Source organism: Micromonospora sp. Mcm103 (assembly GCF_024519755.1).
In the GTDB taxonomy this organism is placed as follows: Bacteria; Actinomycetota; Actinomycetes; order Mycobacteriales; family Micromonosporaceae; genus Micromonospora; species Micromonospora aurantiaca.
In genome coordinates this window covers 113272-225201 of sequence record NZ_JALJRJ010000002.1, presented here as the reverse complement: position 1 = coordinate 225201, position 111930 = coordinate 113272, and the positions used below count along the sequence as shown (strand labels likewise).

The window sequence follows — 111930 nt, the reverse complement described above, 5'->3', positions numbered from 1 at the left end:
CGCGATCAGCGGGCAGACCGGCTGCGCGCAGTCGACCACCTCGCCGTCGCCCTCGAAGGCACGGACCACCTGGCCGACGGTGATGTCCGCGGCGTGCTCGGCGAAGGCCACGCCGCCGGAACGGCCCCTGATGGTCACCAGGACCCCGATGCGTTGCAGTCGCTGCACCACCTTGGCGACGTGGCTGCGGGGCAGTTCGAGCCGGGTGGCGAGTTCGTCGACGGTGGCCCGGACCGGGGACGCGGCGGTCAGCATGGCGATCCGCAACGCCATGTCGGTCGACCGGTTGAGCCTCACGCACCGACCCTAGCCACTCGGCGCCGTCCAGGACACCAGCAGATTCACGGTGACCCATGCCACCCCGGCGCCGGGACCTTCGGCCCTAAAAGAGGAATCTCCGAATCCTGTTTCGTGGGGATCGACCTGTTCGAGCCCCGGAAGGAGATTCGGTCGTGCTCTCGGAATCCTCAGCAGCGGTCGTGACCGCCACCCTGCCCGTCGTGCGGGCGCACGGCGAGGCCATCACCGGCCGCTTCTACCAGCGGATGTTCGACGCCCACCCGGACCTGCTGGACCTGTTCAACCGGGGCAACCAGGCCACCGGGGCGCAGAAGGCCGCGCTCGCCTCGGCGGTGGTCGCATACGCGGCGCACCTGACCGGCGACGGCGGCATGCCGTGGGGGCCGGTCCTGGACCGGATCGCGCACAAGCACGCCTCCCTCGGCATCACCGCCACCCAGTACCCGATCGTCGGCCGGCACCTGCTCGCCGCGGTCGGCGAGGTGCTCGGCGACGCGGTCACCCCGGCGGTGGCCGCCGCCTGGGACGAGGTCTACTGGCTGCTGGCCTGCGAGCTGATCGCCCGCGAGGCGCGGCTCTACGCCGGCGCCGGCGTACCCGAGGGCGGTCCGGTGTGGCAGGACTGGCGGGTGACCGGCCGGACCCGGGAGAGCGCCGACGTCGTCTCGCTCACCCTCGCGCCGGCCGGCGGCGGCGCCGCGCCCGGCTTCACCCCCGGCCGGTACGTCTCGGTCGCCGTCGACCTGGACGGCGGCCGAGGGCAGCAGATCCGCCAGTACAGCCTCTCCGGCCGCCCCGGCGCCGAGGAGTGGCGGATCACCGTGAAGCGGGTACGCGGCGAGGGCGGCGCCCCCGACGGCATGGTCTCCGGTCACCTGCACGACCGGGTGTCCGCCGGCGACACGCTGCGGCTCAGCCCGGCGTTCGGCGAGGTCGACGCCACCGGCGGCGACGGGCCGCTGCTGCTGGTCAGCGCCGGCATCGGGCTCACCCCGGCGATGGCCGCGCTGGCCCACCTGGCCGACCGGGATCCCGGACGGCGGGTGACGCTGGCACACGCCGACCGCGCCGCCGAGGCGCACGCGCTGCGCGCGGAACTCCCCGCGCTCCAGCAGCGGCTGCCGAACCTGGCCGTCCACCTCTGGTACCTCGACGCCGCCGGGGCCGACCTGCCCGGCCTGAAGGCGGAGGTGTCCGCCGGGCTGATCGACCCGGACCGGCTCCCGCTGCCCGCCGGGGTGGACGCGCACCTGTGCGGCCCGGTCGCGTTCATGAACCTGGTCCGGGGCAACCTGCTGCGCCGGGGTGTGCCGGCCGAGCGGATCGCCTACGAGGTGTTCGGCCCCGGGATGCTGCCGGGCTGACGCCCCGCGGAGAAGTCGACGATCTCCTGGTTAGGGGCGCAAGCCGAGGGTACGGGTCCTCCATGCGCATCCCCGGCATCAACGCGATCCTCCGGCCACCACGGAAGCGGTGGACGCCGCCCCACCGGACGCCGGGGCGCCGGCCACCCGCGTCGACACGCTCGTGGCGGCGGCGCGCCGGCTGACCGAGGACGCCGACGCCGCGTACCGACTCGGCGCACGGGCACGCGAGTGGCGGGGAAGCGGTCCGGTCCGGACCGCTTCCTCGCCGACTGGGACCGGATCCTGGAGGACGAGAACATGCGCATCGCGATGATTTCCCAGCATGCCAGCCCGCTCGCCGCCCCCGGCGAGGAGGACGCGGGCGGCCAGAACACGCACGTGGCGGAACTCGCGTCCGCGCTCACCGTTGCCGGCCACGACGTCCGCGTCTACACCCGCCGTGACTCCCCCGAGCTGCCCGAGGCGGTCGACGCGCCGGACGGCTACCAGGTGTGCCACGTGCCGGCCGGTCCCGCGCGGCGGATGCCGAAGGACGACCTGCTGCCGTACACGGGCGAGTTCGGGAGCCGGCTGGCCGACACCTGGCGGCGCGGCGGCTGGACCCCGGACGTGGCGCACGCGCACTTCTGGATGAGCGGGCTGGCCACCGTACACGCGAGCCGTCGCACCGGCGTGCCGACCGTGTTGACGTACCACTCGCTCGGCACCGTCAAGCGTCGCCACCAGGGCGTACGGGACACCAGTCCACCGGGGCGCGCCGGTTACGAGCGGGCGCTCGGCCGGGCCGTGGACCGGGTCGTCGTGCAGTGCTCCGACGAGGTCGCCGAACTGGTGCGGATGGGCGTACCCCGGTCCCGGATGGCGCTCGTGCCGGCCGGCGTCAACGAGGCGGTGTTCCGCCCGGACGGCCCGGTCGCGCCCCGCGACCCGGCCCGCCCGCGCATCCTCACCGTCGGGCGGATGGTCGAACGCAAGGGCTTCCTGGACGTGGTCCGGGCGCTACCGGCGGTGCCGGACGCGGAGTGCGTGGTGGTCGGCGGCCCGCCGGGCCACCTGCTGCCCGCCGACACGTTCGCCCGCCGGCTGTCCGCGCTCGCCGACTCGTGCGGCGTGGCCGACCGGGTACGGCTGCTCGGCGGCGTGCCGCGCGAGGAGATGGCCGCCTGGTACCGGTCGGCGGACGTGCTCGTGGCCGCCCCCTGGTACGAGCCGTTCGGGCTCACCCCACTGGAGGGCATGGCCTGCGGCGTGCCGGTGATCGGCACGAACGTGGGCGGCATCGCCGACAGCGTGGTGGACGGGCTCACCGGCGACCTGGTGCCGCCGCGTGACCCCCGCGCGCTCGGCACCGCGGTGCGCCGGCTGCTCGGCGACAACGTGCGCCGGTTCGCGTACGCCACCGCCGCGCTCGACCGCGTCCGCAGCCGGTACTCCTGGAGGCGCTGCGCGGAGCAGCTCGTCGCGGTCTACGGCGCGCTGACGAACGCGGCCCGGCCCGCACCGGCGGTGGCGTGAGGCGACCCCTTGCTACCCACCGGTAAGGTTCGGGCCGTACCCTGATCCGGGTGAGCGGGGACTACACCCAGGAGTACGTGGACGTCGACGGCGCGCGCATCGGCGTGCAGGTCTACCCGGAGCCGGCCGGTCCGCCCGGCGCGCCGGTGGTGCTGATCTGGCCCGCGATGGGCGTGCGCGCCCGCTACTACCGGCCGTTCGCCGCCGCGCTGCGCGACGCCGGGCTCGCGGTGATCGTGGCCGACCTGCGCGGCACCGGCGAGAGCACCCCGGTGCCGTCGCGCGCCTGCCGGTACGGCTACCAGGAGATGGCCGCCGACGTCGGCGCCGTGCTCGACGCGCTCAAGCCCCGGCTGGACGGCCGCACCCGGCTGCTGCTCGGGCACTCGCTGGGCGGGCAGGTGGCGGTGCTGCACCAGGCGCTGGACGACGACGACCGGGTGGACGGGCTGGCCCTGGTGGCGGTGGGGCTGCCGTGGTGGCGGACGTACCCGGGCCTGCGCGGGTGGGGTGTGCTGCCGTACACCCAGGCCATCGCGGCGACGGCGCGGCTGCTCGGCGTCTGGCCGGGCTGGGGTTTCGGCGGCCGGCAGGCACGCGGCGTGATCCGGGACTGGGCGCACACCGCCCGCACCGGCCGGTTCCCGGCGCTGGACGGCGTGGACACGGAGGCCGCCGTGCGGCGGATCCGGACGCCGGTGCTCGCGGTCAGCGTCGACGACGACCAGTACACGCCGCACGAGACGCTCGACCACCTCTGCGGGAAGCTGACCGCGGCGCCGGTGACGCGGCACCGCTACACGGCCGCCGAGGCGGGCGCGCGGCTGGACCACTTCACCTGGGTACGCGCGTCGGCGCCGCTTGCCGCCCGGATCGCCGCGTTCGCGGACACGCTCCCCCGGCGCTGAGCCACGCCGGCACTGAGCCACGGCAGGCACGCTCCCCCGCCGGTGAGCCACGCCCGGGCGTGAGTCGCCCGATCGTGGGTATGCCGCACCGCCCGAACACGGCGGAGGGGGATCTGATGTCAGAACGGCACACCACGCTGCGCTCGATGCACGACCTGGGCCTGGCGGCCTGGTTCGGCGGTTCCCTGATGGGGGCGCTGGGCGTGAACGGCGCGGCGGCGCGGATCAACGACACGACCGAGCGGCTGCCGGTGGCCTCGGCCGGATGGGCGCGGTGGACACCGGTGAACGCGGCGGCGATCGGCGCGCACCTGGCCGGCGCGGTCGGTGAACTGGTCACCGAGAGCCCGCGGATGGCCCGCCAGGCGGGCGTGGGGAAGATGAGCGCGGTGAAGACCGCGCTGACGGTCGGCGCGCTGGCGGTGACCGGCTACAGCCGGCTGGTCGGCATGCGGCTGGAGAAGGCCGGCGGGCCGCCGGTCGAGGGGACCACCGAACCGAACCACCACACCCCGGCGAACGTCGCCGCCAGTCAGCGGCAGATGAAGCTGCTCCAGTGGGCGGTTCCGGCGCTGACCGGCGCGCTCGTCGTGGTGTCGGCGTACATGGGCGAGCAGCAGAAGCCGGGCCAGGTGTTCCGGGGCATGCTCGACCGCGCGGGCGGGCTGATGGCCGCGCCGAAGAACATCGGCAAGGTGGCCGCCGTGGGCGCGGCCGGCCGTCACCTGGTCGGGGCGAGCCGCTGACCACCGCGCGGCCGACGACCCACATCGGGGTGGGTCGTCGGCCGCGCGGTGCACCGGGACAGGCCGTCCGCAGGCGGACGGCACGGACATCAGCAGCCAGGCGAGGTGACAATGACCAGCAGGGACCGGCCGGGTGACGGGCGTGGGCCGGAGTCGGCAGCGCCGTGGGGCACCACCGACGGCTTCGACGCCGACCCGCCGTGGGGCGCGGGAGAGCACGACCCGATGGACGAGGGCAGCGAGGAGACCGCCGTACCCGAAGGGCGGCGCGGTGAGCGCCGGGCGGCGGGCGCCGGGCCGGGCGGGCCGAAGGCGGGCCGGCACGGGTTCGGATCCGTCGAGCCGACCCGGACGGCCGAGGCCGGGCCGGGCGCGCCGCCGGATCCCGCCCCGTCGGGGCGGACGTTCCCGGACGACAGGGCGGACGGCGACCTCGGCGACAACGCGCTGGAGGAGGCGACCGGGATGCGTCCGGAGACGCGTCCCTGAGCCGTCAGGAGCCGGTGCCGTCCTCATCCGGGTCGCCGAGCGCGGACGGCTCGTTGTCCGGCACCGGCGACCCGGCCACCGGGTGCCCGGTGTCGTCGACCAGGCCCGGTGCCATGCTGCCGCCGTGCGCCTCCTCGGCCTCCCGGGTCGCCCGCGGATCCCGCTCGTCCTCGTCGCGCCGCTTCTGCACCGATCCCCCTTCGCTGTCGTCCATGCCTCCGGCGGTACCCGGACGGCGGCTGCGGAAACGTCAGGCGCGCGCGGCGGCGGGGGCGACGCCGAGCAGGTCGGCCAGGCGGGCGGCGTCGCGCTGGGCCTGGTCGCCGCAGCAGTTGTTCATCAGCACGTGCAGTTCGGCGCACTGGTCGGCCAGTTCGCGCAACAGCACCGACCAGTGCCTCAGCTCCCGTTCCCCGTAGGCGTAGCGGAACCGTTCCTGCTTGTCGCCGCTCTCCCAGGCCGTGCTGTGCCCGTGGAACCGGATCACGGCCAGGTCGGTGGTGGCGACCAGGACCGGCGGCACCGAGGAGACGTGCCCCTGCGGCATGTCCACGCAGGCGTACCCGAGATCGTGCTCGCGCAGGAACGTCACGGTCTCGGCCATCGCGTCCCCGTCGAACCAGGACGAGTGCCGCAGCTCGACGGTGACCGGCCAGGGACGGCAGCGCCGGGCCGCGTCCAGGATCCGCCGCCGGGCCGCCTCACCGCGGGCCAGCCACGGCGGGAACTGCAACAGCACGGCGCCGAGCCGGTCGGCCGCCGCGAGCGGCGCCAGCGCCGCGTGGAACCGGTCCCACACCTCGTCGTACGCCCCGGCGGGCAGGTCGCGCCAGCGGATCCGGCTCGGGCCGCCGGCCGGGCGCAGGTCCTTGGGCAGCGCGTCCACAGGGGTGTGGTGGCCGGTGAACAGACGGAACGCCTTGACGTCGAAGGTGAACCCGTCCGGCGTCGCGGCCGCCCAGCCCGCCGTGGTCTCCGGCGCCGGCACGGCGTAGTACGACGTGTCCACCTCGACCAGTCCGAACCGCTCCGCGTACCAGCCGAGCCGGCCGGCGGGCGTGTTGACCCCGCGCGGATACCAGCCGGAGCGGACCAGCATCTGGTCGGCCCAGGACGACGTGCCCACCTTGATGACACCCATGTAATTCAGTTCACCGCGACCGCCGGACATCGGCAACCGGAGATGCCCTCTCCGGGGCCTGACCGGCATCGGGTGACCGGCCTCACCGGGGCTTCGCGCCGACCGCGTGTGACGCCGGGCCGGGTCGAGGCGCTGAGGTCATGAGATGGACGCATCCGGTCTGGACCAGGAAACCGTCGAGCGGCTGCTCGCCGGCCATTCCGGCGACGCGCCGTCCGCTCCGCCGGCCCTGCTCGCCGTGCTGGCCGCGGTCCGGGCCGCACCCGGCGCGGGCGAGCTCGACGGCGAGGCGGCAGCGGTCGCCGCGTACCGGTCGGCCCGGCGGATGCGCCGTCGCCGCCGTGTCCGCTTCGGTGTCCGGGTGGCGGTGGCCGGGCTCGCCGCGTCCCTCACCGGTGGTGTCGCGCTCGCCGCGACCGGGAACCTGCCGCACGCCGCACGACCGGCGGCACCTCCGATCGGTACCGCGCCGCCCGCGCCGGAGACCCGTCCGGCCCGGCCGGCCGGCTCGCCGGGCCCCGGGACACCGCAGCCGTCCGCACCGCCGGGACTGTGCGTCGCGTACCGGGCGCTCGCCGAGCCGGACCGGGGACGCGCCCTCGCCACACCCGCCTTCAGCGATCTCGTCACCGCCGCCGGGGGGCACGACCGGGTGCCGGACTACTGCGCCGGGCTGCTGGGCGACGACGATCCGCCGGGCCGGGCCGGCGGCGGGCGAGGCGGCGGCCGGACCGCGCACCCGGTCCGCCCGTCCGGCGGACCGCCGGGCGTGGACGTCCCCGCGCCGGAGCACGCCGGGCCGCCGTCGGGCACCCCGCCCGGGCGGCGGGCCGGTTGACGACCGGCTGGTAACTTGCCCGCGTGACCCCCCGGCGTCGCCTGTCGGCGATCCTCCTCCGCGTGGCAGTGGTGCTCGCCGTGCTGGCCGGCATCGTCCTCACCGCGCTCGGCCCGGCCACGGTGACCGGCCTGCTGCCGTACTTCACCATCCAGAGCAACGTGGCGGTCGGCGTCGTCGCCGGGTACGCCGCCTGGTGCGCGCTGCGCCACCGGCCCGAGCCGCCGAGTGCCCTCAAGGGAGCGGTGACCCTCTACATCACCATCACCGGCACCGTCTACCACCTGGTGCTGGCCAACCCGGCCAGCCCGTTCGCGATGGCCCAGCCGGACCGGCAACCGGGTGAGTGGTGGGGCAACCAGTTCCTGCACACCGTGGTGCCGCTGCTGGCGGTCGCCGACTGGGCGCTGTTCGACAGGCGCGGCCGGCTGCGCCCCCGGTACGCCGCCTGGTGGCTGGTGTTCCCGCTCGGATACCTCGGGTTCGCGCTGGTACGCGGCCTGGTCGTGGACAGGTACCCGTACCCGTTCATCGACGCGGGCGAGCTCGGCTACGACGGGGTGGCGGTCAGCGCGGTCGGGTTCGCCACGGTGTTCTGGCTGCTGGGCCTGCTGTTCGTGGGCGTGGACCGGCTGCTCGCCCGGGCCGGGCGCGCCGAACCGGCGACCCCGGCGGCCGCGCCCGGCGCGGTGGAGCCGCCGGCCGCGGCCGGGCCGGAGGAGCCGCCGGTGGTCCAGCGGGAGACCACCGGCTCGGCCTGAGCGGCCCGGCGGATCAGGCGGCGCGCCGGGCCGGCCCGCCCGCGCGGATCCGGCGGCCCGCGCCGCGTTCCCGGCCGTACGAGTCGGCCCGCCCCCAGCGGCCCGGCACGTCGAGCAGCTCGATCCGCCCGAAGCCGGCCGGAACGGCCGGGTTCACCAGCAGGTTCTCGCCGCACGGGCGCAGCCCCAGCATGGTCGCCAGCAGCATCAGCAACCCGCTCGACGCCCACGACTGCGGTCGCCCGGCCTCCGGCAACTGGACCGGGTACTTGGTCAGCGCGCGGGGGTAGCCGGCGATCGTCTCCGGGACCGATCCGCCGAGCGTCTCCGCCATCGCGAACACGCCGGCGGCGATGTCGGCCGCCTCCTCGTCGTAGCCGTACCGCCGCAGCCCCGCCGCGACGATCGCGTTGTCCCAGGGCCACACCGCGCCGAGGTGCGCGCCGACCGGGTTGTACGGCCGCTGCCCCTGCGCGTAGGTGCGCACGCCCCAGCCGGAGAACAGGTCCGGCCCGCGCAGGTGCCCGGCCAGCGCGTCGGCCCGTTCCGGCGCCACGATGCCGCTCCACAGCAGGTGCCCCAGGTGCGAGGTGAGCGCGTCGACCGGCTCACCGTCCGGGGTGAGCGCCAGCGCGTAGTAGCCGCGCTGCGGCAGCCAGAAGTCGCGATCGAACCGCTCCCGCAGGCGCGCCGCGTCGGCCTCCAGGCGCTCGGCGTAGGCCGGGTCGCCCCAGAACTCCCGGGCCAGGCGGGCGCCCCGGATCCGCGCGTCGTACGCGTACCCCTGGAGCTCGCACGTGGCGCGCGGGTACGGCGGCTCCACGCCGTGCCGGTCGACGATCGCCGCCGGCGAATTGCGCCAGGTCTGGTTGGCGACCCCGGTGTCGGTGTTGCGCGGCTGGTAGCGCAGGTAGCCGTCGCCGCACTGGTCGCCGTAGCGGGTCAGCCAGTCCAGCGCCATCCGGGCCGGGTGCCGCAGTTCGTGGACCAGGTCGGCGTCACCGGTCCAGCGCTCGTACTCGTCGAGCAGGATCACGAACAGCGGGGTGGTGTCGGCGGCGCCGTAGTAGAGCGCGGTGGGCTGCTCGTCGAACGCGGCCGCCTCGCCGTACCGCAGCTCGGCGACGATCTTGCCGGGTTCCTCCTCGTGCCGGTCGTCGAGCCGGCCGCCCTGCGCCATCGCCAGCATGTGCAGCGTTCCCGGGGTCAGCTCGGGCGTGAACGGCAGCGTCTGGAGACAGGTGATCAGCGCATCCCGCCCGTACAGCGCCATCGCCCAGGGCATCCCGCCGACCGGCACCCGCTCGCTGTAGGCCAGCGGCATGTAGCGCAGCGCGGCCAGGTCGGTCAGGGCCTGCCGGTACACGGCGGCCGGCCCGGGCCGGTCGGCGACCAGGTGCGGCGCCCGGTCGTACCACCGTTCGAGGTCGTCGCGCATGTCCTGACGGACGTGCTGCCGGTGCGACTCGATGCCGGCCCGCAGGTCCCGCCCGCCGGCTCCCTGGATGACCATGGCGACGTGCAGGTCGACCTGCCACTTGCCCTGCGGCTCGACGCGGATCCGGAAGGTCATCCCGCGCGCGTCCACCTCCCCCGGGACCGTGCTGGAGACGCACGTCTCCCGGGTGAATCGCCCACGCTCGTACCGGATCCGCAGCCGCCGCTGCTCCGGTTCGGGGATGACGGTCGGCCGGCGCGGGCCGGGACGCAGGATCTCGGAGGTGTCGGCGAAGTCGCCGGCCATCTCCATCCGCACCGTGTACTCGGCGGGCTCGGCCGAGTGGTTCAGCACCGTGAGGCTCTCGTGGTACGCCTCGTCGATCGAGCGGTGCCGGATCACCGAGACGTCGGCGTCCACGTAGTGGCTGGCCGCGCCCGGCACCAGCACGAAGCGGGTCTCGAAGTAGGTCAGGTCGTCGCGGGACAGCGCGTGCAACCGCTCGCCGTCGATCGTGAGCACCCAGTGGGACAGGAACCGGGTGTCGAACGAGAACAGGCCGATCGGCGCGGACGGGTCGCGTTCCATGTCCCCCTGCGCGTCGCTCACGGCGAACGCGTTGCCGGCGAGGACATGGACCAGCTCCTGCCTCATCGGGCCGCCACCCGGGCGCCGGCCACGTCCCGGGGGTCCCGGGCGTCCGGCGGGCCGGGGAAGAGCCGGCGCAGCGTCATCAGCAGCTTGAGTTCGCCCTGCACGGCGAGGTCGTTGCGCAGCAGCGCGGCGGCCGGGTGCAGGCGCCCCGCCGCGATCCGGTCGAACACCTCGCGGTTCGCGCCGACCACCAGGTCGGCCTCCTCGGCCAGGCGGTCCACCCGGACGTCCTGCCGGTCGATGGTCAGGTACCAGTGCTCGGTGCGGCCGTCGTCGCGCAGGTCCAGGCGGATGGTGCCGGAGGTGGTCTCGGGCAGCTCCGGGTGCCGGCCGGCGGTTCCCCGGGTCAGGTGTTCCACGGCCGAGACGCTCATCGGGCCTTCCTCGTCGGTGGTCGCGGCCGGCGCCGCTCGTCCCGCAGCGTCCCCGCATCGCGGGTGAGGCGAACTCACCCGAACCGGGTGAGGCGCGGCGGGTATCCCTGCGGCCATGCCGACGGCCGGGGACGCCACCGCCGACCGGGTGCTGCTCGCGCTGCGCCGGGCCGGCGCGGCGCTCAGCGCAGGATGAGTCCCCGCACGTACGCGGCCTGCCCGACGTGCTGGAGGTCGTCGTCGAGCACGCTCACCAGCCGCACCCCGAGCGTCACCGGCGGATCCCAGTTCTCGTCCACCACCCGGTCGAGGTCGGCCGGGCGCAGGCCGCGCAGGTACGCGAGGCTCCGGTCCACCACCGCCCGGTGGTAGTCGAGCAGCACAGCGCCGTTCTCGGGGCGTACCGCGGCGATCTGCTCCGGGCCGTGCCCGAAGCCGGTGTCGGCGGGGTCCGGCGACAGGCCGCAGCGCGCCGCCCAGTCGCCGGTGGCCCACAGCTGCGGCTCCCCCATCACGTCGGCCACGTGGTCGTCCTGGATCCGGGTCAGGTGCCAGACCAGCCAGCCGACCGGGTTCGCCCCGTCGGCCGGCACCCGCCGCAGCTGGGCCGCGTCGAGCCCGTCGAGCGCCCCGGCGACCAGATCGGGCAACCGCCCGTACGCCTCGGTCAGCACGTCCGTCGCGTCCACGTGTCCCTCACTCCCTGCCGTCTTCTGCCGTCCCCTCGGGCAGTACCGCCCAGCGTGCCCGGCAAACCTCGGCGCGGGCCCCGCCTCTAGGGTGATCGCGTGGTCGCGGCGCTGGAGCTGTATCTGGACACCGACGCCACCCGGCGGATCCGGGTACTGTGGGACCTGCTGGAGTCCGACGGGGTGCCGAGCATGCGGTCCCTGCTGGCGCAGCGGCACCGCCCGCACGTCTCGCTGGCGGTCGCGCCCCGCCTGGACCCGCACCGCGTCGCCGAGGCGCTCGCCGGAACCGTGGTGGCCGCGCCGCTGCGGCTGGAGTTCCAGCACGCCGGGCAGTTCGTCGGGCGGGTCCTCTGGCTCGGGCCGGCGCCGACGCCCGAGCTGCTGGCGCACCACGCCGCCGTGCACGAGCGGCTGGCGCGGGCCGGCGTCGAGGTGGTGGAGCACTACCGCCCGGGCCGCTGGGTGCCGCACTGCACGCTGTCGATGCGGGTACCGAACCCGCTGATGGGCGCGGCGGTGCGTCGCTGCCTGGAGGTGCTTCCGCTGACCGCGACGGTGGTCGGCGCGGCGGTGGCCGACCACGCCCGCGACATCTCCCACCCCCTCCCCTGACCCCCTCCCCACCAAGCTCCACGCCCACTCCCCCCGACCTGGTGTCGACCATGGCCCTGTCCGCACGGAGGACGCCCCCGCTCGACACCACCCTGTCCGCGCCCCCGAGCCAAGCAGCCCCCTCCACACCCGTGATCCACACCAGTTCCCCGAAGTGGCGCCATCCTCGTCCATGATCAACACCAGTTCGGGGAAATGGCGGCATCAGGCCACCTCGGATGCAGCCACCTCCCCGAACTGGTGTCGATCACGAGGTCGACAGCACGCGAGGGCCATCGCCGTCACGCGGACAACAGCCAGACCCCACCAGCCGCCAGCGCGCACCCCTCCCCACCTCCACCACTGGGCCGACCCTCGGAATCCAGGGGACATGGTCCACACCATCTCGCTGAAGTGGCGACATCCCCGCCCCAAGATCGACACCAGCTCGGGGAAATGGCGGCATCAGACCACCTCGGATGCAGCCACCTCCCCGAACTGGTGTCGATCTTGGGCGGGGGCAGCGGCGGCGAGCCGGTCACGTCAAGGGAAGGCGAGGGTCGGTTCCGGTGAGGTCGAGAAGGAACGTCGGGTAGTCCGGCTGTGGGCACGGGTCGCCCCGATGACCGAGCCGCTCGTAGAACGGCGCCGCCCGCTCGTGGTGGGCCTGCCACTCCAGGTGCCGGGCCCGCCCGCCGGCCCAGCGCCGCACCGCCGTGAACAAGGCACGGCCCACCCCGTCACGCCGCCGGTCCGGAACGACGTACAGGTCGTGCAGGCGTACGGTGCGGTGCGCGTCGCCGGAACGCAGGTGCGGGCCGTGGTCCTGGGCGGCGGCGTACCCGGCCAACCCGCCCGCGTCGATGGCACCGAGCAGCGCCCAGCGGGGGTCGGCGAGCAGCGCGGCGAACCGCAGCCGGTGGGCCTCCGGCGGGTCGTCGCCCACACCCATGTCCCGCAGCATCGGCCACAGCTGCGGCCAGTCCGGCACGCGCAGGTCCCGCACGATGATCGGCATCGGACCAGGATGCGGGCGGGACCGCGCGGCGGCGACCGGGTTTCGCGCCATCTGCGGCCGCCCTGACGATCGGGACCGAACCGACGCAAGCTGGTAAAAGCGCAGGTCAGAGCCATTCTGGCCACCCGAAGACGTGCGGCCGGAGCGGCAGCGAAGCACGTCGAAGGAGAGCCTCATGGCCGCACCCGTCGTCCGTTCCGTCACCGCCGACCAGACCGTCCTGCTACCAGGGCAGTCGACCACCGTCCGGGTGGACGCCTACCACCCCGACTCGCGCCTGCTGACGCTCGCCGGCCGGGTCAGCGACCCCACCGGCGTCACCTGGGACAGCCCGGTCCGGGTGGACCTGAGCGTCCCGTTGACCATCCAGCTCGCCGGCGCCTCGCCGGGGGTGACAGTCACACCGAGCGGCACCGAACCGGGCCGCTTCACAGTCACCGTGCTGGCCGGCCGGGGCACGGTGACGCTGACCGCGACGGCGCGTGACGGCGCCGGCCGCACCGGCACGGGCACCGCCACGCTGACCGTGCCGCTGCTGGTCGGGATGAGCGCCGAGAAGGGCGCCCGGACCCAGCGGGCGGTGGCCGACTACCCGGGCATCCGCTACATGCGCGACTTCGGCACGGACGGCCCGGACGCGGACGCGCTGCCGGAACTGCCCCCGCTGAACGCGGGCAAGTTCGCCGACGCGCCCTCGGCCGTCATGCACGTCAGCTGGAAGGACGACGTCGAGCAGCTGGCCGGCTGGCTCGACGGCGTGAACCGCCCGATCTACCTGACCTGGTACCACGAGCCGATGGGCGACGTGACCCCCGCCACGTACCGGGCGACGGCGAGCCGGGTGACGCAGATACTGGCGGCGCACCGCAACCGGCGGTGGGTGCTCGGGCACGGCCCGATCGTGACCCGCTACTGGCTCGACGAGGGGCGCGGCAACCCGGCCGACTGGGGTTACCCGGGCATGACCCACTACGGCGTGGACTGCTACTCCCGGGACACCGCCGCGTACTGGCCCGCCTCCCGGATGTTCGGCTGGCCTTCGGCAAGGTGCGCGCCGCGTACCCGGGGATCCGGCTGCTGGTGCCCGAGTACGGCCTGAGCCGCATCGCCGCGGACACCACCGGCGCGGGCCGGGCGCGGACGATCCGCGAGCACGTCACCTGGCTGCGGCAGCAGAACGACGTGGACGCGATCGCGTACTGGAACAACTGGGCCGAGTTCGAGCTGGGTGACCCGCCGCTCGAGGCCACGGCCTGGCGCGATCTCCAGGTGGGCCCGGCATAGACTGGGCCCATGAGGCGGAGTCGGTGACCAGCGGGAGCGTGACGTACCCGGGCTACACCCACGGCTGCCTCGCCTACGACGACCCGGCCGTGCTGCGCGCGCTGACGGTCGAGCAGGTAAGCGCGGGTCTGGCCGCCGGTGAGCAGGTATGGGTGGTCTGTCCGGAGGATCGCGCCACCGTCACCGGCTGGCTGGCCTCGGTTCCCGGGGTCGACGCCGCGCGCCGGCGGGACGCGCTACGGCTGGTTCCCGTCGGCGAGGCGTACCGGCACGACGAGATCGTCGATCCCGACCGGCAGGTCCAGGCGTACGTGCGGGCCACCACCGAGGCGCTGACCGCGGGGCACACCGGCCTGCGGGTGCTGGCGGAGGCGACGAGCCTGGTCCGCAGCCCGGCCCAGCGGGACGCGTTCGCCCGCTACGAGCACCGGATCGACCACTGGATGCGGCACCGGCCGATGTCGGCGGTGTGCGCCTACGACCGCCGGCAGCTGGACGACGCGGCGATCGCCGAGCTGGCCTGCCTGCACTCGGTGACGAACGCGGACGTGCTGTTCCGGCTGCACGCCGGCGACGGCGACTCGGTGGTGGCGCTGGCCGGCGAGCTGGACCCGTCCAACCACCGGGACTTCGCCGCCGCGCTGGAGCGGGCCGACCCGCGGCCGGTGGCGGGCCGGGTCGTGTTCGACGCCGCCGAGCTGCGTTTCGTCGACCACCGCAGCCTGCTGCATCTGCGCGACCACGCCCGCCGGCACGACGCCGTCGCGGTGCTGCGCACGCCGAGCCGCGCCCCGGCCCGGCTCGTCGACCTGCTCAGTCTGTCGGAGGTACGGGTGGAGGTCGTCCGATGAGGAGCGGCGCGGCCTTCGGCCACGTGGGCTACTTCCACGAGGCGTTCGTCTACGACTCCGACGAGGAGTTGCTGGCGGTGGCGCTGCCGTTCCTGCTGGACGGGATCGCGGCGGGCGAGCCGACGGCGGTGAACCTGGACGAGCGCAACGCCGAGCTGGTGCGCCGGGCGCTGCCCACCGGCGCCGAGGTCACGTTCCTGCCGGTCAGCGACGTCTACGCCCGGCCCAGCGTCGCGCTGCGTTCCTACCGGGAACTGCTCGCCTCGTACGTGGCGGCGGGGGCGGCGCAGATCCGGATGGTCGGCGAGCTGCCGCCGGTGCTGCTCGGCGCGACCTGGGACTGGTGGGCGCGCTACGAGTCGGCGATCAACCACGCCTACGACGACTTCCCGCTCTGGGGCATCTGCGCCTACGACCGCCGGGGCACGCCGCCGCGTGTGCTCGCCGACGTGGCGCGTACCCATCCGCTGGTGGCGCGGCCGGACGGCAGGCACGAGGCGGCGGGTCTCTACACCGAGCCGACGAGCTACCTGACCGAGTTCCGGCCGGCGCCCCCGGACCCGGTGCAGCGGACCGTGCCGCTGGTCGAGCTGGTCGACCCGACGCCGGCCCGTGCGCGAGCCGAGGTGCGCGCCGCCGACCGTGGCCTGCTGCCGCCCGACGGCCTGGACGGCCTGGTCATCGCGGTCAGCGAGGTGGTGAGCAACGCGCTGCGCCACGGCGAGCCGCCGGTGTGCCTGCGGTTGTGGCGCGCACCGGACCGGATCGTGGTGACCGTCCACGATCGGGGGACCGGCCCAAAGGACCCGTTCGCCGGGCTGCTGCCGGCGGGCGACGGTTCCGACGGTGGTCTGGGCCTGTGGATCAGCCACCAGAGTTGCGACCACGTGACGTACCACAGGGACGCGACCGGCTTCACCATCCGCCTGACGGCGGGGAACCCGCACTTCCCGGTCTGACCGTGCCGCCGGTCGGCGGGCAGGGGGCGGGGCGGGGCGAGCCTCGCGCGCGGACGCGGTACCGTAGCGCCTCATCGTGCCCTGCGGGGCGGTCATCCGCCGGCCTGGCGCTGGCGAACCGACGGAGGATGGCGAATGTCCAACGGTGCCGAGCCGTTCGCACCCCACGACGACCTGTCCGGGCGGCCCCGGTTCGATCCCGCGTTGCGCGGCTACGACAAACGTCAGGTGGACCGGTACGTCGAGCAGATCGACGCCGAGGTGAGCGCGCTGACCGCCGCGCGGGACCGGGCGTACGCGCAGGTGCGCGACCTGACCGCGCAGGTGCAGCGGGCGCAGGCCGAGGCGGTGGAGCTGCGGGACCGTCCGTCGGCGGTGGACCGGGCGTCCTTCCGCGACCTCGGCCCGATGGTGGACCAGATCCTGGACCTGGCCGAGAAGCAGGCCGGCCAGATCACCGACGTGGCCACCCGGCGCGCGGAGGACGTCCAGGGGCAGGCGGAGAAGCTGCTCGCCGCCGCGCAGGAGCAGGCCGCGCGGGAGCGGCGTGAGCTGGACGAGGAGCTGTCCGCCCGCCGGGCCGAGCAGGAGCGGCTGGACGAGGAGCGGCGGGCGGCCGCGCAGGCGGAGCTGACCGCGGTGCGGGAGCTGGCGGAGAAGCTGCGCGTCGAGGGTCAGGCCGTGCACGACCGGGCCCAGCAGGAGGCGAAGCGGATCAGCGAGCAGAGCGCGCAGCAGGTCGAGCAGGCGCGCTCGGCGTCCGAGGCGCTGGTGAAGGCCGCGCGGACGCAGATCCAGCAGGAGGTCCAGGCCAACCGCAGCAAGGCCCAGCAGGAGCTGGCCCAGTGGCAGGCCACGATGGCCAAGGAGCTGGACGAGCGGCGGGCCGCCGCCGAGCAGGAGCTGGCCGACCGGGCCGCCGCGGCGGAGAAGGACATCGCCGCGCTGGTCGCCGAGGCGCAGCAGTACGCCACCGAGGTCCGGGAGCGGGCCGACGAGGAGACGGCGGCGCACCAGGAGCAGCTCGCCGGCGTGCAGCGGGAGATCCAGCAGCGGCAGGAGACGCTGACCGGGCTCAAGGCGGAGCTGGAGAGCGTCTCCCGGCAGCTGGAGGACACCCGCCAGGAGATCGCCACCATCGAGCGGACCGGCGCGGAGGTGGAGGAGCGGCTGGTCGGCGTACGCCGGGAGCTGGCCGCGGAGACCAAGCGGCTGGACGAGGCGCGGCGCGCGGCGGACCTGGCCGAGCAGCACGCGAAGGAGACCCGGGCCCGGGTGCAGCGGGAGGCCAAGCGGGTCGCCGACCTGGCCGCGGCGGCGGTCATGGCGGCGGCCGCGGGCGGCGGGGAGACCGCCGAGTACCCGCAGGTGCCGGCGCGCCCGCCGATCACCGTGCCGGCCGAGGTGACACCCCGGGCCGTGGACGGGCGGACCGAGCCGGACGCGATCGAGCCGGACCGGTCGGAGCCGCCCGCGGTGGAGCCGTTCGTCGAGCGGCTGGACGGGCCGAGCTTCGACGCGTTCGCGGTCCGCACGCCGGCTCCACGCGGTGCGCCCGAGGCGGAGACGACGGGTACGGACAACGGCGTACCGGCCACCGCCTGAGACGTCGGCGCCGCCGGTCCGGCGGCACCGCATCTTGCTCATCGACCTTGCTCTATGCAAATATTTGGATCGATCTGCTGGTGCATCTCGATCTTTATTCGGGGGTTGACGGGTATGCGGAAGATCTCCTCCATCGGTGCCGCCGTCGTCCTGACCGTCGCATCGGCGGGCGCCGTGGTGGCCGGCACGGCCGCACCGGCGAGCGCCGGGTGCAGCCACTCGCACTCCAACGTGGACAGCAAGTTCGGCCAGCTGTTCAACGCCACGAACGTCAACATCCGCACCGGCCCGCACACCACCTGCGCCTCCCTGGGTTACGGGCAGCTCAGTCACACGGTCGACTTCCACTGCTTCGCCAGCGGCGACCGGGTCAGCGCGAACGGCCACACCACCTACACGTGGACCTACCTGCGGGACGTCACCACTGGTGTCTCCGGCTGGGTCGCCGACGCGCTGCTGGACAACCTCGGCGGCAACGTCGCCTGCTGACGGGGCCACCCGGCGCGCCCGCGGCGGGCACAATGACCGGGCATGACCGGTCTGCACCCGCCCGTCGAGCCGTACGCCACCCACCTGCTCCCGGTCGGTGACGGCCACGTCCTGTACGTGGAGGAGGTCGGCCGGCCGGACGGCGTACCAGTGGTGTTCCTGCACGGCGGGCCCGGCGGCGGCCTGGTGCCGGCGGCCCGCCGGTTCTTCGACCCCGCGCGCCACCGGGCCGTGCTGTTCGACCAGCGCGGCGCCGGCCGCAGCACCCCGCACGGCGAGGTGCGCGCCAACACCACCTGGCATCTGGTGGCCGACCTGGAGACCATCCGGCAGCGGCTGGGCATCGACTCGTGGCTGGTGTTCGGCGGCTCGTGGGGCACCACGCTCGGCCTGGCGTACGCGCAGGCGCACCCGGAGCGGGTGAGCGGCCTGGTCCTGCGTGGGGTGCTGCTGCTGCGGAGCAGCGAGCGGGACTGGTTCTACCAGGGCGGGCTGCGCCACCTCCAGCCCGAGGAGTGGGAGCGGTTCGTGGCGCCGATCCCACCGGACGAGCGCGACGACGTGCTGGCCGCGTACCACAGACGGTTGCACGGCCCGGACCAGGCGCGGGCCCGGGAGTACGCGCGGGCCTGGGGACGGTGGGAGGCGGTCAACTCGTCGATACGGCCCGACCCGGAGATGCTCGCCCACTTCACCGCCGACGACCACGCGCTGCCGGTGGCCCGGATCCTGTCGCACTACGCGGTGCACGGCGGCTTCCTGGCCGAGGGTCAGTTGCTCGACGGCGTGGACCGGATCCGGCACCTGCCCGCCGTGATCGTCAACGGCCGGTACGACATGTGCTGCCCGCCGGTGTCCGCGTACGACCTGGCCCGCCGGTGGCCGGAGGCGACGCTGCGGATCGTGCCGGAGGCCGGGCACTCCGCCGCCGAGCCGGCCGTCACCCGGGAGGTGCTGCGGGCACTCGACGAGGTGACCGCGAGGGTCGGCTGACCGGTGCCGAACCCCCACCGGTCCGCGCCTGGTCATCGGCGACCTCCGCTGGCAGGATCGGCCGGGTGACGGGTGCGCTGTACGCGGTCAGTGACCTCCACGTGTCGTACGCGGAGAACCGCGCGGTGGTGGACGGCCTGCGGCCGGAGACGGCGGACGACTGGCTGATCGTGGCCGGGGACGTCGGCGAGGTCTTCGCCGACATCGAGCGGACGCTGCGGCTGCTGCGCGACCGGTTCGCGCGGGTGGTGTGGGCGCCGGGCAACCACGAGCTGTGGACCAGCCCGAACGACCCGGTGACGCTGCGCGGGGTGGCCCGCTACGACGCCCTCGTGGCGATGTGCCGCGAGCTGGGCGTGCTGACCCCGGAGGACGACTACCCGGTGTGGCGCGGTGCGGGCGGGCCGGTGACGGTGGCGCCGCTGTTCCTGCTCTACGACTACTCGTTCCGCGCCCCCGGCACCACCACCAAGGAGGAGTCGCTGCGCGCGGCGTACGACGCCGGCGTGGTGTGCACCGACGAGATGATGCTGCACCCGGACCCGTACCCGGACCGGGAGTCCTGGTGCGCGGCGCGGCTGGAGGTGACCCGGCGGCGGCTGGAGGCCACCGACCCGGCGCTGCCGACAGTGCTGGTCACCCACTGGCCGCTGGTGCGCCAGCCCACCGAGGTGCTCTGGTTCCCGGAGTTCGCCCAGTGGTGCGGCACCGACCGGACGGCCGACTGGCACGTGCGTCACCGCGCCGTCGTCGCGGTCTACGGCCACCTGCACATCCCGCGCACCACGCACTACGACGGGGTGCGGTTCGAGGAGGTGTCGCTGGGCTACCCGCGCGAGTGGCGGCGCCGGGGCGGTGAGCCGGCGCCGATGAAGCGGATCCTCGGATGATCGGGGCGCTGCTGCCGGCCGGGGCGCTGGCCGTCGAGGCGTTCGCCGACGTGCCGGACGAGGCGCCGTACCCGGGCGAGGAGGACCTGGTCGCCCGCGCGGTGGCAGCCCGCCGCCAGGAGTTCGTGACGGCCCGCCGCTGCGCGCGGGAGGCGCTGGCCCGCCTCGGGTACGCCCCGGCGCCGATCCGGCCCGGTCCCCGGCGGGAACCGGTCTGGCCGGCCGGCGTGGTGGGCAGCATCACGCACTGCACCGGCTACCGGGCGGCGGCGGTGGCCCCGGCCGAGGCGCTGGCCGGGCTGGGCATCGACGCCGAGCCGCACGAGCCGCTGCCCGACGGGGTGGCCGGGGTGGTCACAGTGGCGGGCGAGCCGGAGCGGCTGGCCGCGCTGCGCGACGCCGACCCGGGGACGCACTGGGACCGGCTGCTGTTCAGCGCCAAGGAGTCGGTCTACAAGGCGTGGTACCCGCTGACCGGGCGCTGGCTCGGGTTCGAGGAGGCGGAGCTGACCTTCGATCCGGACGGCCGGTTCACCGCCCGGATCCTGGTCGACGGCACCCGCACCGACGGCGGCCCGCCGCTTGACGTCCTGGACGGCCGCTGGCTGGTCGCCGGCGGGCTGCTGCTCACCGCCGTGGCCGTGCCGCGCCGGTCCTGACCAGCGATACCGCGATTGTTCCGGTTTGCCCGCCCTGAGCTGGGGTAGGGCCGAAAGGGCCTGGACATTTAGCTGTAGGAGGACAGGTCCTGATGGAATCCAGCAAGCCCGCCCAGATCGTCAAAGGTGTCGTCGAAGCCGCCGTCGAGAAGGTCGGCGACGCGCTGACTCCGGACGTGCCGGGCGCTCCCGGCAGCGCGCCGCCACCGCTGGAGGAGCCGACCACGCCGCACGGGCCGCTGCCGCCCAAGGCCGAGCAGGGCGCGCCGGACACCCGGACCCCGACCGGCGCCGAGACCGGCGTGCCGAAGATCGCCAAGGGGCAGCAGGGCGCGTACCTCACCACCGCCAACGGCGCCCGGCTGCGCGACACCGACCACTCGCTCAAGGCCGGTCCGCGCGGCCCGGTCCTGCTCCAGGACCACCACCTGCGGGAGAAGATCACCCACTTCGACCACGAGCGGATCCCGGAGCGGGTGGTGCACGCCCGGGGCGCGGGCGCGCACGGTACGTTCGTCGCCAACGGCGCCGCCGAGAAGGTCACCCGGGCCGGGTTCCTCAAGAAGGGCCGCGAAACGCCGGTCTTCGTCCGCTTCTCCACCGTGCTGGGCTCGCGCGGGTCGGCCGACACGGTCCGCGACACCCGCGGCTTCGCCACCAAGTTCTACACCGACGAGGGCACGTTCGACCTGGTCGGCAACAACATGCCGGTCTTCTTCATCCAGGACGCGATCAAGTTCCCGGACGTCATCCACGCCGGCAAGCCACACCCGGACCGGGAGATCCCGCAGGCGCAGAGCGCGCACGACACGTTCTGGGACTTCGTCTCGCTGCACACCGAGGCACAGCACCACACCATCTGGAACATGTCCGACCGGGGCATCCCGCGGTCCTACCGGACCATGGAGGGCTTCGGCGTCCACACCTTCCGGATGGTCGACGACGCCGGGGCGACGGTGCTGGTCAAGTTCCACTGGAAGCCGAAGCTCGGCGTGCACTCCCTGGAGTGGGAGGAGGCCCAGCTGATCAGCGGCATGGACCCGGACTTCCACCGCCGCGACCTGTACGACGCCATCGAGGCCGGCGCGTTCCCCGAGTGGGAGCTGGGCATCCAGGTCTTCCCGGACACGCCGGAGGAGACGTTCGCCGGGATCGACCTGCTCGACCCGACGAAGATCGTGCCGGAGGAGCTGGCGCCGGTACAGGCGATCGGCACCCTCACCCTCAACAAGACGCCGCGCAACTTCTTCGCCGAGACCGAGCAGGTGGCGTTCCACGTCGGGCACCTGCCGCCCGGCATCGACGTCACGAACGACCCGCTGATGCAGGGCCGCCTCTTCTCGTACGTGGACACGCAGCTCACCCGCCTGGGCGGGCCGAACTTCACCCAGATCCCGATCAACCGGCCGCACGCCGACGTCAACGACATGCTGCGTGACGGCTTCCACCAGCACGCGGTGCACGCGGGCGTGGCGCCGTACCGGCCGAACTCGCTGGACGGGGGCAACCCGTTCCCGGCCGGCGACCGCGAGCACGCGTTCGTGGACACGCCGGTGACGGTGGCCGAGGCACCGAAGGTGCGGGCCGCACCTGCGTCCTTCGACGACCACTACAGCCAGGTACGCCTGTTCTGGCAGAGCATGTCGCCGGTGGAGAAGGAGCACATCATCCGGGCGTACACGTTCGAGCTGGGCAAGTGCTACCACCAGGCGATCAAGGAGCGGCAGCTCCAGTGCCTGGCGAACGTCGACCCGGTGCTGTGCGAGCAGGTGGCCACCGGCCTGGGCCTGCCCGTGCCGCAGCCCACCGTGCCGCTCGCGGAGGTGCAGCCCAGCCCGGCGCTGTCCCAGGTGGGCCGGGAGTGGCCGGCCGACGGCCGGATGGTCGGCATCGTGGTCGACGCCCAGGCCGACCTGGGCGACGTGCACGAGGTACGCCGGGCGGTGACCGCCGCCGGCATGGTGCCGCTGCTGATCGCCGCGCACGGCGGCACCGTCGACGGGCTGCCGGTGCAGCGCACGTTCGCGACCGGCCGCTCGGTCGAGTTCGACGCGGTGCTGCTGGCCGGCGCACCGGCCCCGGCGCCGGACGCGCTGCCGGCCCGCGACGCCAAGGCCGGCGCGCCGGGCTCGGCCACCGTCGACCCGCGGGTGCTGCTGCTGGTCGAGGAGGCGTGGCGGCACGCCAAGGTGATCGGCGCCTGGGGCGCGGGCGCCGAGGTGCTGAACCAGGCCGGCGTCACCGGCACGCCGGGCGTGGTGACCGGTGGTTCCGGCACCGAGGTGCTCGGCGAGGTGCAGCGGCTGATGGCGGCGCACCGGGTCTGGGAGAGGTTCCCGGCCTCGGTCGCCTGACCCCGAAGTCGCGCGTGGGGCGGTCCCGGGCGGGGCCGCCCCACGCTGTGCGTACGGCCCGGCCCGGCGGGGACCGGCCTCACCAGCGGTTGCGGGCCTCCTCGGCCCAGCCGACCAGGCCGTCCAGATCCACGCGCCCGCCGTCGTCTGTCGCCGCCCAGCCGGTGAAGTTCCCGAAGCACTGGTGCGTCTCCCCGGCCAGCACGAGCAGGTTGGTCCGCGCCACCCGCTCGTGGAACGGGTGGAACGTGACGTCCACCCGGTCACCGGTGATCCGCCACGGCCGCAGCCAGTCGGTACGGTCGTACTCCCAGGTCAGATCCGCGCCGATCTTGTGCAGCCGCCCGTCGACGAACACCGCGTTCTCGGTCGAGCCGGTGCCGTCGGTCCACTTGCCGCCGAGCTGGATCGCCCGGCCCGGCCCGCTGCCGGCCGCCCAGTTCCACCGCACCGCGTACCGCCACTTGCCCCGGCCGTGGTCGAGCGCCGCGTACGACCCCTCCCCCACCGGGTACGCCGTGCCGTCCACTGTGATCGTGCCGTGCACCGGCCGGCCGATGTCCTTGACCGTGTACTGGAACCGTCGCGTGCTCCACGGCACCACCACGCCGAGCGACTCGTGCCCCGGCGGCAGCGGCACGGTCAGGTCCACCTCGACGCCGGGTGCGCTCGCCCGCAGCGTACTGCCGTCCGGGCCCTGCTCCACCGCGATGGTCAGGTTCCCGCCCCGGGCGCGGACCGGACCGGCGCCGCTGACCGGCGGCAGCACCGTGCCCCGGGCGAACGGCACCACCGCCTCCGCCGTGGTCTCCCGCCCGGTACGCCGGTCGAGCAGATAGAGGCTCTGCACCCCGGCGTAGTCGAGCGACGACGCGACAAGGCCGAGGATGTGGGTCGGAGTCACCACGCCCCAGTGCTCCCACCGCTTGGCCCGGCCCCAGCCGCGCAGGTTCGCCCGGTGCAGCGGCCGACGACTCCAGCCGACCGCGTCCGGATTCAGCCGCCCGTCCGGCCGGCACAGGTCGACCGGCTCGGTGATCTCCCGCTCATGCGTCATCGCCGCAGGCTACCGACGGCGGCGCGGGCCCGGCGGGCGGCCTGGGCGGCCGTCCCGCCGGGCCGTCGCGTCAGCGGCCCTGCTTGGCGCGGCAGATCTCCACCGGCACCGCCGGGGCGCCGTCGACCGGAGCCGGATCCTCCGGGGTGGGCGCGATGCCGCCGGCCGAGATCCGGTCCAGCGTGGCCAGCCCGGCCGCGTCTACCTGACCGAACACGGTGTAGTTGGGGCGCAGCGCCGAGTCGGCCTGGACCAGGAAGAACTGGCTGCCGTTGGTGTCCGGGCCGGCGTTGGCCATGGCCAGGGTGCCGCGCGCGTACAGGCGGCGTACGCCGGTCGGGTCGGTCGGCGCGGGCGGCAGGTCGGTGGGCAGCTCGTCGCGGTACCGGTAGCCCGGGCCGCCCTCGCCGGTACCGGACGGGTCGCCGCACTGGAGGACCGTGAGCGTCGGGTACGCGGTGAGCCGATGGCAGGGCGTCCGGTCGTAGAAGCGCTTCCGGACCAGGTGCAGGAAGCTCTGCACGGTGCACGGCGCCTGTTCACGGTCCAGCGTCAGCCCGATCGGCCCCTGGTTGGTGCGCAGCGTGACCCGCACGGTGCCGCGGTCCGGCGTGCGGCGCGGGTCCGGCGGCAGCGACACCGGACGGGCGGCCGGCTCGTCCGGCGTGGGCGTGTACGCGCACGGCCCCTTCGTGGGCGCCGGGTCGGCGGGCGGCGCCGCGGTCGCGGCGACACCTGCGGCGGCGACGATCGTCGCGGCGGCCAGGCTCACCCCGGCGAGGCGGGCCAGCAGGGGTAATGCGGCGTGCGTTCGGGTTTCGCTCGACACGGTGGTCCTCCCTGGACTCGTGGTACCAGAACGACCGGAGTCTATGGATCGGGTGGGGTGATGTCGACGCGCCCGCCGGGCGGGTCGCCGGGAAAGTCGGTTGCCCGCCCGGGCCGCCTCCGCGAGGCTGAGCGGCATGACGTTCTGACGGATCGCATCCCCGCCCGCAGGCCCTTCACGCCGCCTGCCGTTCCCCGCCTCTCTCTTTCCGCAGAAACGAGCGTCTGTGTCCGCGTACCCCTCCGGGCGGGCCGTCGTGCCCGCCACCGTCTCCGTCTTCTCCTCCCCCGGCAGCTGGATCGAGTCCGCCGCGCTCGACCAGTGCCGCCAGGTCGCCGCCCTGGACGGCATGGCGCACGTCGCCGCCATGCCCGACCTGCACCCCGGCAAGGGCGCGCCGATCGGCGCCGCGATGTCCTCGACCGTGCTCTACCCGTTCCTCGTCGGCTCCGACATCGGGTGCGGCATCGCGGTCTTCCCGATCGCGCTGCGCCGGGTCGTACCCGAACGGCTCGCGGCCCGGTTCCCCGACCTGGACCGGGCGCTCGAGCCGGACCGGGACGCCGACGACCCGGCCTGGTCGGTGCTCGACGGCGACGTGCCGGCCGGTCACCTCGACGGCCTCGGCACCGTCGGACGCGGCAACCACTTCGTCGAACTGGCCCGTGTCGGGCCGATCCTCGCGGCGGAGCACGCCGCGCGGCTCGGGCTCGACGCCGGTGACCTGGTGCTCGTGGTGCACTCCGGGTCGCGCGGGCTGGGCGAACGGATCCTGCGCGAGCACACCGAGACACACGGCGCCGGTCCCGCGCCCGACCCGGACGCCTACCTGGCCCGGCACGACGCGGCCGTGCGGTGGGGTTCGCTCAACCGGCGGCTGCTGGCCGCGCGGGTCGCGTACGCGCTCGGCGCCGAGCCCACCGAGCCGGTCGTCGACCAGTGCCACAACCTGGTCGAGATCCGCGACGGCCGCTACCTGCACCGCAAGGGCGCGGCGCCGGGCGACGGCCGGGACGTGCTGATCGCCGGCACCCGCGGCACACCCTCCTACCTGGTGGCCGCGCACGCCGGGCCGGACGCCGGCTACTCGGTGGCGCACGGCGCCGGACGCAAGATGTCCCGCGCCGACGCGCTGCGCCGGGGCCGGGCCAAGCACACCGTCGAGGAGCTGCGCCGTACGCCGGTCGGCTCGATAGTGGTCTGCGGCGACCGGCAACTGCTGTTCGAGGAGGCACCCACCGCGTACAAGCGCATCGAGCAGGTCATCGGCGACCTGGTGGCGCACGACCTCGCCACGCCGATCACCACCACGGTTCCGCTCGTCACCTACAAGACGCCGGACGTGGGCCGCCGCGACGAGCGCCGCAAGGGCCGCCGGTGACCGAGCTGCTGCTGTCCGCCGGACGCGGACCCGCCGAGTGCGCGTGGGCGCTGGCCCGGCTGCTGTCCCGCCTGGAGGGCGCGGCGGCCCGGCGGGGCCTGCGTACCGAGCGGGTCGAGACGGTACCCGGCGACCGGGCCGGCACCTACCGGTCGGTGCTGGTCCGGATCAACGGCGCCGGGGCGGAGGCGTTCGCGGCCGGGTGGACCGGCACGCTCTGCTGGCAGGCGCCCAGCCCGTACCGGACGGGCCACGGCCGGAAGAACTGGTACGTCACCGCGCGGACCTGCCGGACCGACGTGGTGGTCACGCCGTTCCACGAGGCGGACGTGGAGTTCGTGCCCTGCCGCACCGGCGGGCCGGGCGGCCAGCACCGCAACAAGGCGAGCACCGCCGTCCGGGCCACGCACCGCCCGTCCGGCCGGACCGTGGTGGTGGACACCGAACGGCACCTGCACCTCAACCGCCGGATCGCGGTCGAGCTGCTGCGGCAGCGGATCGCCGCCGACGACGAGGCGGCCCGGCGCGCGGGCGTCGACGCCCGCTGGCGGGTCCACGACGAGCTCGTACGCGGCGACCCGGTACGGGTGGAACGGCCCTGACGCGGCCCGGTCCGCCGCGCGTGCCGCCCCCGGCTACCGTGGTCGCGGCGACCGGGCGGCCCCGGCCCGCCGCGACGCGAGCGCGAGGAGGACGGATGCGACGGAGAAGGACCGGTCCGATGGCGGCGCTCGCGCTCGCCGCCTGCGGCGGGGACGCCGGGACCGATCCCGAGACCTACCTCCGCGACGCCATGCACGGACAGGTCACCGACGGCGCCTGCGACATGGACCGCGTCCGGTGAACCCGCTCGTGCAGCGCTTCCGCGCCGTGGTCGCCATGTGGATCCTCGTCGGCTCCGGCGGATTCCTGCTGACCGGCTTCCTCGGCCTGGCCCTGCTGACCCAGACGGGCCCGTTCGCGGCCGCGTCGACCTTCTCCGCCGCCGCCGAGTTCGCCCCCGGCGCCGAGATCAAGGTGCGGGACACCGGCGTACGCCCCGGCAACATCCTCATCCTCGCGACCCCGGCCGACGTGGAACCCGCCACCGTCCGGTGCACCGCGAAGAGCCGGGTCTACTCCACCGGCGAGCAGCGCAGCAGGGAGGTGGCCGGGGCGCGGCCCGAGGGGACGGCGGCGGTGATGCGTGACAGCGGCGACCCACGGCTGTTCACGCCGGTGCTGGCCACCGAGGGCATCACCTGGATGGACACCGACTTCGTGAGCTGCACCGGTGACGGCGTGGAGGCGTTCACGCTGGCGTCGGCGAAGGGCCTCCAGAGTGACCGGTTCCGGCTCGGCGCCGGACTGCTGCTCATGCTGCTCGCCCCGGTGTTCGCCGGACTCGGCGGCCTCGCGCTGTACCTCACCCGGAAGTGGAACCGGGAGGCGGCGCTGCGCGGCGCCTCGACGAGCTGGCCCTACCGGTGACCGGGATGCGCCTGCACGTGGGCTGTGCCATGTGGACGCACAAGTCCTGGTCCGGCCGCTTCCTGCCGCACCCGCTGCCCGCACACGAGCGGCTGCGCGCGTACGCCGGGTGGTGCGACGCCGTGGAGGGCAACACCACGTTCTACGCCACCCCGGCCCGCCAGACGGTGGCGTCCTGGGCCGAGCAGACCGGTCCGGGCTTCCGCTTCCTGCCGAAGCTGCCGAAGGTGGTCACGCACGAGCGCCGGCTCACCGGCGGCGAGGCGGAACTGCGGGCGTTCCTGCACGCGATGGAGCCGCTCGGCCCCCGGGCGGACGCGCTCTGGATCCAGTTGCCCGGCTCGTTCGGCCCCGGTGAGGTGCCCGACCTCGACCGGTTCCTGCGCACGCTGCCCACCACCCACAGGTACGCCGTCGAGGTCCGCCACCCCGCCTTCTTCACCGAGCCCGATGCGGTACGCGCGCTGGAGGCCACGCTGCACCGGGCCGGCGCCGAGTGGATCCCGTTCGACACCACGGCGTTCTTCCGCACACCACCGACCAGCGACGCGGAGCGGGAGGCGTGGACGCGCAAGCCGCGCCTGCCGCTGCGTACCCGGGCGCTGACCGACCGGCCGATCGTGCGCTACCTGGGCCGCGACGACCCGGCCCGCACCGTCGAGGGCTGGCAGCCGTGGCTGGACGTGGTCACCGGCTGGCTGCGGGAGGGCCGCTCACCGACGGTGTTCGTGCACACGCCGGACAACGCGGACGCGCCCGAGCTGGCCCGCCGCTTCCACGACCAGGTCCGCGAGCGGGTGCCCGGGCTCGCGCCGCTGCCCGAGCCGGAGCCGGTCGGCCCGGCCACGCTGTTCTGAGCGCCGGATGGGATGCCCGGCGCCGGCCCGGCCGCCGCGCGAGGCGCATGACCCGCCGGAGGACCCACTCAGCCCGGCCGGCCGCCCTCGGGCGGGGGCAGGCGGTCGTCGTACGCGCCGGACCGGCCCGCGTACCGCTCGCCGTGCAGGAACGGCAGCGGGTTCGGGGTGCAGCCGTGCAGGCCGAGCGTCTGCTGCTGCATCACCGGCGCCGGACGCCCCCGCCCCGGGCAGCGTTCGTGCCCGTGACCCAGGCGGTGGCCGACCTCGTGGTTGACCACGTACCGGCGGTACGCGGCGAGGTCGCTGCCGTACGCGGGCGCGCCGCCCACCCAGCGGGCCACGTTCACCACCACCCGATCCCCGCTGCGGCAGGACGTGTACCGGTCCGGCCCGTCCCCGCACAGGTCGTCGCGCGTACCGGGGGTGGCGAGGTAGACGGTGAAGTCGGCGGTCCCATCGGCGCCGACGCGGCGCAGGGCGATCCGTCCGTCGGTGGTCCAGCCACCCGGGCCGCCGAGGATGCCGGTGACCTGCGCCCCGAACTCGCCCGCTGGCAGACCCGTGATGTCGCGCTCCACCGCCACCCGGTAGCGCAGCAGCCGGCCCGTACCCCTTGTGGTGGCCGGCTCGGCGGCGGCGAACCGCCACCGGTTGCCGCCCTCGGCGGGATAGCCGATCGGCGCCGGCCGGGACCGGACGGGCGCCGCCGCCGACGCGGCCGGCCCGGCGGCCGACGGGCCGGGCAGCCCGGACGGCGTGGCTGTGGGCTGGTCGGCCACGGCCGGAGTGCAACCGGCCAGCGCCACCGTCAGCGCGATCACCGCCGCGCCGCCGCGCGTCCGGTCCACGGTCCTGGTCATCTCGTCTCCCCTCGGCGCCCGGTCGGGGGCGCGGGGATGAGGACGGGTGACCCGTCGCGGAAGTTGGTCCGGCGGGGACTCAACCTTTTCCGCGTCCCGCACGTCCCTACCGGGGTGAGAGGTGCAGAGGACCGGCATGGCCCGGGGTGACGCGGAGTTCGTCGAGTTCGCGCGGGCGTCCTCCGCGCGGCTGACGCACGCCGCCTTCCTCATGACCGGCAACCACCACCACGCCGAGGACGCGGCCCAGACCGCGCTGGTGCGCACGTACGCGTCGTGGTCGCGGATCCGCAACGGCGACCCGTACGGCTACGCCCGTTCGGTGCTGGTGAACCACCTCGTCGACACCTGGCGGCGGCCGATCCGCGAGTACCCGAGCGACGACCTCCCGGAGCGGCGCGGCGGCGACATGGCCGAGGAGGTGGCGACGCGGCGGTGGCTGGTCACCGCGCTCGGCACGCTCACCGCGCGTGAACGCGCCGTCGTCGTCCTGCGTCACTACTTCGACCTGCCGGAGGCCCAGGTGGCCCGCGAACTCGACGTGTCCGTCGGAACCGTCAAGAGCACCTCGTCCCGGGCGCTGGAGAAGCTGCGTACCGCCGGTCTGTCCGCGCCGCGACCGCAGGAGACGTGCCGGTGACCGAGATGGACGAGCTGCGCCGCGCCATGCGGGCGACCGAACGGGCCGACGGCCTGGACATCGCGGACATCATGCGCCGGGGACGGCGGCTGCGCCGCCGCCGACGGATCGGCACCGGGGTCGCGGCGGCGGTGGCGACCGTCGCGGTGGCGGTCGGCGTCGACGCCGTGGCGACGCGGCCCGGCCCGCCGGACCTCCCGGCCGGGGAGCCGGTCGCCACCGCGTCCGCCGCCGCTCCCCCGCCCTCGCCGACCGCCGCGCCGGCCCCGACCGAGTCGCCGCTGCGGCCGCTCGGGACCGTCGTGGACAGCGGCATCCGGTACGGCGCCGACGAGCGCGTGTTCTTCATGGTCCCGGTCGACGTGCCGGAACTGCCGCGCGTGACGATCGGCCTGGTCGCCGGGCGGCGCGCGCCGGACGGCCGCCTGACCTCCGACTTCCTGGTCAACGACGTGTCCGGCAGCGACCGCCGGCCGGGGTTCCACGAGATCGGGTACGACCAGCAGCGGGTGCCCACCGGCGCGACGATCCCCACGTTCGGCTACTTCGTCGGCCCGGCGGCCCGCATCGTCGGGACCGTCGACGGCCGGCAGGTCGAGGCGAAGCTGGTCCGCTGGAGCGAGGACCCCCAGGTGGTGATCTTCTGGTTCGACCCGAAGACCCTCACCCCGGGAACCCCCCTGGACGGCATCACCGCCCGCACCTCCCAGGGCCGCCGCCTGTAGCACTTCCGTCCCCCTCCCCCTGTGCCCGGTGATCAAGGAGTTTGCGGGCGGACATCGCCCTGCTGAGGACACAAACTCCTTGATCACCGGCGCGAGGGGGCCCGCTCCCAGCAGGTGAGAGAGGCGGCTGGACCCCGGCCCCTCGTCGACGATCTTGCACTTTCTGCCCGGTCAGATGGGACATCTGCGACATCAACAGGGCCGCAAGTGCAAGATCGCGGGGAGCGGGTGTGGGAGCGGGTGAGGGTGGAAGGGCGAGGGCGAGGGTGGGGTGGGAGGTGGGGCGGGCGGGTGTGAGGATCGGGGGTATGCGTGGGGTGGTGTTCGAGCGGTTCGGGGTGCGGCCGGAGGTCCGGGAGGTGGACGACCCGGCGCCGGCGCCGGACGGCGTGGTCGTCCGGGTCGGCGCGACCGGCCTGTGCCGCAGTGACTGGCACGGCTGGCAGGGCCACGACCCGGACATCCGCGTGCCGCACGTACCGGGGCACGAGTTCGCCGGTGTCGTCGTGGCGGCCGGCGCGGACGTACGCGGGTGGCGGCCCGGCGACCGGGTGACCGCGCCGTTCGTCTGCGCGTGCGGGCGGTGCCCGTCGTGTCTCGTGGGCGACCAGCAGGTCTGCGAGCGGCAGACCCAGCCGGGGTTCACCGGTTGGGGTTCGTTCGCCGAGCTGGTCGCGGTACGGCACGCCGACGTCAACCTGGTCCGGCTGCCGGACGAGCTGGACGAGGCGGCCGCCGCCGCGCTCGGCTGCCGGTTCGCCACCGCGTTCCGGGCCGTCGTCGCGCAGGGCCGGGTGGCGGCGGGCGAGTGGGTGGCGGTGCACGGCTGCGGCGGCGTCGGCCTGTCCGCGGTCATGGTCGCGGCGGCGAGCGGGGCGCGGGTGGTGGCGGTGGACGTGTCGTCCGGCGCGCTGGAGCTGGCCCGCCGCAGCGGCGCCGCGGTCTGCGTGGACGCGAGCGCTCTGAGCGGTCCCGGCGAGGTGGCCGCCGCGGTCCGGGAGGCCACCGGCGGGGGCGCCCACCTGTCGCTGGACGCGCTCGGCAGTCACGCCACCTGCGTGGCCTCGATCGAGGGCCTGCGCCGACGCGGCCGGCACGTGCAGGTCGGGCTGCTGCCCGCCGCGCAGGGCCGGCCCGCGCTGCCGATGGACCTGGTGATCGCGTACGAGCTGGAGCTGCGGGGCAGCCACGGCATGCCGGCGCACGCGTACCCGGAGATGCTGCGGCTGGTCACCGCCGGGGTGCTGCGCCCGGCCGAGCTGGTCACCCGCACCATCGACCTGGACGCCGCCCCTGACGCGCTGGCCACGATGGACCGGCCGGCCACCGCCGGGATGTGCCTGATCCGGCCCTGAGACGGGCACGGGCCGGCCCGGCGCCGGGTGACCCGGCGCGGACCGGCCCGCGAGGCCGTCCGGTCAGTCGGTGACGGTCACCGTGACGGTACGGGGCGGCTGCTGGTACTGACCCCGGTTGTCCATGCCGCGGATCGTCACCGTGTACGTGCCGGCCGGGATCACCGGCGACGTGTACGCGAAGTTCGACCCCGGCGAGCCCGGGCTGGTGAGGAACGTGGCGATCCACGGCCAGCTGGTCGGCGCGCCTGCCCGGCCGAACGTGCCGGCCGAGTTCATGCCCTGCCCGGCGCTGTTGCCGATCTGCACCTCGACCTTCTGCATCCCGCCGTCGTCCACGGCCCGGCCGGTGACCACGATCCGGCCACCGGTGTACGCCTGACCCTCGACCGGCGTGATGCTCGGCTCCAGCGTCGGGTCGGTGTCACCCGGGTAGACCAGGTAGCGGGCGGTCGCGCCGCTCGTCGAGTTGTCCTGCTGACCGGCGGTGTCCACGGCCCACGCCTCGACGCTGTACGTGCCCCGGGTGGGCAGGTCGATCGAGAGCGTGAACGCGGTGCTGGTCGCGCCGGGCGCGGCGAGCGTCGCGTCGACCGTGGCGAACGCGGCGGCCATGGTGCCGTTCGGTTGCACGTACCGGCCGGTGTCGAGGTCGCGCAGCGCGATCCGGACCGCCCGCACACCCTTGTCGTCGGTCGCCGTGCCGGCCAGGTCCAGGTGCAGCTGGTCGATGTCCTGGTTGGTGCCGGTGAAGCCGAGCAGCCCGTTCGGGAAGGCGTCGCCGGGCACCTGGGCGGTGACGGTGAGCCGGCCCATGTTGGTGCTGGACGTGGTCAGGCCGAGCTTGTCGGTCGCCCGTACCCGGAAGTCGTAGACGCCCGGGGTGAGCGGCACCGTGGTGAACGACCAGTCGAACGTCGCGGCGTCGAGGTTGGTCGGGGAGATCCGGTGGTAGCCGGCGACCGAGTCGGCGCCCCACGTGCCGTCGCTGGCGAGCGCCTCGCGGGTGGTGTTGTTGCGCAGGTAGATCTCGACCGACTTGAGGGCGTCGTCGTCGCGTGCCGTACCGGCGAACGTGACGGTACCGCCGGGCGCGACGGTGAACGGCACGGCGTTGCCCGGCGGCGTCATCGCCACCGGCGAGGTGATCGCCACTGTCGGCGGTACGCCGTTCGCGGAGACGGTCCAGTCGCGGGTGTCGCCGCGCAGGTCGCTCTGCCCGGTCGTGTCGACGGCGGTGGCGGTCATCTTCCACTGTCCCTCGGTGGGCAGCGTGACCTCGTACTGCCAGGTCGTGGACGTCGCGCCGATCACGTCCGGCTCGCCGCGGAACGTGTTGTAGACGGCGGCGACGGTCCCGTCGTCCTGCAGGTACCGGTTGTCCGGGGTGCGGAACGAGTAGATCAGCGAGTTGACGCCCTTGTCGTCGGTTGCGGTGCCGGAGGCCACGAACGTCTGCGTGGCGACCAGGCCGGCCGACGGCGAGCTGATCCGGGTCGTCGGCGGCAGGTCGTCGAAGCGGAACGCCTCGATCTTCTTGACCGCCTTGGTGGTGTCGCCGGCCCCGTTGCGGTCGAACGTCTTGGCCTGCAACTGGTAGACCCCGGCCGGCAGCGTCACCGGCAGGCTCCACGTGGTGGAGGTGGCGTTCGGCGCGGCCACGGTCGTGTTGATCGCCTTGAACGCGCCCCAGGTGGTCAGGTCGGCCTGGAGGTACTTGCCGCTGTTGCGGTCCTGGATCTCCAGCTGGACCCGGGCCACGCCGGCCGGGGCGAGCGCCTGGCCGCTGATCGTGAACGACTCGCCCGCCGGCTTCACCGCGCCCTCGATCGGCGTGGTGATGGTGGTGTCCAGCGCCGCCGGCTTGGGCTCCTTGGAGAGGTCGAAGAAGGCCACCCGGCCGGTGGTCTTGCCGCCCTTGACGTTGCCGTCACCGCCGACGAGCAGGCCGCGCGAGGTGGCGAGCATCGCCTTCTCGCCCTCGTACGAGTTGGAGCCGGGGTTCCACTCCAGCGCGGTGCCGGTGAGCGGGTCGAGCGCGCCGAGGTGGTCGCGGCGGACCACCTGGTCGCCGAGGCCGTAGCCGCTGAGCCCCTGGCCGGTGCCGTAGCCGACGTTGTCCAGGCCGGGCCACGGCACGTTCGACGTGGGCGACTCCTGCCAGCTGAAGTGACCGCCGACGTAGACGGCGGTGTCGGTGATCGCGACCGAGTAGATGCTGTCGAAGTGCCGGGAGATCCAGAGCGGCTCGACGTTGTCGTTTCCGGTCAGCGAGTACGCGATGGCGGTGTCGTTGATCGGCGGGCGGTCGCCGCCGGAGCCGCTGGTGACCACGAAGTACGAGTCGTCCGGCGCGATGTCACCGGCGAAGACGCGCTGGATGCCGCCGACGAAGGAGAGGTTGTCCTCCCACAGCCGGGTACGCCACGGCAGCAGCGCCTTGCTCGCCGTACCGATGAGCGCCACGCCGTAGCGGTCCTGGCCGGCGATCTGGCGGCCGGTGTGCACGACCAGCAGCTTGCTGCGGTCGTGGGTGAGCTTGAGCTGCTGCACGGTGAGCATGCCGCCGACCCCGATGCCGCCGGTGAGCGGCAGGTTGAAGCCGGTGTCGACGGCGCCGGTGGTGGGGTTGAGCGCGGCCAGGCCGCTGCGGCTGACCCCGTTGACGGTGGCGAACTGACCGCCGACGTAGACCGCGTTGCCGCTGACCGCGAGCGCGGTGGCTCGCGCGTTGGCGGTGGCGGTGAACGCGGCGATCGGCGCGCCGGTGGTCGGGTTCAGCCGGGCGATCTTGCGCTTGGTGACGCCGTTGATCGTGTTGAACGCGCCGGCGATGTAGAGCGACGAGCCGTCCGGCGACGCCTCCACCGCGGCGACGGCGCCGTCGATGACCGGCTTGAACCCGGTGTCCACCTTGCCGGTGTCCAGGTTGTACGACGCCAGGGACTTCTGCGCGATCGCGGACCCGCCGACGTTCGCGATCGAGGTGAACGTGCCGGCGATGAAGACGCGGTTGCCGATCACCTCGATGTCGGTGATCTCGCCGTTGCTGATCCGCGGCGTGTCGGTGCGGGGCGTGGTCGGCATCAGCCGGGTGTCCCCGGGGGTGACCAGCGCACGGGTCGCTGTGGTACGCGCGGCGCCGAGCGCGGCGCTGCTTCCCGTCGCCTGTGCGCCGGTGTGGCCGGCCACGCCGGCGTCCCGCACGGTGACGGTGGCGGCGAGCGCCGGCACTCCCGCCACCACGACCGCGCCGGCGGCGACGACCGCCGCTGCGCGAAGCCAGACTCGCATCGAGACAACTCTCCCTGTCCGCCGGGACGGCCCTCTCGGGTGATTCCCGAGTCCCCTCCGTCCGCGTGCCGGACGCCACCGTAGGAGGCAAAGACTTCTCGCGATACGTGCCGCACCGGTAATCGACCGGTCGCCATCAATTCCGGCCACACCGGCAGGGCGTCTCCACCGATCGGGTCACCGGCTGTCACCGTCCGGCTGTGCGCGCCGTCGGACCCGCGACGTCACCGTCGCGGCGGGCTCAGGGCACCTCGTCGCCGCGCTTGTCCTCCTGCGCGAGCACCGCGTCGCGGCGCTGCGGGTCGTCGCGTCCGGCGAGCGCCGTCGCCAGTCCGGGATCGGCCGCGAGCCGCTCCCGGTTGCGGTGCCAGAACGCCTCGAAACCCCCGGTGTACGGGCACGCCGTGTCACCGAGCGCCACGTCGGGCTCGTACCGGCAGCCGGCACAGGGGGCACCGATCCGGAGCAGATGTGTGCCGTCGAACGCCCACGGCCGGGTGTCGATGCGGGACAGGTCGGCGTACTGGCTCATGCCGATGACTGTGGCGTTCATGACCCAGTCCGCGCCGTCGACGAAGCTGCGGCGGAACCAGTCGGCCAGCTCGGCGGGACGCCAGCCGCGTTGCAGGCCGTAGTTGGCGAGCACCGTCAGCCGCGCGGTGTGGTGCGCCCAGGCGGTGTCCCGGACGCCCGCGAGCACGTCGGCGAGGCAGCGGGCCTCCACCGCGTCGGCGTCGAGCCGGTCGAACCACTCCGGCAGCGGCTGCGCGGCGCCGAGCCAGCCGGCGCTCCGGAACCGCGGCGCGAAGTACCAGTAGAGCTGCCACAGGAACTCGCGCCAGCCGAGCAGGCCGCGCACGAACCGGTGCACCGCGGCGGGCGGCGCGGTGCCGTCCCGTCCGGCCCGTTCGGCAGCCCGGATCGCCGGTTCCGGGTCGAGCAGGCCGCTGTTGAACGAGGACGACAGCGCGCTGTACGCGAGCAGTCCGTCGCCGTCGCGGAGCAGGTCGTGGGTGTCGGCGTACGCGGGCAGCCGGTGGGTCAGGAAGTGCGTGAGCCGGGCCTGCGCCTCGGCGTGCGTGGCGGGGTGGCGGCGCGGGGCGTCCCGGCCGGTGAACCGGATCCCCTCGTCCGCCCAGCGGTCCAGGTCGCGGCGGACCTGCGCGTCGATGTCGTCCTCGACGACCGGCGGGGGCGGCGGCACGTCGACCGGCGGCCGGGCGCGGGGGCGGCGGGCCGGGGCGGGCAGGTCGCGCAGCACGTCGTGGCGCTCGCGGGCGTACCGGTAGAAGTCGTCGACGCGCAGCCGGCCGCGCCGCCGGTCGGCCCAGGCGGCGAAGTCGGCGCGGTCGGTGACGAATCCGCGCGGCGGCAGCACTGTCAGCCCGTCCACGGTACGGGCGAACGCCAGCGCCGCCCGGGACGCCGGGTGCACCAGTTCGACCGGCTCGCCCAGCCCGGCGAGCGCCTCGCGGAACGTGTCGGCCCGTACGAGCCGTGCCCGGTCGCCGAGTCCGGCGGCGCGGTGCCGCAGCGCGGACAGGATCAGGTGTGCCTTCTGCCTGTGCATCGGCCGGGCGGCGAACAGCGACCGCGCCTCCACCAGCAGGACCCGCTGCGTGTCGTCGTCGAGGAAGTGCGGTCCGACCTGATCCGCCAGGAGCCAGCGCCAGGGTGCCAAGGCCATCCCTTCACAGTGGACGTGCGGTCAGTCGCCCCGGACCCGGGGGTGGCGGTGGTCGGTCAGCCGCAGGCCGACGCCGCGTACCGCCGCGATGGTGACGCCGGTGCCCAGCTCGTCGAGCTTACGGCGCAGCCGCTTCACCAGGGACTGCACGTCGGCCCGGCCGTGCGTCGGCGCGTCGTGCCATACCGCGTGGTGCAGTTCCGCGTAGCTCCACACCCGTACCGGCTCGAGGGTCAGGCAGGTCAGCAGGTCGCGCTCCAGCCGGGTCAGGGCCGTCTCCCGGTTGCCCCACCGGGCGGTCGACCGGGCCGCGTCGATGACCAGCGCGCCGTCCGGCGCGGGCTTGTCCCGGGGTACGGGCGCAGCCGGCGCGACGGCCGGTGCCGGCGCGTGCGCCGAGGCCGGCGCATCCGTGATCAACTCGCGCAGCTCGTCCAGATCGGCGACCATCAGAAGGGGCGCGACGCCGTCCAGCAACTCGGTCAGCCGCAGCCGTTCGGCCGGGGACGACGTCACCCCGATGACGAGCGAGAAGGGGCGCTCCGACGGGTCGGTGCCGGAGTTCGCCGCGTTCGTGCCGTCAGTCGTCACCGCGCCCCACCGTGACAAAAACTGTCAACAGGCCGCTCGATCCGGGGGCCTGTTGGTGACATGTTGCTCACGTACGGTCATTGATCGTTCCTCACTGTCGATCATAGTGTCCACTCAGGCGTCCGGCGCAGACCCGCACGGCGCCTAGGGGGCCTGGGGGGTTCTTTTCACACCGGTGTCGTAGTCGGGAGAGCACGTCTCCTGGCCCTTCTGCCATGGCTCGATCATCAGCGGGTCATCGGAACAGGAGGCAGCACCGATGCTGAGACGTCCACACAGATGGGGCCCGGCCCGGCGGCTGGTGAGCGCGGGCGCCGCCCTGGTGCTCGCGGCCACCGCGCTGGCCGCGACCAGCACTGCGGCACAGGCGGAGACGGGCGCGGGCGCGTCGGCCGGCGACAAGATCCGTCCCGAACTCACCCGGCAGCTCCAGGGCAAGAGCGAGGGCGACTTCTGGATCCACTTCGGCGCCAAGGCGGACCTGAGCAAGGCCGCCGCGATCAAGGACTGGAACGAGCGCGGCGCGGCCGTCGCGGCGGCGCTGAAGAAGACCGCCGCCGACAGCCAGTCGAAGATCCGGGCCGAGCTGGACCGCTCGGGCACGAAGTACAAGACCTTCTGGGCGACGAACGCCATCAAGGTCACCGACGGCTCGCTGACCATGGCGCAGAACTTCGCCGCCCACTCCGAGGTGGACGGCCTGTACGCACCGGTGGAGTACAAGCTGCCGGAGACCACCCCGGGCACGGACGAGAAGTCGGCGAACGCCCTGGAGTGGGGCATCGCGAACATCAACGCCGACGACGTGTGGTCCCAGTACGGCGTCAAGGGCGCCGGGATCACCGTGGCGAGCATCGACAGCGGCGTCCAGTTCGACCACCCGGCGCTGGTGAACGCCTACCGCGGCAACAACGGTGACGGCACCTTCGACCACGACTACAACTGGTACGACGCCGCCGGCGAGTGCGCCACCGCACCGTGCGACTCCGACGGCCACGGCACGCACACCATGGGCACCATGGCCGGCGCCGACGGGGCCAACCAGATCGGTGTCGCCCCCGAGGTCAAGTGGATCGCCGCGAACGGGTGCTGCCCGTCCGACGACGCGCTGGTCTCCTCCGGGCAGTGGATGCTGGAGCCCACCGACCTCAACGGGCAGAACCCGGACGTCAGCAAGCGGCCGAACATCATCAACAACTCATGGGGCACCAGGACGCCGTCGAACGAGCCGTTCATGGAGGACGTCACGAACGCCTGGACCGCATCCGGCATCTTCGGCGTCTGGTCCAACGGCAACAACGGCCCGTCCTGCCAGACCAGCGGCTCGCCGGGCAGCCTGGCGAGCAACTACTCGGCCGGCGCGTACGACATCAACAACAACATCGCCAGCTTCTCGTCCCGGGGCACCGGGCAGAACGGCGAGATCAAGCCGAACATCTCGGCGCCGGGTGTGAACGTGCGCTCCAGCGTGCCGACCGACTCGTACGCCAGCATCAGCGGCACCTCGATGGCGGCGCCGCACCTGGCCGGCGCGATCGCGCTGCTCTGGTCGGCGGCGCCCACCCTGGTCGGCGACGTCACGGCCACCCGCGCGCTGCTCGACGACACGGCGATCGACAAGGGCGACGCCCAGTGCGGCGGCACCACCGACGACAACAACGTCTACGGTGAGGGCCGCCTGGACGCGCTCGCGCTGCTCGCCGCCGCCCCGATCGGCGACAACGGCACGCTGGCCGGCAAGGTCACCGACGCCGCCACCGGTGCCGGGATCGCCGGCGCGACCGTCACCCTGTCCGGCGGGGCCGACCGCACGCTGACCACCGGCGCCGACGGCACGTACTCCTCGCTCCTGCCGGCCGGCGACTACCAGGTGGTCGTCTCGGCGTTCGGGTACGCGACCCGCACCCTGTCGGCGACGATCACCGCGAACACGACCACCACGCTCGACGTGGCGCTCACCGCGGTACCCAGCGTCACGGTCAGCGGGCAGGTCACCGACGGGTCCGGGCACGGCTGGCCGCTGTACGCGAAGGTGAGCGTCGAGGGCACGCCGATCTCCGACTACACCACGCCGGCGACCGGCCGCTACAGCCTGTCGCTGCCGTCCGGTGCGACGTACCGGCTCACCGTCGAGCCGCAGTACGCCGGCTACCTGACCACCACGAAGGAGGTCACCGTCGGCACGGGCAACGTGACCGCCAACATCGCGGTGCAGGCGGACCCGGAGGCGTGCACCACCGCCCCCGGCTACACAGTCAGCTCCGACGGCGAGTACGAGACGTTCGACGGCACCGGTGTCCCGGACGGCTGGAGCGTGGTGGACAACGCCGGCACCGGCCAGGTCTGGGAGTTCACCGACGCCGGTGAGCGCGGAAACCTGACCGGCGGCAGCGGCAACTTCGCCATCATCGACAGCGACAACTACGGCAGCGGCGGGCGGCAGGACACGTCGCTGGTCAGCCCGGTGGTCGACCTGACCGGCGTGACCACGCCGGTGATCCGGTTCAACCAGGACTACAACTGGCTCAACAGCGACCGCGCGGACGTCGACCTGAGCCTGGACGGCGGCACCACCTGGAGCAACGTGCTGCGGCAGGCGGCCGACGTACGCGGCCCGCAGGTGACCGAGGTGCCGATCCCGCAGGCGGCCGGTCAGTCGCAGGTGCGGGTGCGCTTCCACTACTACGAGGCGAGCTGGGAATGGTGGTGGCAGGTCGACAACGTCCTCATCGGCAGCACGCTCGTCTGCAAGCCGGTCAAGGGCGGCCTGGTGCTCGGCCACGTCCGTGACAAGAACGACAACGGCTACGTCAACGGCGCCACGGTGACCAGCAAGGACCGCCCGGCGGAGAAGGCCACCACGGTCGCCACGCCGGACGACACCGAGCTGCCCGACGGCTTCTACTGGATGTTCTCGTCGCTGACCGGGACGCACCCGTTCACCGCCAGTGCCGGCAACTACGTGACCCAGACCAAGCAGGTGGCGGTCGAGGAGGACTGGGCCACCGCGGCCAACTTCCAGCTCGCCGCCGGCCGGCTGTCGGTGAAGCCGACCTCGATCACCGGCACGGTCCGGATGCCCAGCGGGAAGGTCAGCAAGACCTTCACCGTCACGAACACCGGCGGGGCACCGGTGACCGCCGAGTTCAGTGAGCGCGACGGCGGGTTCGTGCTGCAACGGGCCGACGGCTCCCAGTTGTCCCAGCAGGCGCTGCTCGGCTCCACCGGCGCGCCGACGCAGCGGCTGACCGCCGCCACGTCGTTCGCGGCCCGCTCGTCGGGCAAGTCGTCGAACGCGATCGCCGCCGCCGCACCGCAGGCGGACCCGTGGACCACCATCCCGGGCTACCCGGCGAACGTGATGGACAACCGGGTCGTCAACGTCGACGGCACCGTCTACTCCATCGCCGGTGGCGACGGCACCGCGTCGAGCGCCAAGAACTACCGCTACGACCCGATCACCCAGGCGTGGACCGGCATCGCCGACCTGCCCGGCGCGCGTAACGCCATGACGGTCGGCGTGCTCGACGGCAAGATCATCGCCACCGGTGGCTGGGGTGCCGCCGGTCCGGACGCCGCCACCTTCTCGTACGACCCGGCGGCGAACACCTGGACCCGCAAGGCCGACAACCCGGCGCCGCGCGCGGCAGCCGGCCAGGCGGTCGCGGGCGGCAAGCTGTACGCGATCGGCGGCTGCACCACCGCGAGCTGCACGCCGATGGCCAACTCGGTGGTCCGGTACGACCCGGGCGCCGACGCCTGGGAGACGCTGCCGGCGTACCCGAAGTCGGTGGCGTTCCTGTCCTGCGGCGGGATCGACGGCACCGTCTACTGCACCGGCGGCAACGACGGCACCACGTCGCAGAAGGTCGGTTACGCCTTCGACCCGGCCGCAGGCGCGTGGACCGCCATCCCGGACGCGCCGGCCGACAGCTGGGCCTCCTCGTACGCGGTCGCAGGCGGCAAGCTGCTGGTCGTCGGCGGGTCGCAGGGCGGCGCCATCACCAACGCCGGCTTCGCGTTCGACCCGGCGACCAACTCGTGGGCCAACCTGCCCAACGCCAACGCCCCCCGCTACCGGGGCGGCGCGGCCTGCGGGTTCTACAAGATCGGTGGCTCGTCGGGCGGCTTCACGGCCACCAAGGACAGCGAGGTCCTGCCCGGCTTCGGCGAGTGCGCCGAGGGCGCTGCCGACGTGAGCTGGCTGACCGTCGACAAGTCGAAGGTCACGCTGGCGCCGGGTGAGAAGGTCACCGTCACGGTCGGCATGGCCGCGAACGTCGACCAGCCCGGCACGTACTCCGCGTCCGTGGTGATCAAGGAGAACACCCCGTACACGGTGGAGCCGGTGGCGGTGACGATGATCGCGCAGCCGCCGACCACCTGGGGCAAGCTGTCCGGCACGGTCTCCGGCAAGAGCTGCCAGGGCGCCACCGCGCCGCTGGCGGGCGTGACCGTGCAGGTCGACTCCTGGGCGAACTCGTACACCTTCACCACCGACGCCCAGGGCCGGTACGCCTACTGGATGGACCGGCGCAACAACCCGCTGACGCTGATCGTCGCGAAGGACGGCTGGAAGCCCCAGACGCGCCAGACGAAGATCAACAGCAGCACGCCCACGGTAGAGGACTTCACCCTCTCCCCCACCCGCTGCTGACCCAGCACCCCGACAGGAACGGCCCGCCCGGCACACCCCGGGCGGGCCGTCCCACTCCTGTTGATCTGTGAGTGGAGGCCACCAACGCCTCCCGGCTCACGGCTCCCACCATGCAGAGCGCCAATCTCGCGTAACGGGAGACGCTCGAAGCAGCTGCGGCCGAACGAGGATCCCCGCCCACGCCACCCCACAAGCCCCGGCGATCTTGCACTTGCGGCCCTGGCAAAGTGCGCCAAAGGGACACCCCGGGGGCCAGAAGTGCAAGATCGCCGGGCCGGGGTGGGGTGGGCTGGGGTGGGTGGGGTGGGACTGTCAGGGGGTGAGGCGGAAACCTACGCCTCGGACGGCGTGGATCGTGGCGGGGGCGTCGAGGCGGCCCAGCTTGCGGCGGAGGCGACGGACCACCGAGTGCATGTCGGAGCGCCGTCCCAAGTGGTCGTTGCCCCAGACGGCGCGGTGCAGCCGGGCGTACGTCCACACCTGGCCGGGCGTACCGGTCAGGCAGACGATCAGGTCGTGCTCCAGGGGCGTCAGCCCGATCTCCCGCTCTCGCCAGCGCAGCACCCGCCGGTCGGAGTCGACAGCCAGATCCCGCCGGGGCGGCTCGGCCGGCGCCTCGCCAGCCGCGGGCGGCTGCGGCGCCGGGGCCAGCGCGGGCCGGCGGACCAGGTCGAGGAAACGGCGGGCCTGATGGGCGCTGGACACGATCAGGAAGGACTCGGTGCCGCCGAGCAGTTGGGCGAGCTGCCGGCGCTCGGCCGACGAGGACGCGATGCCGATGACCAAGGACGGGAGCCCTGTCATCCGTTCCCACCTTTCCGGCAGGCTGAACCGCGACGCCGGGCGGTCGCCGGGTACGACGTTGCGGAGGCACCTGGCTTGCGGAGTTCGACCCGAGGGGTGCGGGAGCTGCGGTTTCGTGAGGCTTCGGGGTGAACTACCGGGATCATATAGCCGAGCACCGATGATTGGTATAGCAGTTAACGTCGATGTAACTGCGTGCAACAAGGTGTTCGAGGCAACTTGCGCCGGGCCGCGTTCGGCACGCGCGTACCGATGAGAGACGGGGCGTACGACGGTCCAATGCGTGTGATCACCCACCTGCTCTGCCTGCCCGACGGGACGCCGACCCGCGCGGACATCGCGGCCCGCTGCGCCGACCTGGCCGAGGCGCTGCGCGGCCGCGACCGGGGCGTGGTGGTGTGCGACGTGTCCGCGGTGAGCGCGCCCGACCTGGTCACGGTCGAGGTGCTGGCACGGATCCGCCTGACCGCGCGGCGGTTCGGCTGGCGGCTGGAGGTACGCGGGGCCTGCGACGACCTACGCGAGCTGGCCGGCCTGCTCGGGCTGGCCGGCACCCTCCTCGAGCCGGTCCGGCAGCCCGAACAGCGGGAAGAGCCGGTCGACGTCGAGGAAGTTGTTGAGCGACGTGATCCGGCCGCCGGAGACGCCGATCACGATCAGCGCCCAGGGCACGTGGCCTGAGCCGTCGGGGTCGCGCCGGTAGTGCCCGAACGCCGGCATCCCGTTGGCGGCGGTCGGCACCAGGCGGGAGCCGCGGCAGCCGCTGCCGGTGCCGGCCATCCACGCCGCGATGTGCTCGGGGCCGCGCAGCCACAGCGGCAGCGGCGGCATCGACAGCGTCGCGTCCTCGTGCAGCAGCGCGGTGAGCGCCGTCAGGTCGTACGCCTCGAAGGCCCGCACGTAGCGGGCGAGCAGCGCCTGCTGCTCGCTGTCGAGCGGCCGGCGCACGTCGGCCTTTGTGTCGGCCGAGGCGAGCGTGGCGCGCGCCCGCTGCAGCGCGCTGTTGACGCTCGCCACCGACGTGTCGAGCAGATCGGCGACCTCCTGGGCCGACCACGCCAGCACCTCGCGCAGGATCAGCACGGCCCGCTGCTTCGGCGGCAGGTGCTGCAACGCCGCGACGAACGCCAGCCGGACCGACTCCCGGCCGGCCACCACCTCGGCCGGGTCGGCGACCTCCGGCAGCACCCGGTCGTCGGGCGCCGGGCCGAGCCAGATCTGCTCCGGGCGGGGCTCGCCGGGCTGGGTGGCGGTGCCGACGCCGGCCGGACCGAGGTCCATCGGCCGGACCCGGCGCTGCGCGCTGGTGGACATGGACAGGCAGACGTTCGTCGCGATCCGGTAGAGCCAGGTCCGCAGCGCGGACCGCCCCTCGAACTTGTCGAAATTACGCCAGGCACGGACGAATGTGTCCTGTACCGCGTCCTCGGCCTCGAAGGCCGAACCCAGCATCCGGTAGCAGTAGCCGGTCAGCTCCGACCGGTACTCCTCGAGTTGCGCCTCGACGGGGACGCTCGCCACCTCGCTCACCCCGCCGAAACTAGCCCACATGCTGCGTCAATGCGAGCACGTTCGGGCCCGCACCGATGAGTCGGTGCCGCCCGGCCGGTCTGACAGCCGTCAGGTCACCACGTCCGAGGAGCACCGATGACCACAGCGCAGCGCGACGAGACACAGGCCCCGGGACGGTACGCCGACGTCAACGGCGTCCACCTCTACTACGAGACGCACGGCGAGGGCCGGCCGATGATCCTGCTGCACGGCGGCCTCACCTCGGGTGAGATGTTCGCGCCGATCCTGCCCACGCTGGCCGCGACGCACCAGGTGATCGTGGTGGACCTCCAGGGTCACGGCCGCACCGCCGACGTGGACCGGCCACTCGACATGGCGCTGATGGCCGACGACGTGGCCGCGCTGATCGACCACCTCGGGCTGGACCGGCCCGACGTGGTCGGCTTCTCCCTCGGCGGCGGGGTCGCCCTGCACACCGGCTTCCGGCACCCGGAGAAGGTGGGCCGGCTGGTCGCCGCGTCCGCGCACATCCGCCGCGACGCGGTCTACCCGGAACTGCTGGCGCAGCAGGGCCAGGTCGGCGCCGCGGCGGCCGAGTACATGAAGGACACCCCGATGTACGAGCTGTACCAGCGGGTCGCGCCGCGTCCGGAGGACTTCCCCCGGCTGCTCGACAAGATCGGCGAGGCGATGCGGACGGACTTCGACTTCACCGAGCAGGTCCGTGCCCTGCGGGTGCCGACGCTCGTGGTGGCCGCCGACGCCGACATGGCCCCGCCGAGCCATTTCGTCGAGGTGTTCGGGCTGCTCGACGGCGGCCGGCGCGACGGCGGCTGGACGGGCGAGGGCCGCCCGGCGGGTGGGCACGCGCTGGCGATCCTGCCCGGCCTGACCCACTACGACATCGACCAGTCGCCGCTGTTCGCCGCGGTCACCCTGGACTTCCTCGACCGGGACCGCTGACCGCCGCGCGTGTGCCGCGTCCCGTACCGGGGTACCGCTTGCCCAGGAGCACCGGTGAGGAGGACGAGATGACCGACCCCAGGTACGCACCGATCGGGCTGGCCGCCGCCGGGCGGCTGGTCCCCGACGACGGACAGACCGACGGCGGTGAGGTCGTCGGCGCCGACGACGCGGCTGCCGACGCCGCCCGGGCCGGCGCCGACGTGGACCTGTCCCGGGCCGACCGGGACAGCGACGGCACCCCGGTGGGCGCCGCCGACGCCGAGGCCGACCGCCGGCGCGCGGCCGGCGAGTGACGCTCCCCGCCCCGCCAGCCGAACGACGGTGGCGGGGCGGAGCCGTCCTCAGCCGTCGACCGGCAGCTCCACGTCGGGCAGGTGCCCGAGCGCCCGGATCGCGGTGACCGCCGCGTACCCGTCGGCCAGCCAGGCGATGTCGGTGCCGGGGACCGCGCGGACCGCGTTCGCCTCCACCGCGGTACGCACGAACCCCTCACCACGCTCGGCGACGGACACCTGCACCTGACCGAACGGGGCCAGTGTCGCCTGGCGCAGCCCGGCCACCTGATCGGCCGGCCGGTCCGGCACGTTGAGGTTCAGCACGGTGCCCGCATCCGCCCCGGCCAGCCACGGCAGCAGCGTCGCGGCCAGCTCGGCGGCGCTCGACCAGTGGCGGGACTCGTCGTCCACGCTGTCCAGCACCGCGATCGCCGCGCCACCGCTGCCGGCGCTCGCCGCCGCCGCGGTGAGCACGTCGAGCGACACGGCGAGCGCGCGGATGCCGTTGTTGCCGGCGGTCAGCGCCGCGCCGACGGTGCCGGAGTGCAGGACCGCGTGGCCCGCGTTGGCGCCCCGGTTGATGCCGGACAGCAGCAGGTCCGGCACCGGCCCGAACACACCCAGGCCGGCCAGCACCGCGATGTACGCCGGGGAGGCCGCCACCGCGTACGCGGGCACACCCGGCAGGCCGTCCAGCTCGGTCTCGCGGAACACCAGACGCCCGTCGTCGGTCACCGCCGACAGCGCCGCGCTCATCCCGCTCGCCTCGGCCTCCGGCGCCGCGACCACCACGTCCATCCCCCGTTCGTACGCGGCCCGGGCCAGCGCGCGGATGCCGGGGGCGTGCACACCGTCGTCGTTCGTCACCAGCACCCGGGGCGGCCGGTCAGTCGTCATCGTCGCCCCCGTCCAGCGGGGTCAGCCGCACCCGGCCGGCCAGCTCGCGTACCGCCTCGGCCCGGCCGGTGCCCAGCCCGTGCCGGGTCACGTTGAGCGCTCCGGCGGCGGCGCCGACGTGCAGCGCATCCCGCATGTCGCCGCCCCGGGCCAGCACCGCCGCCACCCCGGCGGTCATCGAGTCACCGGCGCCCCGGTGGTCGGCCGGCTCCAGCGGCGGGGCGTGCACCAGCAGCGGCTCGCCGTCCTCCGGCAGCGCCAGCGCGGGCTCCCCGGCGCGGCTGATCAGCACCGTCCGCGCGCCCCGCTCCTGGCACCGGCGGCCGGCGTCGCGCAGCGCCTCGACGCTGTCGTCCTTGGCCAGGCCGTCGTCGAGCAGTTCCTCGTGGCTGACCTTCAGCACGCTCACGCCGCCGTCGAGCACCGCCTCCAGGTACGGCCCGGACAGGTCGGCCACCACCGTCCCGCCGTTGGCGCTCAGATCGGCGGCGAGGCGGCGGTAGATGTCCGGGTCCACCACCTGCGGGTCGGCCGGGCCGCTGAGCACGCTCACCGGGGCGCGCAGCCCCTCGGTGAGCGTCACCGTGTACAACTCGTCGATGTCGTGCCGCACCATGGGCGCGCCCGGGTGCTCGGCGATCTCGGTCCGCTCGCCGTCGCGCCGGTCGTGCACGTACCAGCCGGTGCCGGACTCCCGCCGCACCATCCGGACCGTCACGTCCTCGTCGTCGAGCAGCTTGCGGACCGCGTCGCCCACCTCGCCGCCGAGCCCCACGCACATGGTCACCGGTACGCCGAGCGCCGCGATCATCCGGGTCTGCCACACCCCCTGCCCGCCGGGGTGCAGGTGCAGCTCGGGTACGTCGCCCTGCTGCTCGATCGTCACCGTCAGCAGCGGGGCCGGGGCGAACACCATCACCTTCTGCTCCATCCGCCAGTGTTGCCCGCTGACCGGCCCCGGTAATCCCCCAGGTCAGCGCGGGCGCGCGGCGGCACGGCGGCGCCGGAGGTACGGCAGCGCGAACAGGTAGAGACCGCTGATCAGGAGCAGGGCGAGCGGCAGCAGCGGCACGTAGGAGACCCACACGATCGGGTCCTTCTGCGCCAGCGCCACGAACGTGACCACGACGGTCACGGTGAAGGCGACGGAGAACCAGCGGTGGAGCTGACGGATGCGCGTGTCCATGGGTCGACGACCTTTCCCCGGTGGCCGCCCCGGTGGGAGACCCGTGCCGGAAACGCTAGGTCCGTCCACCCGCGCGACGCTTCTCGATTCCTGACCGGTCCACGCCGCGCTGCTCCTGGTCAGTCAGCGGCCAGCCCGCGCGCCGGAGCGACAGGTCACTCGCGTCCCGCCGCGTCCGCGGACCAGTCGTCCACCCGCATCCGCCGCGACGCCGGGCTCACCGTGTCGGAGCGCCGGACGAACCCGGCGACGGCGAGCGCGCTCATCGTGGTGGCCACGGCGGCGGCGAGCACCAGGAGGGTGGTCTCCACCTGCACCGTACGCATGTACTCGCCGCCGTTCGCGCTCGCGGACGCGTAGCGCACGGCCGCGAGCGGGTTGAGCAGCACCGCGGCGATGCCGGCGGTCCAGGCCGCCCTCGGTAGCCGCTCGTCGCCGGGACGGACGGTCCGCCGGGCGGCCCAGCAGCCGAGGGCCGCGAACGTGACGAGCAGCGTGACCGGCAGCAGCCAGAGCACGGCGGGCAGCAGGTCACGGAGCGGCACCACGGCGTCGAGCAGCTCCACCGGGAAACTGGCGCCGTCGTGGGTCACCACGCCGATCCGGTGGCGGTAGGCCGCGAGCGCGACCAGGGTGCAGCCGATGTGGACGGCGATCAGGGCGACGAGGGCGGACAGTGCTACGCGGCGGGCGGACACCGGGCCGAGGTTACCGCCCGCCGAGCCCCGACGGTGGACCGTCGCGCGCCGGGGCGGTCAGACACTCAGCGCGAGATCGGCCACCTCGGCGGCGCAGCCCCAGGACAGCGTCACCCCCGCCCCGCCGTGCCCGTACGCGTGCACCAGCCGCCCGTCCGCCGGGTCCACCTCGACCCGGGGGCCGCCGTGCCGGGCCGGGCGTAGCCCGATCCGCTCCCCCAGCACCGGCGCGTCCACGAGCTGCGGCACGAGCGCCACGCACCGGCGCCGGATCGCCGCCGCCTCCGCCGCGTCGGGGCGGGTGTGTCCCACCCCTGCCTCGTAGGTGCCACCGAGCACCACGTCGTGCCGGCGCGGATGCACGTACGTGACGCCCGCCGGGTCGTCCTCGTCGCGTACCGAGACGGTCAGGCCGGGGTTCGCCACCAGCAGGACGTGCCCGCGCGCCGGGTACACGGCCGGGTCGGCGGCGAGCCGTCCGGCGGCCAGCCCGGTCGCGTTCACCACGACCGGCGCGACCTCGTACGCCTCGGCGAGCGTACCCAGCGCTCGGCGGACGACCTGGCCCTCACCCGCCTCCAGGCGCTCCCGCAGCCAGGCGAGATACGGGGTCATCTCCACCGACGGGGCGGTGAACCGCAGCAGCGCGGTGTACGGCGGCTGCGCCGGCTCGGCCGTCAGGTCGCCGCAGGCGTCGGCCCACCAGGGCGGCCCGGCGTAGGGATGGCGCAGCCACATCCGGGTGGGCCGGTCGACCACCCCCGGCACGCCGTCGGCCGCCTGGCGGCGCAGCTCGGCGTGGGTGTCCCGGGCCCAGCGCAGCACCCGGGGATCCTCCTCGGTGTGGCTGGGGTACCAGACCGCGGCGGCCACCATGGACACGGTGTCGGCCGGGTCGTGGGCGGTCAGCACGGTGACGCGGGCACCGCACCGCTGGAGCGTGAGCGCTGTCGTCATCCCGATCACCCCGCCGCCGACCACCACCACGTCCGCCTTCGTCATGACGCCCATGATGGCGCAGCCCGGGCGGAGCGGGCAGGGCGCCGGGAGGGCCGCCGGGGAGGCGACCCGCCCGGCGGGCGTCAACCCTTCTGGCCGACCCGGTCCACGATCGCGACGGACAGCACCGCGGACGTGCCTGCCTCCCCGCCCACGCCGAGGAACGCGTACGTCCGCGGGTCGAACACCAGCACCATCAGGGCCGGACTCCCCGGGGAGGGCCAGCTGACGCCGACACCGGAGCGGCCCGCACCGTCGGTGGCCTTCTCCACCACCTTCAGGCCCGGTGTCGCGGCGGCGGCCTCGAAGAGCGCGGCCCGCGACCGTGGCCTCAGGTACCAGTCGCTGAGCAGGAACAGCACGTCCTTGGCGGCGGCGTTGACGTCGCCGGGCTCGCCGCTGCGGTGCTTGTCCAGGTAGGCGCGCATCGCGGTGGCGTCGGTGGGCATGGCGGGGTCGTAGACGGGCTCCGGCACGCACGGCTCGGTGCCCGGCATGAGCTGCCCGCCCTTGTACCCCTTCGCGCGGCCGTCCCGGCAGCCGGGGAGCACGAATTCCTGTCGGCCGCCCGCCGGGTACTCGACGACCAGGCCGTCCCTGGTCCCGTCCACCGACGCCCAGCTCTCCCGCAACTCCCGGCCGTTCTGCGAGCGCGTGTAGACGAACTGGTCGGGCCGGGGCTCGACGTCCGGCAGCCGCAACGCCGTCACCGCCGCGTCGCGCAGCACCTGCCGGGCGTCGGCCCGGGCGGCCGGCGCGCTGCCGCCGATCCGGTCCGGCACCAGCACCAGCACCGCGGCCAGTGACGCCGCCACCGACGCCGTCGCGACACCGGCGAGGACCAGCCGCCAGGCCGGCCGCCGCGCCCGCCGAACCGGCGCGGCCTCCGTCGCGGTCAGCGCGCCGACCAACCGGGTACGCGCGGCGCCGAGTCGTTCGCCGGCCGGCAGCTCGGTCTCGTCGCCGAGCCGCTGGAGCAGTCTCATCTCATCCATTGCTCAGTACCTCCTCGATGGTGTCGGCCGGTTCGCCGCCGAGCCGTTCCCGCAGCAGCCGGCGCGCCCGGTTCAGCCGGGACCGCACGGTGCCGACCGGGATGGCCAGCGCGGCGGCGACCTCCTCGTACGTCAGTTCCTCCCAGGCGACGAGCAGCAGCACGTCGCGGTCCCCGTCGGCGAGCCCGGCCAGCGCGTCCAGCAGGTGCCGGCGCAGCGACCGCGCGGTCACCTCGGCGGCTACCCGGTCGGCGGGGGACGCCTCGGACGTCGCCGGGTGGTACGCCTGCCGCAGCCGGTACTCCCGTTCCTCGGTGCGCCGCTGCTGGGCGACGAGGTTCGTGGCGATCCCGTACAGCCAGGGGCGGGCGTTCGGACAGCCGGTGTCGAACCGGTCCCGGCGCCGGAACGCGGCGAGGAACGTCTCCGCCACCAGGTCGTCGGCCGCCGCGGAGCCGAGGCGCCGCGCCAGGTAGCGGTGGATGTGCGGCGCGTGCCGGTCGAAGATCGCGGCGAAGGTCTCCGGTTCCCGTACGGACCGGCCGATGACCTCGGCGTCGGTGAGCGCGCCGACGTCGACATCCTTCGCCCTTCTCAGTCTTCTCATGCGCGGCCTCTCGGCGAGTGGGGACGTGTCACCTGTTGTCCGCTGCTCGCGTCCGGACGGTTCACGCCCGCGACGGTAGGCCGCTCGGACAGTCCGTCGTGGACCGTGCGGTCGCACGGGACGGAATCGCTTTGTCCGTCTCGGTTACGCTCGTGGCGTTTGGCCTTGGGGAGGTCTCATGAGTGCGGATCCTTCGATGAGCGGCGACTTCACCCGCATGCTCGACGCCACGATGGCGGCACTTCGGACTGTGGGTCCGCCGCCGGAGGGTGAGGCGGAGACGCCGGCGGTCGGCGAGGCCGCCGACGGGCAGGTCCGCGCCGAGATGGGCCGCGACGGCCGGCTCCACTCGCTGCACGTCGAGCCGCGGCTGATGCGGCTCGGCTCCGAGGAGCTGACCGCGCACATCGTCACCGCCGTCAACGCGGCGATCGACGGGCTGCGCGCCGGCCCGGCCCCGCAGGTCGCGGACATGTCGCAGCTACGGGAGCAGTTGCAGGAGGTACGGGACACGGCCGTACCCCGGCTCGGGTCGTTCCTCGACGCGCTCACCGAGGCGCAGGAGCGGCTGGCGCGCGGCGGGCAGCGATGAGCGGCGACGGCTTCGAGGTGCACCCGCCGCTGATCCGGGCCGCCGGGCGCGGCGTCACCGACGTGGCCAAGCGGTTCAACGGCGAGCTGGAGGCGTTCGAGGCGCGGATGCAGGGCTACGGCGAGCCGTGGGGCGCCGACGACATCGGGTCGCTGATCGGCATCGCGTACACCGAGGTGGCGAACTACATCTTCGACTGCCTCGGCATGGCCGCCGACGAGTTCACCTCGGCGGGCGCCGACATCGCGGGGATGGCCGACTCGTACGAGCGGGTCGACGAGGACGGCGCGGGCACCATGCGCTCGCTGGCCGGCGGGCTGGGGTGAACCGTGGGACTGCAACTACCCGGTGAGCTGGTCACCGCGCTCGGCTGGATCGGCTACACCTGGCCGGCGGCCGATGAGGAGAAGCTCTTCGAGATGGGCCAGGCGTGGCTGGAGTTCGGCGGCCGGATCGGGGCGGCGGCCGGCGAGGCGGACGCGGCCGCCGCGCAGGTGTGGACGCAGAACGTCGGTCCGGCGATCGCGGCGTTCCAGAAGTGGTGGGGCGGCGAGCAGAACGGGCCGCTCGTGCTGCACGACAGCATGCCCGCGGCGATGCTGCTCGGCGCCGGGCTGATCATCTGCGCGGCGATCGTGCTGGCGCTGAAGATCGCCGTGATCGTGCAGCTCGCCATCCTCGCGTTCGAGGTCGCCCAGGCGATCGCCACCGCCGTGGTCACGTTCGGCGCCTCGCTGGCCGAGATCCCGATCTTCCAGATCATCACCCGGGAGATCGTCGGCGCGCTCATCGACCAGGTCATCGGGAGACTGCTCGATGCCTAGCCCGAGGCGCGGCCGGGGCGCCGCCGCGAAACCGGCCGCCGGCAAGATCGTCCGCAAGGCGGTCGAGAAGCTGGAGAAGCCGATCGTCCGGGTCACCGGACCGAACCGGAGCCTGCCCACCAAGGTGGTCCGGGTGGAGCGCCGCGACTTCCACGCCACAGCCCAGTTCCGGCGCAAGATGGCCGCGCTGAAGAAGCTCAGCGACGACGGCAAGCTCTACAAGGCCACCAACCCGGTGCAGCGCGACAAGAGCATCACCGACGGCTACAAGGACCGGATCCGGCAGAAGATCTGGGACAAGTACTGGCCGCACGACAAGGACCTCGCCAACCGGCTCAGTCAACGGCTCAGCGACTACCATCCCGACCACGTGTGGGAACTGCAGCTCGGCGGGCCGGACACCGTCGACAACCTCAAACTGCTGCATGGTAGAACCAACACGGACATCGGCTCCCAGATCTGGGGGCAGATCCAGAATCTGCCGGACGGAACCCCGATCCGAATAGAGGTAGTGGATTGACTTCCGATCTCGCGCAGCTTCTCGACGAACTCCGCGCCGACTTGGCCGCGGACGAGCCGGCGAGTCTCGCGTACGCGCAGATCGGCGCGCCCGCCGACGACGGTGACGTGCCGGCGGAGCTGCCGGCCGGCCTGCGTGACCTGCTGCTCGCCGCCGACGGCCTGCGGGCCGGCGCGTTCGAGCTGGCCTCGACCGGCCGGCTCGCCGGGGTGCAGTACTTCCTCGACTACGCGCCCGGCTTCTCCCCCGTCCCGCAGGACAAGACCGGCTGGCTGGTCGTCGGCACGCGCAGCGACGAGCCGATCTTCCTGGAGCGGGCGACCGGCGCGGTGTGGTACTTCCCGCCGACCGGCACCGAATGGTTCATGGGCGACGCGTTCGAGGAGCTGGCGCCCGACCTCGACTCGTTCGTGCACTACTACGTGCTCGGCCCCGGCTACGCCGAGCTGGTCACCGACGACGACGCGTGGTACGCGTTCCTGGACCGGCAGGGCCTGCTCGACGACGCGGACGAGGTCGACGAGGACGAGGCGCAGCCGTGACGGTGACCCGGGAGCAGCTCACCGCGCTGTGGGGTGAGCGGGGCGTCATCTACTTCCCCGACCAGCGTTTCGACGCGATCCTCGGGCCGCTCGGGCCGGAGGTCTTCCCGCCGGACGGGGCGCTGCCGGTCGAGGTGCCGATCCTGTTCACGGTCGACGTCTCGGTCCCCGACGTGGAGCTGTTCTCGACGCTGTCGATCGAGCTGGGCGACCAGGGCCCCCGCCCGTACGTCGTGCTCGGCGCCTCCCCGGAGGACCCGGCGCTGCTGTTCTGCCTGGACGCGGGTACCGGCGGGGTGATCCTGCTGGACCTGGAGACACCGAACCTGGAGACGGTGAACAGCACGTTCGCCGCGTTCGTGGAGTTCCTCTACCGGCTCGGGCAGCTCATCGCCACCGACCCGGGCGGGCGGGAGCGGGCCGCGCGCGCGGCGGCGATCCGCGACGACCTGCGGCCGGTCGACCCGGTCGCGTTCGCGGATCCGGAGTCGTGGTGGAACATGGCCTTCGACGAGCTGGAGTCGACCGCCTGAGGTCAACCGGCTGCCGCCGGTGTGGGCACCGCCGCACGGTGCGAACGGGTCAGGCCCGCGACGAGCAGCAGGTACGCGGTCAGCTCCACCGCCACCGTCAGCGCCGCCATCGGTTGCGGCACGGCTGCCGTGGGCGTGATGGAGTACCAGGCGAACAGGGCGGTGCTGTCGTCCGAGTAGCGCAGCGGCACGGCCTCCATGCCCGCGTCGAGCAGCGGTAACGCGAGCACCGCCAGCAGGGCCGCGCCGGTCGCGGCGAGCCGCCGGCCCCGCCCGGCCAGCAGCACGGCGAGCACCAGCGCGGCGAGTGCGAGCGCCAGCGGCGGCAGCACCGCGAGGACGAGTGCGGGCACGACGTCGGCCTGGTCGTACCCCGGGCCGCCCACCCGGGTCAGCGTGGTCTCGGTGCGGACCTCCACGACCCGGGTGCTCGCGGCCACGGCGAAGCCGAGGTCGGCGACCCGGACGGCCGCGTACCCGACGACGGGGGCGGCGGCGACCGCCGCGGCGATCAGGTGCCGGCGTCGTCCACGGCCCCGGAACGCGACCAGCAGCACCGCCACCGCGACAAGCGCCGCCCAGCTCCCGGCGAACGCCGCGTCGAAGCCGGCCGTGACGTCGAAGCCGCTGTCGCCGCTGCCGTACACCGTCCAGCCGAAGTCCCCCGCGCCCGGCTCGGCCGGCATGGTGCGGACCGCGTCCACGATCAGCGGTACGAGCGCGGCCGGCACCGCCCAGCGCGGCGCCGGCAGTCCGGCGGCGACGGCGTAGCCGAGCAGCAGCGCCAGGCTCAGCACCTCCGCGCCGCGCCAGAGCGGTGCGGCCACCAGGACGCCGACGACGTGGGCGACGGCGGACACGGCCGCGAGGATCAGCAGCAGCGGGGCGCGACGCACCGGCGGATCCTTTCACGACACACCGGCCCGCCGCCGCCCCGTGGTGGTCAGTTCCCGGCCGGCACCTGGTCCTTGACGTCGTCGTAGCCGACCGCGCCCGGCGCCGGGGCCGGGGTGTAGATCACCCGGATCACGCCGGTCGGGTACGCCTCGGTCGCGGCCACCCGCAGGTGGTACGGCGCGTCGCCCTCGTCGAACAGCCGGCGGCCCTTGCGGGCGGCGACCGGGTGCACCAGCAGCCGCAGCTCGTCCACCAGGCCCGCGGCGAGCAGTTGCTGCACCACCGAGATCGACCCGGGGATGAGGATGCCCTTGATGCCGGCGTCGGCCTTGAGTGCCCGTACGGCGTCCACCAGGTCACCCTGGATCAGCTCGGAGTTGCGCCAGGAGAACTCCAGCGGCTGGCGGGACACGACGACCTTGCGCATGTCGCCGAGCTGCTTGGCGAACGGCGCGTCCTCACCGCCGGCTGCCTCCCGGTCCGGCCAGGCGCCGGCGAAGCTGTCGTACGTCTCACGGCCGATCAGCAGCACGTCGGAGGTGTCGTAGTCCTCGGTGACGGCGCGGCCCATGTTCTCGTCGAAGTACGGGAAGTGCCAGTCGGGGTCGATCTCGGCGACACCGTCGGCCGAGATGAACAGCGTGGAGATGACAGTGGCCATCGCGGTGCTCCTTCGCAGTGGGTTCGACGGGTTGACCGCCGCACCGTGTCAAACTCATCGGCCCGCGCCGACGTCACCCGGGATCAGAACGAGAAATCCGGTGGCGCGCCCTCGCCCACGCGCCCGTCGACCGACTCCCGGAGCAGGTCCGCGTGGCCGGTGTGCCGGGCGTACTCCTCGATCATGTCGAGGAGCATCGCGCGGACGGTGGGGGTGCGGCCGTCCGGCCAGGTGAACGACGACGGCCCGGCCAGTCCGCGCTCGGCGACGACGGCGTCGACCAACCGGCGCGACCGCTGCACCGCGGCTCGCCACAGCGCGTACACGTCGTCCGGCGCCGCCTGGGCGCCGAAACGCCAGTCCCAGTCGGGTTCGGCGTCGAAGTCGACGCCGTCCCACGGCGATCCGTAGCCCTGACCGGCCAGCTTCACCGCCAGCCAGTCCGCCTCGACCAGGGCCATGTGCGCGATCAGACCGCCGAGCGTCATGGTACTGGCGGCGGTGACCGCGCGCAGGCCCGTCTCGTCGAGCCCGTCGGTCTTCCAGGCGAAGGTCCGCCGGTTGCGCTCCAGGACGGCCAGCAGCGCCTCGGCCTCGGTCTCGGTGGTCGCGTCACCCATCGCCGAAGCATAGGCAGCGGGCGAAATCCGTGGGGGGCGGCGGCGGCTCGCCGGCAGTACGCCGTCATGATCGCCCGGGACTGGAACGTGCCGGCCTCCGGCGTCGGCTACGTGACCCGCTTCCAGGTCGAGCGCGCGTTCGCCGCCCGCTACCCGGTCCGGCGGGTGGGGGGCCGGGACATCCTGGAGCTGTGGGTGCCGGCCGAGGAACTGGACGAGTTCAACCGGCACATCGTCGGGCCGATCGAGGTGGTCCACGAGTTCCGGCCGCCGGAGCGGGCGGTCTGACCGGCGCCGGGCGGGCGCGCCCGCCCGGCGCCGTGGCCGGTCAGCCCGGAGTGAGGACGCAGAACTCGTTGCCCTCCGGGTCGACCAGCACCCGCCACGGGATGTCAGCCCCGCCCAGGTCCGCGTCGGTCGCGCCGAGGGACCGCAGGCGGGCGGTCTCGGCGTCCAGGTCGTCCGACGGGTACGGGCGGACGTCGAGGTGGACACGGTTCCACCCGGTCTTCGCGTCGGCGGTGCGGGCGAACCGCAGGTACGGCCCGACGCCGTGAGCGGAGCGCAGCACCGCCTGCCGGTCGGTCACCTCGTGCACGGTCCAGTCGGTGGCCCGGCTCCAGAAGCCGGCCATGGCGCGCGGGTCGGCGCAGTCGACCACCACCTCGGCGATCGGCCCGGTGTCCGCGTGCCGCGGGTTCGGCTCCCGTACGCAGAACTCGTTGCCCTCCGGGTCCGCCAGGACCGTCCACGGCACGTCGCCCTGGCCCACGTCGGCGGGGGTGGCGCCGAGCGCGGTCAGGCGCGCGACCAGCTCCGCGTGGTGCGCGGCCGAGGTGGTCGCGAGGTCGACGTGGACGCGGTTCTTCGCCGTCTTCGGCTCGGTGGAGACGACGAGGTCGATGTAGAGGGCGCGGGGGTCCGGGTAGGTGAGGTCCTCGGGTTCGAGGTTCGTCACGCCGGGGGCCTCGCTGGAGATCCCCCAGCCGAGTACCTTCGCCCAGAAATCGCCGAGCGCCACCTCGTCGTGGGCCTTCATGTTGATCTGTACGAACCGGGTTGCCATGGCGGCGATGGTAGGTGCCGCGCCGGGTCGCCGTGGTCCCGGCAGGTGATCAGGAATCGAGAAGCGCGCCGTCACCGCCGCGCCATAGCGTTGTCATCGGGCGGTCGGCACCACGCGGACCGCGAGTCACGAGGGGGGATCGAGATGTCCGACGGGTTCAGCGCCGAGGAACGCGCCGCGATGAAGGAGCGCGCGGCCGAGCTGCGCGCCGAGGGCAAGAAGGGCGCGAAGAAGGCCGACGACCTCCAGGCGGTGCTCGACCGGATCGCGCAGATGGCGCCGGAGGACCGGAAGCTGGCCGAGCGCGTGCACGCCACGATCACCGCCGCCGCGCCGGACCTGTCGGCGAAGACCTGGTACGGCATGCCCGCGTACGCGAACGCCGCCGGCAAGATCGTCGTGTTCTTCCAGGACGCGGGGAAGTTCAAGTACCGCTACTCGACAGTGGGCTTCCAGGAGGCGGCGAACCTCGACGACGGCGACATGTGGCCGGCGTCGTTCGCGCTGGTGCGGTGGAGCCCGGAGGTGGAGAAGAAGCTCACCGAGCTGGTGCGTACCGCCGTGTCCTGATCGTGCCGGCGGCGCGGCCAGGCGGGCGCGGCCGGCGACGTCAGCGCTGCCAGGAGTCGAGGCCGCGGACCGCGGCCCGGGCGATGTCGTCGGCCAGGCCGGGGTCGGTGCTGGTGCCCTCCCAGCCCTGGTCGTGCACGACAGTCACCGCGTCGGCGACCCGGATCACGAGGATCTGGCTGGTGCTCCGGCCCTGGGCCGGGCTGCCGTCCAGGCCGGTAGCGGGCCGGCTCACCGTGACCAGCAGGGCCTCGTCCCCGGTCCCGGCCATCGGCCGGGACACGACGGTGACGGTGCCGCCCGAGGCCTGGAACGACCGGCAGTCCGCCACCGCCCCGCGCACCCGGCGCAGGTAGTCGGCGGCGCCGGTGCCCTCGAACGCGAAGACGGTCTGGTGCAGCGTGCCGTAGGGGACGTTCTCCGGCGGGTCCTTCGGCTGCTTGTAGGTGCTCATCATCGCGGCGCTCGCGGTGACCGACCGACCGCCGCTGCGGAACTCCTTGTCGCACAGCTCGGGCAGCGCGTCGGCGACGTCGGTCGGCTGGGCGGCGGTCTTGCGCAGTTCCGGCGGCAGGTCGACGAAGGCGGACGTCGGGATCGTCACGGGCCCGCCGGACGACTGCGACGTCTCCGGCGTCGCGGGGGTGGTCGCCGAGGTCGCGCTCGTGCCAGCGGCGCCGCCGTCGTTCCCACCGCCGTCGTTCCCACCGCCGTCGCCGCACGCGCCGGCCAGCAGCGCGGTGACGAGCAGGGGTACGCCAAGCATTCGCCTACGGCGACTCGGTGTCCTCATGTCGACCTCCGTCCCGTGCCCGTCCCGACGACGTTCCCGATGCCACGCCGCCCGAAACGGCGCGCCCGTCCCTGCTCATCCAACTGCCGGGCACCCCGCCTCGTTCCGGCGCGCCGCCTCTTGACATGTCGTTAGGCACCTGACAATGTTGTCAGGTGCCTAACGACATGAACGCCTACGAGCTGGACGCTCCGGGCGTCTGGGCGAAGAAGTACTTCCTCGCCAGCCGGGCCCTCATGGAGTCCGTGCTGCGCCCCTACGATCTCGGGAACACCCAGTGGTACGTGTTGTACCGGCTGAGTGAGGGCCGGCCGGTCGGCCAGCGCACCCTCACCCGCGAACTCGAGGTCGAACGGGCGACCCTCAGCGCGGTCATCGCAGCGCTCGTCCGCAAAGGCCTGATCGAACAGGTACCCGACCCGGACGACCAGCGTCAGAAGCAGCTGCACATCACGCCGGCCGGCGTGAACCTGTGGCACTCGCTCCCCGATCCGATGGCGTTGATCGCGGAAGTCGCCTTCGGCGGAGTCGACCCCGCGGACATCGAGACCATGAATCGCGTCCTCAGCGGCGCGACCAGACGACTCATCGACTACCGGAAGGAGCACGGATCATGACCGTTCTCGTGACCGGCGGAACGGGCCTCGTCGGCTCCCGCCTGCTCGGGCGACTCACCGCGGCGGGTGTCGAGTGCCGCGCCCTCGTCCGTCCCGGAAAAGTAGCGCCCGAAGGCGTACGGCGCGTCGAGGGTGACGTCCTCAGCCCCGAATCCCTGCCGGCAGCCGTGGAAGCCGTCACCGCTGTCATCCACCTGGCCGCTGTCTTCCGCACCCGCGACGACGACCAGATCTGGGCCGTCAACCGGGACGGCACCCGCAATCTCATCGCCGCCGTTGAGAAGCACGCGCCGAAGGCCCGGTTCCTGCTGGCCAGCACCTCCAACGTCTACGGTGCCGAGAGCACGCACCCCGGGCGTGAGGACGACCCCGTCGCGCCGACGCTCGCCTACCCCGCCAGCAAGATCGAAGCCGAGCAGCTGCTTCGCGCCAGCGGGCTCACCTGGGGCATCCTGCGGCTTCCCTTCATCTACGGAGACCGGGACGGGCACCTCGAATCGTTGCCCGAACTCGCGGCCGGCATGGGGTGGCACCCGGCACAGAGACTGAGCGTCTGCCACCACGCCGACATCGCCACGGCGTTCGCACTGGCCCTCACGGGCGCCTTCGACAACCGCACCGTCAACATCGCCGACGAGTCGCCCCTGAGCATCTACGAGATGTCCCAGCTCGTCGGCTACTCCTACGGCTCCTCCGCCGAACCGCTCAGTCAGCCGTGGCGGGGGCAGATGGACATCAGCCTCGCCCGCAGCCTCGGCTTCACACCGACGATCAGCACCATCTACGAGGCTGTCCGCAGCGGCGCGCTCTGACCCGGCGCCAGCATCAACAAAGGATCGTTTGCGCAAACGTGTGTTTGCGATAGCGTGAGGGCATGCGCTCCGATCCGGACCTCGATCTCGCCTTCGCCGCCCTCGGCGACCCGGTCCGCCGCGCCCTGGTGACCCGCCTCGCCCGGGGTGAGGCCACAGTGGGCGAGCTGGGTGAGCCGTTCGACCTGACGCCGCAGGCCATCTCCCACCACGTCGGCGTGCTGCGCCGGTGCGGCCTGGTCGAGCAGCGACGAGAGGGCACGCGGCGGCCGTGCCGGCTGCGGGTCGACCGGCTCGCCCGGCTGAGTACGTGGATCGACGAGCAGCGGCGCGCCTGGGACGACCGTCTCGAGGCGCTGGAGACGCACCTATCCGATCCGGAGGCGACCCGTTGAGGGCCCGTACCGAACGGCACGGCGACGAGCTGATCGCGCGGCGCCACCTGCCCGCCCTGCCGGACCGGGTGTGGGAGGCCTTCACCTCACCGTCCGGCATCGCCGCGTTCTGGGGCGGCTCGCACGCCACGGTGCCGGCGGAGTCGGTGTCCGTCGACCTGCGACCGGGCGGCGAGTTCGCGCTCGACACCCGCGCCCCGGACGGCCGGACCGGGCGCCTGCGGTTCGTCTACGTGAGCGTCGACAAGCCGCGTGAGCTGGTGTTCGACGAGCCGGTCACCGGCCTGCGCACCACCGTCACGCTGCGGCCCGCCGGGCACGGCACCGACCTCACCGTGCACCAGCGCAAGCTCCCGCCCGAGTTGCGCACCGACCAGGCAGCCGACGGGCTCGCCTCGATCCTCGACGCCCTCGCCGCCCACCTCCGACGCCACGACGATGGAGACACCAGTGACCCGAGCAACCCAGCGTGACCTGGTCGCCGAATACTTCGACGGCTTCCGGGCGAGCGACCACGAACGCATCCTCGCCACGCTCACCGACGACGTCGAGTGGGTCATCCACGGCCACCGCACCACCCGGGGCCGGGCGGAGTTCGACGGCGAGATCGAGAACCCGGCGTTCACCGGCAGCCCGCAGCTCGACATCGAACGCGTGCACGAGGACGGGCCGGTCGTCGTGGTCACCGGCGAGGGCCGGGGCGTCAGCGTCGAGCACGGGCCGTTCCGGTTCGCCTTCAACGACCTGTTCACGTTCCGGGACGGGCTGATCGCCCGCGTCGACTCCTACGTCGTCCCGCTGCCTGGCGCGTGAGCACCGCCCAACGCCCCGGTGAAGGCCCGGCGGTACGCCGACGGCGAGGTCCGCATCGCGGCGGCGAAGTGGTGCCGGAACGTCACCGCCGTCTCGAACCCCACTGCCGCGGCGACCTCCTCGATCGGCGCGGTGGTCGTCTCCAGCAACGGCAGGCTGGCCTGGACGCGCCGGTCGATCAGCCAGCGGATCGGGCTGGTGCCGGTGGCCCGCGCGAAGTGCCGCAGGTAGGTACGGGCCGACATGTGCGCCCGCCGCGCCAGCCGGTCGACGGTGATCGGGGTGTTCAGGTTCGCCAGCGCCCAGGACATGCTCGCGGCGAGCCGGTCGTCCTCCGGGTCGCCGGGCACCGGCGCCTCGATGAACTGCGCCTGGCCGCCCTCGCGGTGCGGCGGTACGACCAGCCGGCGGGCGACCGCGTTGGCGATCGTCGGGCCGTGGTCGCGGCGTACCAGGTGGACGCAGAGGTCCAGACCGGCAGCGCTGCCGGCGCCGGTGAGGATGTCCCCGTCGTCGACGTAGAGCACGTCCGGGTCGACGCGTACCGCCGGGTGGCGCCGGGCGAGCAGGTCGGCGTACCGCCAGTGGGTGGTGGCGCGGCGGCCGTCGAGCAGTCCCGCGCCAGCCAGGGCGAACGCGCCCGAGCAGATCGACACGATCCGGGCGCCGCGCCGGTGGGCCGCGCGGAGCGCGCCGGTGAGCGCCGGTGACGGGTCGGCGTGCACGTCGGCGACGCCCGGCACGATCAGCGTGCCGGCGGCGGCGAACGCGTCGAGGCCGTGGCCGGTGTGCAGGGTTGCGCCGCCGACCAGCCGCACCGCGCCGGGGGTCTCCGCGCAGACGGTCAGCTCGTACCAGGGCACGTCGAACTCCGGGCGGGGCAGGCCGAAGACCTCGGTGACGATGCCGGTCTCGAACACCGACATGCCCTGGTACGCGAGCACCGCCACGGTGGCGCGATTCATGGCGGGATCTTAGCGACTGGCGTCGCTCACGCCACTGGAGCGGCCGGACGACGGCCACCACGATGAGTGCCATGTCGAACGTCCTGCGCATCCCCGCCGCCCGCCCCGCCGACGCCCTCGCCCACTTCTCGGCCCGGCTCGCCTTCGAGGCCGACGTCAGCGACGTGCACGCCGACCTGGAGGCGGGCGTGACCGGCCTGGTCGTGGTCGACTCGCGCTCCCTCCCGGCGTGGCGGCAGGGGCACATCCCCGGTGCCGTGCACCTGCCCACCGCGGAGATCGCCGGCCGGGCGGGCGAGCTGCTCCCGGCGGACGCCACTGTGGTCACCTACTGCTGGGGGCCGGGCTGCAACGGCGCGACCCGCGCGGCGCGGGAGTTCGCCCGGCTCGGTCGCCCGGTCAAGGAGATGATCGGCGGGTACGAGTACTGGGTGCGGGAAGGCTTCCCGGTACGCACCGAGGCAGGGCTGGTCCGGCGGCCCGCCGACGACCTCACCGCGCCGGCCGGCGCGACGTGTGGCTGCTGAGGCGTGTCGGTTCCGTACAAGACGGCAGGTGGTGGCCGTTCCTAGCATTGCCGCATGCGTGATCTCGTCTACACCGGATTCATGTCGCTCGACGGCGTGGTGGACTCCCCCGGCGGCGGCCCGGGCGAGGACCACCGCAGCGGCGGCTGGGTCGTCAAGGACATCGAGTTCCTGCCCGAGGCGTTCTCGCTCAAGGGCGAGGAACTGGCACAGACCACGGCGCTGATGTTCGGCCGCCGCAGCTACGAGGCGTTCGCGCCGACCTGGCGCGACTCCGAGGACCACGCCGCCTACCGGGACCTGCCCAAATACGTGGTGTCGTCCACCCTGCCCGACGACGCGCTGATCGACGGCTGGGGGCTGCTGACGATCCTTCGGAACACCGCCGACGTGGCCGCGCTCAAGCAGGGCGACGGCGGCGACATCTTCATCCACGGCAGCGCCGAACTCGCCCGCCGTCTCGCCGAGGCGGACCTGATCGACAGGTACCACCTGCTCGTCTTCCCGGTGCTGCTCGGCGCCGGCAAGGGCCTGTTCAGCCAGGCGGACCGGGACCGGCAGACGCTGCGTCTGCGCGACTCGGCCACCTACCCCAACGGCGTCGTCAAGCTCATCTACGACGTGACCCGCTGAGCCGGGTCCAGCGCGATCGCCCCACCGGCGCCCGCACGCAGCTCACCGGCCGTCCGTCCGACGTACCGGCGCAGCGCGCGGGCCAGGTGCGGCTCGTCCACGTACCCGAAGGTGGTGACCGCGTCGGCGGGCGGGCCGCCCGCGGCCAGCAGCACCGCGGCCCGGCGCGCGCGGTCGATCTGCCGCACCGCGCCCCGGGTCAGCCCGGTCGCCGCCCGGAACCGGCGTTCGAGGGTACGCGGTGACGCCGGTGGACGGCCGCCGCGCAACGTCTCGGTGACCAGCGGGTCGCGGACCACCACACCGGCGCGGACCAGCCGCTCCACCAGGGCCTCGGCGTCGTCCGGACCGGGTGTCTCCCACCGGCCGCCGTCGAGCCGGAACGTGCGGCGGCCCACGTCGGGCAGCTCGGCGCCGCCGTCCACCAGGGCCGGCGTGGGTACGAGCCGCAGCGAGGTGCCCACCGCGAACTCGATGCCGACGAACGTGGCGCCCTCTGGCACCGGCGCGGCGCCGGTGGCGGTCTCGGGGCCGGAGACGGCCGCGTAGGAGCGCCCGTCGCGCTGCCAGAACACGAGTCCCCAGCACGGCGTCGCCACCGAGGTCATCTCGTCGACCCGGTCGCTGACGCAGGTCCACACGGTGTCGATCCAGGCCGAGTCGGACGCCCGCGTGGTGAACCGCAGCTCCACGGCAGGAGCATACGGCGGCGGCCCAGGTGGGGATCATTCGCTCACCGCCTCGCACGATCCTTCGCATTTCCGATAGGACGGTCGAGATACGGAGGTGGAATGGACCGGTTGGGTGAGCGTTGCGCGCAGTGTGCCGAATCGCTAGCGTCGCGGGATGACCGACGAGCCACCGGTACGGGTCGCGCTGCGGGTCAGTGACGTCACGGCGGCCTCGACGTTGTATCAGAGTTTCGGTTTCGTCCCGGTGGGCACGGTGCCTGGCGCTGATGGTGGTCTCGCCATGGCAATCCTCCGGCGGGGTCCGTTGCAGTTGCTGGTCGACGCGCTGGTCGGCATCCCGTTCCCGGACAGCGCCCGGGAACGTCAGACGAAGACCGGCCCGCGCGGGCTCGGCGTTGTCATCGGGCTCGAGGTCGACGACATCGACGAGGCGGCCCTGCGGTGTGAAGCTGCTGGCTGCGTCATCAGTGCCGGCCCGGCGAACGCACCATGGGGAGAAAGGTACGTCGAGTTCGAGGACCCGTTCGGCTATGCGTGGAAGTTCTTCCGGGTGACCGACTCGACGCACGACGGCTTGCAGTCTGTCCACGATCTGTGGTTCGGGCAGGCGGGCTCGTGATGCGCCCTCTTCCGAGCGGTACGAGCACCGTACCGCCGTCACCGCACTACCGGGCGGCGGACCCCTGCCCGTTCCGCTCGTCGTCGCGGGCGGGGTAGCCGAGGATCTCCGCGAGGTCACCGGCCGCCTTCGTGTACGCGGCGTAGATGTCGTCGTCGAAGTGGTTGCGCCAGTCGCCGGAGGCGCCCTTGCGGTAGTGGGAGATCCGCCCCGGGGTCTCCTTCGACTTCTTCATCTTGGTGAAGCTGTAGCGGGCCAGCAGCGCCTCCAGCTCGGCCGGCGGCAGCGTGATCCCGCAGTGCCGCATGAGCTGGTCGACCTCGTCGGCCTGCCGCTCGCCGGTCAGGTCCTCGTAGCGGAACAGCCGGAACGTCTCGTCGCTCGGCGCGACCGCCCAGGAGCGCATCTGCCCGAACTGCTTCTTGTCGCGCAGCCGGTCGATGACGTAGAGCATGCCCTCCTTCTTCGGCAGTTCCTGGAGGGCCTTGCGTGCCTGCGGGATGTCACCCATCGGGGCGTGCGAGTTGCGCAGCGAGAAGTAGCTGGAGACGACGACGTCGCGCGGGTCGCGGATCACGAAGAACGCGCGGTAACTGCCGGCCTTGGGCACCGCCTCGAACCGCTTGTGGGAGAGGAAGATCGCCAGGCCGATACGGCCGGCCGGCACCGGCGCGGTCGCCCCGCCAGCGTAGAAGCGCGGGTCGTAGGGCAGCATCCCGCAGTGGCGGTAGACGGCCGGGTCGCTGAACAACGCCTTGATCCACTGGCTGCCGGTCTTGCGGACGGTGCAGTGGAAGATGTTGTCGAACTCGCTGCGTGCCACCACCGGAACGGTGAGTCGCATGCGGGCGTTGCGCGCTTCCATCTGCGCCCGCCGGGCCTTGACGCGCAGAGAATTCGGCGAATTGTGCTTGGCGAATTCGACGGCCCGATTAATCATTTCCCAACCTCATCCGGACCCCGCGGAGCAGGGGCAGCACGAACACCTTTCCGCACGTCACGCAGGTGAAGTCCGCAGACTTCGCCTGCTCCGCCCCGCGCCCCGACGCGCCGCTAGGAATATCCCCGACGGTCCGATTAATGTCAATCCCGGCCAGCTGGGAGAACGCTGAAAATCTACAATTTCTCTAGGAATTGCGGAATAAGCGCGAGGGTCAGGTCCCGGCGCGCAACACGTCCGCCGTCGTCTGCTCACCACGCGACGGCGGCCCGACCCGGCGGCCCTCGCCGACACGGTGGCCCACCTCGCCGGGCGCGGCGACCTGGCCGGCGGGCTGTTCGCGGTGACGCTCGACGCGCACGGGTCGGAGTTCGGCTGGAGGACGCCGTGGCGGGACCCTGCTGACCGGGTTGCGCCGTCACCCCGACGCCGACGTGCGGGAGGCGGCGTACACGCTCGACATGAGCTGACCGGGCCGGACGTCGCCCTATGCTCGGGGCGTGACGCTTCAGCGGATGGATCACGTCAGCGTCGTGGTGGACGACCTGCCGGCCGCGATCGCGTTCTTCACCGAACTCGGCATGGAGGTGGAGGGCGAGATGCCGGTGGAGGGGGCCTGGGTGGACCGGGTCAACGGCATCGACGGCGTGCGGGTCGACATTGCGATGATGCGGACGCCGGACGGCCACGGCAAGCTCGAACTGACGCGGTTCCGGGCGCCGGCGCTCGTCGCCGCCGAACCGCCGGACGCGCCGCCGAACACGCTGGGCCTGCGGTCGGTCATGTTCGCCGTGGACGACGTCGACGACACGGTGGCCCGGCTGCGGGCCCACGGCGGCGAGCTGATCGGTGAGGTGGCGGACTACGGCGACGTCTACCGGCTGTGCTACCTGCGCGGCCCGGCGGGCGTCATCGTGGCGCTGGCCCAGCAGCTCGGCTGACCGCTACCCGGCGTCCAAGGCGGCCAGCACCGTCATCGCCTCGCGTTCGCGGACGGCCAGGTCGGCCAGGACCGCCGAGGCGCGGGTCAGGTGCACGGCGTCGCCGGTCCGCCCGGCGGCCGCGATGTGGTCGGCCACGGCGGTCCACAGCGGGGCGATGTCGGCGTACATCAGATGTGCCCGGCGCAGGTGGGCGTCGCCGGTGACGGTGGCGGCCTCGGCGAGGAAGTCCCGGTACAGGGCGCGGAACAGCGCGCCGCCGGTGCCGCCGCGTTCCATCAGCGTCGCGGCGAGCGGCAGGTCACGGGCCGGGTCGGCGGCGCGGCCCAGCCAGCGGGTCACCCGGGCCGCGGCGGTGGCGATCCCTCGGTGGCCGAGGTTGGCGATCGGCGGGTCGAGGAACGCCCCGGCGTTGGCGCGGACCGCCGCGCGGACGGCGGCGTCCAGGTCCGGCGGGGCGCCGGGCGCGGTGAGCGTGTACGACAGGTGGCGCGCGGTCATCGGCCCACGCGCGGCGCGGGCCCGGGCCAGGCTGTCCAGCGTGGTGGTCACCGCGCCGCCCTGCTGGGCGGTGTCGACCAGGTGGGCGTGCGTGTCGTCGTAGCCGTACATCGCGACTGTGTGCCCGCCGAAGTGGACCCTGGTGGTGAAGTAGTCCAGGTGGTACGAGTCGAGTTGCAGGCCGACCGGCTGACCGGCGTCAAGCGCGTCGGTGACGTTCCGCCACGCCCTGGCCGCCGACGTCGTCTCCCGCACGCGCAGGTCCAGGCCGAGGCGGCCGGCGGCGGCCCGGGTCACGCACAGCGGCTTGGTGCGCCCGCCGAGGAACGGCACGTCCATGCCCTTGGCGTCCCAGTAGACGAAGCCGAGCCCCTCGCCGAGGCCGAACAGCATCGGCTCGGAGAGGTCCAGGCCGGCGTGCCGGGTCAGCACCCCGAGCGTGGTGGTCTCGCAGTGCACCCCGGCGCGAGGTGTCACGTTGTCAAGGATCACGTCGGCTCCTGTTCCGCCGTCACGGCGTTCGGGTCGTGCGTCGCGACGACGGCGCCCGGGTCGTGGCCGGGGGCCGGGGACAGCAGCGGGCGCAGCGGCCCGTCGCCCGGGGTGCCGGACATCCGGCGGGCCACCCCGGCGAGCAGGTCGGCGGCCTGGACGCGCGGGTCGTCGCGCGAGTCGGTCATCACCAGCCCCGCCAGCGGCGACGGGCCGGCCGGGTCGCGCGCGGCCAGTACCGCCTGGAGGCGGCGCAGCCGGTCCTCGGTGAGGGCGCTCTGCTCGTCGTGGATCACCAGCACCCGCCGCCGACCGGCGCTCCAGTGCAGCACGGTCTCGGCCAGCGCCGGCAGCAGCGGCTCCAGCGGTGGCGGGATCGTCCGGTCGCCCGCGTACAACCGGGCCTGCACGGCTGCCACCCGGGCCGGGTCGAGCGCGTCGAGGACCGCGCCGGCCTGCGCGTCGCCGACGTGGCGCCGCAGCGCGTCCCGCGCCGCGAAGAACCGCTCGACGCTCCGGTCGTCCGCCCGGTCCCGCCGCTTGGTGCGCAGCATCTCGACCACTGCCGCGAGGAAGGCCGCCCAGCCGGGCCCGGCCGCCCGCCCGGCCCGGTGCAGCGCCGCCGCCGGTCGCCGGTCACCGGAAAGCCGGGTGCCAGCCGCATACGACGGCTCGGCCAGCAGCAGGTCGACGACGCGGGTGGCGAGGAAGAACTCCTTGTCGACGAGGTGTACGTGCGCCCGGCCGCGCAACGCCGACAGGAACCACTGCACCGCCTCGGCGGCTTCGCGGCGGCGCAGGAACTGCCGCGACTTGACCTCGTCGGGCGAGAACCGGAACCCGGACCGCAGCGTACTGATCAACGCGGCGGCCTCGTCACGGGTCAGGTCGACGCCGGCGTGGACGATCACCGGGGTGGCCGGGTCGAGCAGGTTGGTGCCGGAGAAGCCGGACTCGTCGCAGGCGATCTCCCGCACCGCGCCGGTCAGCGCCTCGCCGGGTGGCAGCCCGCCCTGGAGCGGCAGCCTCGCACCCGTCGACCCGGCCATGCCGACCATGCTCGCCCACCCGGCCCGCGGTGGACCAGCGGTTAACCCGGATCGGGTCGGCGGCGGGCCGTGACGCCTCATTCCACCGGCCGGTAGATCGCCGCCAGGCGCGGCAGGCGGGCGCGCATCTGCTTGTCGTCGTCGAAGTCGAAGTCCTCACCGGCCGGGTCGGCCGGCGCCGGGCCGGGGGGAGCAGCGCGGTCGGCGGCGGCGAGCGCCTCCCAGAACGCGTCGGTGTCGGTGCCGGTCGCCGCGGCGTACGCGTCGCCCGCCGCGCTCAGCACCGCCTCGCACTCGACCGCGTCGTCGTCCGGGTCGACACCGGCGTCGGCGAGGGAGTCGGGATCGGCTACGGCCCGCTCCCAGACCGCCCGCCCCTGCGCGACCAGCCAGCCGCGGAAGTAGTCGAACCCGTCGTCCGAGCAGCCGCCGCGCATCAGGTAGGCGGCCGCCCACAGGTCCCAGCGCCACCCCTCCTCGGTCACGTCGTCGTACGCCTGCTCGAAGCCCACTATCGCCGCCGGACTCAGCACCGACAGCTCCGCGACCAGATGCCGGGCCACCGCGTCGGCTCCCTCGGCGGTGACCGTCTCGCGTCCCGCGGCGCGACGCGCCCGCTCCACGATGTCCCAGAACGTCTCCCGATCCACGGCGCGACCGTACGCCGGCCCACCGACAAGCTGTCAGCGCCCGTGTCAGCGCCGTGTCAGGGCGGTGGCGGTACGGCCGCCCATGGTGGTCGCATGACGAGTTCAGCGATAGCGGTCTCCGGGCTGCGCAAGGCGTACAAGGACCGGGTGGTGCTCGACGGCATCGACCTGGACGTCCCCGCCGGGACGATCTTCTCGCTGCTCGGCCCGAACGGGGCCGGCAAGACGACGACTGTGAACATCCTGACCACGCTGATCCGCGCCGACGCCGGGTCGGTGCGGGTGGCCGGGCACGACGTGGCCACCGAGGCCAAGGCGGTCCGCGCGGCGATCGGCGTGACCGGGCAGTTCGCGGCGGTGGACGAACTGCTCACCGGGCGGGAGAACCTGCAACTGATGGTCGACCTCGGTCCGCGTAACCGCGTGACCGGCAAGCGGGTCGTCGCCGAGCTGTTGGAACGGTTCGACCTGGTCGAGGCCGCCGACAAGCTGGTGTCGACGTACTCCGGGGGCATGCGCCGCAAGCTGGACCTGGCGATGACGCTGGTCGGCGAGCCGCGGATCATCTTCCTGGACGAGCCGACGACCGGGCTGGACCCGCGCAGCCGGCGCACCATGTGGTCGATCATCAGGGAACTGGTCGCCGGCGGCGTGACCGTCTTCCTCACCACCCAGTACCTCGACGAGGCCGACCGCCTCGCCGACCGGATCGCGGTGCTCGACCAGGGCCGGCTGGTCGCCCAGGGCACGCCGGAGGAGCTGAAGCGCCGGATCCCCGGCACGCACGTGCGGTTGCGGTTCGGCACCGGCGCCGAACTGGACGCGGCGGCGCTGGTGCTGCCCGAGGCGGTACGCGACGAGGAGGCGCTGGCGCTGCGCGTGCCCACCGACGGCGGAACCGCCTCGTTGCGCGCCCTGCTCGACCGGCTCGACGCGCACGCGATCAGCGCCGGCGACCTGTCCGTACAGACCCCCGACCTCGACGACGTCTTCCTGGCCCTGACGGGCCGTACCACGGAGGTGGCCGCGAAATGAGCAGGAACCACTCGGTCGTCATGCTGCGCCGCAACCTGACGCACCTGCGCCGTAACCCCACGTCGGTGTTCAACGCGGTGCTGATGCCGATCATCGTGATGCTGATGTTCGTGTACATGCTCGGCGACGCGTTCTCCGTCGGCGTCGACTACGTCGACTACGCGACGCCGGGCCTGATGCTGCTGGCGGTCTGCTACGGCCTCGGCGGCACCGCGACGTCGGTGAACTCCGACATGACCAAGGGCATCATCAACCGGTTCAAGGTCATGCACGTCTCCCGGGGCGCGGTGCTGACCGGCCACGTCGTGGCCACCGTGCTGACGAACGTCCTCGCGGTCGCGGCCCTGGTCGGGGTGGCGTTCCTGCTCGGCTTCCGCCCGGCCGCCGGACCGCTGCACTGGCTCGGTGCGGCCGGCATGGTGGTGCTGCTCAGCGTCGCGGTCAGCTGGTTCACGGTCGCGCTTGGCCTGTTCGCCAAGTCGCCGGAGTCGGCGGGCATGGCCTCCGTGCCGCTGGTCCTGCTGCCGTTCTTCAGCAGCGCGATCGTGCCCGCCGACAAGATGGGGCCGGGACTGCGGCAGATCGCCGAGTACCAGCCGTTCACGCCGATCATCGAGACCCTGCGCGGCCTGCTCGAGGGCGCGCCGTCGGCCGGCGACGTGATCCCCGCGCTCGCCTGGTGCGCCGGCATCGCGGTGGTCGGCTACCTGTGGGCGCGGTCCACGTTCACCAAACGAGCGTGACCTCGACCAGCCGCTCCCAGCCGGTCTCCCGGCCCTGTGCGACCGCCTCGGCGAACCCCGCGTCGCCGAGGCGGTCGCGCGCCGCCGCCTCGATCCGGGGCACGTCGGGGTGGGTGCGGTCGGGCTGCCCGCGTACCGCGGTGGCGGCGCCGAGCAGCCGCGCCGCCTGGTCCGGCCGGTCCAGCCGCAACGCCAGGTCGGCGACACCGACGAGCACCTGCGCGGTCAGCGGCGCGTAGCCACCCTCGCGCGCCGCCCGGCACGCCGCCGCCCGATGGGTACGGGACTGCTCGGCGTCGTCGGTCAGGTAGCCCAGCAGATCCTCGATGCCGGCCCGGACGCCCGCCAGGTTCGCCTCGTCGCCGAGCAGCGCCGACACCGACCGCAGCTGCGCGTACGCCTCGTCCGCGTCACCGTCGTGGCGGGCCAGGTACGCCCGGACCAGCGCCAGTTCGGCCAGGGCGCCCGGCCAGGCGACCCCGGCGGCGAGCCGGTGCGCCTCGGCCAGCGCGGCGGCGCTCGCCGTCCCGTCGCCGCTCAGCCGGTACAGCCAGGCCAGCCGCGCCCGCATCCGGATCACGTCCTCGACGGCGCCGACCTCGGTGACCGCCGTGACCGCCTGCTCGTAGTAGTCGCAGGCGGCGGCGACGTCACCGCGTACGGCGATCAGCTCGGCCAGCTCGCTGAGCGCGAACGAGATCCCGAAGCGTTCGCCCACGGCCCGGAACTCGGCGAGCGCCTGCCGCAGGCACGCCTCCGCCTGCGCCGCCTCGATGCCGAGGATGACCCGCAGCTTGCCCAGGTGCAGCCGGGCCAGCGCGCGTACCCACGGGTCGTCGTGGTCGAGCAGCGACTCCCAGGCGGGCAGCAGCGCGTCCGGCTCCCGCAGCATCCGCTCCATCGGCACGACCAGGGCCAGCTCCGGGTGGCTGCCGCGGCCCTCGTCGCTCAACCGGTACGCCTTGTGGATCCACTCCGCCGCGTGCTGCGCGTCGCCCGGCCCGGAACTGAGGAACAGCACCACGAGCCCGTACACCACGGCGCGGATGTCGTCGGGCACCTCGCCCGGCGCCTCGGTGGCCGCGATGATCAGTTCCATTCCCTCGCTGCGGTGGCCGCCGAGCCACCAGTACCAGCCGGCGCCGGCCGCGAGCCGCATCGCCTCGCGCCCCTCACCCGCGGCGAGCGCCCCGCGCATCGCGGCGGTGACGTTGTCGTGCTCGGCTTCGAGCCGCGCGAGCCAGGTGAGCTGGTCGGCGCGGCGCAGCCGCGGCTCGGCCGCCTCGGCCAGCGCGGTGAAGTACGCCAGGTGCGCGTGGCGCGCGAGATCCTCCTCCCCCGCCTCGGCGAGCCGCTGCGCGGCGTACTCCTTGATCGTGCCGAGCATGCGGTAGCGCGGCCCGACGTCGCCGGCGGCGACCAGCAGCGACTTCTCGGTCAGCGCGGTGAGCAGGTCGAGCACGTCGCCCGGCTCGACGGCGCCGCCGGCGCAGACCCGCTCGGCCGCGTCCAGGCCCGCCCCGCCGGAGAACACCGACAGCCGCCGCAGCACCGCGCGTTCGGCGTCGGTGAGCAGTTCCCAGCTCCAGTCGACCATGGCGCGCAGCGTCCGGTGCCGGGGCAAGGCGGTCCGGCTGCCGCCGGTGAGCAGCCGGAACCGGTCGTCGAGCCGGGTGGCGAGCTGGTCGACGGACATGGTGCGCAGCCGCGCCGCGGCCAGCTCGATCGCCAGCGGCATCCCGTCGAGCGCGCGGCAGATCCGCGCCATGGTCGCTGACGTGTGGTCGTCGAACGCCAGGTCGCGGCGGACGGCGGCGGCCCGGTCCCGCAGCAGGCGCACGGCGGGCGACGACTCGACCTCGGCGGCAGTGGCGTCGCCACCGGGCAGGCCCAGCGGCGCGACCGGCCACAACGCCTCCCCGGTGATGCCCAGTGGTTCCCGGCTGGTGGCCAGGATGCGCAGCCGCCGACACTCGCCGAGCAGCCGGTGCGCCAGCGTCGCCGCCGCCTCGACGACGTGTTCGCAGTTGTCCAGGATCAGCAGCATCTCCCGGTCCCGGATCGCCGCCACCAGCCGGTCGACCGGTTCCGCGCTGCCCGCGTCGCCGAGCAGCGCGTCCCGTAGGCCGAGCCCGGAGATCGTCGCCTGCACGACGTCCCCGTCGGCGCTGATCGCGGCGAACTCGACCAGCCACACCCCGTCCGGCAGGTCGCCGGTCAGTCCGCGCCCGGTCTCGGTGGCCAGCCTGGTCTTCCCTGAGCCGCCCGGGCCGGTGAGCGTGGTGAGCCGGTGCTCGGCCACCAGCGCGCCCACGGCGGCGAGGTCGGCGTCCCGCCCGACGAAGCTGGTCAGCTCGGCGCGCAGGTTGGTCCGGCGGGTGTCCTCCCGGCGTACCGTCTCGCCGCGCAGCAGGGCGACGTGCAGCGCCGACAGCTCCGGCGACGGATCGGCGCCGAGGGCGTCGGCGAGCGCGTCGGCGGTGCGCTGGTAGACCAGCAGCGCCTCGGTGTCCCGGCCGGCCGCGATCAGCGCGCGCATCAGCGACATGGCGAGCCGCTCGCGCACCGGATGGGCCGCCACCAGGTCGGTCAGCTCCGGGATCAGGTCGGCTTCCCGGCCGAGCCCGATCTCCGCGTCGTACCGGTCCTCCGTCGCGGTCAGGCGCAGCCGTTCCAGCCGGGTGGCCGCCGCGTCGAGCGCCGGGCTGTCGGGCAGGCCGACGTCGCGAAGCGCGTCGCCACGCCACAGGCCCAGCGCCTCGCGCAGCAGCCGGACCCGCTGCGTCCCGTCCCCGTCGCGTGCCCGGCGGACGAGACGTTCGAACCGTACGGCGTCGACAGCGTCGGGCTCCACGGCGAGCCGGTAGCCGTCGGGCAGCCCGTCGACAGCGCCCGCCGGCAGGGCCTTGCGCAGCCGGGACACCAGCCGTTGCAGCGCGTTCGCGGCGTCGGCGGGCGGCTGCTCGCCCCAGATCCAGTCGACGAGCGCCGCCTTCGGAACCACCCGGCCGGGCTGGAGCGCGAGGGCGGCCAGCAGCCCGCGCAGCCGCGCGCCCGGCACGTCGGCCGGGACACCGGCGTCCGTGGTGACCTGGAACGGCCCGAGCAACCCGATCTGCACCCGCCGATCCTGCCACGCCCGGCGACCCGGCCCGGGTCACCGCCCCCGCCGGTCAGGTGGCAGGCGCGGGTGCCGGCGCTACCTGGGCAGGGCACCCATCTCGCACGGGGCACCTCCGGGACACCGATCCTGATAAATTGCGCGCTCCGCACGGGTTCGACGGGGGAATGCGCATGTCCGACACGGGGGCCGGATCCGATCAGGAAGCGACGGGGAACGGGGAACAGCGGGCCGACGCCGCCTGGATGCCGCCGGCCGTTCCCGGCCCGCCACCACCACCCGTCACCGGGCCGGGTCACGAGCCGCCCGGCCCGGTTTACGGACCGCCCACAGCGGGTCCGCCGTACGGGCCGGCCACGCCGGGCACGCCGTTCGGGCCGTACCCGCCGCCCGGCCCGCCGTCGTCGGGCCGCAGCCGCGGTCTGGTCGTCGCCGTCGCGGTGCTGAGCGTGCTGCTGCTGGTGGCGTGCTCTGGCCTGATCGGCGGCGCGTTCCTGCTGGGTTCCTCGCCGCGCGAGGCGTCCGAGCCGGAGCCCGCCGCGCCGCCGGTGGCGCCCTGGCGGTCGTCCGGCGCGACGCCCGCGCCGGGTGCGACGGCGAGCGCGGAGCCGTCGGCGCGCGGACCGCAGCCGAGCGACTTCCCGGCGGCGCAGATCTCCGACCTCAACGACGTGTGCGACGGGGTCCTCTACTTCCCGCAGTCGCCGAAGCGCACCGGCGCGGCGCCGCACCCGGTGGCGCTGCTCGTCGGCACCGACATCGGCACGCGCCGTCACGACCGGGTCTACTACTACGACGAGGGCCTGTCGAAGCGGGTCGAGCGGACCTGGGCGTCGGAGGACCCGAAGGCCGTGCAGATGGTCGCCTGCCTGGATCGCACCAGCACCGGCGCGACGATCCGCAAGTGCCGCTACGACGACCCGAAGCCGGACACGCTGACGCTGCTGAAGGCCACCTACCGCCTGCGGGTGTACGAGGTGGCGACCGGCCGCAGGCTGCTGGACAAGAGCATGGGCGGGGACGACCAGCAGTGCCCCTTCGTGGTCCTGTACGGACCGGACAAGAAGATCTACGCCGAGGTCAGCCACCGGTCGCTGCTCTCGGCGCTGCGCAATCTCGTCAAGCGGTAGGCGGGCGACGCCGGCCGGGGTCCACCCGGGACGACGCGGGGAAACCGGCCGCACGGCCCCTCGCGCGCCGGCCGGGATGTTCGATACCATCGAACATCCCGGCGGAGGTCCCGCCACCTCGACAGGAGGTCCCCGTGCGGCCCATGAACAGTCAGCCGCCGTCGGAGCAGGCCGGCTCCGGTGGCGCCGCGGACGAGAACACGCCCGCGGGTGTCGTCGGCGGCCGGATCCGGCGCTACCGCAAGGAACGCGGGCTGACCCTGCGCGGCCTCGCCTCCCGCTCCGGGCTGTCCATCGGCTTCCTGTCCCAGGTCGAGCGCGGCATCTCCTCCATCGGCCTGACCGCGCTCGGCAGCGTCGCCAAGGCGCTCGACCGGTCGGTGGCCGACTTCTTCGACGCCGGCACGCCCTCGCCGGACAGCACCGTCTCCTCGCTCCCCCGGCACTTCACGCTGACCAGGGCGGAGACGGCCGCGACGCAGTACGTGTCCGGGCAGCAGACCTACCGCATGCTCTCCGACCGGGGGCCGGACCTGGTGCTCGAACCGATGCTGGTGCACATCGCGCCGGGCGGGCGCCGGGAGAACGCGTACGGCCACCGGGGCGAGGAGTTCGCCTACGTCATCTCCGGCGAGCTGCTCTACGAGGTCGAGGGCGTCGAGCATCGGCTGTTCCCGGGCGACAGCGTGCACCTGCGCTCGTCGGTGCCGCACCAGCTCTACAACGACACCGACGCGGTGACGACAGTGGTCTCGGTCGTCACGCCCCGCCTGTTCTGACCGGCACGCCGGGCACCACGAATCGCCCTCCGATTTCACGTAGGTGAACACGGAGGGCGATTCGCTGTGTGGCGTCAGCGACCGAGGCGCGCGTCCACGGCGGTCATCGTGTCCTGCCAGATGACCGAGGCCGGGTCGATGACGGCGAAGTGGTCCCCCGCCTGTTCGAGGTGGCGGATCTCGTCCCCGGCGGCTGCCGCGGCGGCGGCGTAGCGCCGGTTGGCGTCGACGAGGTCGAGGCTGTCCTCCGTCCCCTGCACGAGCAGTGTGGGCACCCCGGCCGGCAGGCGGAGCATCGGGTCGCTCTCGGCGTACCGGCGCGGTGCCGTCACCGGTGAGCCGCCCAGCGCGGCGGCGACAGCGCCGTCGCCGAGGTAGCGCCGCTCGCCCTCGGTGAGGTCGAGCACCCCGGCCAGCGACACCGCGAGCGCGACACGCGGCCCGCCCGGACGCGCGGCCAGGTCCGCCGCGGCACGCAACGCGAGCTGCCCGCCGGCCGAGTGTCCCAGCACGACGATCCGGTCCAGGTCGACCAGCCCGTCGCGGGCCGGTTCCCGCAGCGCGCGCAAGCCCGCCTCGACGTCCTGCGTGGTCGCGTCCCAGCCGTGCCGGTCCGGGCGCCGGTACTCCAGATTCCAGGACGCGTACCCGCGCCGGGCCAGGTCGGCGGCGAGCGCGTCCATCAGGTCCGCCCCCCAGATCGACCGCCAGAACCCGCCGTGCAGCAGCACCGCGACCGGCGCCGGCCCGGCGTCCGGGGTGGACGGCAGCCGCAGGTCGCCCCACTGGTCCGGGTCCGGGCCGTAGGCGATCCGGGTGGCCGGCGCGCGGAGGCGGTGCACGGCGTGCCGGATCGCCCAGGCCAGGCCCCACAGTCCCCGTCCGGCCAGGTGGACCGCGCCGGGCACCGGCGACTCGACGGTCAGGTCGTACCAGACCACGCCGGACGGCTGCGCGCCGATGAGGGCACGGGCCGCCGGTGTGGGGCCGGGCAGCGCCACCACCGGCTGGTCCGTCGCGGCGAGCAGCGAGCGCAGCTCGTCGGCCGAGCCGGCGGTGACCACCTGACCGGCGACGTCCAGTTCGGCGCAGGTGGCGTCGGCCAGCGACGCCAGCAGGGCCGGGTCGGCCACCAGGCCGGGGCCGACCACCACGGTGAGCCGCACCTGGCTCACCTCCGCAGCAACGGCAGGACGGCCGAGCCGAGCAGGTCCACGCCGCGCTCGTCGGTGAGGCCGTGCGGCGTACCGAACTCGACCCGGCGCACGCCCGCGTCGATGAGCGCCTGGGCCTGCGCGGCGACCTGCTCCGGCGTGCCGGAGAAGGCGAACCGGTCGAGCACGTCGTCCGGGATCAACCGGCCCGCCGCCTCGTCCTCGCCCGCGTCGACCAGGTCACCGACGCGCTTGACCAGGTCGTCCGGCATCTCGACGGTCGGGTCCAGCTCGGCCACCACCGCCAGGTACATGGCTACCTCGGTGCGGGCCTTGGCGCGGGCCGCCTCGCCGTCGGTGTCGACGACTGTGACAGCGCCGAGCACGATGCCGACGTCCGCGACGTCGCGTCCGGCCTTCTCCGCGCCGGTCCGCAGCCGTTCACGGATCACCGGGACCATGTCCGGGTTGGCGCTGCCGCCCACCTTGATCTCGTCGGCGATCCGCCCGGCCAGCGCCGCGCCCTGCGGGCCCCACGCGCCGAGCAGCAGCGGCGGGTCGGGGCGCTGCACGTCGTAGCGCAGCGCGGTGCCGGGAGCGAGCGAGAAGACCTTTCCGGTGAAGCCGCCGCGGTCGCCGCGCAGCAGGCGGTAGACGACCTGGACGGCTTCCTCGAGGGTGGTCAGCGGCCGCGGCTGCGGCAGGCCGACAGCGCCCAGCCAGGTCCCTCGGGCCAGACCCAGGTAGGCCCGCCCGTGCGAGGCCAGGTCCAGGGCGGCGATCTGACCGGCGATCTCGTACGGCGCCATCGAGTACGGGTTCAGGCAGGCCGCGCCGAGGCGTACCCGTTCGGTCGCCTGTGCCATCTCCAGCAGCGGGAAGATCGGCGGCTGGTACATCAGGTCGCCGAAGACGGTGAGCACGTCGAAGCCGTGCGCCTCGGCGGCGCGGGCCAGCCGGGCGTAGGCGCCGGCCGGCTTGTCGCTCTGCAGGCCGAGCCCGATCTCGACGGTCATGTCAGGTCCGCCGAGTTCATCGTGCGCCGGCAGGTCCGTTCCACCTTCATGACGAGCCGCTCCTCCGGGTCGGGGCAGATGAAGTGGGAGTCCTGGGCCAGCCAGTCCCCCGGCGCCAGATCACGCTGCTTGGCGGCGAGGAAGGGCAGCACCGAGGCGAGCGCGTACACGCAGAAGTGCTTTCCCTCGGGCAGCCGCAGGTGCGCGCTGTTCGTCAGTTCGAAGTGGTCGCCCACGGCCATGCCGCACACCGACCGGCCCTCGATCCGGTCGACTGTCACCTTCAGGTCGTAGATCTCCATGTCGCCGTCGCTGTCGCTCACGGTCCCTCCCCCTCGTCGATCCGTACGATGATCTTGCCGGTGGTCCGGCGTTCGGCCAGTTCGGTGAGCGCCGCGGGGGTCTCGTCGAGCGACACGACGCGGCTGACCGGCGGCCGGACCGTGCCGGAGGCGCACATGTCGAACAGCTCCTGGTAGGCCGCCTCGACGGCCGACGCGCGCTGCCACGGGTACTGCGAGCCCCAGGACAGACCGACGAGTGTCGCGTTCGCCGCCATCAGTCGCAGCGGGTCCACCGGCGGCGGCGCGCCACCGGCCGCGCCCACCGCCACCAGGCGGCCCTCGAACGCGAGGCACTCCCAGGAGCGGGCGAACACGTCGCCGCCCACCGGGTCCACCACGACGTCCACGCCCCGTCCACCGGTGGCCGCCAGCACGGCGGGCACGAAGTCGTCCGCCGTGTAGTCGATCGCCACCTGGGCGCCGTGGTCGCGGCAGATCGCGGTCTTGGCCGGGCCGCCCGCGGTGGCCAGGACCCGCGCGCCACGGGCGACGGCGAGCTGGATCGCGGCGATGCCCACCCCACCGGCGCCCGCGTGCACAAGCACCGTCTGCCCCGCGGTGAGAGCGGATCGTTCCAGCGCGAACCACGCGGTCTGGTAGGTGACGGGCAGCGCCGCCGCGGTGACCGGGTCGACAGTGAGCGGTCGCGGCACCACCACCGCGGCGTCCACCGTCACGGTGCTGCCGAGCGCGCCGCGCGGCAGCGCCGGGCAGGCGAGCACCTCCTGACCCAGCAGGTGCTCGGCCCCGGCTCCGGCGGCGACGACCCGGCCGGCCGTCTCCACGCCGGGTGTCATCGGCGGGTCCGGCCGCACCGGGTACTCGCCCCGGCAGAGCATGACGTCCAGGAAGTTCAGCCCCACCGTACGGACGGCGAGCCGTACCTCACCGGGGCCGGGCGGCGGGTCGTCGGGCAGCTCGGCGACCGACAGCACGTCCGCCGGCTCGCCGGTCCGCCCGGCGACCAGCCGCCGGATCACGCCGCGCCCACCGGTTCCCGGACCAGCTCGGCGTGGTGGTGCACGATCACCCAGCGGCCGTCGATCCGGCGCACCACGTCGGTGACCCGGGTGATCTCCGGCTCGTCGTCCGGGCCGAGCTGCGCGACCAGCTCGTACCGGGCGACGCCGAAGTCGTCCCAGACGTCGATGCGCTTGTCCCGCGCGGCGAGCACCGCCAGCCGGGGCCGCTGTCCCGCGGCGTCGCGCCGGGCGCGGTACTCGTCCAGCTCGGCCCGGGTCCGCAGCGGCCCGGGCAGGTGCGTCTCCCAGGTGGTCACGTCGGGGTCCAGGTGCGTGTCGAACCGCTGCTGGTCCCCGGCGAGGAACGCGTCGTACATGTCGTCGATGCCGGCGGCGATCGCCGCGGCGCCTGAATCCGCGAACGTCATCGCGTCTCCTCCTGGTTCCGGTCGTCGCGGGCGATCTGCCCGCCCTTCATCACCCACCGCACGTCCCGGAACGCCGAGGTGTCGGCCAGCGGGTCGGCTTCGGTCGCGATCAGGTCGGCGAGCTTGCCGGCCTCGACAGTGCCGAGGTCGGACTCGGCGCCGAGCCACCGGATCGGTCCGAGCGTGCCGGCGTGGATGGCCCGCGCGGTGCCGATCCGCTCGGACATGTACTCCAGCTCCCGAATCGAGGCGGTGGTGCCCTCGAACTCCCAGAACGGGGGCATGTCGCTGCCGAGCAGCACCTCCACCCCGGCGGCGATCGCCATGTCGAAGCTCTCCAGGTGCCGGGGGCCGGCGCCGAGCGACCGGCACTGCATCCACTCCGGCACGCCCAACTCGTCGAAGAACTCCTTGCACCGGGTCACCAGCAGCGTCGGCACGAGCGCGGTGCCGCGCTCGGCCATCCGCGCCGCGACCTGCGGAGTGAGCTGGTAGCCGTGCTCCACGCAGTCCAGTCCCAGCTCCACGGCCGCGCCGATCACGTCGGCCGGTCCGGCGTGCGCTGTCACCTTGCGGCCCCACGCGTGCGCGGTCTCGATCACCGCGCTCATCTCGTCGGCGAACAACTGGGGCGTGTGGATGCTCTCGTGCTCACCGGCGATACCGCCCGAGATCATCACCTTGATCAGGTCGGCGCCGGCCTTGATCTGGCTGCGGACGCCGTGGCGGAAGCCCACCGGGCCGTCACATTCGAGCGTGTCGTTGCTCTCGTGGCCGTGCCCGCCGGTGCACACCAGCGCCCGGCCGGCGGTGTAGATGCGCGGACCCGGCACGCGCCCGGCGTTGATCGCCCGCCGCAGCGCGAAGTCGGCGTGGTCCTTCTCCGCCACGCAGCGCACAGTGGTCACGCCGGAGTGCAGCGTGCGCCGCGCCCCGTCGGCCATGTAGTGGGCGAGGTCGTACGCGCCCATTCCCTTGACGCCCTCGCCGGCGGAGCCGGGCAGCGACAGCGAGAAGTGGGTGTGCATGTTGACCAGACCGGGCGTCACGTAGGCGCCGTCGAGGTCCACCTCGGTCAGCCGGCCGGCGGCCCGCGCCTGCTCGGCCACCTCGGCGTACGGCCCGACGGCGGCGATCCGGTCACCCCGGACCCACACCCCGGCGCCGGTCACGGGCGCCATGCCGTCCACCACGCGGGCATCAAGCACTGTGCAGTCGCCGAGCAGCACGCTCGGCTGTTCGGGCGAATAGGCGGCACTCACGCGATCACTCCATAAACGTCTCGGGCGGCCCGCGCGGAGACGTAGCCCTCGGCCACGTCCCGTCGCACCGCCTCCGGATCCCGACTCCTCGGGTCACCGTGCCCGCCGCCACCGGCGGTCAGCAACGTCACCCGATCCCCCACCGCCACCGCGGTACGCCGTGTGCTCACCCGGTGCTCCCGGTCCGTGCCAGGGAAGACGACCACCTGGTTCGGCTCCGGCTGCTCGCCGCCGGCCAGCGCCCACGGCGCGCTCTTCGTCTTCTTGATCACCGACAGGAACTCACCGGGCGTCACGAACCGGATGTCCCGCCGCAGGCCGCAGCCGCCCCGGAACCGGCCGGCGCCACCGGAGTCGGTACGGATCTCCAGGCGCTCGAAGAACATGCCGGTCTTCGACTCCAGCACCTCCACAGGCGTGTTGCGCGCCTGGGTCTGGCACAGGTGGTTCGCCGGTCCGATGCCGTCGTGCCGGGGCGTGCCGCCCCAGCCGACCGGTTCGTTGTTGCTGACCGCGAACAGGTCGCCGGTGTCCGGGTGCCGGCCGACCATCATGAAACCGGGCACGTCGCCGCCGGACGAGGCGGCCATCCGATCCGGCATGCCCTGCGCCAGCGCCCTGAGGATCAACTCCAGCGCGACGGTGCCGGTCCACTGGGTGAACGTGGCGGCCGGGTACTGCGCGTGGAACAACGTACCGGGCTCGGCGCGTACCCGCAGGGGCGCGAAGTGCCCGGCGTTCGTCTGCTCGTGCGGCGTGGTGACGCCCTTGAACGCGACCCGGCAGGTGGCGATGGTCGCGCCCAGCGGCAGGTTCACCGGCCCGGGCACCGCCGGCGACGACCCGGCGAAGTCCACTGTGAACTCGCCGTCGGCAACGGTGACGGTGACCCGCATCCGGATCGGGTCGTCGGTGACGCCGTCGTCGTCGAGCCAGTCCTCGGCGGTCCAGCTGCCCTGCGGCAACGCGGCCACCGCCTCCCCGGCACGCTGCGCGGCGGCGTCGATCACCCGGTCGACCACCGCGTCGACCACTGCGGGGCCGTAGTGGCGGTACAGCTCGGTCCCCCGCCGCTCGCCGGTCCGCAGCGCGGCGATCTGCGCGTTGAGGTCGCCGAGCACGAGTTCCGGCATCCGCGAGTTGAACCGGATCAGCTCGTGGATCTCCGGCACCGGCTCGCCCCGGGAGTACACCTTCGTGCCGGGGAAGATGATCCCCTCCTGGTGCATGTCCGTGGAGTCGAGCACGTAGCCGGGATCCTTGGCGCCCAGGTCCATCCAGTGCGCCCGGATGCACAGGAAACCGATCAGCTCCTCGCTGTCCGGCAGCACGACCGGCGCGAACATCGTCGCGTCGTACGTGTGCGCCGCGTTCCAGTACGGGTAGTTGAGCAGCACCACGTCGCCGCGGTGCAGATTCTCCACGCCGACGTACTCGACGCCCTTGCGCAGCGAGTAGTCGTTGGCGCCGAGGAAGCGGGACAACCCCGTGGACTCCGCGACCAGCCGCAGCCGCCGGTCGTAGACGGAGATGCCGAAGTCGTACACCTCGTAGATCACCGGGTTGAACGCGGTGCGCACCAGCGCGGCCCGCATCTCCTCGGCGGCCGAGACGAGATGGCTGCGGACGACCTCGACGGTCGCCCCGTCGACCGTCGGCTCACCCATCGACGTCCACTCCGTAGACGTCCCGGGCCGCCTCCCGGGAGACGTAGCCCTCGGCCACGTCCCGCCGCACCGCCTCCGGGTCGCGGCCGCGCGGGTCGCCGTGCCCGCCGCCACCGGCGGTCAGCAGGGTGACCCGGTCGCCCGCCGCCACCACGGTGCGCTTGGTGCTCACCCGGTGCTCGCGGTCGGTGCCCGGGAACACGACCACCTGGTTCGGCTCGGGCTGCTCGCCGCCGTCGAGCGCCCACGGCGCGCTCTTTGTCTTCTTGATGACGGTGAGGAACTCGCCCGGGGTCAGGAACCGGATGTCCCGCCGCAGGCCGCAGCCGCCCCGGAACCGGCCCGCGCCACCGGAGTCCGCGCGGATCTCCCAGCGCTCGAAGAACATCCCGGTCTTGGCCTCCATGACCTCGATCGGGGTGCCCCGGCCGGTGCTGCCGGAGACGTGCGTGGCGGCGTCCATGCCGTCGTGCTGCGCGGTGCCGCCCCAGCCCACCAGGTCGTTGTTGCTGACCGCGAACATCTTCCCGGTGTCCGGGTGCAGGCCGACCATCATGAAGCCGGGCACGTCGCCGCCGGAGGAGGCGGGCAGCCGGTCCGGCATGCCCTGCGCCAGCGCCTTGAGGATCAGCTCCACCGCGACGATGCCGGTCCAGAGCGTGAACGTGGGCTGCGGGTAGACGGCGTGGAACAGGGTGCCCGGCTCGGCCCGCACCTCCAGCGGTGCCACGGTGCCGGCGTTCGACGGCTCGTCCCGCGACGTCAGCGACTTCAGCACGACCTTGCAGATCGCCTCGGTCGCCCCGAACGGCATGTTGATCGGGCCACGGGTGGCCGGGGCCGAGCCGGCGAAGTCGACGATGAAGCGCCCGTCGTCGATCGTCACCGTGACGCGCATCTTCACCGGGTCGTCGGTGATGCCGTCGTCGTCCACCCAGTCCTCGGCGGTCCAGGTGCCCTGCGGAAGCGTCGCGAGCGCCGCCCGGGCGCGGGCCTCGCCGTCGGCGATGATCCGGTCGATCGCCTGGTCGACGGTGTCCCGGCCGAACTTCTCGATGATCTCCAGCATCCGGCGCTCGCCGGTACGCAGCGCGGCGATCTGCGCGTGCAGGTCACCGAGCACCGCGTCGGGCATCCGCGAGTTGAAGCGGATCAGCTCGTGGATCTCGCGCACCGGCACGCCCCGGGACACGACCTTGGTGCCCGGGAAGATCAGCCCCTCCTGGTGCATGTCGGTCGAGTCGAGCACGTAGCCCGGGTCCTTGGCGCCCAGGTCCATCCAGTGCGCGCGGACGCAGAGGAAGCCGACCAGGTCGCCGTCCGCGTCCGGGTCCGCCTCGTCCGGCCGGAACACCGGGGCGAACAGCGTCGCGTCGTACGCGTGCGCCGCGTTCCAGTACGGGTAGTTGAGCAGCACCACGTCGCCGCGGTGCAGGTTCTCCCGGCCCACGTACTCCACGCCCTTGCGCAGCGAGAAGTCGTTCGCACCGAGGAAGAACGTCAGCCCGGTGGCCTCGGCGACCAGCCGCAGGTCGGCGTCGTACATCGACAGGCCGAAGTCGTGCACCTCGTAGATGACCGGGTTGAACGAGGTACGGATGAGGGTGGCCCGCATCTCCTCCGCGGCCGACAGCAGATAGCTGCGGACGACCTCGACCTGGGCTCCGTCCAGCGTGGTCATGCGGCTTCCTCCAGGGTGACGAGCAGGTATCCGTGGTCGTCGACGGTGACCCGCTGACCGCTGGGCACCACAGTGGTGGACGTGCCCTCGTCGACCAGCGCCGGTCCGTCGAAGGTGTCGCCCGGCTCCAGACGGGCGCGGTCGTAGACCGCGAACGGCACCACCGCGTGCTGCCCGAAGTCGTACGCGTCGCGGTGCGCCAGCAGCGCCTGCGACGGGTCGCCGTCGCCGCGCGGCAGGGTCTCCAGCTCCGGCCGGTCGGTGCGCCCGATGCCGCGCACCCGCAGGTTGAGGATCTGGAGCGGGTTGCCCATGGTGTGGCCGTACCGGGTGCGGTGCGTCTCGTCGAACGCGGCGCGGATCGCGTCGCGGTCCAGCTCACGCCCGACGGTGACCATCAGGCTGTGCTCCTGGCCCAGGTAGCGCAGCTCGAACTGCCGCTCCAGCACCGCCTCGCCGGCCGGCACGCCCTGCGCCACCAGCGACGCGACCGCCTCGGCCTCGACGGCCTTGAACAGCTGCTCCAGCTCCGACAGGTCCGCGTCGTCGAGCGTGGCCATCACGGTACGGCTGAAGTCGTTGACGATGTCGGCCGAGAGCATGCCCCAGGCGGAGAAACCGGACGGCGCGAACGGCACGACCACCTCGCCGATGCCCATCTCCCGGGCCAGCAGCGGCGCCAGCAGCGGGCCGGCGCCGCCGAACGCGAGCAGCGCGAACTGCCGCGGGTCGTGACCCCGCTCGACGGTGATCTGCCGGACCGCGCCGACGGTGCGGGCCAGCAGCACGTCGAAGACGCCCGCCGCCGCGTTCTCCACGCTCAGGCCGAGCGGATCGGCGAGCTGCTCGGCGATCGCGGCGCGCGCCTCGGCGTCGCGCAGCCCCATGGTGCCGGCGAGGAAGCGGTCCGGGTCCATGTAACCGAGCACCACCGCCGCGTCGGTCACAGTCGGCCTGGTGCCGCCCCGGCCGTAGCAGACCGGGCCGGGGTCGGCGCCGGCGCTCTGCGGGCCGACCTTGAGCAGGCCGTGGTCCAGCCAGGCGATCGAGCCGCCGCCGGCGCCGATGGTACGGATGTCGTACGTCGGGATGAGCAGCGGGAAGTGCTCCAGCTGGGCCTCGTACGCGGCGACCGGGTTGCCGCGCTCGATCACGCAGGCGTCCAGCGAGGTGCCGCCGATGTCGAACGTGAGCACGTTGTCCCGGCCCAGCTCCGAGGCGACGTAGGCGGCGCCGACGATGCCGCCGGCCGGGCCGGACAGCACGGTGTGCGTGGGTGCGGTCTTGGCGACCGCGCTGGTCATCGAGCCGCCACCGGACCGCATGATCAGGAAGCGCCCGGCGAACCCGCGCTCGGCCAGGCCGGACTCCAGCTCGTCCACGTACCGCTCGAAGATCGGCCGGATGTACGCCTCCAGCACCGTGGTGCTGGTGCGCTCGTACTCCCGGTACTCGCGCACGATGTCTGTCGACAGCGACAGGCTGACCTCGGGGAACTCCTCGTTGATGAGGCGCGCGGCCTCCCGCTCGTGGCTCGGGTCGAGGAACGAGTGCAGGAAGCAGATGGCGATCGAGGTGACCTGCTGGTCCACCACGAGCGTGCGGGCGGCCTCCCGGACGCTGTCCGGGTCCAGCGGCTCCACCACGCGTCCCCGGTAGTCGAGGCGGCCCCGTACACCGGCGGTGAAGCGGCGCTGCACCAGGCTCTCCGGCCGCTGGTACTGGAAGTCGTACATGTGGTCGGACGGCACGTTGCCGCGGCCGATCAGGAAGATGTCCCGGAAGCCCTCGTTGGTGATGATGCCGGTACGGCCACCACGACGCTCCAGCACCGCGTTGAGGCCGAGCGTGGTGCCGTGGATGAACAGCTCCACCTCGGACAGGTCGGTGCCGAGCGCGGTGATCGCGTTGAGGACACCGTCCGCGGGCCGGGCCGGGGTCGTGGCCGCCTTGCGGAAGCGGACCCGGTTGGTGCGCGTGTCCAGCTCCATGGCGTCCACGAAGGTCCCGCCGATGTCGACGGCGAGCCGGATGGGGCGACGGGTCATGGCGTGACAGCCTGCCTTCCGATGAGGGCGGGAAGCTCGGGAACGCGCCAGCAGGCGGCCCGGCTCTCGCCGTACGACTGAAGCTCCTGCTGCTCCGATCGGCACCGGTCGGTGACGAACGGGCACCGGGCGGCCAGTGGGCACCCGGTCGCGGCGTCGGCTTCCTCCAGGTCCTTGACCAGCTCGACGGCCTCGCCGTCGGACCCGGTCGTCCCGCCGAGGCGGGGGGCGCTGCCCAGCAGCGCCCGGGTGTACGGGTGCCGGGGCGTGTCGAAGACGACGTCCACCGGTCCCTCCTCGACGACCCGGCCGAGGTAGAGCACCACGACGCGGTCGGCGAACCCGCGCACCGTGGCCAGGTCGTGGGAGATGAACACCGAGGCGCGGTCCGCGTCGGCGGCCACGTCGGCGATCACGTCGAGGATCTGCGCCTGGACGGTGACGTCCAGCGCCGACGTCGGCTCGTCGAAGACGATCAGGTCCGGCTCGCCGACCAGCGCGCGGGCGATGCCGATGCGTTGCGCCTGGCCGCCGGACAGCTCGTGCGGGTAGCGCTGGAGGATCGACCGGTCCAGCTCCATCCGGTCCAGCACGGCGGTGACGCGCGCCTCCCGCTGCGCCGGGGACAGGCCGGCGGCGCGCAGCGGCTCGGCGATGGAGTCGCCGACGGGACGGCGCGGGCTGAGCGAGCCGATCGGGTCCTGGAACACGAGCTGCGCCCGGGTGCGGGCCCGGCGCAGCGCCCGGCCCCGCGGCCGGGTGCGGCCCGGCTGCTTGACCAGCGCCTGCCCGGCGACCGTGACGGTGCCGGACGTGGGCGCGACCAGACCCATCACGAGCTTCGCGAGGGTGCTCTTGCCGCAGCCGCTCTCGCCCACCACGCCGAGCGTCTCGCCCGGCCCGAGCCGGAGCGTGACGCCGCGCAGCGCGTGGTGCCCGCCGGAACCGAACCGGCTGCGATAGACGACGTGCGCGTCCTCGATCTCCAGCACCGCGGGCTTCGGGTCGGTGCCGGCCGCGATCACGCCGGACGCGGCCGGCGTGTGCGCCGCCCGCGGCACGTCGGCGTCCAGCGGCCGGGTCTGCGGGTGGAAGCAGGCGAGCGACCACTCGCCGCCGCCGGGCACCGGCACGGTGGCCGGGCGCCGGGACGAGCAGGTGCCGTCGGCGTGCGCGCACCGGGCGACGAACGGGCAGTTGTGCGGCGCCTGCGTCAGCAGCGGCATGGCGCCCGGGGTGGCGACGACCGGCCGGCCGCCGACGTCCGGCACCGAACGCAGCAGCGCCCGGGTGTACGGGTGCGCGGGCTCCCGCAGCACCTGCGCGGCCGGTCCGCTCTCCACCACGGTGCCGGCGTAGAGCACCACCACCCGGTCGCAGACCTCCGCGATGGACGCCAGGTCGTGCGAGATCAGCAGGACGCCCCGGCCGTCGGTGTCGGCGGCGTGCCGGAACTGGCGCAGGATCTCCCGGGTCAGTGTCACGTCGAGGCCGGTGGTCGGCTCGTCGGCGATCAGCAGCTCCGGCGCGCAGCCGGTGGCCAGCGAGATCATCACGCGCTGGGCCATGCCGCCGGACAGCTCGTGGGCGTACGCGTCGAGCCGCCGCTGCGGGCTGCGGATGCCGACCGCCTCGAACAGCTCGCGCGCCGCCTCCCGGGCCCGCTCGCCGGACATCTCCTGGTGGGTGGCGAGCCGGTCGACGAGCTGCTTGCCGATGGTGCGGGTGGGACTGAGCGCGCCGCGCGGGTTCTGGAAGCAGATCGCCACCCCCCGCCCGCGGTGGGCGGCGAGCGCGGCGTCGTCCATGCGCAGCACGTCCGAGTCGCCGAACAACACCCGCCCGGTGGCGTGCGAGCCGCCGGGCAGCAGCCCGACGACGGCGCGGGCCACCATGCTCTTGCCGCCGCCGCTCTCGCCGACCAGGCCGACGACCTCGCCGGGCCGGACGGCGAAGCTCACGCCGCTGAGCGCTGCCACCTGCCGGCCGGGCCGGCGGATCGTCACGGAGAGGTTCTCGATCGACAGCATGGTCACCGCCGCTTCGCGTTGGCGCGGTCCTGCAGGCCTTCGCCGAGCAGGCTGAACCCCAGGACGCAGACGAACAGGGCCAGGCCGGGCGGGACCGAGGTCCACCACCGGCCGCCGACCACGTCCGCGGCGCCGAGGCTGATCATGGCGCCCCACTCCGCCTCGGGGATGCTCACGCCCAGCCCGAGGAAGGAGAGCCCGGCCAGGGTGAGCATGGCCCAGCCGCAGTTCAGCGGCGCGATCACCCGGACCGGGGTGAGGCTGTTGGGCAGCAGGTGCCGCCAGAGCACGCCGACCGGCGACGCGCCGGACGTGATCGCGGCGTCCACGAAGGGCAGTTCCCGCAGCGACCGCACCTCGGCGCGGACCAGCCGGGCGTACGCCGGCGCGTTCACCGCCGCGATCGTGATGATCAGGTTGATCGTGCCGTTGCCGAGCAGCGCGGCCACGGCGAGCGCCAGGATGAACGTCGGGAACGACTGGAAGATGTCGACCACCCGCATCAGCACGTCGTCGAGCCAGCCGCCGAAGTAGCCGGCGACCAGGCCGAGCAGCGTGCCGACGACCACCGCGAGCGCCACGGCGGCCAGGGCGATGCCCAGGTCGAGCCGGGCGGCGTAGAGCACCCGGCTCCAGATGTCCATGCCGTTGCCGTCGGTGCCGAGCGGGTGGCTGCCGCCCGGCGCGACGAGCGTGTTCGCCGCGTCGATCTCGGTCTCGCCCCACTGGCTCAGCAGCGGCGCGAACACCGCCAGCAGCGCGACCACCGACAGGATGCTCGCCCCGGCGATGATCATGCGGCGGGCGAAACGGCTGTCCCGGTCGCCGCCGGGCACGACCACCGGCGCGGCGGCGGGACCGTCGGGGACGGTTCGCAGCTCGGCCATCAGAGCCTCACTCTCGGGTCGAGGATCGCGTGGACCACGTCGGCGATGAGGAACACCAGCACGTAGCACAGCGCGATGACCAGCACCGACGCCTGCACCACCGGGTAGTCCCGGTAGAGCAGGCCGCGCAGGGCCCACTGGCCGAAGCCCTGCCACGAGTACACGTACTCAACGAGCACGGTGGAGCCGATCGCCGTACCGAAGACCAGCGCGGCCAGCGACGGCAGCCGGACCAGCGTCGCCCGCAGCAGGTAGCCGTAGTGCAGCGTGCGGTCGCGCAGCCCGTGCGCCTTCGCCGCGGCGTACGACTCCGAGTGCAGCACTTCCAGCGCGGAGGCCCGGACGCTGCGCAGCAGCGGGGCGACCACGCCGACCACGAGGGTCAGCACCGGCAGCACCAGGTACGCCGCGGCCGAGGCGATCGCCGGCCCGTTGGCGGTGAGGACGGCGTCGACGAGGTCGGCGCCGGTGAGCGGGGTCAGGCCGGTGTCCGGGTCGACGCGGCCGTTCGGTGCCGGGAACCAGCCGAGGATGCTGTAGCCGACGAGCACCAGCACCAGGCCGAGCCAGAACTCCGGTACGGAGTTGCCGACCAGCGCGAAGATCCGGACGCTGTGGTCGCCGGCCCGGTTGGCCCGCTTGGCCGACCAGATGCCCAGCACCGTCGCCACCACGAGCGCGATGCTCACCGAGATGACGACGAGTTCCAGGGTCGGACCCACCCGTAGCGCCATCTCCGAGCCCACGGAGCTGCCGCTCTGGATCGACGTCCCGAAGTCACCGGTGAGCAGCCCGCCGAGGTAGTCGAGGAACTGCTGCCACAGGGACTGGTCCAGCCCGAAGCGAGCCCGTGCCGCGGCGGCGTCCGCCTCGGTGGCGTTCTGCCCGAGGATGCTGCGGACCGGATCGCCCGGCAGCACCCGGACCAGGAGGAAGGCCAGGACGACCACCCCGAGCAGAACGGGGATCAGCTGGAGCAGTCGCCTGACGACGAAGCGGAAGATACGCATGGGTGGGTGACGTCCTAGGCCGACGCGCTCAGGTAGCGCAGGCGGGCGAGGCCGTCCATCGGCTGCACCCAGCCGGCGACGGACTCCCGGACGGGCAGGTTGAAGTTGGGCTGGCAGATGACCACCCACGGCACGTCGGCGGCGAGGATCTCCTGGACCCGCTTCCACAGCGCGTTGCGGGCGGAGGTGTCGACAGTGGTGTGCGACTTCTCGTAGATCTGCTCGATCTCCGGGTTGCTGTAGTTCGAGTAGTTGAGGTTGGCGCCCTTGACGAAGCTGGTCGCCAGCATGTACTCGACGTCGTCCACCCAGAGCTGCCCGGAGGTGATCTGGAGCGGGATGTTCTTCTTGGTCCGCCGCTCGCCGAGGGTGGCCGGGTCCAGCGGGGTCAGCTTGAGCCGGATGCCCGCCTTCGCCGCCTCGCTCTGCACCTGGACGGCGATCTTCTGCTGCTCCTCGTTGTCGGCCTCGAAGACCAGCTCGGAGTCGAGCGACGCCCGGCCGGCGGCGGCCATGGCGGCCTTCGCCTTCTCCAGGTCGTAGGTGAACGGGTAGCCGCTCTCGTCGTAGCCGGGCATGTCCAGCGGGACCGGGCTCTTGGCCGCGCGGGCGTCGCCGCCGTACACGTTGTTGATGATCTGCTCGTAGGGCACCGCGTACGCGAGCGCCTTCCGGACGTTCACGTCGTTGAACGGCGCCGCGGTGACCGACATCTGGATGGCGACCTGGCGGTTGCTGGCCGCCGAGATGACCTTGATGCCCGGGGCCTTCTTCAGGTCCTGGATGTCGCGCTGGCTGATGCCCAGGGCGATGTCGATGTCACCGGCCTGGAGCTGGAGGCGCTGGTTGGACGCGGCCGGCACCACCGAGATCCGGATGGTCGGCGTCTTGGCCGGGTCCGGGCCCGGGTAGCCGGTGTTCGCGCTGAGTTCGATCTCCTGGCCCTGGGTGGCCTTGGCGACGTTGAAGTAGCCGCCGGTCGGCGGGTTCTTCGCGAACCACTCCTTGGCCCAGGGGTCGCTGGCGCTGGCGCGCTTCTTGGCCTCGACGGAGTCGAAGACGTACAGCGAGATCGCCTGGATCTGCCGGGTCAGGGCGCTCGGGAACGCCTGGTGGAACTCGACCGTGTAGTCGTCGACGACCTTGACCTGGTCGGCGCTGGTGAGGCCGATGGTGCGGTAGACGCCGGCGACGTTGGCCTGGGCGGCGAACGCGCGGTCCTTCGACCACTTGACGTCGGCGGCCTTCATCTCGTTGCCGCTGGCGAACTTCACGCCGCGGCGCAGCTTGAGCGTCCACACCTTCTGCTCGGCGTCCGGCTCGAACGACTCGGCGAACGTCGGGGTGATGTTCTGGGTGTCGAGGATCTGGCTGCCGCCGGCGTTTGTGACCCCGTAGTCGATCAGGTACGGGAAGACGTTCTTGTAGAGCATCAGCGCGGTCAGGTCGAAACCGACGAAGTCCTGGTCCCAGCTCGACAGGTAGCTGGAGACGGCGATGCGCAGCGTCTTGGCGGAGGCGCCGCCGGACTTGCCGTCCGTGGACTTGTTGCCGCTGTCCGCGGCGCAGGCACCGGTGGCGAACAGGAGCGCGACGCTGCCACCCAACTGCAGGACGCCGCGGCGGGAGAGCGCGGGCGAGGAGGCGCCCGGACGGGGTGAACGAGCCATGAGAAGCCCTCCTAGAAGCACGAGGCGAATGGCCCGAGCTGCGGACCTACCTGGTGTTCTACCGGATTAGGCACGAGTGAACAATAGGGTGAACGGTGTTCACCGAACACGGCCGCGCCATGAAATCAGAGCACTCCCGAAGTGCGGGATGACCCCGCTGAAAGCGTTCACACAAGTTCACCGAACCGTTACGCACGGGAGATCGAACCGGGCTGGAAGACGCCGATGCCCCCGGGAGGACACCCGGGGTCGCTCCACCGCGTACCGGCGGCTCGGGCTCGCCGAGGCCGAGCTCGCCCGCGCGCTCCTGTGAGCGCTCACCCGGCGGTCCACCCGGCATTCCTCCGGACCCGGCCGGTTGAACATGTTATCGATAACCTGCTATGTTCCGGCACGGGAGCGAAGGGCACGCTCCCCGTCACCCCCGCAACCGGCAAAGCGACCCGAGGCACCGTCCTCGCCGCCTCGCCGGTCGGTGACCAGTCCGGGCCGCTCCGCCGATGCACGCCGACGCAGGCGGCCAACGGACGACTTCGGCCCCGGCCGCACGCGCGGCTCCGCGCCCTCTTCGCAGGCGACGTCGGCATCGACGGACGGTTCGGCCTGCACCACCACCCAGGGCAAGGAGTCCAGCAATGGCGAAACGAACATCCCTTCTCTCATCCATCGCCGCCGCGGCGGTGCTCCTCGCGGCGGCGGCCGGCGGCGCCCTCAGCGCCGACCTCGGCGAGACGGCGCAGGCGTCGACAAACGGCACGCTCGCCGCGACCGCCGGCTGCGGCAAGGCCCCGACGCTGTCCAGCGGGACGCGCACCATCTCCAGCGGCGGCCAGAACCGCAGCTACATCCTGCGCATCCCGGACGGGTACGACCGCAACCGCCCGTACCGGCTGATCTTCGGGTTCCACTGGCTGAACGGCTCGGCGAACAACGTCGCCTCGGCCGGCTACTACGGCCTGCTGCCGCTGTCGAACAACAGCACGATCTTCGTCGCACCGCAGGGCATCGACAACGGCTGGGCCAACACCAACGGCCGCGACCTGACGCTGTTCGACGACATCTCCCGGCAGATCGAGAACGACCTCTGCGTCGACACCAGCCAGCGGTTCGCGCTCGGCTGGAGCTACGGCGGGGCGATGAGCTACGCGGTGGCCTGCGCCCGGCCCAACGTCGTCCGCGCGGTCACCGTGATCTCCGGCGCCAACCTCAGCGGCTGCAACGGCGGCACCCAGCCGGTCGCCTACTTCGGCATCCACGGCATCTACGACAGCGTCCTGAACATCTCCATGGGCCGCTCGCTGCGCGACACGTTCGTCCGCAACAACGGCTGCACCGCGCAGAGTCCGCGCGAGCCGAGCCGGGGCAGCCTCACCCACATCACCACCACGTACTCCGGCTGCCGCGAGGGCTACCCGGTGCAGTGGGCCGCGTTCGACGGCGACCACACCCCCAGCCCGGTCGACGGGTCGTCCAGCCCGAACGACTCCCGGACCTGGACGTCGGGGGAGATCTGGCGGTTCTTCAGCCAGTTCGCGTCCACCACGCCGCCGACCACGGTGCCGCCGACCACCGTGCCGCCGACCACGCCGCCGGTCACCACCGCACCGCCCACGACCCCGCCGGTCACGACGCCGCCGCCGGGTGAGCCGGGCGCCTGCACCGCCACCTACCGGACCGTGAACACCTGGCCGGGTGGCTACCAGGCCGAGGTCACGGTGGCCAACAACGGCGCCACCACGCTCAACGGCTGGACCGTACGCCTGACCCTGGCCTCCGGCCAGGCGATCAGCAGCCTCTGGAACGGCGTCAACACGGGCACCACCGGCTCGGTGTCGGTCCGCAACGCCGACTACAACGGCACTGTCGGCGCGAACGGCTCGACGACGTTCGGGTTCACCGCCACCGGGAACGGCGCCACCGCACCCAGTGGCGTCAGCTGCACCAGTCCCTGACCGACCCGGCACGGGAGCCGGGCCGGGGTGGCATGCCGCCGCCCTCGGCCCGGCCCCGGCCGGCACCAACTGAGGTCCCGCTACCCCCCGGAATGTGCTCTAATTAACTCTGGTCGATGTTTGCGTTAACATTGGCGCCTGACATGCCACCACCACCAGGCTAGTCAGAGCACTTGTGTCACAGGTGTTAGCGCTTGCACCGGCGGCCATCCATAGCTCGTGAGGCGCCGCGCCGACGAACGGCAGCGGAGCCCTGCGTACCCGAGGAGCCGTCATGGTGATCCCCCGTCCCCCCCGGTCCGCCCGATCCGGACCACCGCGCTTGACCATCCCCGCCCTGATCCTCGTCCTGGTCGTCGCCGGCGCCGCCCTGGCCACTCAGAGCCGAAGCGCCGTGGCCGCTCCCGGGCCCGGCTCCATCGTGGGCGCGCAGTCCGGCCGCTGCGTCGACGTCCCCAACGGCAGCACCACGAACGGCACCCAGGTGCAGCTCCACGACTGCACGGGTGGCGCGCCGCAGAACTGGACCTACACGTCGGCGAAGCAGCTCACGGTGTACGGCAACAAGTGCCTGGACGCCAACGGCCAGGGCACCAGCCCCGGCACCACCGTGATCATCTGGGACTGCAACGGCCAGGCCAACCAGCAGTGGAACGTCACCTCGGCCGGCGCGATCACCGGCCAGCAGTCCGGGCTGTGCCTGGACGCCACGAACGCGGGCACCGCCAACGGCACCAGGATCATCCTGTGGACCTGCAACGGCCAGGCCAACCAGCGGTGGACCATCTCGACCACACCGTCGTCACCGCCGCCCACCTCGACGCCCCCGCCCGGCGGCCGGCCGTGCGACATCTACGCCGCGGGCGGCACGCCGTGCGTGGCGGCGCACAGCACCACCCGGGCGCTGTTCTCGGCGTACGGCGGCAACCTCTACCAGGTCCGCCGCTCCTCGGACAACGGCACCCGCAACATCGGGCTGCTGAGCGCGGGCGGCTACGCCGACGCCGCCGCGCAGGACGCGTTCTGCGCCGGTACGAGCTGCGTGATCACCGCCGTGTTCGACCAGTCGGGACGCGGGAACGACCTGTGGTACCAGGGCTCCGCGCAGGTCCCCGGCTCCACCTCCAGCCGGCCCGCGAACGCGACGAGCGAGTCGCTGACGGTCGGCGGCGCCCGAGCGTATTCCCTCTACATCAACCCCGGGAACAGCTACTGGCGGGACGGCCACCTGACCGGCGTCCCCACCGGCGCGGCCCCCGAGGGCATGTACATGGTGACCAGCGGCACCCACGTCAACAGCGGCTGCTGCTTCGACTACGGCAACAGCGAGACCACCCGCAGCGCCGACGCGGCCGGGGCGATGGACGCGATCAACTTCAGCACCAGTTGCTGGTTCGGCGGCTGCTCCGGCAGCGGCCCCTGGGTGCAGGCCGACCTGGAGTGGGGTCTCTACCCGGGCGGCAGCCAGTCCTGGAACCCGAACCAGCGGGCCTTCACCAACCGGTTCGTCACCGCCACGCTGAAGAACAACGGCACCTCGCGGTTCGCCATCAAGGGCAGCAACGCCCAGTCCGGCGGCCTCTACACGCTCTACGACGGGTCGCTGCCGGCCGGCTACAGCCCGATGCGTAAGCAGGGCGCCATCATCCTGGGCAGCGGCGGCGACTGCTGCAAGCCCGGCGGCGGCGCGAACCTCAGCGCCGGCACCTTCTACGAGGGCGCCATGGTGGCGGGCTACCCGTCCGACGCGACCGAGAACGCCGTCCAAGCCGACATCGTCGCCGCCGGCTACCGCTGACCGGCGCGCGCGACGTCAGCGACCACACTCCCGAATTCGTGAAGGGACCCGTCATGTCCGAACCGAGACGGATACGCCGCCGCCCCCGACTGCTGGCGGCGCTGGCCGCCACCGTCCTGGCCGCCGGCGGCGGCCTGACCCTCACCGCCGGTCCCGCCCAGGCGGCCACCACGATCACCGTCAACGGCGCCTCCGGCGGCCAGACGTTCGACGGGGTGGGCGCGGTCAGCGGTGGCGGCGGCAACAGCCGCCTGCTGATCGACTATCCGGAACCGCAGCGCGGCCAGATCCTGGACTACCTGTTCAAGCCCGGATACGGCGCCGCGCTGCAGATCCTCAAGGTGGAGATGGGCGGCGACACCAACTCCACCAGCGGCTCGGAGCCGAGCCACGAGCACGTCCGGGGCGACCTGAACTGCAACCGCGGCTACCAGTGGTGGATCATGGAGCAGGCCAAGGCCCGCAACCCCGCCATCAAGCTGGCGGCGCTGCCCTGGGGTGCTCCCGGGTGGATCGGCAACGGCAACTTCATGTCCCAGGACATGATCAACTACTTCGTGGACTGGCTGGGCTGCGCGCGGCAGCACAACCTCACCATGGACTACATCACCGCCGCCCAGAACGAGAAGCGGACCGACGCGAACTGGACCATCAGCCTGCGTCAGGCGCTGAACGCCAACGGCTACAGCGGCGTGAAGATCATCTACGGGGACGACTACCCCGGCAGCTGGGGCCCGGCGAACGCCGTCGCCGGCAACACCACGTTGCGCAACAGCATCGACGTGCTCAGCGGCCACTACCCGTGCGGCTACCTGAGCGCGCAGACCACCTGCACCGTCTCCTCCACGGCCACCTCCACCGGCAAGACGCTGTGGAACAGCGAGGGCGGCTCGCAGGACTACAACGACGGCGCCAAGCCGCTCGCGCGCGGCATCAACCGCGGCTACATCGACGGCCGGATGGTCGCCTACCTCAACTGGGACCTGATCGCCGCGATCACACCGAACCTGCCCTGGTCCACGGTCGGGCTGATCCTGGCCAACCAGCCCTGGTCCGGCTGGTACTCGGTCGGCAAGAACACCTGGGCACTGGCGCACACCACCCAGTTCACCGCCCCCGGCTGGCGCTACCTCGACTCGTCCTCGGGCTACCTGGGCGGCAACCGCAACAACGGCAGCTACGTGTCGCTGCGCTCCCCCACCGGCGGCGACTACAGCACCGTCATCGAGACCATGGACGCCACGTCGGCGCAGCAGCTCACCATGAACGTCACCGGCGGGCTCTCCACCGGCCAGGTGCACGTCTGGTCCACGAACCTGAACTCGACGAACCCGAACGACTTCTTCGTCCGCGGCGCGGACATCACCCCGTCGGGCGGATCGTTCTCGCTCACCGTCCAGCCCGGACACCTCTACACCGTCACCACGACCACCGGGCAGGGCAAGGGCACCGCCACCAGCCCGGCCCAGGGCTCGCTCGGCCTGCCGTACCGCGACGACTTCGACGGGTACGCCGCCGGTCGGATACCGAAGTACCTCCAGGACATGCAGGGCGCGTTCGAGACCGTCGGCTGCGGTGGCGGCCGGGCCGGCATGTGCCTGCGGCAGATGTCCGCGCAGGCACCGATCACCTGGAAGACACTCGCCGACCCGGCCACCTACGGCGGCAACCTCAGCTGGGGCAACTACACCGTCTCCGCCGACGTCCTGCTCGAACAGTCCGGCTACGCCCAGATCCAGGGCCGCGTCGGCACCACGAACCTCGACCCGATCGGCCGGTACAACGGCTACTTCCTGCGGGTCACCGACTCCGGCTCGTGGTCGATCCTGCGCAACAACACCGCCGGGCAGCTCGCCACGCTGCGCAGCGGGAACGTCGCGGCGCTGGGCACCAACCGCTGGCACAGCCTCGCACTGGGCTTCGCCGGCTCCACCATCACCGCCACCATCGACGGCACGACTGTCGGCACGGTCACCGACTCCACGTTCGGCACCGGCCAGGTCGGCTTCGGCACCAGCCAGGGCGAGACCGCCCAGTTCGACAACCTGTCGGTGGTCGCCGGCCCGGGCGGCAACCCCGGGGGTACGAGCGGTGCCCTGCTCAACCCCAACTCCAGCCGTTGCCTGGACGTGCCGAACCAGTCCCAGACCAACGGCACCCAGGTGACGTTGTGGGAGTGCAACGGCGGCGCGAACCAGCAGTGGACCGCGACCTCCGGCCGGCAGCTCCAGGTGTACGGCAGCAAGTGCCTCGACGCCGAGGGCCAGGGCACGTCGTCCGGCACCCGGGTCATCATCTGGGACTGCAACGGCGGCGCCAACCAGCAGTGGAACGTCAACACCGACGGCACGATCACCGGCGTCCAGTCCGGACTGTGCCTGAGCCCGAACGGCGGCGGGACCGGCAACGGCACCCCGATCGTCCTGTCCGCCTGCACCGGCGGCAGCAGCCAGAAGTGGAGCCGGGCGTGACGGCCCGACCTTCGCCGACCGTACCCATCCGCCGCGGCGCGGCCTACCGGGGAGATGACCTGTGACCTCAACGCTATGGAGACCCGACCGCCGGGCCAGACGATGGCTCGCGCTGGCCGTGACCATGCTCGCCCTGCTCGGGCTGGCCCCGGTCGTCACCGGCGGGCTGAACCCGACCGTCGCCCGGGCGGACAACCCGATCGTGCAGACCATCTACACGGCCGACCCGGCCCCGCTCGTGTACGACAACCGGGTCTACCTGTACACCGGCCACGACGAGGACAACTCGACCTGGTTCACCATGAAGGAGTGGCGGGTCTTCTCGTCCGACGACATGGTCAACTGGACCGACCACGGATCGCCGCTCAGCCTCGCCACGTTCAGCTGGGCCAAGCAGGACGCGTGGGCCGGCCAGGCGGTCCACCGCAACGGCAAGTTCTACTGGTACGTGCCGATGGTCGTGCGGGCCACCGGCCAGATGGGCATCGGGGTGGCGGTGGCGGACAGCCCCACCGGTCCGTTCCGCGACGCCATCGGGCGTCCGCTGGTGAGCAACGGCGAGATCGACCCGACCGTGTTCATCGACGACGACGGCCAGGCGTACCTGTACTGGGGCAACCCGCGCCTGTGGTACGTGAAGCTGAACGCGGACATGATCTCGTACTCGGGCAGCCCGACGCAGATCCCGCTGACCACGGCGGGCTTCGGGGCGCGGACCGGGGACGCGAACCGGCCCACCCTCTACGAGGAGGGGCCGTGGGTGTACAAGCGCAACGGCCTCTACTACATGGCGTTCGCGGCCAAGTGCTGCTCGGAGTTCGTCGCCTACTCGACCGCGCCCGGGCCGCTGGGCCCGTGGACGTACCGCGGGACGATCATGCCGACCCAGGGCAGCAGCTTCACCAACCATCCGGGGATCATCGACTTCAAGGGCAACTCGTACTTCTTCTACCACAACGGCGCGTTGCCCGGCGGCGGCGGTTTCACCAGGTCGGTGGCGGTGGAGAAGTTCTCCTACGGCGCGGACGGCTCGATCCCCACGATCAACATGACCACCACCGGCGCCCCCCAGGTCGGCACCGTGGACCCGTACGCCCGGCAGGAGGCCGAGACGATGGCCTGGGGGCAGGGGGTCGAGACCGAGGCGTCCTCCCTGGGCGGGCGGAACGTCGGCTACATCGACAACGGGGACTACATCAAGGTCAAGGGCGTGGCCTTCGGCGCCGGCGCGACCAAGTTCACCGCCATGGTGGCCTCGGCCGGCAGCGGAGGGTCCATCGAACTGCGCCTGGACAGCGTGACCGGCCCGCTCGTGGGCACCTGCCAGGTGACCCCCACCGGCGGCTGGCAGACCTGGACCAACCCGAGCTGCCCGGTCAGCGGCGCCACCGGCACCCACGACCTCTACCTGCGGTTCACCGGCGGCAGCGGCTCGCTGTTCAACATCGACCACTGGTGGTTCACCTCCAGCCTCAGCGGCACCCCGCCGCCGGTCCCCCCGTCGACCCCGCCGCCCTCCTCTCCCCCGCCGCCCAGCACGCCGCCGCCGTCCACCACGCCGCCACCGACCGGCGGTGCCTGCACCGCCACCTACCGCACCACCAACTCCTGGTCCGGCGGTTTCCAGGCCGAGGTGACGGTCACCGCGGGCGCCGCGGCACTCAACGGCTGGTCGGTGCGGTGGAACCTCGCCGGTGGCCAGAGCATCAGCCAGGTCTGGAGCGGCACGCTGAGCACCAGCGGATCCACGGCGACCGTCCGTAACGCGGCGTACAACGGCTCCGTGCCCGCGTCCGGCTCGACCACGTTCGGCTTCATCGCCGACGGCTCCCCGTCCACCCCTTCCCTGACCTGCACAAGCCCGTGAGAGGAGCGTTCATGCGTACGACAGTGAGGAGATGGCTCACCGCGGGCGCCGCGCTGGCCCTGCTGGCCGCCGGTGTGCTCACGCCCGCCGGCCCGGCGGTCGCCGAGTCCAACGGCGGCACCCGGGTGATGCCGCTCGGTGACTCCATCACCGAGGGCACCCAGGTGCCGGGCGGCTACCGGATCGGCCTGTGGCAGCGGCTGGCCGGCGGCGGCTACCGGGTCGACCTGGTCGGCTCCCAGTTCAACGGGCCGGGCAACCTCGGCGACCACGACCACGAGGGCCACCCGGGTTGGCGCATCGACCAGATCGACGCCAACATCACCGGCTGGCTGAACGCCTACCAGCCGCGCACCGTGCTGCTGCACATCGGCACCAACGACATCCTGCAGAACTACAACGTCTCGACCGCGCCGAACCGGCTCTCCTCGCTCATCGACCGCATCACCACCACGGCACCGAACGCGGACGTGTTCGTCGCGCAGATCATCCCGCTCGCCAACTCCGGCCAGGCGGCGGCGGTGCGCACGTTCAACGCCGCGCTGCCCGGCATCGTGCAGTCGAAGGTGAACGCCGGCAAGCGGGTCCACCTGGTCGACCAGTACTCGGCGCTGACCACCGCCGACCTGATCGACGGCATCCACCCGACCGCCACCGGCTACGACAAGATGGCCGCGGTCTGGTACCGCGCGTTGCAGTCGGTGTCCGGCAGCATCGGCACCCCCGGCAGCAGCGGTGGCACATACCAGAACGTGCAGCTCGTCGGTGCCGGCTCGGGCCGGTGCCTGGACGTGCCGAACGGCAGCACCACGAACGGCACCGCGGTGCAGCTGTACGACTGCTGGGGCGGCACCATGCAGCGCTGGACCTACACCTCCGCCAAGCAGTTGCAGGTGCTCGGCAACAAGTGCCTCGACGCGAGCGGGCGGGGCACCGCGAACGGCACCAGCGTGATCATCTGGGACTGCAACGGCCAGCCCAACCAGCAGTGGAACCTCAACGCCAACGGCACGATCAGCGGCGTCCAGTCCGGGCGCTGCCTGGACGCGGCCGGCTACGGCACCGCCAACGGGACCAGGATCAACCTCTGGGACTGCCACGGCGGCACCAACCAGCAGTGGAGCGCACGCGCCTGACCGGCGTGCGACGGGCTCCCCGGCGGACGCCGCCGGGGAGCCCGTCCGGGCGGCGCCCGCCGCATGACCAGCGGCGGGCCCGGCGGGTACGTAGAGTGAGAGCCATGTCGAAGCCGCCGCTGCCCGAGCCCGCCGTCGCCATGCTGGGCAAGCCGAATCCCGCCGTCATCGCCACGCTTCGCGACGGCCAGCCGGTGTCCGCGGCCACCTGGTACCTCTGGGAGGACGGCCGCGTCCTGGTGAACATGGACGAGGGCCGCCGCCGGCTGGCACACCTGCGCAGCGATCCCCGGGTCTCGCTGACCGTGCTGGACGAGGGGAACTGGTACACCCACGTCAGCCTCATCGGGCGAGTGGTCGAGCTGCGCGACGACGAGGGCCTGGCGGACATCGACCGGATCTCGCAGCACTACACCGGGCGCCCCTACCCCCGGCGGGACCGCAAGCGGGTCAGCGCCTGGATCGAGATCGAGCGCTGGCACGGGTGGGGCGCGCACAAGGACAACAGCCAGACCGGCTGACGGCGCCCCCACGATGTCCGACCCATGCGGAAGAGTGTCGGGCATGAGTGAGCCGTACGATCCGAAGGCAGCGCTGCACCACTACCTGCGCGCGATCCGGGAGAACCTGATCTGGAAGCTCGACGGGCTGAGCGAACGCGAGGCCCGGCTTCCCCGCACCGCGACCGGCAACAACTTCCTGGGTCTGCTCAAGCACTGCCTGAACGTCGAGGCCGGCTACTTCGGGCCCACGTTCGGCCGCGAGTTCCCCACGCCCGAGGAGCTGGTGGCCGCCGAGACGGTCGACGCGGACCCGCAGGCGGACTGGTACGCCCGGGCCGACGAGACCAAGGACGGGCTGATCGACCTGTACCGCCGCGTCGGGGCGTTCGCGGACGAGACGATCGAGACGCTGCCGCTGGACGCGCCGGGGCGGGTGCCGTGGTGGCAGCCCGGCCGGCAGGACGTGACACTGCACCAGGTCATCGTGCACGTCTGCGTCGATCTGGCCCGGCACGCCGGGCACGCCGACGTCATGCGTGAGCAGCACGACGCGGCGATCGGGCTGGGGCGGGACAACCGGAGCGTCCCCGAGGGCTACGACTGGCCGGCGTACGTCAGCAAGCTGTCGGCGCTCGCCGACCGGTTCGCGTAGGCGGCCTTCCGGTATGGCGGGCCGGAAGTTTCAACCATATTTCGGACAGCGGATCGACAGGACCAGCAGCATCGTGAAGCATCTATCCCATGAAGATCCGGCCCGCCGTCGCCCCGCCGACCGCTGAGGGCACCGGTCCCGCGCAGCCTCCCGCCGACCGGCCCTCGGACGACCGCCCCTCGGACGAACGTCCCTCGGACGGCAGACGCCGGTGGCGTCCGAACCCGGAGTGGACGCTGGCGATCCTCGGCAGCCTGCTGCTGGCGGTGGTGCTGACCTGGCCGACGATGCGGCACCCGGCGACCACGATCCCCGGCGACCTCGGCGACCCCACGTTGCAGGCGTGGCAGGTCGCCTGGTCCGGGCACGCCCTGCTCAGCGACCCGGCGAACCTCTGGAACTCGAACACGTTCTATCCGGAGCGCTACACCTACGCCTACAGCGACACCCTGCTCGGGTACGCCCCGTTCGGGATGCTCGGCTCCGGCTTCGAGGCCGCGGTGATCCGCTACAACGTGCTCTACGTGCTGCTGCACGCGCTGGCGTTCCTCGGGGCGTACGCGCTGGCCCGGCAGCTCGGCGCCAACCGCTGGGGCGGTGCGGTCGCCGGGATCGCGTGGGCGTACGCGCCCTGGCGGCTGGCGCACTCCGGTCACCTGAACATCCTGTCCAGCGGCGGGATCGCGCTGGCGCTGGCGATGCTGGCCCGCGGTCACGGCTGGTCGCTACGCCACGGCTACCGGCCGGAACGCCGCAAGCCCGGCTGGGCGGTGGCCGGGTGGCTCGTCGCGGCCTGGCAGGTCACGCTCGGCTTCGGCATCGGGCTCCCGCTCGTCTACTTCCTGCTGGCCGCCGTGCTGGTGGCGGCCGGCTGCTACGGCTGGTCCTGGTGGCGCAAGCGGGAGCGGCCCCCGTTCGGCCGGCGGCTGCTCATCGCCGACCTGGCCGGCGGCGCCGTGTTCGGCACCGTGACGCTGCTGCTCGGGCTGGTCTACCTGCGCGTGGTCGACCTCAACCCGCAGGCCGTCCGCTCGCTGGACTGGACGAAGATGTTCTCCCCGCCGCTGATCGGGTTCGTCACCGCGCCCGGCGACTCGTGGTTGTGGGGGGAACGGCACGCCGCCGCCCGCGAGCAGCTGACCTGGCCGCCGGAGATGGCACTGCTGCCCGGCATGACGCTGATCGGGCTGGCCGCGGCGGGATTGTTCGTCTCGGCGTTCCCGGTGCGGCACCGGGTCGCGCTGGGGCTCGGCGTGACCGGCACCGTGCTGCTGGGCCTGGGCTCCACGCTCGGCGGCGACGGCGACCCCGGCTACCTGACGTTGTCCAACCTCCTGCCGGGCTGGGACGCGTTGCGCACCCCGGGCCGGATGATGCACTGGACCAGCCTGCTGCTCGCCGTGCTGGCGGCCGGGCTGGTGACAGCGCTTGCCGAGTCGTGGCGCCGGCCCGCCGCCGCGCGCGCGTCCCGGGCGGTGGCGGCGCTGGTCCTGCTGGTGCCGCTAGCCCTGGTCACGCTGGAGGGCGTGAACCGCACGCCGCACCCGGTGGTGCCGACGCCACCGGCGGCGATGCGGACCGCGCCGGAACCGATGCTGGTGCTGCCCGCCGGCGGGGTGGGCGACCTGAACTACATGCTGTGGTCGACCGACGGATTCCCCCGGATCACCAACGGGCTCGGCGGGTTCGAGCCGGTCACCCAGGCCCAGACGCGGGTCGCCGTGGCGACGTTCCCCGACGCGGGCAGCGTGGCGTACCTGCGCGGGATCGGCGTGCGGTCGGTCGTCGCGGTGCCGAGCCGCGCGGCGGGTACGCCGTGGGAGGGCATCGAGACCCGGCCGGTCGACGGGCTGGGCATCACCCGGGAGGAAGTCGATGGCACGCTTGTCTACCGCCTCTGACGCCGTGGGCGCCGTTCCCGCGTGCCCGGGCCGGGCGAGGTGAGCGCCGTGCGGTTGTCGGTGGTGGTGCCCTGCTTCAACGAGGAAGCGTCGGTGGAGCGGCTGCACGAGATGCTCAGCGTCGCGATCGCCGAGCTGACCGACGTGGACGTCGAGGTGGTGTACGTCGACGACGGCAGCGAGGACGGCACGCTGGCGGCACTGCGCCGGCTCGCCGCGGCCGACCCGGCCGTCTGCTACACGTCGCTGAGCCGCAACTTCGGCAAGGAGGCGGCCATGCTCGCCGGCCTGCGCCGGGCCACCGGCGACGCGGTGGTCATCATGGACGCCGACCTGCAGCACCCGCCGCGGCTGCTGCCCGAGATGGTGATGCTCTACCGCCAGGGCTTCGACCAGGTGATCGCCCGCCGGGACCGCCGTGGTGACCGGTTCATCCGGATGGTCGCCTCGCGCTCCTTCTACCGCCTGGTCAACTGGTGGATAGACGTACGCCTGCTCGACGGCGCCGGCGACTTCCGGCTGCTTTCCCGGCTCGCGGTGAACGCGATCCTAGCGATGCCGGAGTACAACCGCTTCTCCAAGGGCCTGTTCTCGTGGATCGGTTTCCGCACCGCTGTGGTGGCACACCGCAACGAGACCCGGCAGGCCGGGCGGAGCCGCTGGACGTTCGGCAAGCTGTTCAACTACGCGTTCGACGGCCTGCTGTCGTTCAACAACCGGCCGCTGCGCCTGGCGATCTACGGCGGCCTGTTCCTCACGCTCATCGCGGTGGGCTACATGGCCTGGGTCGTAGCGGACGCCGTGGAGAAGGGCATCGACGTGCCCGGCTACACCACGATCATCGTCAGCGTGATCGGGCTCGGCGGCATCCAGATGATGATCCTCGGGGTGATCGGCGAGTACATCGGCCGGATCTACTACGAGACCAAACGCCGTCCGCACTATCTCGTGCAGGAGACCGAGCGCGTCGTCGATGCTCCCGGCCGGACCTCCCGGATTCCGGAGCAGCGCACGGCCACCGGCGAATCGATGGCCGGCGAAACCGGCTGAGCAACCCCGATCGGCGGGTGCCGATAGGCGCAGAATCGTTCTCTTTTCGCAGGTGGCGGGCGGTTGCTATGGTCGCCCGCGACGCCGGAGACCGGCGCCGAGGAAAGGGTTGCGATGGGGCTGATGGACAAGCTCCGGGGCGAACTCATCGACATCATCGAGTGGCTGGACGACAGCCGCGACACGATCGTCTGGCGGTTCCCCCGGTATCAGAACGAGATCAAGATGGGCGCCAAACTGGTCGTCCGGGAGTCCCAGACGGCGGTGTTCGTCAACGAGGGGAAGATCGCCGACGTCTTCACTCCGGGGACGTACACGCTGGAGACCCGCAACCTGCCGATCCTGTCCACCCTGAAGGGCTGGAAGTACGGCTTCAACTCGCCGTTCAAGGCCGAGGTGTACTTCGTCAACACCCGGCAGTTCACCGACATGAAGTGGGGCACCCAGAACCCGGTCATCCTGCGCGACGCCGAGTTCGGCGTGGTCCGGGTACGGGCGTTCGGCGCCTTCGCGGCCCGTGTGGTGGACGCGTCGCGCCTGCTGCGGGAACTGGTCGGCACCGACCCGCAGTTCCGCACCGAGGAGGTGCAGGAGTACCTGCGGCAACTCATGGTGGGACGCCTCGGCGGCGCGCTCGCCACGGCCGGCGTGCCGCTGCTGGACCTCGCCGCGCACCAGGACGCGATCGGCCGGCGGCTGGCCGCCGTGCTGACCGAGGAACTGGCCGAGGTCGGTATCGCGATCCCCAAGTTCGTCATCGAGAACGTGTCGGTGCCGCCGGAGGTCGAGCAGGCGCTGGACAAGCGGACCAGCATGGGCGCGGTCGGCGACCTGGACCGGTACACCCGTTTCCAGGCCGCCAACGCGATGGAGGCCGCGGCGAACAACCCGGGTGGCGAGGCGGGCGCGGGCATCGGCCTGGGCCTCGGTATGGCGATGGGCCAGCAGATGGCCCGGACCATGGGCGGTGGCGCGGCCACGCAGCCGGCGCCGGCCCAGCCGGCCCCCGCGCAGCCGGCCGCCGCCGAGCCGCCGCCGCTGCCGGGCCAGGCCCAGTGGTACGTGGGCGTCGGCGGCCAGCGGCAGGGCCCGTACGACCTCGGCGCGCTGGCCGAGCAGGCGAACGCGGGCGCGCTCGGCGCGGACACGCTCGTCTGGCGTACCGGGATGGCGCAGTGGCAGCCCGCCGGGCAGGTGCCCGAGCTGGCGTCGGTGCTCGCCAGCGTCCCGCCGCCGCTTCCGCCGCAATGAGCGACACGGCTGTCTCGCCGCCCTCCTACCAGTGCGGGGGGTGCGGCGCCCGGGTCGAGTTTGCACCCGGCACGACCGCGCTGAGCTGCCCGTACTGCGGGCACCGGCAGGAGATCGCCGGTGCCGGCCGGGAGGTGCGCGAGCATGCGTACGCGGAACTGGCGTCGCTGCCCCGCAAGCCGGTGGCGAGCGTCGGCGCGCACACGTTCGTCTGCCCGGGCTGCGGCGCACGGACGGAGAGCGACGCGCTGGCGCAGCGCTGCCAGTTCTGCGCGGCTCCCCTGGTGGCCGACGCCGGGGCGGGTGAGCTGATCGCGCCGGAGGCGGTGCTGCCGTTCGCCGTCGACCGCAACGGTGTGCGGACGGCCCTGGGCCAGTGGTGCCGCAGCCGCTGGTTCGCGCCCGGGAGCCTGAAGAAGATCAGCGAGGCGGAGACGCTCAAGGGCACGTACCTGCCGCACTGGACGTTCGACGCGCGGACCGTGTCGGACTACCAGGGTCAGCGGGGCGAGTACTACTACGTCACCGAGACGTACACGGTGACCGTCGACGGCAAGCAGGAGACGCGGACCCGGCAGGTGCGGCACACCCGGTGGCATCCGGCCGCCGGCACCGTACGCCGGGACTTCGACGACGTGCTGGTGCCGGCCACCACTCACCTGCCCACCGAGCAGTTGGACAAGCTGGCGCCGTGGCCGCTGACCGAGGCGGCCGCGTTCCACGGCGACTACCTGGCCGGATACCAGGCGCTGCGGTACGACACCGAGCCCGAGGCGGGCCTGACCGAGGCGAAGGCGCGGATGGCGCCGGTCATCGAGGGGGACTGCCGGTCCGACATCGGCGGTGACGAGCAGCGGGTGTCCGCCGTGGACACCACGTACTCCGACGTGTCGTACAAGCTGGTCCTGCTGCCGGTGTGGATCGCCGCGTACCTGCACGCGGGCCGGTCGTACCAGGTGCTGGTCAACGCGCGCACCGGTGAGGTCATCGGCGAGCGTCCCTACAGCACGGCGAAGATCGTGGCGGCGGTGCTGGCCGCGCTGGCGCTCGTCGCGCTCGTGGTGGCGTACGCGATGAGCCGCTGACGCGTACGGGCCACCGGTGTGCCGCACCGGTGGCCCATGCGCATCGCGCGAGGGGAGATGTCCGAGCGGCCGATGTGCCGCCGCGCGGGTCCACAGCAGAGTGAGGGCACCACCACCATCGGCCGGGCGGCGACGGAGGGAAGCCCCGATGGACTCACTGCGGAAGACCTCGCTGGTCGCGGGTGGCGCCTATCTGCTCACCTTCGTCTCGATCCCCACCGTCGGCCTGTACGCCCCGGTCCGCGAGCCGGACTACGTCCTCGGCACCACGTCGCAGGCTCCGGTCGTCCTCGGCGGCGTCCTGGAGATGGTCGTCGCGCTCGCCTGCATCGGCACCGCCGTCGCGCTGTACCCGGTGCTCCGGCAGCAGGGCCCGGCCCGCGCGCTGGGCTTCGTCGGCGCCCGGGTGCTCGAAGCCGCCGGCATCCTCGTCGGCGTCGCGAGCATCCTGACGCTCGTCGCGCTGCGGGACTCCGCCGCCGGGCCGGACGCGCTCGTCACCGGCCGGACGCTCGTCGCCTTCTACGACTCGGTGTTCCTGCTCAGCCAGGCGCTCCTCCCGGCCCTGAACGCGCTGCTGCTGGGCACGCTGCTCTACCAGTCGCGTCTCGTACCGCGCGTGCTGCCGCTGCTCGGGCTCGTCGGCGCGCCACTGCTCGTCGCCTCCGACCTCGGCACGCTGTTCGGCGCCTGGGACCGGCTGTCAGCGGTGGCGGCGGTCGCCGCGCTCCCCATCGCGGTGTGGGAGTTCTCGCTCGGCGTCTACCTGGTCGTCAAGGGCTTCCGGCCCTCCCCCGTCACGGCCGGCGCGGTGGAGCCCCGGCCGGTCCGGGACGCCACCGTGTGAGCCGGGTCAGGCCCGCGCGCCGCCGTCGACCCGCAGCACCGTACCGGTGACGAAGGAGGCGCGGTCGCTGAGCAGCCAGGCGGCGGCCTGGGCGATCTCGTCGGGCTCGGCGGCCCGGCGCAACGGGCTGGCGGCCGCGAGGCGGTCGATGATCCCGGGCGACTCCGCGTCCCAGGCGCGCATCATCTCGGTGAGCGTGCTGCCCGGGGCGATCGCGTTGACGCGGATGCCCTCCGGCCCGTAGGTGATCGCCGCGGACTCGGTGAGGCTGTTCACCGCGCGCTTCATCGCCCCGTACGCGGGCAGTGCGGGGTTGCCCATGAGGCTGCCGACGCTGGAGTTGTTCACGATCGCGCCGGTGCCGGCGGTGGCCCGGATCGCCGCGACCTCGGCGACCATGGCGAGCCACGGCCCCTTCAGGTTGACGGTGTAGACGTGGTCGAAGTCCTCTTCGCGCACCCGGTCCATCGGTCCGGGCGGCACGATCGTCGCGCCGTTGTTGAAGGCGACGTCGAGGCGCCCGTACACCTCGACCGTGCGGTCGACCGCGGCGCGCACGCTCGCCGCGTCGGCCAGGTCGCAGACGACGTACTCGGCGGTGCCGCCCGCGGCCCGCACCTGCTCGGTGACCGCCTTCAACTGCTCCTCGGTCCGGGCGGCGAGCAGCACCCGGGCGCCCTCGGCGGCGAACAGCCGGGCCGCCGCGGCGCCGATGCCGCGCCCGGCGCCGGTGATGAAGGCGACCTTGCCGGCGAGCAGGCCGGCGGTCGGGTGGACTGTCGTATCGGTTCGTGTGGTGTCCATGCCGGCAAGCCTGCGGCCGGTCGCGGAGCCCATCCAGGTACCGCCGGTACCTGGTTACGTGCCGTCGCACGAGGGCACACTGGGGTCGTGGACCGACGGGATCTGGCAGTGTTCCTGCGCAGCAGGCGGGAGCGGATCGCCCCGGCCGACGTGGGCCTGCCCGCCGGGCAGCGTCGCCGCACCCCGGGGCTGCGCCGCGAGGAGGTGGCGCGGCTGGCGTTCATCTCGACCGAGTACTACACCCGGCTGGAGCAGGGCCGGGGTCCGCGTCCGTCGCGGGAGGTGCTGGCCGGGCTGGTCCGCGCGTTGCGGCTGTCCGACGCCGAACGCGACCACCTTCACCACCTGGCCGGGGAGCCGCCCGCGCCGCCGCCCGGGCCACCCCGGGAGGTACGCCAGAGCGTGCTGGACCTGCTGCACCGGCTGCCGCAGGCGGCGGCGTTCGTGACCTCGGCGACGTTCGAGGTGATCGCCTGGAACGACCTCGCGGCAGCGCTCATGGAGGACTTCTCCGCGGTGTCCCGGCGGGACCGCAACCTGGTCCGCCGGGCGTTCCTCGGCCCGCACCTGATGTACGGCGTGTCGGACGCGAGCGAGTTCGCCCGCCACTCGGTCGGACGGCTGCGCGCCGCGGCGGCCCGCTATCCGGACGACCCGGAGATGGCCGCGCTGATCGCCGAGCTGATCGCCGGGAGCGAGGAGTTCGCCCGCCTGTGGGCCTCGAACGAGGTGGGCGGCGCACGGACGCTGTGCAAGACGTTCCGGCATCCGCTGGTCGGGCCGGTGACTGTCAACTGCGACGTCCTCGACATCACCGACCGCGACCAGCAGGTGGTCATCTACACCGCCACGCCCGGCTCCCCCTCGGAGGAGGCGCTGCGGCTGCTCTCCGTGATCGGCACCCAGCGGATGACCGTCGAGCACTGACCCGCCCGCCCTCGGTGGAACGCCACGGGTGTCCGGGCGGCCTCCGGCACCCGCGGCGTTCCACTCGCGGTGGGTCAGCAGCCGATGCGGGTGGAGCCCATCGCCACGTCGTCGTACCAGAGGGTGTCGGCGCCGCCGCCGTAGCTCTCCCAGCCCAGCTTCAGGTCGGTGAGCTGCGGTCGCCAGGTGCGGTTGTACCACTGGCCGTCGATGTCGTGCGTCGGTACGCCGTCGGCGGTCAGCCCGGTCACGGCGACACCGTCCAGCCAGGTACGCAACTGGCCGGCCGAACCGTCCACCATGAACTCCAGGCAGGCCCAGCGGTTGGTGGGCAGCGGCACGCTCTGTGCCACCCCGGCCGGGCTCTGCTCGGGCAGCGTGGCGTCGTCGGAGGCGCGGTTCCACTGCAGCGCGCCGTTCTGGCCGCCCAGCCGCAGGTCGCGGTTGCCGTCGGCGGCATCCGTCATGGTGATCATCGTGGTGTGGTCGGTGGGCTGGGCGGTGGTGTGCCGCACCCAGATCCGGGCGTACCTGACGCCGCCGAGGCCGCTGAGGTTCTTCGTGGTCCGGACGAACACGTGGTTGCAGTACCCGGCCGCGCCGTTGATCCGTACCGCGCGGCTGCCGCTGTGCGTGGTGGACGTGTCGATGGTGGCCGTGCCGGCGCCGGAACAGTCCGGGCTCACCACGCTCCAGTCGCCCGACGGCGTCGAGCCGGTCTGGTTCTCGAAGCCGTCGCAGAGCACCGCCCCCGCGCACCCGCTCGGCGGCGGGGTGGTCGGCGGCGGCGTCGTGGGAGGTGGCGTCGTGGGCGGCGGCGTGGTCGGTGGAGCAGTCGTGGGCGGCGCGGTGGTGGGCGGCGGCGTGGTCGGCGGGGCGGTGGTCGGCACCGTCGTGGTGGGCGGCGGCGTGGTCGGCCCGGCGCCGTTGCACGGTACGCCGTTGAGGCTGAACCCGGTCGGCGCGCCGCCGGCGGTGCCGTACGTGCCCTGCACGCCGAACTCGGTCGAGCCGCCGGCCGGGATGCTGCCGTTGTACGACATGTTGCGGGCGGTAACCGTCGACCCGGACTGGCTCACTGTGGCGTTCCAGCCGTTCGTGACGCGCTCGTCCCCGGCATACGTCCAGGTGACGGTCCAGCCGGACATGGCGGTGTCGCCCGGTGACACAGTGATGTTCGCGGTGAACCCGCCG

At 73.3% G+C, this 111930-nt stretch carries 111 protein-coding genes and 2 pseudogenes (2 of these 113 cut by a window edge); 64 read left to right on the top strand and 49 right to left on the bottom strand.

Annotation, left to right across the window (positions count from 1 at the left end; all coding sequences use genetic code 11):
* Window positions 1-297, bottom strand: the 5' portion of a protein-coding gene (locus OC439_RS03670) for an RrF2 family transcriptional regulator (RefSeq protein WP_262012187.1). It extends 141 nt beyond the left edge of the window; 297 of the gene's 438 nt are visible here — the first part of the coding sequence; its start codon is at window positions 295-297; its stop codon lies off the left edge, out of view.
* Between the two features lie 155 nt (window positions 298-452).
* Between OC439_RS03670 and OC439_RS03665 the strand changes: the two genes are divergently transcribed.
* From OC439_RS03665 to OC439_RS03645, 5 genes are all read left to right on the top strand, one after another.
* Window positions 453-1664 carry a globin domain-containing protein gene (locus tag OC439_RS03665; RefSeq protein ID WP_262012186.1) on the top strand — a complete coding sequence of 404 codons (1212 nt, stop codon included), beginning with the start codon at window positions 453-455 and terminating at the stop codon, window positions 1662-1664.
* Window positions 1665-1964: 300 nt separating this feature from the next.
* Window positions 1965-3182 carry a glycosyltransferase gene (locus OC439_RS03660; protein WP_262012409.1) on the top strand — a complete coding sequence of 406 codons (1218 nt, stop codon included), beginning with the start codon at window positions 1965-1967 and terminating at the stop codon, window positions 3180-3182.
* Between the two features lie 50 nt (window positions 3183-3232).
* Window positions 3233-4090, top strand: a complete 858-nt coding sequence (locus OC439_RS03655; protein ID WP_262012185.1) for an alpha/beta fold hydrolase — start codon at window positions 3233-3235, stop codon at window positions 4088-4090.
* Between the two features lie 116 nt (window positions 4091-4206).
* Window positions 4207-4836, top strand: coding sequence for a hypothetical protein (locus OC439_RS03650; RefSeq protein WP_194800869.1), 630 nt, complete (start codon window positions 4207-4209; stop codon window positions 4834-4836).
* A 111-nt stretch (window positions 4837-4947) separates the two neighbouring features.
* A complete protein-coding gene (locus OC439_RS03645; RefSeq protein WP_262012184.1) occupies window positions 4948-5325 on the top strand; it encodes a hypothetical protein in 378 nt (125 codons plus the stop codon).
* Window positions 5326-5329: 4 nt separating this feature from the next.
* On the opposite strand, the gene OC439_RS03640 is transcribed toward OC439_RS03645, so the two are convergent.
* Both OC439_RS03640 and OC439_RS03635 read right to left on the bottom strand, forming a co-directional pair.
* On the bottom strand, window positions 5330-5539 hold the full coding sequence (locus tag OC439_RS03640) for a GTPase activator (protein ID WP_262012183.1): 210 nt from the start codon (window positions 5537-5539) through the stop codon (window positions 5330-5332).
* Between the two features lie 36 nt (window positions 5540-5575).
* Window positions 5576-6466: a DUF72 domain-containing protein gene (locus OC439_RS03635; RefSeq protein WP_262012182.1), complete on the bottom strand. Its 891-nt coding sequence runs from the start codon at window positions 6464-6466 to the stop codon at window positions 5576-5578.
* Between the two features lie 145 nt (window positions 6467-6611).
* On the opposite strand from OC439_RS03635, the gene OC439_RS03630 reads away from it, so the two are divergent.
* Together OC439_RS03630 and OC439_RS03625 are read left to right on the top strand one after the other, a co-directional pair.
* Window positions 6612-7304, top strand: a complete 693-nt coding sequence (locus OC439_RS03630) for a hypothetical protein (protein WP_262012181.1) — start codon at window positions 6612-6614, stop codon at window positions 7302-7304.
* Between the two features lie 23 nt (window positions 7305-7327).
* Window positions 7328-8065, top strand: coding sequence for a Pr6Pr family membrane protein (locus OC439_RS03625; protein ID WP_262012180.1), 738 nt, complete (start codon window positions 7328-7330; stop codon window positions 8063-8065).
* Window positions 8066-8078: 13 nt separating this feature from the next.
* Here OC439_RS03625 and OC439_RS03620 read toward each other — a convergent pair whose 3' ends face one another.
* The 3 genes from OC439_RS03620 to OC439_RS03610 all read right to left on the bottom strand — a co-directional run bounded on the left by OC439_RS03620 (window position 8079) and on the right by OC439_RS03610 (window position 11220).
* A complete protein-coding gene (locus OC439_RS03620; RefSeq protein ID WP_262012179.1) occupies window positions 8079-10157 on the bottom strand; it encodes a glycogen debranching N-terminal domain-containing protein in 2079 nt (692 codons plus the stop codon).
* On the bottom strand, window positions 10154-10531 hold the full coding sequence (locus OC439_RS03615; RefSeq protein ID WP_262012178.1) for an SCP2 sterol-binding domain-containing protein: 378 nt from the start codon (window positions 10529-10531) through the stop codon (window positions 10154-10156). Before OC439_RS03615 ends, OC439_RS03620 begins: the two co-directional genes overlap by 4 nt.
* A gap of 182 nt (window positions 10532-10713) precedes the next feature.
* On the bottom strand, window positions 10714-11220 hold the full coding sequence (locus OC439_RS03610; protein WP_262012177.1) for a mycothiol transferase: 507 nt from the start codon (window positions 11218-11220) through the stop codon (window positions 10714-10716).
* Window positions 11221-11319: 99 nt separating this feature from the next.
* On the opposite strand from OC439_RS03610, the gene OC439_RS03605 reads away from it, so the two are divergent.
* A complete protein-coding gene (locus tag OC439_RS03605; RefSeq protein WP_145752617.1) occupies window positions 11320-11835 on the top strand; it encodes a 2'-5' RNA ligase family protein in 516 nt (171 codons plus the stop codon).
* Between the two features lie 517 nt (window positions 11836-12352).
* On the opposite strand, the gene OC439_RS03600 is transcribed toward OC439_RS03605, so the two are convergent.
* Window positions 12353-12832: a GNAT family N-acetyltransferase gene (locus tag OC439_RS03600; RefSeq protein ID WP_262012176.1), complete on the bottom strand. Its 480-nt coding sequence runs from the start codon at window positions 12830-12832 to the stop codon at window positions 12353-12355.
* 175 nt (window positions 12833-13007) lie between these two features.
* Here OC439_RS03600 and OC439_RS03595 point away from each other — a divergent pair, with 175 nt between their 5' ends.
* The 10 genes from OC439_RS03595 to OC439_RS03550 all read left to right on the top strand — a co-directional run bounded on the left by OC439_RS03595 (window position 13008) and on the right by OC439_RS03550 (window position 22916).
* Window positions 13008-13931, top strand: coding sequence for a hypothetical protein (locus OC439_RS03595; protein WP_262012175.1), 924 nt, complete (start codon window positions 13008-13010; stop codon window positions 13929-13931).
* Complete coding sequence (locus OC439_RS03590; RefSeq protein WP_262012174.1) at window positions 13913-14116, top strand: hypothetical protein; 204 nt, start codon at window positions 13913-13915, stop codon at window positions 14114-14116. Before OC439_RS03595 ends, OC439_RS03590 begins: the two co-directional genes overlap by 19 nt.
* 23 nt (window positions 14117-14139) lie before the next feature.
* The gene (locus tag OC439_RS03585) at window positions 14140-14967 is read left to right on the top strand and encodes an MEDS domain-containing protein (protein ID WP_262012173.1); all 828 of its coding nucleotides are present in this window, start codon (window positions 14140-14142) and stop codon (window positions 14965-14967) included.
* Complete coding sequence (locus OC439_RS03580) at window positions 14964-15926, top strand: anti-sigma factor RsbA family regulatory protein (protein WP_262012172.1); 963 nt, start codon at window positions 14964-14966, stop codon at window positions 15924-15926. Before OC439_RS03585 ends, OC439_RS03580 begins: the two co-directional genes overlap by 4 nt.
* 135 nt (window positions 15927-16061) lie before the next feature.
* A complete protein-coding gene (locus tag OC439_RS03575) occupies window positions 16062-17531 on the top strand; it encodes a hypothetical protein (RefSeq protein WP_262012171.1) in 1470 nt (489 codons plus the stop codon).
* Between the two features lie 114 nt (window positions 17532-17645).
* A complete protein-coding gene (locus tag OC439_RS03570; RefSeq protein ID WP_194800855.1) occupies window positions 17646-18020 on the top strand; it encodes a hypothetical protein in 375 nt (124 codons plus the stop codon).
* A gap of 42 nt (window positions 18021-18062) precedes the next feature.
* Entirely contained in the window at window positions 18063-19013 is a 951-nt protein-coding gene (gene pip, locus OC439_RS03565) for a prolyl aminopeptidase (protein WP_262012170.1), read from the top strand.
* Between the two features lie 65 nt (window positions 19014-19078).
* Window positions 19079-19903: a metallophosphoesterase family protein gene (locus OC439_RS03560; protein ID WP_262012169.1), complete on the top strand. Its 825-nt coding sequence runs from the start codon at window positions 19079-19081 to the stop codon at window positions 19901-19903.
* Entirely contained in the window at window positions 19900-20562 is a 663-nt protein-coding gene (locus OC439_RS03555) for a 4'-phosphopantetheinyl transferase (RefSeq protein ID WP_262012168.1), read from the top strand. Before OC439_RS03560 ends, OC439_RS03555 begins: the two co-directional genes overlap by 4 nt.
* Window positions 20563-20654: 92 nt before the next feature.
* Window positions 20655-22916 carry a catalase gene (locus OC439_RS03550; protein ID WP_262012167.1) on the top strand — a complete coding sequence of 754 codons (2262 nt, stop codon included), beginning with the start codon at window positions 20655-20657 and terminating at the stop codon, window positions 22914-22916.
* 79 nt (window positions 22917-22995) lie between these two features.
* On the opposite strand, the gene OC439_RS03545 is transcribed toward OC439_RS03550, so the two are convergent.
* A complete protein-coding gene (locus tag OC439_RS03545) occupies window positions 22996-23973 on the bottom strand; it encodes a DUF2804 domain-containing protein (RefSeq protein ID WP_262012166.1) in 978 nt (325 codons plus the stop codon).
* A gap of 70 nt (window positions 23974-24043) precedes the next feature.
* Window positions 24044-24802: a peptidylprolyl isomerase gene (locus OC439_RS03540; protein WP_262012165.1), complete on the bottom strand. Its 759-nt coding sequence runs from the start codon at window positions 24800-24802 to the stop codon at window positions 24044-24046.
* Window positions 24803-25028: 226 nt separating this feature from the next.
* On the opposite strand from OC439_RS03540, the gene OC439_RS03535 reads away from it, so the two are divergent.
* The 5 genes from OC439_RS03535 (at window position 25029) to OC439_RS03515 (ending at window position 28510) form a co-directional block, all read left to right on the top strand.
* Window positions 25029-26183 carry an RNA ligase RtcB family protein gene (locus OC439_RS03535; protein WP_262012164.1) on the top strand — a complete coding sequence of 385 codons (1155 nt, stop codon included), beginning with the start codon at window positions 25029-25031 and terminating at the stop codon, window positions 26181-26183.
* The gene (gene prfH, locus OC439_RS03530; RefSeq protein ID WP_262012163.1) at window positions 26180-26785 is read left to right on the top strand and encodes a peptide chain release factor H; all 606 of its coding nucleotides are present in this window, start codon (window positions 26180-26182) and stop codon (window positions 26783-26785) included. The genes OC439_RS03535 and prfH overlap by 4 nt, the downstream gene beginning before the upstream one ends.
* Before the next feature lie 95 nt (window positions 26786-26880).
* The gene (locus tag OC439_RS03525; protein WP_262012162.1) at window positions 26881-27027 is read left to right on the top strand and encodes a hypothetical protein; all 147 of its coding nucleotides are present in this window, start codon (window positions 26881-26883) and stop codon (window positions 27025-27027) included.
* Window positions 27024-27653 (top strand): hypothetical protein, encoded by a 630-nt coding sequence (locus OC439_RS03520; protein ID WP_262012161.1) that lies wholly within the window; start codon window positions 27024-27026, stop codon window positions 27651-27653. The genes OC439_RS03525 and OC439_RS03520 overlap by 4 nt, the downstream gene beginning before the upstream one ends.
* Window positions 27654-27682: 29 nt before the next feature.
* Window positions 27683-28510 (top strand): DUF72 domain-containing protein, encoded by an 828-nt coding sequence (locus OC439_RS03515; protein WP_262012408.1) that lies wholly within the window; start codon window positions 27683-27685, stop codon window positions 28508-28510.
* A gap of 68 nt (window positions 28511-28578) precedes the next feature.
* Here the strand turns inward: OC439_RS03515 and OC439_RS03510 are convergent, their stop codons facing one another.
* Window positions 28579-29373 carry a DUF3152 domain-containing protein gene (locus OC439_RS03510; RefSeq protein ID WP_262012160.1) on the bottom strand — a complete coding sequence of 265 codons (795 nt, stop codon included), beginning with the start codon at window positions 29371-29373 and terminating at the stop codon, window positions 28579-28581.
* Window positions 29374-29509: 136 nt separating this feature from the next.
* Between OC439_RS03510 and OC439_RS03505 the strand changes: the two genes are divergently transcribed.
* The 3 genes from OC439_RS03505 to OC439_RS03495 all read left to right on the top strand — a co-directional run bounded on the left by OC439_RS03505 (window position 29510) and on the right by OC439_RS03495 (window position 32093).
* Window positions 29510-30013, top strand: a complete 504-nt coding sequence (locus tag OC439_RS03505; protein ID WP_013285212.1) for a SigE family RNA polymerase sigma factor — start codon at window positions 29510-29512, stop codon at window positions 30011-30013.
* Window positions 30014-30018: 5 nt separating this feature from the next.
* Window positions 30019-30738, top strand: a complete 720-nt coding sequence (locus OC439_RS03500) for a hypothetical protein (protein ID WP_262012407.1) — start codon at window positions 30019-30021, stop codon at window positions 30736-30738.
* Between the two features lie 308 nt (window positions 30739-31046).
* The gene (locus OC439_RS03495) at window positions 31047-32093 is read left to right on the top strand and encodes a zinc-dependent alcohol dehydrogenase family protein (RefSeq protein ID WP_262012159.1); all 1047 of its coding nucleotides are present in this window, start codon (window positions 31047-31049) and stop codon (window positions 32091-32093) included.
* Window positions 32094-32156: 63 nt separating this feature from the next.
* Here OC439_RS03495 and OC439_RS03490 read toward each other — a convergent pair whose 3' ends face one another.
* The 3 genes from OC439_RS03490 to OC439_RS03480 form a co-directional block, all read right to left on the bottom strand.
* Complete coding sequence (locus tag OC439_RS03490) at window positions 32157-35387, bottom strand: Ig-like domain-containing protein (RefSeq protein WP_262012158.1); 3231 nt, start codon at window positions 35385-35387, stop codon at window positions 32157-32159.
* Between the two features lie 241 nt (window positions 35388-35628).
* Window positions 35629-37074: a cryptochrome/photolyase family protein gene (locus tag OC439_RS03485; RefSeq protein WP_262012157.1), complete on the bottom strand. Its 1446-nt coding sequence runs from the start codon at window positions 37072-37074 to the stop codon at window positions 35629-35631.
* Window positions 37075-37095: 21 nt separating this feature from the next.
* Entirely contained in the window at window positions 37096-37665 is a 570-nt protein-coding gene (locus OC439_RS03480; protein WP_262012156.1) for a winged helix-turn-helix domain-containing protein, read from the bottom strand.
* 259 nt (window positions 37666-37924) lie between these two features.
* On the opposite strand from OC439_RS03480, the gene OC439_RS03475 reads away from it, so the two are divergent.
* Window positions 37925-42322, top strand: a complete 4398-nt coding sequence (locus OC439_RS03475; protein WP_262012155.1) for a S8 family serine peptidase — start codon at window positions 37925-37927, stop codon at window positions 42320-42322.
* A gap of 312 nt (window positions 42323-42634) precedes the next feature.
* On the opposite strand, the gene OC439_RS03470 is transcribed toward OC439_RS03475, so the two are convergent.
* Complete coding sequence (locus OC439_RS03470; RefSeq protein ID WP_262012154.1) at window positions 42635-43126, bottom strand: winged helix-turn-helix domain-containing protein; 492 nt, start codon at window positions 43124-43126, stop codon at window positions 42635-42637.
* Between the two features lie 252 nt (window positions 43127-43378).
* Between OC439_RS03470 and OC439_RS03465 the strand changes: the two are divergent.
* Window positions 43379-43612: pseudogene (locus OC439_RS03465) on the top strand (hypothetical protein); the annotation flags it as partial.
* A gap of 30 nt (window positions 43613-43642) precedes the next feature.
* Here OC439_RS03465 and OC439_RS03460 read toward each other — a convergent pair.
* Window positions 43643-44677, bottom strand: coding sequence for a sigma-70 family RNA polymerase sigma factor (locus OC439_RS03460; RefSeq protein ID WP_262012153.1), 1035 nt, complete (start codon window positions 44675-44677; stop codon window positions 43643-43645).
* A gap of 96 nt (window positions 44678-44773) precedes the next feature.
* Between OC439_RS03460 and OC439_RS03455 the strand changes: the two genes are divergently transcribed.
* Window positions 44774-45601, top strand: coding sequence for an alpha/beta fold hydrolase (locus OC439_RS03455; RefSeq protein ID WP_262012152.1), 828 nt, complete (start codon window positions 44774-44776; stop codon window positions 45599-45601).
* 68 nt (window positions 45602-45669) lie between these two features.
* On the top strand, window positions 45670-45897 hold the full coding sequence (locus OC439_RS03450) for a hypothetical protein (RefSeq protein WP_013474689.1): 228 nt from the start codon (window positions 45670-45672) through the stop codon (window positions 45895-45897).
* 48 nt (window positions 45898-45945) lie between these two features.
* On the opposite strand, the gene surE is transcribed toward OC439_RS03450, so the two are convergent.
* The 7 genes from surE to OC439_RS03415 all read right to left on the bottom strand — a co-directional run bounded on the left by surE (window position 45946) and on the right by OC439_RS03415 (window position 51261).
* Window positions 45946-46776, bottom strand: a complete 831-nt coding sequence (gene surE / locus OC439_RS03445) for a 5'/3'-nucleotidase SurE (RefSeq protein ID WP_262012151.1) — start codon at window positions 46774-46776, stop codon at window positions 45946-45948.
* Window positions 46766-47707, bottom strand: a complete 942-nt coding sequence (locus tag OC439_RS03440) for a 1-phosphofructokinase family hexose kinase (RefSeq protein ID WP_262012150.1) — start codon at window positions 47705-47707, stop codon at window positions 46766-46768. Before OC439_RS03440 ends, surE begins: the two co-directional genes overlap by 11 nt.
* 42 nt (window positions 47708-47749) lie before the next feature.
* The gene (locus OC439_RS03435) at window positions 47750-47962 is read right to left on the bottom strand and encodes a hypothetical protein (protein WP_262012149.1); all 213 of its coding nucleotides are present in this window, start codon (window positions 47960-47962) and stop codon (window positions 47750-47752) included.
* Between the two features lie 155 nt (window positions 47963-48117).
* Window positions 48118-48660: a hypothetical protein gene (locus OC439_RS03430; protein WP_262012148.1), complete on the bottom strand. Its 543-nt coding sequence runs from the start codon at window positions 48658-48660 to the stop codon at window positions 48118-48120.
* A 57-nt stretch (window positions 48661-48717) separates the two neighbouring features.
* Window positions 48718-49671 carry an FAD-dependent oxidoreductase gene (locus tag OC439_RS03425; protein WP_315985904.1) on the bottom strand — a complete coding sequence of 318 codons (954 nt, stop codon included), beginning with the start codon at window positions 49669-49671 and terminating at the stop codon, window positions 48718-48720.
* 71 nt (window positions 49672-49742) lie between these two features.
* Window positions 49743-50654: a CU044_5270 family protein gene (locus OC439_RS03420; protein ID WP_262012146.1), complete on the bottom strand. Its 912-nt coding sequence runs from the start codon at window positions 50652-50654 to the stop codon at window positions 49743-49745.
* Window positions 50647-51261, bottom strand: coding sequence for an RNA polymerase sigma factor (locus OC439_RS03415; RefSeq protein ID WP_262012145.1), 615 nt, complete (start codon window positions 51259-51261; stop codon window positions 50647-50649). The genes OC439_RS03420 and OC439_RS03415 overlap by 8 nt, the downstream gene beginning before the upstream one ends.
* Window positions 51262-51439: 178 nt before the next feature.
* Here OC439_RS03415 and OC439_RS03410 point away from each other — a divergent pair, with 178 nt between their 5' ends.
* Genes OC439_RS03410 through OC439_RS03385 form a run of 6 tightly spaced genes read left to right on the top strand, consistent with a single transcriptional unit; the run spans window position 51440 to window position 54272 of the window.
* Entirely contained in the window at window positions 51440-51853 is a 414-nt protein-coding gene (locus OC439_RS03410) for a YbaB/EbfC family nucleoid-associated protein (protein WP_013285194.1), read from the top strand.
* Window positions 51850-52179, top strand: a complete 330-nt coding sequence (locus OC439_RS03405) for a hypothetical protein (RefSeq protein ID WP_262012144.1) — start codon at window positions 51850-51852, stop codon at window positions 52177-52179. The genes OC439_RS03410 and OC439_RS03405 overlap by 4 nt, the downstream gene beginning before the upstream one ends.
* A 3-nt stretch (window positions 52180-52182) precedes the next feature.
* Window positions 52183-52677: a hypothetical protein gene (locus tag OC439_RS03400; RefSeq protein ID WP_262012143.1), complete on the top strand. Its 495-nt coding sequence runs from the start codon at window positions 52183-52185 to the stop codon at window positions 52675-52677.
* Window positions 52670-53197 (top strand): endonuclease, encoded by a 528-nt coding sequence (locus OC439_RS03395; RefSeq protein ID WP_194800828.1) that lies wholly within the window; start codon window positions 52670-52672, stop codon window positions 53195-53197. The genes OC439_RS03400 and OC439_RS03395 overlap by 8 nt, the downstream gene beginning before the upstream one ends.
* Window positions 53194-53739, top strand: coding sequence for an SUKH-4 family immunity protein (locus OC439_RS03390; protein ID WP_262012142.1), 546 nt, complete (start codon window positions 53194-53196; stop codon window positions 53737-53739). The genes OC439_RS03395 and OC439_RS03390 overlap by 4 nt, the downstream gene beginning before the upstream one ends.
* Window positions 53736-54272 (top strand): SUKH-4 family immunity protein, encoded by a 537-nt coding sequence (locus OC439_RS03385; RefSeq protein ID WP_262012141.1) that lies wholly within the window; start codon window positions 53736-53738, stop codon window positions 54270-54272. Before OC439_RS03390 ends, OC439_RS03385 begins: the two co-directional genes overlap by 4 nt.
* Window positions 54273-54274: 2 nt before the next feature.
* Here the strand turns inward: OC439_RS03385 and OC439_RS03380 are convergent, their stop codons facing one another.
* From OC439_RS03380 to OC439_RS03370, 3 genes are all read right to left on the bottom strand, one after another.
* Entirely contained in the window at window positions 54275-55168 is an 894-nt protein-coding gene (locus OC439_RS03380; RefSeq protein WP_262012140.1) for a hypothetical protein, read from the bottom strand.
* 47 nt (window positions 55169-55215) lie between these two features.
* Window positions 55216-55830: a dihydrofolate reductase family protein gene (locus tag OC439_RS03375; RefSeq protein WP_262012139.1), complete on the bottom strand. Its 615-nt coding sequence runs from the start codon at window positions 55828-55830 to the stop codon at window positions 55216-55218.
* A gap of 83 nt (window positions 55831-55913) precedes the next feature.
* A complete protein-coding gene (locus OC439_RS03370; RefSeq protein WP_262012138.1) occupies window positions 55914-56450 on the bottom strand; it encodes a DinB family protein in 537 nt (178 codons plus the stop codon).
* 54 nt (window positions 56451-56504) lie between these two features.
* On the opposite strand from OC439_RS03370, the pseudogene OC439_RS03365 reads away from it, so the two are divergent.
* Window positions 56505-56720: pseudogene (locus OC439_RS03365) on the top strand (ADP-ribosylation/crystallin J1); the annotation flags it as partial.
* A 58-nt stretch (window positions 56721-56778) separates the two neighbouring features.
* On the opposite strand, the gene OC439_RS03360 reads toward OC439_RS03365, so the two are convergent.
* Complete coding sequence (locus tag OC439_RS03360; RefSeq protein WP_262012137.1) at window positions 56779-57516, bottom strand: VOC family protein; 738 nt, start codon at window positions 57514-57516, stop codon at window positions 56779-56781.
* Between the two features lie 144 nt (window positions 57517-57660).
* Between OC439_RS03360 and OC439_RS03355 the strand changes: the two genes are divergently transcribed.
* Window positions 57661-58086: an iron chaperone gene (locus OC439_RS03355; RefSeq protein ID WP_262012136.1), complete on the top strand. Its 426-nt coding sequence runs from the start codon at window positions 57661-57663 to the stop codon at window positions 58084-58086.
* A 40-nt stretch (window positions 58087-58126) separates the two neighbouring features.
* Here the strand turns inward: OC439_RS03355 and OC439_RS03350 are convergent, their stop codons facing one another.
* The gene (locus tag OC439_RS03350; protein ID WP_262012135.1) at window positions 58127-58852 is read right to left on the bottom strand and encodes a hypothetical protein; all 726 of its coding nucleotides are present in this window, start codon (window positions 58850-58852) and stop codon (window positions 58127-58129) included.
* A gap of 194 nt (window positions 58853-59046) precedes the next feature.
* Between OC439_RS03350 and OC439_RS03345 the strand changes: the two genes are divergently transcribed.
* The 5 genes from OC439_RS03345 (at window position 59047) to OC439_RS03325 (ending at window position 61516) form a co-directional block, all read left to right on the top strand.
* Window positions 59047-59496 carry a MarR family winged helix-turn-helix transcriptional regulator gene (locus OC439_RS03345; protein WP_194800819.1) on the top strand — a complete coding sequence of 150 codons (450 nt, stop codon included), beginning with the start codon at window positions 59047-59049 and terminating at the stop codon, window positions 59494-59496.
* 8 nt (window positions 59497-59504) lie between these two features.
* A complete protein-coding gene (locus OC439_RS03340) occupies window positions 59505-60308 on the top strand; it encodes an NAD-dependent epimerase/dehydratase family protein (RefSeq protein ID WP_262012134.1) in 804 nt (267 codons plus the stop codon).
* 62 nt (window positions 60309-60370) lie between these two features.
* On the top strand, window positions 60371-60703 hold the full coding sequence (locus OC439_RS03335; protein WP_262012133.1) for an ArsR/SmtB family transcription factor: 333 nt from the start codon (window positions 60371-60373) through the stop codon (window positions 60701-60703).
* Window positions 60700-61176, top strand: coding sequence for an SRPBCC domain-containing protein (locus OC439_RS03330; protein WP_262012132.1), 477 nt, complete (start codon window positions 60700-60702; stop codon window positions 61174-61176). Before OC439_RS03335 ends, OC439_RS03330 begins: the two co-directional genes overlap by 4 nt.
* Window positions 61154-61516 (top strand): nuclear transport factor 2 family protein, encoded by a 363-nt coding sequence (locus tag OC439_RS03325; protein WP_262012131.1) that lies wholly within the window; start codon window positions 61154-61156, stop codon window positions 61514-61516. Before OC439_RS03330 ends, OC439_RS03325 begins: the two co-directional genes overlap by 23 nt.
* Here OC439_RS03325 and ftrA read toward each other — a convergent pair.
* Window positions 61489-62481, bottom strand: coding sequence for a transcriptional regulator FtrA (gene ftrA / locus OC439_RS03320; protein ID WP_262012130.1), 993 nt, complete (start codon window positions 62479-62481; stop codon window positions 61489-61491). The two genes, OC439_RS03325 and ftrA, sit on opposite strands and share 28 nt — an antisense overlap.
* A gap of 62 nt (window positions 62482-62543) precedes the next feature.
* On the opposite strand from ftrA, the gene OC439_RS03315 reads away from it, so the two are divergent.
* Both OC439_RS03315 and OC439_RS03310 read left to right on the top strand, forming a co-directional pair.
* Window positions 62544-63008, top strand: coding sequence for a rhodanese-like domain-containing protein (locus OC439_RS03315; protein ID WP_262012129.1), 465 nt, complete (start codon window positions 62544-62546; stop codon window positions 63006-63008).
* 54 nt (window positions 63009-63062) lie between these two features.
* Window positions 63063-63641 carry a dihydrofolate reductase family protein gene (locus tag OC439_RS03310; RefSeq protein ID WP_262012128.1) on the top strand — a complete coding sequence of 193 codons (579 nt, stop codon included), beginning with the start codon at window positions 63063-63065 and terminating at the stop codon, window positions 63639-63641.
* On the opposite strand, the gene OC439_RS03305 is transcribed toward OC439_RS03310, so the two are convergent.
* Window positions 63623-64333, bottom strand: a complete 711-nt coding sequence (locus OC439_RS03305; RefSeq protein WP_262012127.1) for a helix-turn-helix domain-containing protein — start codon at window positions 64331-64333, stop codon at window positions 63623-63625. The genes OC439_RS03310 and OC439_RS03305 overlap by 19 nt on opposite strands.
* 154 nt (window positions 64334-64487) lie before the next feature.
* Between OC439_RS03305 and OC439_RS03300 the strand changes: the two genes are divergently transcribed.
* Entirely contained in the window at window positions 64488-64952 is a 465-nt protein-coding gene (locus OC439_RS03300) for a VOC family protein (protein WP_018786453.1), read from the top strand.
* A gap of 46 nt (window positions 64953-64998) precedes the next feature.
* Here OC439_RS03300 and OC439_RS03295 read toward each other — a convergent pair whose 3' ends face one another.
* Complete coding sequence (locus OC439_RS03295; protein ID WP_262012126.1) at window positions 64999-65892, bottom strand: sulfotransferase domain-containing protein; 894 nt, start codon at window positions 65890-65892, stop codon at window positions 64999-65001.
* Between the two features lie 515 nt (window positions 65893-66407).
* Between OC439_RS03295 and OC439_RS03290 the strand changes: the two genes are divergently transcribed.
* Window positions 66408-66833, top strand: coding sequence for a VOC family protein (locus OC439_RS03290; RefSeq protein WP_262012406.1), 426 nt, complete (start codon window positions 66408-66410; stop codon window positions 66831-66833).
* 3 nt (window positions 66834-66836) lie between these two features.
* Here OC439_RS03290 and OC439_RS03285 read toward each other — a convergent pair whose 3' ends face one another.
* From OC439_RS03285 to OC439_RS03275, 3 genes are all read right to left on the bottom strand, one after another.
* Entirely contained in the window at window positions 66837-67826 is a 990-nt protein-coding gene (locus OC439_RS03285; RefSeq protein WP_262012125.1) for a BtrH N-terminal domain-containing protein, read from the bottom strand.
* Entirely contained in the window at window positions 67823-68875 is a 1053-nt protein-coding gene (locus OC439_RS03280) for a DUF3800 domain-containing protein (RefSeq protein WP_262012124.1), read from the bottom strand. Before OC439_RS03280 ends, OC439_RS03285 begins: the two co-directional genes overlap by 4 nt.
* Before the next feature lie 77 nt (window positions 68876-68952).
* Entirely contained in the window at window positions 68953-69525 is a 573-nt protein-coding gene (locus tag OC439_RS03275) for a DUF4240 domain-containing protein (protein WP_262012123.1), read from the bottom strand.
* A gap of 93 nt (window positions 69526-69618) precedes the next feature.
* Between OC439_RS03275 and OC439_RS03270 the strand changes: the two genes are divergently transcribed.
* Together OC439_RS03270 and OC439_RS03265 are read left to right on the top strand one after the other, a co-directional pair.
* The gene (locus OC439_RS03270) at window positions 69619-70560 is read left to right on the top strand and encodes an ATP-binding cassette domain-containing protein (protein ID WP_262012122.1); all 942 of its coding nucleotides are present in this window, start codon (window positions 69619-69621) and stop codon (window positions 70558-70560) included.
* Complete coding sequence (locus OC439_RS03265; RefSeq protein ID WP_262012121.1) at window positions 70557-71303, top strand: ABC transporter permease; 747 nt, start codon at window positions 70557-70559, stop codon at window positions 71301-71303. The genes OC439_RS03270 and OC439_RS03265 overlap by 4 nt, the downstream gene beginning before the upstream one ends.
* Here the strand turns inward: OC439_RS03265 and OC439_RS03260 are convergent.
* Window positions 71287-74424 (bottom strand): BTAD domain-containing putative transcriptional regulator, encoded by a 3138-nt coding sequence (locus OC439_RS03260; RefSeq protein WP_262012120.1) that lies wholly within the window; start codon window positions 74422-74424, stop codon window positions 71287-71289. The two genes, OC439_RS03265 and OC439_RS03260, sit on opposite strands and share 17 nt — an antisense overlap.
* A gap of 173 nt (window positions 74425-74597) precedes the next feature.
* Between OC439_RS03260 and OC439_RS03255 the strand changes: the two genes are divergently transcribed.
* A complete protein-coding gene (locus OC439_RS03255; RefSeq protein WP_262012119.1) occupies window positions 74598-75554 on the top strand; it encodes a hypothetical protein in 957 nt (318 codons plus the stop codon).
* Between the two features lie 143 nt (window positions 75555-75697).
* On the top strand, window positions 75698-76333 hold the full coding sequence (locus OC439_RS03250; RefSeq protein ID WP_262012118.1) for a helix-turn-helix domain-containing protein: 636 nt from the start codon (window positions 75698-75700) through the stop codon (window positions 76331-76333).
* A 74-nt stretch (window positions 76334-76407) separates the two neighbouring features.
* Here the strand turns inward: OC439_RS03250 and OC439_RS03245 are convergent, their stop codons facing one another.
* Genes OC439_RS03245 through OC439_RS03185 form a run of 13 tightly spaced genes read right to left on the bottom strand, consistent with a single transcriptional unit; the run spans window position 76408 to window position 92492 of the window.
* Complete coding sequence (locus tag OC439_RS03245; RefSeq protein WP_262012117.1) at window positions 76408-77499, bottom strand: alpha/beta hydrolase; 1092 nt, start codon at window positions 77497-77499, stop codon at window positions 76408-76410.
* Window positions 77500-77504: 5 nt separating this feature from the next.
* Window positions 77505-78503 (bottom strand): LLM class flavin-dependent oxidoreductase, encoded by a 999-nt coding sequence (locus OC439_RS03240; protein ID WP_262012116.1) that lies wholly within the window; start codon window positions 78501-78503, stop codon window positions 77505-77507.
* Window positions 78500-78826 carry a TIGR04076 family protein gene (locus tag OC439_RS03235; protein WP_151500654.1) on the bottom strand — a complete coding sequence of 109 codons (327 nt, stop codon included), beginning with the start codon at window positions 78824-78826 and terminating at the stop codon, window positions 78500-78502. The genes OC439_RS03240 and OC439_RS03235 overlap by 4 nt, the downstream gene beginning before the upstream one ends.
* On the bottom strand, window positions 78823-79827 hold the full coding sequence (locus tag OC439_RS03230; protein WP_262012115.1) for a zinc-binding dehydrogenase: 1005 nt from the start codon (window positions 79825-79827) through the stop codon (window positions 78823-78825). The genes OC439_RS03235 and OC439_RS03230 overlap by 4 nt, the downstream gene beginning before the upstream one ends.
* Window positions 79824-80237, bottom strand: a complete 414-nt coding sequence (locus OC439_RS03225; protein ID WP_262012114.1) for a nuclear transport factor 2 family protein — start codon at window positions 80235-80237, stop codon at window positions 79824-79826. Before OC439_RS03225 ends, OC439_RS03230 begins: the two co-directional genes overlap by 4 nt.
* The gene (locus tag OC439_RS03220; protein ID WP_262012113.1) at window positions 80234-81499 is read right to left on the bottom strand and encodes an amidohydrolase family protein; all 1266 of its coding nucleotides are present in this window, start codon (window positions 81497-81499) and stop codon (window positions 80234-80236) included. Before OC439_RS03220 ends, OC439_RS03225 begins: the two co-directional genes overlap by 4 nt.
* On the bottom strand, window positions 81496-83166 hold the full coding sequence (locus OC439_RS03215; protein WP_262012112.1) for a hydantoinase B/oxoprolinase family protein: 1671 nt from the start codon (window positions 83164-83166) through the stop codon (window positions 81496-81498). Before OC439_RS03215 ends, OC439_RS03220 begins: the two co-directional genes overlap by 4 nt.
* A complete protein-coding gene (locus OC439_RS03210) occupies window positions 83159-84847 on the bottom strand; it encodes a hydantoinase B/oxoprolinase family protein (RefSeq protein ID WP_262012111.1) in 1689 nt (562 codons plus the stop codon). Before OC439_RS03210 ends, OC439_RS03215 begins: the two co-directional genes overlap by 8 nt.
* On the bottom strand, window positions 84844-86895 hold the full coding sequence (locus OC439_RS03205) for a hydantoinase/oxoprolinase family protein (RefSeq protein ID WP_262012110.1): 2052 nt from the start codon (window positions 86893-86895) through the stop codon (window positions 84844-84846). The genes OC439_RS03210 and OC439_RS03205 overlap by 4 nt, the downstream gene beginning before the upstream one ends.
* Window positions 86892-88925 (bottom strand): ABC transporter ATP-binding protein, encoded by a 2034-nt coding sequence (locus tag OC439_RS03200; protein ID WP_262012405.1) that lies wholly within the window; start codon window positions 88923-88925, stop codon window positions 86892-86894. Before OC439_RS03200 ends, OC439_RS03205 begins: the two co-directional genes overlap by 4 nt.
* A 2-nt stretch (window positions 88926-88927) precedes the next feature.
* On the bottom strand, window positions 88928-89812 hold the full coding sequence (locus OC439_RS03195; RefSeq protein WP_262012109.1) for an ABC transporter permease: 885 nt from the start codon (window positions 89810-89812) through the stop codon (window positions 88928-88930).
* On the bottom strand, window positions 89812-90822 hold the full coding sequence (locus tag OC439_RS03190) for an ABC transporter permease (RefSeq protein WP_262012108.1): 1011 nt from the start codon (window positions 90820-90822) through the stop codon (window positions 89812-89814). The genes OC439_RS03195 and OC439_RS03190 overlap by 1 nt, the downstream gene beginning before the upstream one ends.
* 14 nt (window positions 90823-90836) lie before the next feature.
* On the bottom strand, window positions 90837-92492 hold the full coding sequence (locus tag OC439_RS03185; RefSeq protein WP_262012107.1) for an ABC transporter substrate-binding protein: 1656 nt from the start codon (window positions 92490-92492) through the stop codon (window positions 90837-90839).
* A gap of 635 nt (window positions 92493-93127) precedes the next feature.
* Between OC439_RS03185 and OC439_RS03180 the strand changes: the two genes are divergently transcribed.
* The 12 genes from OC439_RS03180 (at window position 93128) to OC439_RS03125 (ending at window position 109005) form a co-directional block, all read left to right on the top strand.
* Window positions 93128-94444 carry a cellulose binding domain-containing protein gene (locus tag OC439_RS03180; protein WP_262012106.1) on the top strand — a complete coding sequence of 439 codons (1317 nt, stop codon included), beginning with the start codon at window positions 93128-93130 and terminating at the stop codon, window positions 94442-94444.
* 322 nt (window positions 94445-94766) lie between these two features.
* Window positions 94767-96242, top strand: a complete 1476-nt coding sequence (locus OC439_RS03175) for an arabinofuranosidase catalytic domain-containing protein (RefSeq protein WP_410054882.1) — start codon at window positions 94767-94769, stop codon at window positions 96240-96242.
* Window positions 96243-96295: 53 nt separating this feature from the next.
* Window positions 96296-98713, top strand: coding sequence for a ricin-type beta-trefoil lectin domain protein (locus OC439_RS03170; RefSeq protein WP_262012104.1), 2418 nt, complete (start codon window positions 96296-96298; stop codon window positions 98711-98713).
* Window positions 98714-98837: 124 nt separating this feature from the next.
* Complete coding sequence (locus tag OC439_RS03165) at window positions 98838-100580, top strand: family 43 glycosylhydrolase (RefSeq protein WP_262012404.1); 1743 nt, start codon at window positions 98838-98840, stop codon at window positions 100578-100580.
* Window positions 100581-100591: 11 nt separating this feature from the next.
* The gene (locus OC439_RS03160) at window positions 100592-101716 is read left to right on the top strand and encodes a ricin-type beta-trefoil lectin domain protein (protein WP_194800789.1); all 1125 of its coding nucleotides are present in this window, start codon (window positions 100592-100594) and stop codon (window positions 101714-101716) included.
* A gap of 104 nt (window positions 101717-101820) precedes the next feature.
* Window positions 101821-102237: a PPOX class F420-dependent oxidoreductase gene (locus OC439_RS03155; protein WP_030499597.1), complete on the top strand. Its 417-nt coding sequence runs from the start codon at window positions 101821-101823 to the stop codon at window positions 102235-102237.
* Between the two features lie 43 nt (window positions 102238-102280).
* Window positions 102281-102871: a DinB family protein gene (locus OC439_RS03150; RefSeq protein ID WP_262012103.1), complete on the top strand. Its 591-nt coding sequence runs from the start codon at window positions 102281-102283 to the stop codon at window positions 102869-102871.
* A gap of 89 nt (window positions 102872-102960) precedes the next feature.
* Window positions 102961-104772: a hypothetical protein gene (locus OC439_RS03145; RefSeq protein ID WP_262012102.1), complete on the top strand. Its 1812-nt coding sequence runs from the start codon at window positions 102961-102963 to the stop codon at window positions 104770-104772.
* Window positions 104773-104820: 48 nt separating this feature from the next.
* The gene (locus OC439_RS03140; protein ID WP_410054881.1) at window positions 104821-105822 is read left to right on the top strand and encodes a glycosyltransferase family 2 protein; all 1002 of its coding nucleotides are present in this window, start codon (window positions 104821-104823) and stop codon (window positions 105820-105822) included.
* A gap of 114 nt (window positions 105823-105936) precedes the next feature.
* Window positions 105937-107073: an SPFH domain-containing protein gene (locus tag OC439_RS03135; protein WP_315985903.1), complete on the top strand. Its 1137-nt coding sequence runs from the start codon at window positions 105937-105939 to the stop codon at window positions 107071-107073.
* The gene (locus OC439_RS03130) at window positions 107070-108158 is read left to right on the top strand and encodes a hypothetical protein (RefSeq protein ID WP_262012099.1); all 1089 of its coding nucleotides are present in this window, start codon (window positions 107070-107072) and stop codon (window positions 108156-108158) included. Before OC439_RS03135 ends, OC439_RS03130 begins: the two co-directional genes overlap by 4 nt.
* A gap of 148 nt (window positions 108159-108306) precedes the next feature.
* Entirely contained in the window at window positions 108307-109005 is a 699-nt protein-coding gene (locus OC439_RS03125) for a DUF4386 domain-containing protein (protein ID WP_262012098.1), read from the top strand.
* Window positions 109006-109011: 6 nt separating this feature from the next.
* On the opposite strand, the gene OC439_RS03120 is transcribed toward OC439_RS03125, so the two are convergent.
* Entirely contained in the window at window positions 109012-109809 is a 798-nt protein-coding gene (locus OC439_RS03120) for an SDR family NAD(P)-dependent oxidoreductase (RefSeq protein ID WP_262012097.1), read from the bottom strand.
* Between the two features lie 87 nt (window positions 109810-109896).
* Here OC439_RS03120 and OC439_RS03115 point away from each other — a divergent pair, with 87 nt between their 5' ends.
* Entirely contained in the window at window positions 109897-110736 is an 840-nt protein-coding gene (locus tag OC439_RS03115) for a helix-turn-helix transcriptional regulator (RefSeq protein WP_262012096.1), read from the top strand.
* A gap of 74 nt (window positions 110737-110810) precedes the next feature.
* Here the strand turns inward: OC439_RS03115 and OC439_RS03110 are convergent, their stop codons facing one another.
* On the bottom strand, window positions 110811-111930 hold the 3' portion of the coding sequence (locus OC439_RS03110; RefSeq protein WP_262012095.1) for a cellulose-binding domain-containing protein. Its footprint extends 146 nt past the window's final position; only the last 1120 of its 1266 coding nucleotides appear in the window; its start codon lies off the right edge, out of view; its stop codon occupies window positions 110811-110813.

Bases quoted from the DNA above. Each gene is read 5' to 3' on its own strand.
- OC439_RS03375 (WP_262012139.1), bottom strand. From the start codon at position 55,830: ATGGCCACTGTCATCTCCACGCTGTTCATCTCGGCCGACGGTGTCGCC.
- OC439_RS03555 (WP_262012168.1), top strand. From the start codon at position 19,900: ATGATCGGGGCGCTGCTGCCGGCCGGGGCGCTGGCCGTCGAGGCGTTC.
- OC439_RS03570 (WP_194800855.1), top strand. From the start codon at position 17,646: ATGCGGAAGATCTCCTCCATCGGTGCCGCCGTCGTCCTGACCGTCGCA.
- OC439_RS03410 (WP_013285194.1), top strand. From the start codon at position 51,440: ATGAGTGCGGATCCTTCGATGAGCGGCGACTTCACCCGCATGCTCGAC.
- OC439_RS03270 (WP_262012122.1), top strand. From the start codon at position 69,619: ATGACGAGTTCAGCGATAGCGGTCTCCGGGCTGCGCAAGGCGTACAAG.
- OC439_RS03505 (WP_013285212.1), top strand. From the start codon at position 29,510: ATGGCCCGGGGTGACGCGGAGTTCGTCGAGTTCGCGCGGGCGTCCTCC.
- OC439_RS03630 (WP_262012181.1), top strand. From the start codon at position 6,612: ATGGACGCATCCGGTCTGGACCAGGAAACCGTCGAGCGGCTGCTCGCC.
- OC439_RS03355 (WP_262012136.1), top strand. From the start codon at position 57,661: ATGTCCGACGGGTTCAGCGCCGAGGAACGCGCCGCGATGAAGGAGCGC.
- OC439_RS03200 (WP_262012405.1), bottom strand. From the start codon at position 88,925: ATGCTGTCGATCGAGAACCTCTCCGTGACGATCCGCCGGCCCGGCCGG.
- OC439_RS03350 (WP_262012135.1), bottom strand. From the start codon at position 58,852: ATGCTTGGCGTACCCCTGCTCGTCACCGCGCTGCTGGCCGGCGCGTGC.
- OC439_RS03615 (WP_262012178.1), bottom strand. From the start codon at position 10,531: ATGAGCGTCTCGGCCGTGGAACACCTGACCCGGGGAACCGCCGGCCGG.
- OC439_RS03395 (WP_194800828.1), top strand. From the start codon at position 52,670: ATGCCTAGCCCGAGGCGCGGCCGGGGCGCCGCCGCGAAACCGGCCGCC.
- OC439_RS03645 (WP_262012184.1), top strand. From the start codon at position 4,948: ATGACCAGCAGGGACCGGCCGGGTGACGGGCGTGGGCCGGAGTCGGCA.
- OC439_RS03495 (WP_262012159.1), top strand. From the start codon at position 31,047: ATGCGTGGGGTGGTGTTCGAGCGGTTCGGGGTGCGGCCGGAGGTCCGG.
- OC439_RS03250 (WP_262012118.1), top strand. From the start codon at position 75,698: ATGAACAGTCAGCCGCCGTCGGAGCAGGCCGGCTCCGGTGGCGCCGCG.
- OC439_RS03130 (WP_262012099.1), top strand. From the start codon at position 107,070: ATGAGCGACACGGCTGTCTCGCCGCCCTCCTACCAGTGCGGGGGGTGC.
- OC439_RS03490 (WP_262012158.1), bottom strand. From the start codon at position 35,387: ATGCGAGTCTGGCTTCGCGCAGCGGCGGTCGTCGCCGCCGGCGCGGTC.
- OC439_RS03660 (WP_262012409.1), top strand. From the start codon at position 1,965: ATGCGCATCGCGATGATTTCCCAGCATGCCAGCCCGCTCGCCGCCCCC.
- OC439_RS03470 (WP_262012154.1), bottom strand. From the start codon at position 43,126: ATGACAGGGCTCCCGTCCTTGGTCATCGGCATCGCGTCCTCGTCGGCC.
- OC439_RS03165 (WP_262012404.1), top strand. From the start codon at position 98,838: ATGCTCGCCCTGCTCGGGCTGGCCCCGGTCGTCACCGGCGGGCTGAAC.
- OC439_RS03640 (WP_262012183.1), bottom strand. From the start codon at position 5,539: ATGGACGACAGCGAAGGGGGATCGGTGCAGAAGCGGCGCGACGAGGAC.
- OC439_RS03650 (WP_194800869.1), top strand. From the start codon at position 4,207: ATGTCAGAACGGCACACCACGCTGCGCTCGATGCACGACCTGGGCCTG.
- OC439_RS03335 (WP_262012133.1), top strand. From the start codon at position 60,371: ATGCGCTCCGATCCGGACCTCGATCTCGCCTTCGCCGCCCTCGGCGAC.
- OC439_RS03420 (WP_262012146.1), bottom strand. From the start codon at position 50,654: ATGGATGAGATGAGACTGCTCCAGCGGCTCGGCGACGAGACCGAGCTG.
- OC439_RS03600 (WP_262012176.1), bottom strand. From the start codon at position 12,832: ATGCCGATCATCGTGCGGGACCTGCGCGTGCCGGACTGGCCGCAGCTG.
- OC439_RS03360 (WP_262012137.1), bottom strand. From the start codon at position 57,516: ATGGCAACCCGGTTCGTACAGATCAACATGAAGGCCCACGACGAGGTG.
- OC439_RS03315 (WP_262012129.1), top strand. From the start codon at position 62,544: ATGAGTGCCATGTCGAACGTCCTGCGCATCCCCGCCGCCCGCCCCGCC.
- OC439_RS03295 (WP_262012126.1), bottom strand. From the start codon at position 65,892: ATGATTAATCGGGCCGTCGAATTCGCCAAGCACAATTCGCCGAATTCT.
- OC439_RS03415 (WP_262012145.1), bottom strand. From the start codon at position 51,261: ATGAGAAGACTGAGAAGGGCGAAGGATGTCGACGTCGGCGCGCTCACC.
- OC439_RS03120 (WP_262012097.1), bottom strand. From the start codon at position 109,809: ATGGACACCACACGAACCGATACGACAGTCCACCCGACCGCCGGCCTG.
- OC439_RS03475 (WP_262012155.1), top strand. From the start codon at position 37,925: ATGCTGAGACGTCCACACAGATGGGGCCCGGCCCGGCGGCTGGTGAGC.
- OC439_RS03225 (WP_262012114.1), bottom strand. From the start codon at position 80,237: ATGACGTTCGCGGATTCAGGCGCCGCGGCGATCGCCGCCGGCATCGAC.
- OC439_RS03370 (WP_262012138.1), bottom strand. From the start codon at position 56,450: ATGGGTGACGCGACCACCGAGACCGAGGCCGAGGCGCTGCTGGCCGTC.
- OC439_RS03210 (WP_262012111.1), bottom strand. From the start codon at position 84,847: ATGACCACGCTGGACGGAGCCCAGGTCGAGGTCGTCCGCAGCTATCTG.
- OC439_RS03155 (WP_030499597.1), top strand. From the start codon at position 101,821: ATGTCGAAGCCGCCGCTGCCCGAGCCCGCCGTCGCCATGCTGGGCAAG.
- OC439_RS03575 (WP_262012171.1), top strand. From the start codon at position 16,062: ATGTCCAACGGTGCCGAGCCGTTCGCACCCCACGACGACCTGTCCGGG.
- OC439_RS03255 (WP_262012119.1), top strand. From the start codon at position 74,598: ATGTCCGACACGGGGGCCGGATCCGATCAGGAAGCGACGGGGAACGGG.
- OC439_RS03150 (WP_262012103.1), top strand. From the start codon at position 102,281: ATGAGTGAGCCGTACGATCCGAAGGCAGCGCTGCACCACTACCTGCGC.
- OC439_RS03485 (WP_262012157.1), bottom strand. From the start codon at position 37,074: ATGGCCTTGGCACCCTGGCGCTGGCTCCTGGCGGATCAGGTCGGACCG.
- OC439_RS03510 (WP_262012160.1), bottom strand. From the start codon at position 29,373: ATGACCAGGACCGTGGACCGGACGCGCGGCGGCGCGGCGGTGATCGCG.
- OC439_RS03620 (WP_262012179.1), bottom strand. From the start codon at position 10,157: ATGAGGCAGGAGCTGGTCCATGTCCTCGCCGGCAACGCGTTCGCCGTG.
- OC439_RS03125 (WP_262012098.1), top strand. From the start codon at position 108,307: ATGGACTCACTGCGGAAGACCTCGCTGGTCGCGGGTGGCGCCTATCTG.
- OC439_RS03240 (WP_262012116.1), bottom strand. From the start codon at position 78,503: ATGACCGTCGAGATCGGGCTCGGCCTGCAGAGCGACAAGCCGGCCGGC.
- OC439_RS03635 (WP_262012182.1), bottom strand. From the start codon at position 6,466: ATGGGTGTCATCAAGGTGGGCACGTCGTCCTGGGCCGACCAGATGCTG.
- OC439_RS03545 (WP_262012166.1), bottom strand. From the start codon at position 23,973: ATGACGCATGAGCGGGAGATCACCGAGCCGGTCGACCTGTGCCGGCCG.
- OC439_RS03195 (WP_262012109.1), bottom strand. From the start codon at position 89,812: ATGGCCGAGCTGCGAACCGTCCCCGACGGTCCCGCCGCCGCGCCGGTG.
- OC439_RS03170 (WP_262012104.1), top strand. From the start codon at position 96,296: ATGTCCGAACCGAGACGGATACGCCGCCGCCCCCGACTGCTGGCGGCG.
- OC439_RS03310 (WP_262012128.1), top strand. From the start codon at position 63,063: ATGCGTGATCTCGTCTACACCGGATTCATGTCGCTCGACGGCGTGGTG.
- OC439_RS03550 (WP_262012167.1), top strand. From the start codon at position 20,655: ATGGAATCCAGCAAGCCCGCCCAGATCGTCAAAGGTGTCGTCGAAGCC.
- ftrA (WP_262012130.1), bottom strand. From the start codon at position 62,481: ATGAATCGCGCCACCGTGGCGGTGCTCGCGTACCAGGGCATGTCGGTG.
- OC439_RS03580 (WP_262012172.1), top strand. From the start codon at position 14,964: ATGAGGAGCGGCGCGGCCTTCGGCCACGTGGGCTACTTCCACGAGGCG.
- OC439_RS03160 (WP_194800789.1), top strand. From the start codon at position 100,592: ATGCGTACGACAGTGAGGAGATGGCTCACCGCGGGCGCCGCGCTGGCC.
- surE (WP_262012151.1), bottom strand. From the start codon at position 46,776: ATGACGACTGACCGGCCGCCCCGGGTGCTGGTGACGAACGACGACGGT.
- OC439_RS03425 (WP_315985904.1), bottom strand. From the start codon at position 49,671: ATGGGCGTCATGACGAAGGCGGACGTGGTGGTGGTCGGCGGCGGGGTG.
- OC439_RS03515 (WP_262012408.1), top strand. From the start codon at position 27,683: ATGTGGACGCACAAGTCCTGGTCCGGCCGCTTCCTGCCGCACCCGCTG.
- OC439_RS03405 (WP_262012144.1), top strand. From the start codon at position 51,850: ATGAGCGGCGACGGCTTCGAGGTGCACCCGCCGCTGATCCGGGCCGCC.
- OC439_RS03450 (WP_013474689.1), top strand. From the start codon at position 45,670: ATGACCGACCCCAGGTACGCACCGATCGGGCTGGCCGCCGCCGGGCGG.
- OC439_RS03595 (WP_262012175.1), top strand. From the start codon at position 13,008: ATGGCCGCACCCGTCGTCCGTTCCGTCACCGCCGACCAGACCGTCCTG.
- OC439_RS03290 (WP_262012406.1), top strand. From the start codon at position 66,408: ATGGATCACGTCAGCGTCGTGGTGGACGACCTGCCGGCCGCGATCGCG.
- OC439_RS03435 (WP_262012149.1), bottom strand. From the start codon at position 47,962: ATGGACACGCGCATCCGTCAGCTCCACCGCTGGTTCTCCGTCGCCTTC.
- OC439_RS03460 (WP_262012153.1), bottom strand. From the start codon at position 44,677: ATGTGGGCTAGTTTCGGCGGGGTGAGCGAGGTGGCGAGCGTCCCCGTC.
- OC439_RS03135 (WP_315985903.1), top strand. From the start codon at position 105,937: ATGGGGCTGATGGACAAGCTCCGGGGCGAACTCATCGACATCATCGAG.
- OC439_RS03525 (WP_262012162.1), top strand. From the start codon at position 26,881: ATGCGACGGAGAAGGACCGGTCCGATGGCGGCGCTCGCGCTCGCCGCC.
- OC439_RS03145 (WP_262012102.1), top strand. From the start codon at position 102,961: ATGAAGATCCGGCCCGCCGTCGCCCCGCCGACCGCTGAGGGCACCGGT.
- pip (WP_262012170.1), top strand. From the start codon at position 18,063: ATGACCGGTCTGCACCCGCCCGTCGAGCCGTACGCCACCCACCTGCTC.
- OC439_RS03185 (WP_262012107.1), bottom strand. From the start codon at position 92,492: ATGGCTCGTTCACCCCGTCCGGGCGCCTCCTCGCCCGCGCTCTCCCGC.
- OC439_RS03265 (WP_262012121.1), top strand. From the start codon at position 70,557: ATGAGCAGGAACCACTCGGTCGTCATGCTGCGCCGCAACCTGACGCAC.
- OC439_RS03180 (WP_262012106.1), top strand. From the start codon at position 93,128: ATGGCGAAACGAACATCCCTTCTCTCATCCATCGCCGCCGCGGCGGTG.
- OC439_RS03345 (WP_194800819.1), top strand. From the start codon at position 59,047: ATGAACGCCTACGAGCTGGACGCTCCGGGCGTCTGGGCGAAGAAGTAC.
- OC439_RS03500 (WP_262012407.1), top strand. From the start codon at position 30,019: ATGGACGAGCTGCGCCGCGCCATGCGGGCGACCGAACGGGCCGACGGC.
- OC439_RS03190 (WP_262012108.1), bottom strand. From the start codon at position 90,822: ATGCGTATCTTCCGCTTCGTCGTCAGGCGACTGCTCCAGCTGATCCCC.
- OC439_RS03455 (WP_262012152.1), top strand. From the start codon at position 44,774: ATGACCACAGCGCAGCGCGACGAGACACAGGCCCCGGGACGGTACGCC.
- OC439_RS03300 (WP_018786453.1), top strand. From the start codon at position 64,488: ATGACCGACGAGCCACCGGTACGGGTCGCGCTGCGGGTCAGTGACGTC.
- OC439_RS03280 (WP_262012124.1), bottom strand. From the start codon at position 68,875: ATGGCCGGGTCGACGGGTGCGAGGCTGCCGCTCCAGGGCGGGCTGCCA.
- OC439_RS03205 (WP_262012110.1), bottom strand. From the start codon at position 86,895: ATGACCCGTCGCCCCATCCGGCTCGCCGTCGACATCGGCGGGACCTTC.
- OC439_RS03440 (WP_262012150.1), bottom strand. From the start codon at position 47,707: ATGGAGCAGAAGGTGATGGTGTTCGCCCCGGCCCCGCTGCTGACGGTG.
- OC439_RS03215 (WP_262012112.1), bottom strand. From the start codon at position 83,166: ATGGGTGAGCCGACGGTCGACGGGGCGACCGTCGAGGTCGTCCGCAGC.